The following is a 92,554-nucleotide window of genomic DNA, read 5'->3' as shown; positions in this document are numbered from 1 at the left end:
AATCGCTCCTTTTTTGGTGTAGTTGTTTTTGGTGACTCAATTTTACCATAAAAAGGGCGATTCTTCTATTTTTGGGCAAAAAAGAAAGGGCTAGACCCAAAGCGCATTAGCGTTTTGGGTCAGCCCCTTTTTTATGATTGCCGACTTTTCTTTACTGCATGAGCGACGCTCGCAGCAAAACCTCCCCAAATAATTACCATACCGACAAGCATCATAATAAGTGCACTTGTTTCCATTAGCTTGAAACCTCCTTGTCTGTCGGAACGGAAAGCACTCCATCTTTCCAGCGTTTTACTGAAAGAACAAAACCGAGAACGATGACAAGCGCCGCAACAGTCCATCCGTATTTAACGACGAATAACGTATCGTATCCACCATAATTTTCTTTCACATTTGTTTTAATGCTATCAAACATCATGTATCCTAATACAATTGGTGTGACAACAGAGAGCGAAATTTTCCACCATGCGCCTACCATAATATCTGATACGCTATTTGCATGTGTTTGAAGGGCATTTAGTTCTTTTAACACCCATGCAATGACAACTACTTCCACTAATCCAACAAGCGCAACGCCAAAGTTGTTAATGAAATAGTCAACGACATCTAAGAAATATAATCCGCCGTTCGAAGCGAATATTAATGCGATGAGCGCAGCTACTCCACCACCGCCGAGAACAGCTTTCGTTCGAGATATACCGAACTTTTCTTGAATCGCTGAAACATACGTTTCTGAAATCGAAATAAGCGATGTCAGTCCTGCTAATGTCAATGAAAGGAAAAATAATACCCCGAAAAGCTCATTAAACGCAGGGAACTGGTTAATAATTTGTGGGAAGACGACGAACGCTAATCCAACGCCACCTTTCACAACTTCGCTTACTTCTACGCCTTGTTGTTGCGCTAAAAAGCCAAGGACGCTAAATACGCCGATACCAGCTAATAACTCGAATCCTGAGTTTGCAAAACCGGTAATAAATGCGTTATTCGTAATATCAGATTTTTTTGGTAAATAACTTGAATAAGTAATCATAATAGCGAACGCAATCGATAAGCTAAAGAAAATTTGGCTATATGCAGCAAGCCATACTTTTCCGTTCATAATTTGATCCCAATTTGGTTTGAAAAATGCATTTAATCCTTCGATCGCTCCGTCTAACGTCACAGCGCGAATGACGATAATAAAGAAAAGAACGATAAGCGTTGGTAAGAAAATTTTATTTGCGACTTCAATTCCTTTTCGAACACCTTTATACAAAACGGCTAAGTTAATGATCCAAACGAGAAGAAGTGGAATGAGAACAGCTGGGACTAAACTTCCGAACGTACCCGGCGTTTCTGCTAATTTCAAATATTCACCGAATAAAAAGTCCCCTGTATTTTCTCCCCATTTCGATGTAAATGCAAAATACGTATAAGACATCGCCCATGCAATAACGACGGAATAATACGTTGAGATAACGAATGAAATAAGGACTTGCCACCAACCAATCCATTCTGTTCCTTTGCTTAGACGGGCGAACGTTAACGGCGCTGAACCGCGATACTTATGTCCAAGCGTAAACTCCAATATGAGAATTGGAATACCTGCTGTTAATAATGCGAATAAATACGGGAGGAAAAATGCCCCTCCACCATTTTCATATGCGACAGCCGGAAACCTCCAAATGTTTCCCAATCCAATTGCCGAGCCAGCCGCTGCTAAAATAAAGCCAGCGCGTGTGCCCCATTGTTGACGACTCTCCATAATAAAATACCCTCCTTAGTCAGTTTTTGATTTTTTCATATCGTGACGTAATAAAAAGATGAGCACCTCCTCGTTCGATTATTTTAATTTTTCAGACTTTTTTGTTTCATTTTAGTTTTAAGTATATCAACGGACAAGCCTTTTGTCAAAATAATATTTCAAAAAATAAAATTTTCAGAATTTTTTATTATTCAACTGGAAGTTCAATGGACGTATTTCCTTCCCCACCTTGATTATAAAATTGCGGAACTTCCCCTTGAATAATTTGAATCGCTACAGGAATGTCGTTTTGAATCGTTGCCGTTTTTGTTGCAAATGGAATAATAATTTGCACGTTGACTTCAATATGAATTGCTATTTCTATTAAAGCGTTATTTATGCCAAACGGACGTATATTTTTATTTACATCCGAATGAACATCCCCAATAACGTAAAAACGAACCGGAATGCGCGGTCCTAAATTTCCTAACAATACGTTATTCGTTGCTTGTCCGAGCGGGATATAATAGACGATTCCTTGTTCTTTTTCTGTTTCAATTTGAACATCTGGAAACTCAAGCGCGGATAGTTTTCCTTCTGATGCCGCTTTTAAATTTCGTTGAACACGATTTGTCGTTTTAGCTAATACTCGATTCACAACGGTAGCATTAAAATCGATCGCAGAAATTTTCCCATGCTCATCTTTTTCAATTTTGATAAAATTTTCAACGCGAAAGTCGTCCTCAGCAATTTGTTGATTAATCGCATTATTGATCACTAAATTCGCTAAGCGGCGCGTTTCTTTCTCTGCGATCGCCATCAGCGTTGGTTCGATTCCTCTATTAATAAACCAAAGGCTCGCAACAGTCGAAATGATAAAAAAAACGAAAGTAATTAAAAAAATATAGCGGATGGGTAGCGGTTTTCTTCTTTTACGTAGTTGTTGATACAACAAAAATCCCCCCTCTCACGCTATATGTATGCGATCAAGCAGGGGATTATTATTTTATTTCATCAGGAGCAAGGCGTCTTTCCCTTTCATGCCACGTGAAATACCTAATTGTTCAGCAGCAAATGTAACAGACTCAAGCGGTGCCTCTAACAGTTGATCAATTGTCCGCACTCCTACCGCTCTTCCAGCTACAATGCCACGGTCGCGCAATTTTTCGTTTAACAAAGCCACATCTAACGCCCCACACATAATATATCCTTTATCATTAGCAACAGCTAACAACGTCGTTTTAGGCAACTGAACAGAAATGGCCGTAAACGGCTCTCCGTCAATCCATAACGGCTTTAATTCGATCATATATTCACGCTCCTTTCTTTTATTCAATGTATGAATAAAAGATCGAAGGGTGCCTATTGATACATGTTTTTTAGCTTCCACGCAAGCACATCCCGCAACATTTCAGGCATGTAATATTTCTTTTTCGCACGATATATTTCTGGATACAAGTGTCCGAACGTAAACATATCAATTGTTGCGACCGCATACGTTTTTTGCTCATCAATTGGCTGATGATGAATCAAAATGCGACGCACATGTGCTTGACCGTCCGACATGGTCTCTTTCTCAATTGTGACGCCATCGTACACCATCTGTCCCATCACTTCACCACGAAACCCAAACCCTCTCACCCGCAACTGTTTCATTTGTTCCGTTTCCGCTTGTAAAATGACTTCTTTTAATTCGCTTCCACGTAAATATACTTTGCACGGATTAATTGGGTGCGGACAAATGCGATGAATATCCCCTTTCGTCACAACGCCTTTTGGCAATGATGCAAGCAAAACACCCGCATTGACCATCGCTATATCACCTTCACACCATTCGTTCAACGCTTGCGCAAGAAGCGACGCAAATGGGGAAGGGGAAAACCAGTCCATATGTAACGGTTCGGGCAAATGCACAATCGGTTGTGCCAATGCATTTGTTGCTTGCTCAATCATATGATTTAATTTTTGTTTCGTTTCCGCACATTCATGTTCTAATGCATCGGTATGTTGGACATATGCGCATGACTCAACTTTTCGGCTATTTTTATCAATTGACAATGTTAAACATCCGACATATTGCGCAAACTTCCCCGCTCCACAAAGCAACGTTTCATTCACGCGCTTGCCATGTTCAAATACGTGATGTGTATGGCCACCTAAAATTGCAGTCAATTGTGGAAACATATGAGCCATTTTTTCATCATCACTTATCCCTAGATGAGACAATAAAACAATGGCATCTACTTTTTCCGAAAGTTGTTCAATGAGCTTAGCAACCGTATCAAACGGATCGGCAACACGCCATCCAAGCAATTCATAAAACGTCTGAAACGGAACGGTCACCCCAATAAATGCAACGCGAACATGTCCAAACGTCATCATAACATATGGCTTCATCCAATGCGGGCGCTCTCCGTTTTCATAAAATACGTTCGCCACGATGACCGAAAATGCCGCGTGCGTATACAACGTATCGAGCTGTTCATGACTAAGTGTTATTCCTTCGTTATTCCCAATCGTAACCGCATCGTATGCGACATCGTTTAAAAGAATGACGTTTCCCTTTCCAGAGGATGCTTCCGTGATCGGATGAAATCGATCGATAAAATCACCAATATCAAGTAAAACCATATGCTCGCGATTTTGTTGATGCTTTTTTCTTACTGTTTTTAAATAATGAACAACTTTTGGCCATCGCTCAAAATGGCTATGCACATCGTTTGTATGATAAATATGTATCGTCTCCCTCAACGCTTGCAACACACCTTTCTTTTTTACAATCCAAGTCCTTGCATAATTAAACGAACACCAAGTAAAATAAGTACCATTCTTAATAACGTCACGACCGTTTTTCCTTTTAATCGTCGATTAAGCCACGCCCCACATTTCGCCCCAATCCATACGCCCGGAATAAGCGAAAGAGCAAACGTCCAAGCGACATTCCCCATAAAGACGTGCGTCATTGAACTAACAATAGATGATAAAAAGACGATAAACATCGATGTCGCAACGGCAACGTGAGGAGGAAATAAAAATAATAGCATCATCGCAGGCACCATAAGCGACCCGCCACCGATACCAAAAAATCCACCAACAAACCCGACAACAAACGCAATGAGCGTAGCGCTAAACGGATGATACCCGTACGTCACTTCCTCCCCTTCATTCGTGACATATGTACGCACAACAGGAAACGTTCGTTTTTTAGATGGGGAGAAACGCGATTGAAACATAAGCAAAAACGAAACGGCAATGAGAAACAATCCGAAATAAAGCGAAAAATGGTGCATATGTACATGTTGATTCACCCATGCGCCAAGCATCGCCCCTGGTCCACTGCCGATGAAAAAAAACAAACCGCTTTTATAGTCAACCATTTTATGCTTCATATACGTTAAAGTTGATGATAATCCGTTAAAAATAATGACAACAAGCGATGTTCCGACAGCTGCTTGCGGTGAAATGGTCGGCAATATGTGCGCAGCACTTAAAAAAAGAAGCGCGGGAACGATAATGACCCCTCCCCCTAAACCGACAAGGCTACCAATCGTTCCTGCTAAAAGACCGATGATTAAAAGAAATATATATTCCATTTTTGATCCCCCATTATGAAAACAAATCTAATTGTCGCGGTGCCAAATTTGTATACTCAATGCCTAACAACTGCAACAACTGTTTTGCATTATGAGCAGCATCTCCGCCTGAGTTGTTGTTAAATAGTACGTAAATGTGTTTACATTTTGTTTGTAACATTCGAATATGTTGTGCCCACTCTTGTAGCTCTTGCTCGTTGTAGCGGTATAAATAACGGACGGCACGCCAATTTTCGTCATCTCTTTTATTCCAGCCTGCGACATTGCGTCCGTGTAGACGAATAAGTGTTTTATTTGGATCTGTTGGATGAAGAACGGTCGGTACCGATCCTTCCCCCGCTTGCGGTTCATCGCAAATGCTATGAATCCATCGCTCTTCCTCCATAAAGCGCAACGTCTTCTCGTAAAACGGAGGGGAAAACCACGATTGATGACGAAATTCAAGCGCTACAGGAATATCTTTCATTCGCTCCCGACACCAACGCAAATAGTGAACATGCTCTTTTTTACAATCGAACCACGGCGGAAATTGAAACAATACCATGGCGAGCTTATTTCCTTGTTGAAACGGCTCAATCGATTGGAGAAATGCAGTAAACATCTCATCTTTGTTTGCATATGGAATGTCGCCCCGTTGATGCCCCGTCATTCCTTGATACGCCTTCACGATAAATTGGAATGACGCAGGCGTTTCCGTCAACCATTTTTCAACGTTTTGGCGCGGTTGAATGGCATAAAAATACGCATCAACCTCAACGGTTGGAAAGTGAGCCGCATACGCTTGTAACTTATCTTTTGACGCAAGACGAGACGGATATAAACTGTCATGGTCGCCCCATCCCGTTAGTCCGACATAAATCATATTCATCACCTACATTCATCTTACCACAACATACAAAAAAAGCCGATGATCTGCATGGCGCAGATCATCAGCTATTTATTATCCAATGCTACCTTCCATTTCGAATTTAATGAGACGGTTCATTTCAACCGCGTATTCCATCGGCAATTCTCTTGTAAACGGCTCGATAAAGCCCATCACGATCATTTCTGTCGCTTCTTGTTCGGAAATGCCGCGGCTCATTAAATAAAATAGTTGTTCTTCCGATACTTTCGATACTTTTGCTTCATGTTCAAGCGAAATATTGTCGTTTAAAATTTCGTTATATGGAATCGTATCGGATGTCGATTGATTATCCATAATGAGCGTATCACACTCAATATTTGAACGAGAACCGTCCGCTTTTCGTCCGAAATGAACGATACCGCGATATGTGACTTTTCCGCCTTGTTTTGAAATGGATTTGGATACGATCGTTGATGACGTGTTTGGTGCTAAATGAATCATTTTCGCACCAGCATCTTGATGTTGCCCTTTGCCAGCAATCGCGATCGAAAGGGTCAATCCACGTGCACCTTCTCCTTTTAAAACGACCGCTGGATATTTCATCGTTAATTTCGATCCAATGTTTCCGTCAATCCACTCCATCGTTGCGTTTTCTTCACAAACCGCGCGCTTTGTAACAAGGTTAAAGACGTTGTTCGCCCAGTTTTGAATCGTCGTATAACGGCAATACGCGCCTTTTTTCACGATAATTTCAACGACCGCACTATGAAGCGAGTTTGTCGTATATACAGGCGCCGTACAGCCTTCGACGTAATGAACATGCGCTCCTTCATCGACAATAATTAACGTCCGTTCAAATTGTCCCATATTTTCAGAGTTAATACGGAAATACGCTTGCAACGGCGTATCAACTTTTACACCTTTTGGAACGTAAATGAATGAGCCACCCGACCAAACGGCTGAGTTTAGTGCCGCAAATTTATTATCTGTCGGCGGAACGACTTTTGCCCAATGCTCGCGGAACAAATCTTCATTTTCTTTTAACGCCGAGTCTGTATCTTTAAAAATGACCCCTAATTTCTCGAGATCTTCTTTCATGTTATGGTATACAACTTCCGATTCGTACTGCGCAGATACCCCTGCTAAATATTTTTGCTCTGCCTCTGGAATACCGAGTTTATCGAACGTTGCTTTAATTTCTTCTGGCACTTCATCCCATGAACGTCCAGATTTTTCTGATGGTTTAACGTAATACGTAATTTCATCGAAATCTAAACTCGATAAATCGCCACCCCATTGTGGCATCGGCATGCTGTAAAAAATATCTAACGCTTTTAAACGAAATTCAAGCATCCATTGTGGTTCATTTTTCATTCGCGAAATTTCTTCTACAATTTCGCGCGTTAATCCGCGCTCAGCGCGGAAAACAGATACGTCTTTATCGGCGAAACCGTACTTATATTCACCGATTTCTGGCATTTTTTTCGCCATTCCGTTCGCCTCCTTTTTTATGACTGTCCTTGTTGCCCGTGCAACCCTTTCTCCATCGCTTTCCAAGCTAACGTTGCACATTTAATGCGTGCAGGAAATTTCGATACGCCTTGAAGCGCTTCAATATCTCCTAAATCGATTGAATCGTCATAATCTTTCCCTTGCATCATGTCGGAAAAAATCGTTGATAACTTCAATGCTTCTTCAATCGTTTTCCCTTTAATCGCCTCTGTCATCATCGATGCAGATGACATCGAAATAGAACAACCTTCTCCTTCAAATTTCGCATCGACAATTTTTCCGTCTTCTACTTTTAACGTTAAATGAATACGGTCGCCACACGTCGGGTTGTTCATGTTTATATCGACGTGTTCCCCTTCCAATACCCCGCGATTTCGCGGGTTTTTATAATGGTCCATAATCACTTGCCGATACAACGTATCTAAATGGCTATTAAAAGACATAGCTGAAATACTCCTTCGTTTTCTTTAATGCTGAAACGAGTGCGTCAATTTCTTCTTCTGTATTGTATAAATAAAAGCTTGCGCGTGCGGTTGCTGTCACATTTAGCCATTTCATAAGTGGCTGCGCACAATGATGACCAGCACGAACAGCAATGCCTTCCGCATCTAAAACCGTTGCTACATCATGCGGATGCACACCATCGATATTGAACGTCACAAGCCCTGCCCGCTCTTTCGGACCGTAAATCGTTAATCCTTCAATCGTCGCGAGCTGTTCAAGCGCATATTGCGCCAAACGATGTTCGTGCTCAGCGATATGATCTAAACCGACTTGCTCAAGAAAATCAATCGCAGCTCCTAAGCCGATCGCTCCAGCGATAATTGGTGTACCACCTTCAAATTTCCACGGAAGCTCTTTCCATGTTGACTCATACAAGCCGACAAAATCAATCATTTCTCCACCGAACTCAACAGGTTCCATTTGCTCAAGTAAACGTTTTTTTCCATATAACACACCGATACCTGTCGGACCGCACATTTTATGGCCTGAAAACGCATAAAAGTCACAATCGATGTCTTGCACGTTTACTTTCATGTGCGGAGTGCTTTGCGCTCCATCAACAACAACAACCGCGCCGTTCTTATGAGCAATTCGGGTAATTTCTTTTACTGGGTTGATTGTACCGAGCACGTTGGATACGTGCATGACAGCTACAATTTTCGTATTCGGTGTCACCGTTTGTTCGACATCTTCTAATCGAATCGTACCATCTGGTTGTAGCGGGATGTACTTCAACGTTGCCCCTGTTTGTCTCGCAACTTGCTGCCAAGGGATAATGTTGCTATGGTGTTCCATGTACGTAATAACGATTTCATCACCTTCACGCACATGAGCTCGACCATAGCTTGCCGCCACTAAGTTAATCGCCGTTGTCGTCCCGCGTGTAAAAATAATTTCTTCCGTCGAGGCAGCACCGATGAAGCGGCGCACTTTGTCGCGCGCCCCTTCGTAGGCATCAGTCGCCTTTGTGCCAAGCGTATGCACACCGCGATGAACGTTCGAATTGTATTGGCGATAATAATTGTCAATCGCTTCAATAACCGGTAACGGCTTTTGCGATGTTGCCGCGCTATCTAAATAAACGAGCGGTTTGCCATTGACTTGTTGATCTAAAATCGGGAATAGTTGACGAAGTTCTTTTACGTTCATCACTTAACTTTCCTTTCGATCACTTCAATTAATTGTTTTTTCACACGCTCAATTGGAATTTCATTCACAACAGGTGCTAAAAAGCCGTGAATAATTAATCGCTCTGCTTCCGTTTTCGGAATACCGCGGCTCATTAAGTAATATAATTGCGTTGGGTCAACACGACCGACCGATGCCGCATGGCCTGCTGTCACGTCATCTTCGTCAATTAATAAAATCGGATTCGCATCTCCTCGTCCTTTTGGACTTAACATAAGCACACGCGATTCTTGTTCCGCATTCGATTTCGATGCCCCGTGCTCAATTTTTCCAATGCCGTTAAAAATCGATGTCGCTTCATCTTTGACAACGCCGTGTTTTAAAATGTAGCCTTCTGTATGTTTTCCGTAGTGAATGACGCTTGTCGTAAAGTTTTGCACTTGCTCACCACGGCTCACAACGACTGTCTTCGTATCGCCGACTGATCCATCACCGATTAAGCGCGTAATGTTTTCTGAAATTGTATTTCCGTCATTCATTAAACCAAGCGCCCATTCGATGCGCGCATGACGCCCTGTCACACCGCGGCGGTTGACATAGACCGTCGTTCCCTTTGCCAAATTGTCTACCGCACCGAAAAACACTTGCGCATCATCTCGCGCAAACACTTCTGTAATGATGTTGACGATCGCTTCCGAACGTTCACATGTTGAAATGTAGTTTTCCACATACGTTACTTTACTGCCCACATCTGCAACAATAATGACGTGATTAAACAACGCTTCCGCTTTTTCATGCACGTACACCGCTTGCAACGGCACGTCAATTTGTACATGCTTCGGCACGTATACAAATACCCCGCCGTTGACAAGGGCAGCATGAAGCGCTGTCAGACGATGCTCATTTACTTTCACACCGTCCATAAAATATTTTTGCACAAGATCGCTATGTTCGCGAACAGCTGTCGCTAAATCAGTAAAAATGACGCCTTTTTCTTTCAACTCATCCGCAAGCGATACGTATGCACATGTATGGTCGCGTTGCACATATACGTTTTTTTGTTGTTCATCGATATCAATAAGCACTTTCACTTGCTCTGGCAACTCTTCTAAAGAAGAAAGCGGAGCGCTTTCAACGAGATGAGTAGAAAATTGTGTAAAGTTCCAACGATCGATTTTCGTTTTATCTGGCTTTGGTAAAGGAAGTTGTTCCGCTTGTGCAAGAGCTTGTAAGCGAACGTTTAAAAGCCAGTCCGGTTCTCCACGCCCTTCCGAAAAAGAGCGTACATACTGTTGGTCGAATGGTAGTTTCGTCTCAATCATCATAAATCCTCCTAACGCTTACGCTTCTTGCTCAACGACTTCATCTTCAATGCCTAGCTCTTTTTTAATCCAATCGTATCCTTCAGCTTCAAGACGTTGTGCTAATTCTGGACCACCTGATTTCACGATCCGTCCTTGCATCATAACATGTACGTAATCTGGCGTAATGTAGTTTAATAGGCGCTGATAGTGGGTAATAATTAAACAGCCGAAGTCGCTGCTGCGCATTTCGTTTACACCTTTTGCAACAACTTTTAACGCATCGATGTCAAGACCTGAGTCAATTTCGTCTAAAATTGCAATTTTCGGCTGCAACATCATTAATTGTAAAATTTCATTCCGCTTTTTCTCTCCACCTGAAAATCCTTCATTCAAATAGCGATGCGCCATATCTGGATTCATTTCTAAAAACGCCATTTTTTCATCTAATTGACGAATGAATTTCATTAATGAAATTTCATTTCCTTCTCCGCGACGTGCGTTAATGGCTGAACGAAGGAAGTCAGCGTTTGTCACACCGCTAATTTCGCTCGGATATTGCATCGCTAAAAAAAGACCTGCGCGAGCACGTTCGTCTACTTCCATTTCTAATACGTCTTGCCCATCTAATGTAATGCTTCCTTTTGTCACTTCATATTTTGGATGGCCCATGATTGCCGCAGATAATGTTGATTTTCCCGTTCCGTTCGGTCCCATAATCGCATGGAACTCGCCACCTTTAATTTCAAGGTTGACCCCTTTTAAAATTTCTTTCCCATCAATTGCAACGTGAAGATCTTTAATCGTTAATGTTGCCATAAAAAAATACCTCCAGTTTCGCTTATGTTCATAAAAACGTAATTCTCACTTTATTCTCATTACAATTTTATAACAGATGAAAAGTATTAGCAACCTTATTGCAAGCATTTTGATACTTTTTTGTTTCTAAAGTGCATTTTATCACATATGTAAAAAAAGGATAGGGAGCCCTATCCTTTTAATGCGTGCGAGTAAATTCATCAATACATTGTCGAACGAGCGTGACTGCTTGGCTCATTGTCGCCCCGCCGGCTAACGCAGCGGCAACCGCACACGCTTCAAATATTTGTTCTTCTGTCGCTCCTTCATCGATACACCCTTTCGTATGATAAATCGTACAATATTCATCTTGTTTCGCGACACTAATCCCTAAGGCAATCAGTTGCTTTTCTTTTTTCGACAACGTCCCTTCCTCAAAACACGCCTCTGTAAACGCCTGAAACGTTTGCCCGACTTTCGTCATTTGTTGTGTAAACGTTCCTAATCCTTTTTTATATTCGTGTAAAAATTGTTCCATCGACATACACACTCCTCCTTCCTTTTTAGCATGTGTCGTTTCCGGAAAAATATAAAAAGGATGCCCGAATGGACATCCTTATTTTGTCGCTGGAATGACAGCACCGTTATACTTTTCTAAAATGAAGTCTTGAATTTCTTTTGATTGCAACACTTCAACGAGCGTTTGAATTTCTTTACGTGTTTCGTCACCTTTACGAACTGCAATAATGTTAACATATGGGTTGTTTTCTGGCGACTCTACCGCAATTGGATCTTTCGCTGGATCTAAGCCAGCATCTAACGCATAGTTGGCATTAATTAATACCGCGTCTCCTTCATTGTTTTTATAAACCTGTGGAAGTAAACCTGCTTCGACATCTGCTTCAAACACTAAGTTTTTCGGATTTTCAACGATATCATCAACTGTTGCTTTCGTTTTATCAACACCATCTTTTAATTTAATTAAACCTTTTTCTTCAAGCATCGATAAAATGCGACCGTGGTCTGCAACAGAGTTGCTCATAATAATTTTTGCCCCGTTTGGTAGTTCTTCAAGGCTTTTATATTTTTTAGAGTATACGCCAATTGGTTCAATATGAATACCGCCAGCATTCACAAAATCATAACCATGTTCTTTCATTTGTGCTTCTAAGTAAGGAATGTGTTGGAAATAGTTTGCATCTAACTCTTTATCAGCTAACGCTTTATTTGGTAACACGTAGTCTTGGAACGTCACGATTTCCAATTCAATCCCTTTTTCTTTTAAAATCGGTTTTGCTTGCTCTAAAATTTCCGCATGTGGCACATTTGATGCACCAACGACAAGCTTATTTGTTTTTTCTTCCGCACTTTCGCTTTTTCCGCAAGCAGCAAGCGCTAAAATAACAACTGCAGCAACAAGTAAAGAGATCCATTTTTTCATTTGTTTCTTCCTCCTTTTTATCGTTTATCTATTTTAGAAGTGACAAAGTCACCAATAAACTGAATAATAAAGACAATGACTAAAATGAGCACAGTTGCAACAAATGTCACATCGTTATTGTTGCGTTGGAATCCTTCTAAATACGCTAAATTTCCAAGCCCTCCAGCACCAACAACTCCTGCCATCGCTGTATATCCAACGAGCGCAATCGCTGTGACTGTAATTCCAGATACAAGTGCAGGAAGCGCTTCTGGGAGGAGCACTTTCCAAATAATTGTCGATGTCGTCGCCCCCATCGCTTTTGCTGCTTCAATGACACCTTTATCAATTTCACGAAGCGCAATTTCTACCATGCGCGCATAAAACGGTGCGGCACCGATGATGAGAGCTGGTAACGCAGCGTTTGCTCCAAGAATTGTACCAACAACAAGTTTGGTAAACGGAATAAGCAAAATAATTAAAATAATAAACGGAATCGAGCGGAAAATGTTGACGAACGACGCAATGGCACCGTTAACGAGACGATTTTCCCATATGTTTCCCTTAGACGTTAAAAACAGCAATAAACCAAGTAAAATGCCAAGCACAAACGTTGCTATAACAGAGATAGCTGTCATATACAATGTTTCCATCGTCGCCGCCCATATTTTATCCCAAACGACGTTCGGAAATAGTTCATTCCACATTCGCCAACACCTCCACTTCAACTTCTTGCTGGCGAATAAAAGCGAGTGCTCGCTCAATTTCTTCATTCGCACCGTCTAAATGAATGAATAACACCCCATATGAACCGTGATGCGTTTGCGAAATTTTCCCTTGCAAAATATTCACATTTAGATCAAATTGACGAATAAGCTGTGTAATGAGCGGTTGCTCAGCCGCTTCGCCGACGAATGTAAGCTGAACAACTTGGCCGTTCGGATATCGTTCGAGAAGATGCAACATGGCTTCTTTCGTTTCCTCCGGCTCCGTCACTTGTTGGACGAATCGTTTCGTAATCGGTTGCTCTGGCTTACGGAATACATGAAGCACTTCGCCCATTTCAACAATTTTTCCGTTTTCCATGACCGCTACGCGATCGCAAATTTTACGAATAACATGCATTTCGTGTGTAATTAACACGATCGTTAAACCGAGACGTTTATTAATATCGACGAGCAAATCTAAAATGGAGTCCGTCGTTTGTGGGTCAAGCGCTGATGTCGCTTCATCACATAACAACACTTTCGGGTTGTTCGCTAACGCACGCGCAATGCCGACGCGCTGTTTTTGCCCTCCGCTCAATTGCGACGGGTATGCATTTTCTCTTCCTTGCAAGCCGACGAGTTGAATAAGCTCATCGACGCGCTTCATCCGTTCCTCTTTCGGAACACCGGAAATTTCTAACGGGAAAGCAATATTTTCACGTACAGTCCGCGACCAAAGTAAGTTAAAATGTTGGAAAATCATCCCGATTTGCTGACGCGCTTGTCGTAATTGTTTCCCACTAATTTTCCCCATATCTTTTCCATCAACAATCACTTCACCGCTTGTCGGCTTTTCTAGCCCATTTAACAATCGGATGAGCGAACTTTTCCCCGCTCCGCTATAACCGATGATGCCGAAAATTTCTCCTTCTGCAATATGCAAGTTTACATGATCGACCGCAGTCACATTTCCGCTTGCCGCTCTGTATACTTTCGTTACGTTTGATAAAGTAATCACGTCGCTGTCACCTTCCTTCCATGAAAAAAGCCTTTCTGCTCAAGAGAACAGAAAGGCGTTATCATCCATTCTGTCTCTTATCTCTCAAAGCAAACGCTTTGTGTGAATTGGCACCATTTCAGCAGCGCTGACGGTTGCCGGGTTTCATCGGGCACATCCCTCCACCTCTCTTGATAAGAGCGCTTTTAAACGCTTTATTCAGTTAACGTTTTAATGTATTCAAGAATGATGCTGAACTACGAATGTGAGTATATCATCGAAAGAAGGACGATGTCAATAAAAAATTTTTTGACTTCAATATAAGGAATCATTATGTTGCTAATGTCGGGCGACCGAGCAACAACCGCTTACGCGAAAGCGTAAAGGGCTGATCCAAAACACTAATACGTTTTCGATCAGCCCCTTCAGTCCAAAAAAATGAGGGTAAACTTTTCGATTGTATCTATATAGCTACAGGCTGAGTGAATACATTAATCACATTCTTCTTTTGTAATTCTAATCGTTACATAAACTTTATGAAATGAGTCATAGTAGTCGGCTTGTGCAACACTGGGAGTATACCATTTATCAAGTAATTTCAAGTAAGAGTCGGTGTTTTCTAAAGAATAAATCCCCGTAATCGTAGAAGTCTTAGTTGTTCGATTTCGATCATAAGTAACTGTCATTGTGACCGTACCATACATACTCTGAACTGTTTTCGTCTTTTTATTTCCTCGAACGATAGTATCAAGTGGGGTAATTTTTGACTTTGAATTGCTTAAATCGGCTATTGAACTCCCTACTGTAGGAGTAACTGTAATTGTTACATTCCCCTCTTTATATACTTGCTTCTGGAGAGTACTAGCTTCAGTTGTAATTAACGATCCAAAAAACCCCTCTAATGACAAGGTAAAAGCAAATGCTAGGGTAGTAGCTAAAACCAAATTTTTAAATTTAATTTTCATTACTTTTTCTCCTCACATCGTATATTTACTCATAATGCTAGTTGAACATCAGTACCGTGGATTTTAGAGATCTTAATTCTTATTTAATTGATTACTCATCCGAGATATGCTATGTTAGCCTGTTTTAGATAAAAATCGGAAGTTCTTTATTTTAACTTATACATTGCTTATGCTCCTCCTAACTTCAAAAAATTCTTGATGCAGCGATGTTTCACGCGAGTGAGCAGACGAGACGAGGCCAGTGGACGAGCTCGACGGATGGCGGTGGTTAAAAACGAAGACAGGTTGTCTTGCACATGTTGTTTTCTTGGACGCAGCTCAGCATGAACGATATAGCCTTCCTTCCCTGCATACGCAAACAACGGCGTAAAACCATCAAATCCTTCATCCGTTCGACTCACTCCTTCTTTTTTCGTCGGAGTTGTCAAATGGAGAGCTATCTACATCAAGTTGGAGCCATGTCGTCCTCCCTTTGATCCAACAAGGGGACGAGGCGGCATGTCGTTGAATCAGCAGACACATGAACTCCTCCAAAGGAATTGTTTCGGTCATTGAAAGACAAGCGAGCTGATCGAGGTGCTATCTTAACGTTTGGGAAGAAGGCACGTGCTGAATACCCAGCGATGTCGAAAACATATCGTCCTGACGATACGCTTCGATATGATCAACATCCGTTTTTCCTGTGGCAGGCAAGCCGATCATCGAGCGAATGACATCGCTATGTGAAATGTGCACATCTCGACGAACGGTTGGGAGCCGAAGCGGGTTTACTCGTTTATCCAGTTTTCTTTAATGTAGTAAGTAGCCAACAAGAGCAAGCACCGCACTTGGAGTCACCGCCTCATCTGTCCATACAAATCGAATCTGGAAATCTTTCATCGCATTCACCTACTTGATGAAGAATCATCAACGTCGTTTTCCCTTATCGTATCAACGGTTTGCATCCATTGTAAAGATGGGTTGTCACGGATTTAGGTACTCAACTACAGTTACAACAAGAAAGCTTAACTGACCGTTTACTCAAACTCCTTACTTAGCTTTAATAAGTCGATAATATTTTTAAAACAATATGACTGCAAAATATTTTTCACAATGATGCGATAAACTACCAATATAATGATTAATAAAATGACCAATACATATGCAACATATAGAAAGTGGTAAACAGGAATAAGCCATATGCTGATAAAAATAGAGTATATAAATATAAAAATAGTTACTTTTTTAAAAACAGTTGAAATATTATATGAATATATTGAGTGAACTTCCTCTGAACTATATCCATATTGTTTTAGTATCCCCATATCTTTTTGTTGTATTTGCAAATAAGCCCGAAAAGAAAAAATAAGGTATAAGGCTGCAACAAGAACGATCGCTCCCGATAGTAAAGAAGCAATAACAGCTGTATTTCGCATTGACAATGTAAAATCATCGAACGCTTTAAATACATAGCGAACGTGATATCCGTACTGTCCAAGGTTTTCGGCGATGCGGTCAATATCCGATATTTTATCTACATAAACGTACATACTTTTTAAAGCTTGGACACCAAAAGGATTATTGTTATCATATTCTCTTTTAAACTCGATCCAATTTGTACGGAAGGACGTTTCGATTATTTTTTGAAATGTTTGATTCCCAACATATAATGCACTACTACTTAACATATTTTGATCTTCACTATATAAAACGAAAGGATTTTTTTCGATAATCCCCTGTTTATTCTTTATAAGGAAATTAGAGATATAGCGACTACTCAGTCCCCCCTCCTCCATCTGAACAATAGGAATTTTTAGATTGATTTCTGACTCCTTTGATTTTGAACAAGCATACCCAATATTTAAGGGGCAATCCCCTAAAAAACGGGCAGCTTCTTCATCTAATGCATAAATAAAATACGTGTTTCCTCTTTCATCTTGGACACCGAAGTTCAATTGATACATTTTATATATATGTATGCCTTTATATTCAGAAAGAACTGATCTAATTTCATTTTCGTCATTAAACTTTAGTAAACGTGCGTGATCATTCTCTTCAGTTTTTCCTGTAATTTCGATCATCCGCACATTTTCATTGCTTATAAAATCTTCATCTACTTGTATATATTGTTTGAATAGAAAAAGAAACGATGTCGAAACTAGAAAAAGAGATAGCAGAAACATCACGATAGATATCTTTAAATATGAATTTGATTTTTTTAATATAAGTTCCGCTACTTGCTTTTTTATTTTTTTATCCATTACGTAATTTTCCTCCTGCCATTGCTAGTCGAATAGCATTTGAAAAAAGTTCTACACACTCATGGGTCACGATAATACATAATTTATTTGTAAAAATAGTTGAAATCATCTCTGCAATAAGGTATTGATTTTGTTGATCTAACCTTGATAAAGGTTCGTCAAACAAAACGACATCTGGGTCATTCATAAATAAAAGGGCTAATTGTACACGACGCCTTTCACCACCAGATAACACAGCGATTTTCCGATCAATCAAATTCTCAATACGGAATAGCGCTAGGGCTTCTACTGATTTTTGTTCAAAATATCGATTATGTTTATAAACAGCAACATATTTTATATACATGTGCTCTTTTACAGTTAATTTAGAAAATAACATGTCATCTTGAAAAAGATATTCAATTTTTATACTTTCTTTTTTTTCTACTTTTCCTTCATCCACATTTATATATCCTGCAAGAATATTCAACAACGTTGTTTTCCCACAACCACTTTGTCCACTAATTACATATGTTCGTCCATTTTCAAACCGAAATGTTACATTATCAAGCACTTTCTTTTCATAAAAACGTTTCGTTACATGTTTTAACGTAATCATTTTTATATCACCTTTTTCTATCGGACAATAATCTCTTTCCTTCCTTCTTGACTGTAAACAACGACTTTCCCACGCTCTGTAGAAAAATCAATAACATCCTTTACAGAAACAATTTTTTTATTTGTTTCAACTTGTATAATATCTAGCAACAAATCTCCATCACTATTCGGATACATTTGTATAAGCAATCGATTTTCTTTATCAATATAATTTATTAATTTCTTTTTAAAGGTTCTACCATTATCCGCATATATTTTTTCCTCATCCGAACGATATAACACCCCATCAATTACATAAAGCTCCCCTGCTTTTAAGCCATTTTCAACTAACCGTGGTCGGTTATTTTCATTAGACAAATCTAAAACATACATTGTGTAGTAGTCCTTGTAAGGTTCGTAAACCGTGTAATAAAGTTTCCCATGCATAATCACGCCGTAAGACACAAGCCCTTTTACATGCGAATACTTAATAAAACTTTTCTCTCTCTCATCCCAGCGAATAATCGATCGGCTTACTTCTTCCCCATCATTATCCAAATACATTCTAATAAAAACATGATAGTTTCCATCATCGGCTAGCGGGAAAATAGCCTCCCCTTTTCTTCCAGCATACACCTTCTCAATCTCATTTCCTTTAATCGTAAAAAGACTAAAATCTCTTCCTGTGCTATCTCCAGCCGTATAATAAGGACTTTTTGTCGAAAATGCATAAACAATATAGTTTGGCTGATTCGTTTGCTGCTTGATTGTATTCGTTGCAAAATCATAAGCAACCAACTTCTGCGTGAATCGATTATACAAAATTTTACATTCTTCACTCTCAGAACATATGGGGATTGCGACATATTTTTTTTGTTGGATACTTGTTTCATCGCATCCACAAAGTAAAGAAAAAACAATAAAGAAAAGAAAGACCCTTTTCATCACTCTCATCCTAATAATTTAGAATTTATATTGGGGGTGTCCCAAAATTAACAGGACACCCTTTTTCATCAGCATATATACGCACGAAACACTTTCATGAAACTATATCCTTTTATCTCTCTTGAAGAAACACGACATTTTTGGTCAGATCCTGGTTAGCAGTTAACGAAGAACAACGATTAAACTCCTGCCGAAATATAAAAAGTTCTCGGATCTCCCTTCAATTTTACGTAAGCCGTGTTAATGGTAGAGATCGTGTCAGAACGATAATCTTTATAAGGCGAAATAATAATGTTGGATCGCCAAGAAGAGTTGTTTGCTCCATTACTATTTTCCCAATACTTCACTTTTGTCTGAATAGTCTGCCAAGATGAGGATGCTCCTGCGCTAGCTCCGTCCCCAGAAACCCCCATCGTAATGGAAGCAGAACTTCTCAAAGAAGCAGAACTATACCACTCGGTTTTAATCGTTTCTACTACTTCATTCCCACTATATACCGCTGAAACTTGCCAATCCCACTGTATAGTATTCCCAGAATAAGTCGCTGAAGTAGAACGCCACACATTTGAAGTTAAAGTGCCTTTCCCTCCAGGGATAAGATAGTCTTTCGACTGAGAAATAGCAAATACCTTTAGGCTTGGAGAAAAATAGAAAAATGAAATAACTATAGCAATAGATGCGGTTATTTTTATCCATTTAGCATTCATGTATCTATCAAACTCCTTCTCCCAAAATTAGCTGATCAGCTATTTTCAATTTACCAAAAATAGAAAAGAAAAGAATCCGTATTTTCCGCCAATTTTTCGGCGAAAATCCGCCATTTTCTTCAAAATAAATGACAAAGTTCATTAAATGAAGTACAATTTAGTAAAAAATAGTAGAGGGGAAATCGCATGGCTGTTCGTACATTGCTTGTTGATTCCGATCCTATCTATTTGCTTGGTTTGGAAAAATTATTAGAAAAAGAAAGAGGTGTACATATTGTCGGTTCTGGTTCTTGTATTGATTCACTAGAAGATCTCATACATATACACGTGCCAGATGTCATTGTGATAAATATGCATATGCACATAATAAAAGTATTAGAGTGGATAAAAAGTGCAAAGAAAACATATCCTACGATAAATGTCATTATGCTATGCAACTATCCACCATTCGCTCTATGTGCATATGAAGCAGGTGTATCCGTGATATTATCAAAAGAAAAAGTTTCTACTCATTTGGCACATGCGATTCGCCACAGCAATGAAGGAGAGAGACTTCTTTTACTTGACAGTGAAGCTACATGTCACATGACAAGTTGTTTGACAAAAATTGAAATAGATATATTACAAATGTTAGCAGACGATCAAACAAGTGCACAAATCAGTGAACATCTAAATATAAGCAAACGAACGTTTGAACGTTACCTTTCTTCTATATTCAAAAAATTAGGGGTTCTATCACGCACAGGAGCAGTTGCTCAAGCGCTACGATGGCAACTCATAAAATGAAAGGTGCTAGTCGAAAAATCTAACTAGCACCTTTCATCCCTACACCCGCGAATACATCGACCGTACACCTGTTGCCGCTTCGATCGCTTGTTCTAAGTCTTCGATTAAATCATCCACATTTTCAATACCAACAGATAAACGAATCATATCTTCTGTTACACCAGATGCTTTCAAATCTTCTGCGCTTAGTTGTTGATGCGTTGTGCTTGCCGGATGAATAATTAAACTTTTTGCATCACCAACGTTTGCGACATGTGACCAAAGCTTCACATTATTAATAAGCGCAGCTCCTGCTTCCCTTCCACCTTGAATGCCAAAAACGACGACTGCTCCTGCCCCTTTCGGCATATATTTTTTCGCTAGCTCTTTCGCTGGATGGTTGTCATGTTCAGGATACAACACCCAACGAACAGCTGGATGACTATCTAAATATGCAACAATTTTTCTTGTGTTTTCAATATGTTCTTTCATGCGCACGTGCAACGTTTCAAGCCCCAAATTAAATTGAAAGGCGTTGAATGGGCTAATCGCTGGCCCTAAATCGCGCAACAACTGCACACGTGCTTTCACAATATACGCTGCCGCTCCGATGTCTGCATAGATAAGGTTATGATAGCTCGGATCTGGTGTCGTAAACGCTGGAAACTTTGGCGAGTTCCAGTCAAACTTCCCACCATCGACAATGATGCCCCCTAGCGTCGTCCCGTTGCCAAGCAACCATTTCGTCGCAGAATGAACAACAATGTCTGCTCCATGTTCAATCGGACGGCAAAGATATGGCGTCGCAAACGTGTTGTCAATAATCAATGGGATACCTGCTTCGTGTGCAATTTCCGCCACCGCTTCAATATCTAACACATGCAAACTCGGATTGCCGACTGTCTCCGCAAAAATAGCTTTCGTTTTCGGTGTAATCGCAGCACGGAAATTTTCTGGATCAGCTGGATCAACAAAATGAGTCGTAATGCCGTATTTCGGTAACGTATTTGCAAACAAATTGTACGTCCCTCCATACAGCGTAGAAGCAGACACAATATCATCCCCGGCTTGAGTGACGTTTAAAATGGCCATCGTAATCGCCGCCATGCCGCTCGCCACTGCTAAAGCCCCTATACCACCTTCAAGATTTGCTACTCGTTCTTCAAATACGGTCACTGTTGGATTATGAATGCGCGTATAAATGTATCCTGCTTCTTTTAATGCAAATAAGTTTGCCGCATGCTCTGTGCTGTCAAACAAATATGCATTTGACTGATAAATCGGCACCGCACGCGCTTTCGTTACAGGATCAGTTTGTAGTCCTCCATGCACAGCAATCGTTTCGAATTTCATCATTTCTCCCCCTGACCGAATAATTGAATATTTTGAATTTTAACACGACAAACAACGCTCGTCAACGAACAAGATCGTACGGTTTACCGAGAAAGAAAACCGATTCTAATAATAAAATGTGGCGAAACGATGCTGTGACGGACAATTCGTTTAATCGAAGTTGTTGCTGGAGCTTTAAAGACCCTTGCAATAGCGACATAATGGCTTGTGCCGAACCACGAATCGTTATGACTCGATCCCCATTCGCTTTTTCAACACGTTGAATTCCTTCTTTTGATATGCTCAAAAATACTTGTCCACCTTCCCATTGCAATTCAATATATAATCCATCATTCGGTAAAATTGGTTTTAATATATTCATACAACCGCCCCCGTCCCATATATTGTCGTATTCATTGTTTCCATACGAGGACGGTGAGTTCCTTCTATAACTGCTCGACAAATGTCTTCCTTCCTCGTCAATTTCCCAAGAAATATGTCGAAAGCTGGCTTATTCAGCCAGCTTTCGCAACGTTTCATATACATGTGGAACAGAATGAAAGGCGTATATTTTTTTCACGAGTTCGCCACGCTTAAAAATAAGTAAGCAAGGAACGCTTTCAATATGCCATTCGATCGCTTTGTCAGGCACATAATTTAAGTCTTGACGCTCAAATGTGATATTTGGCAATAACTGTTCAAGCACGTCAACCATACGACTTGCCACTTGACACGTGCCACATAATGGCGTGTACATATAAACGACTTTCACAACCATCACACAACTTTCTACAAATATTGTGCGTGTACATCGATATTTGCACTTAATAATACGACCGCAATATGATGTTTCGGAGCAGCTGCAACTTCACGATACATTTTATCAATATATAAGTGCTCAGCTTGCGGAAACTCACGTCGAAGTTGGCGACGCAATTTTTCTCCCGCCTCATCCGAGTCAACTAAAATATACACATCTTTATCGTACAAAGCATCAATCAATTCATCAAGTTTGGCAGTACCGAGCGTCCCGTTTGTACATATAATTTCTACTGGCTCACTAATAATGCTTTCGATCTTTCTTTTATCTGACCGCCCCTCGACAATAATTACTTTTTCCACCTCAATGATCCCCATCGTCATCACCTTGCACATTCATTTATGTATATTATATTCGTTATGTTGCACTTTTTCTCCTTTTATGAAATCGAAAAGGGCAGCGATGTCGCTGCCCTTTAACACCAACCACCTTCTGTGTCGCAATCCACATATTTTGCATCTGGATGTTCAGTAACCGTTACAGTTTTCAAAATGCGTCCTTGTTGTTCTTCATATCCGCTTTTCAGCTTGAACTCGTTCGTTTCCTGAACAAATTCTCCAACACATTCGTCGTCATAAAATAGCTGAAAGTTACCGCTTTCATTAAATTTCCCAACAACATCTTTTGTAATATCGATTGCTTTTTGTTTCAACAAAAAAGACACCCCTGTGTTGTAGGGTGCCCTGCGATTTGTTTTTTAGTCTTGGTTAATCATTTGTTCGTATTGTTCAGCAGTTAGTAAGTTGTCCACTTCGCTCATATCGCTCGGCTCGATGACGATCATCCATGCTTTGTCATACGGTGATTCGTTCACGTACTCTGGGTTGTCGTTTAACTCTTCATTCACAGCTACTACTTTGCCGCTGATCGGCGCATATAGTTCAGATACTGTTTTTACTGATTCAACGCTACCAAATGGCTCGTTTGCTGTGAGTTGTGCGCCGACTTCTGGCAATTCAACGAATACGATGTCGCCGAGTTCCGATTGGGCAAAATCTGTAATCCCAATGCGAACGGTATTCCCTTCGACACGCACCCATTCATGTTCTTGTGAATAACGTAGCTCTTTTGGAATGCTCATCGTTGTCCCTCCAACACATTGTTTTCCTTTTCATCATACACGATTTTCGACACGATTTCACGACAATTTAAACATTTCATGATATTTTTGTTCGTCAAATCCGACAATAACTTGCTCTCCATTTGTGATGATTGGACGCTTAATTAACATGCCGTCCGATGACAATAATTGTAACATTTCTTCTTCTGTCATCGTCTTTAATTTGTCTTTTAATCCGAGCTCCCGATACTTCATGCCACTCGTATTAAAAAATTTTTTCAAATCTAGTCCACTTTTTTCATATAACGTCCGCAACTGCTCTTTTGATGGAGGCTGTTCTACAATATGTACAGCTTGTACGGAAACGTTGTTATCATCTAACCATTTTTTCGCCTTGCGACATGTGCCGCATTTTGGATACCAATAAAATGTCGTCATTTTCTCACCTCATCATCCTTATGTACAACAAAAAAAAGCGAAAGTACCAGACGACGTGTCTGGTACTTCCATTATTACACAACATATCGCTCTGCTTCAATTAACGCTGCTGCTGCTTCGCGTTTTTTCGCAATCACATTCATTGGCGTATGGCGCGTTAATTTCCGCAATGCAGACAACATCATGCGCAACATGTCCCCATGTTCTACAGCAACAATCGTTTCTTTCGCATGTGCTTCAATTTCGTTAAATGCTTCTTGGCAGAAAATTTGTGTATACAATACTTTTTGTTTATTTTTCTCCACTCCAGATTGGGCAATCGCTTTTTCCGTACGCAATAGCGCTGATTCCATCGCATACACGTTGCTGACAATATCCGCAATATTTACAAGCACTTCTTGTTCTTTTTCAAGTTTCGGACCGAATTTTTGAGCTGCTAATCCGGCAACCATTAAAGCAATTTTTTTCGCGTTGCGAACGAGATATTTTTCTTGTTCAAGCACGCCATCGCCAACTTCTTCAGGCATAAGCATCATTAACTCTTCTTGCAGCTGTTGCGCTTTTTGTAAAAGTGGCAATTCACCTTTCATCGCCTTCCGCAAATACATGCCTGGCACAAGGAGGCGGTTAATTTCGTTCGTTCCTTCGAAAATACGATTAATGCGCGAATCGCGATACATGCGCTCAATTTCGTATTCTTGCATGAAACCATACCCACCGTGAATTTGTACCCCTTCATCTACGATGTAATCGAGCATTTCTGTCGCAAACACTTTATTTAATGAACATTCAATCGCATATTCAGCAATCGCTTTTGCCGTTTCTTTTCCGTCTTTTGCTTGTTCATCTGTTAATTGTCCCATGCGCGCTTCAAACAAACCGACCGTGCGATAAACGGAGCTTTCAGCCGCATACAATTTAGATGCCATCGTTGCTAATTTTTCTTGTGTTAACGAAAACTTTGAAATTGCCGTTTTAAATTGTTGACGTTGATTTGCATATTGAATCGTCACTTCAAGCGCACGTTTTGCTCCACCGACAGCACCAACCCCAAGTTTATAACGGCCGATATTTAAAATGTTAAATGCAATGACGTGACCTTTTCCAATTTCACCAAGTACATTTTCTTTCGGAACGAGCGCATCTTGTAAAATTAACGTGCGCGTCGATGAGCTTTTAATGCCCATTTTCTTTTCTTCCGCCCCTGTCGATACGCCTGGGAAGTCGCGCTCAACAATAAATGCTGTAAAATGTTCACCGTCTACTTTTGCATATACAACAAACACATCAGCAAATCCAGCGTTTGTAATCCATTGCTTTTCTCCATTTAAAATGTAATGCGTACCTTCCGCATTTAATTTCGCAGTCGTTTTTGCACCGAGTGCATCCGAACCAGAACCTGGCTCAGTTAACGCATACGCAGCAATTTTTTCGCCTGTCGCAAGCGCTGGTAAATATTTTTGTTTTTGCTCTTCTGTTCCGAACAAAACAATTGGAAGCGAACCGATTCCGACGTGCGCACCGTGTGAAATCGAGAAACCACCAGCGCGCGCCATTTTTTCCGCAATTAATGCAGAGCTAATTTTATCTAAGCTCAAGCCACCGTATTCTTCTGGCACGTCTGCGCCAAGTAATCCGAGTTCGCCTGCTTGTTTTAAAAGAGCAACTGAACGATCAAACTCATGATTTTCTAAATGCTCAAGTTGTGGCAACACTTCATTAACGACAAATTCTTCTGTCGTTTTCGCAATCATTTTTTGCTCATCTGTAAAATCTTCCGGTGTAAACACTTGAGTTGGCGATATATCTTCAATTAAAAAGCTACCACCTTGCGCGATTTGTAATGCCTTTTCCATTCTTTATTCCCCCTCTTATAATAATTCAAATACACCCGCAGCACCCATACCGCCGCCAATACACATTGTGACAATACCAAATTGCTCATTGCGACGACGCATTTCATGTAAAAGCGTCAACGTTAACTTCGCTCCTGTGCAACCGAGCGGATGACCGAGAGCAATCGCTCCTCCGTTCACGTTCACCTTTTCTTCATCTAATCCGAGTTCACGAATGACTTGAATCGCTTGCGATGCGAACGCTTCATTTAATTCAATTAAACCGATATCAGAAAGCTCAAGTCCCGCAAGCTCAAGTGCTTTTGGAATCGCTGCAATCGGACCGATGCCCATCACTTCTGGTGGAACACCTGCCACTGCAAACGAACGGAACTTACCAAGTGGTTGTAAACCGAGCGCTTTCGCTTTTTCGTGATCCATGACCATCACCGCAGCTGCTCCGTCACTCGTTTGTGAAGCGTTTCCAGCTGTTACTGTTCCGTTTACCGAAAACGCAGGACGCAACTTCGCAAGCGTCTCCATATTTGTGTCTGGGCGAACCCCTTCATCTTGACTGAACGTCACCTTTTTTTCTACTAATTTATTATTTTCAATATGACGGACAGTCACATCAACTGGTACAATTTCATCGACAAATTTTCCTTCTGCAATCGCTTTTGCTGCTCTTTGATGGCTACGAACCGCGAATGCATCTTGTTCTTCCCGCGTCACACCGTACTTCATCGCCACTTGCTCAGCCGTATGCCCCATCGACATGTAGTACTCTGGCGCACTTTCTGCGAGCTTCACGTTCGGACGTACGACATGCCCCATCATCGGCACCATGCTCATCGACTCCACGCCGCCAGCAATAATTGTATCCGCGTGTCCAAGCATAATTTTTTCAGCCGCATAAGCAATGGCTTGTAGTCCTGATGAACAATAACGGTTAATCGTGATCGCTGGCACCGTGTATGGCAAACCAGCAAGCGCACCAATGTTGCGCGCCATATTTAGTCCTTGTTCCGCTTCTGGCATGGCACATCCGATAATCAGATCATCAATATTTCCTTCGTAGTTCCCTGCTCGTTTCAACGTTTCTTTGACAACGATCGCCCCTAAATCATCTGGTCGGACGTTAGCTAACGTCCCTTTTTTCGCTTTGCCGACAGGCGTACGCGCTCCGGCAACGATGACCGCTTCTTTCACGTCAATCCCCCCTTAGTTTCTTAACGGTTTTCCTTTCACAAGCATATGTTGCATGCGCGCTTGTGTTTTCGGCTCGCCGACAAGGCTTAAAAATGCTTCCCGCTCTAAATCAAGCAAATATTGTTCGTCCACTTCTGTTCCGTACGGTACGCTTCCACCAGCAATGACGTAAGCAAGTTTTTTCGCGATTTTTAAATCATGCTCCGAAATGTAACCGGAATGATACATTCCTTGCGCACCGAGCAACAACGTCGCATAGCCTGTTTCTCCGACAACCGGAATTTTTTTACGCACCGGTGGCTTGTATCCGCTCTCATATAACGCTAACACCGCTTGTTTTGCGTCATGAATGAGATGGTCGCCATTGATTGAAATGCCATCTTGCCCGTTTAAGAAATTCAATTCACGCGCTTCCGCGGCAGACGTTGATACTTTCGCCATCGCAATTGTTTCAAACACTTTATTTGCAACTTTTTGTAGATCAAATTCCACACCGTTCGGCATGCCGCTCAAATGTTTAATATACAGCTCTTTATTTCCACCGCCACCAGGAATGAGACCAACGCCGACTTCGACAAGTCCCATATACGTTTCGGCCGATGCTTGAATGCGTGAAGCTGGCAAGCAAATTTCCGTTCCACCGCCAAGCGTCATCGCAAATGGGGCAACGACAACCGGTTTTGCGCTATATTTAATATTCATCATCGCTTGTTGGAATTGACGAACGACCATTTCGATTTCAAAATAGTTGTCATCTTGCGCTTCCATTAAAATCATCGCAAGGTTCGCACCGACGCAGAAATTTTTCCCTTGGTTTCCGATGACAAGTCCTTTATAGTTGCGGTCAACTTCTTCTAACGCATAGTTAATCATTTGAACAATATCAAAACCGATCGCATTGTTTGGTGAATGAAACTCAAGTAACGCCACATCGTCACCGAGGTCGATCAAGCTTGCACCACTATTTTTCTTAATCACCCCTTTTTGTTCTTTTAAGCGTTGAATATGGATGACTTTTTCGTTTTCTTCAACCGGTTTGTATTGCCCACGATCGTAGTACGATACTCGGCCATGTTCGTGTTTATAAAACGTTTCATGCCCGTTTTCCAACATCTGTTCTACCCATGATGGAACTTGGCGACCTTCCGCTTTCATTTTTTCAACAGACTGCTTCACACCGATCGCATCCCACGTTTCGAAAGGACCGAGCTCCCAGCCAAAACCCCATTTCATCGCACGGTCAATCGCTACGATGTCATCTGCGATTTCTCCAAGCAGCTCAGCCGAATATAATAACGTTGGACTTAAAATGTTCCAAAGCAATTGCCCTGCCCGATCGTTCGCATATACAAGCGCTTTCAATTTATTCGCTGTTCCTTTTGCTTGTTTGCTCATTTCAACAGACGGTGCCTTTAATTTCTTCGTCGGTTCATACTCAAGCGTTTCGTAATTTAATTCAAAAATGTCTTTTCCTTTCTTATAGAAAAATCCTTGACCAGATTTACTGCCGAGCCATCCTTTTTCAACCATTGTTTTCATAAAAGATGGAACAGTAAATACTTCTTTTTCTTCACCTTCTACTTTTTCAAACACATTGTTCGCCACATGAATAAACGTATCTAATCCAACGACATCAAGCGTGCGGAACGTGGCGCTTTTTGGGCGGCCAATTAAAGGACCTGTCACAGAATCGACTTCGCCTACGCTATAGCCACCTTTCATCATTTCGCGCACGGTTACAAGCAAGCCGTACGTTCCGATACGATTAGCAATAAAGTTTGGCGTATCTTTCGCAAGAACGACTCCTTTTCCGAGCACGTTCTCACCAAATTGTTTCATAAACGCAACAACGGATGGATCGGTATGTTTTGTCGGAATGACTTCTAGCAATTTTAAATAACGTGGCGGATTAAAGAAGTGCGTGCCTAAAAAGTGCTTTTTAAAATCATCCGAGCGTCCTTCCGCCATTGCTTCAATGGAAATGCCAGATGTGTTCGAGCTAACGATACTTCCTTGTTTTCTTACTTCATCCACTTTTTCAAACACACTTTTTTTCACATCAAGCCGCTCAACAACGACTTCAATAATCCAGTCACATTCTGCTAAGCGGCGAAAATCGTCTTCAAAGTTACCGACTTCAATAAGCGCTACATTTTCTTTCGACATGAGCGGAGCTGGCTTTTGTTTCAACAAACGTTCAACCGCTTGATTGACAATGCGATTGCGTACTTGTTTATGCTCAAGCGTCCACCCTTTCGCTTGTTCTTCCGCTGTCAACTCTTTCGGTACGATATCTAACAACAATGTCGGAATGCCGACGTTCGCTAAATGCGCCGCAATCCCCGATCCCATGACACCGGAACCGAGAACAGCTGCTTTTTTAATTCGCATTCTCCTTCCCCCTTATCCCAATTGAATGAATGGTCATTCATTTTTCCTTTATCTTAAATATAAATTATATTTTAAATTTTCGCAACAAATAAATGTAGCGAATTTTGTCAACGATTTAGGACATGATACGAGAGGAGGTGAATAACGATGAAAATGAAAAAACACCCATCGAAAGCAGGTGTAAGTGCTGCAAGCGTAAAAGGAAATGCAGGACCAACGGTAGAACGTGATGGTGGCGGAAAAAAGACGAGCCAAAATCAACAATATGGAAAAGAAAATATGGGGAATGAATAAAGGTGGGATGCGCCCACCTTTATTTCTTTAATATACCTTTTAACACAAATGCCACATTTGCTGGGCGTTCCGCTAAACGACGCATAAAGTAGCCATACCAATCGGTTCCGTATGGAACGTAGACGCGCATCGTATATCCTTCGCGCACTAATTGTTCTTGGCGCTCCGGGCGAATGCCGTATAACATTTGAAATTCAAATTGATCATTTGGAATGTTATGTTCTTTCACGAGCTGTTTCGTGTATTCGATAATCGCATCATCGTGTGTGGCAACAGCTGTGTAGTTGCCATTTAATAAATGCATTTTAATAATCTTTTTAAAGTTTTCATCTACATCTTTTTTATCTGGAAAAGCTACTTCTGGTGACTCTTTATACGCCCCTTTCACAAGGCGCAAGTTTGGATGATACGTATTTAAATCTTCAATATCTTTTTCTGTGCGATACAAATATGCTTGCAATACCGTTCCGACATTGTCATACTCTTTTTTCAACTGCTTAAAAATATCGATCGTTTTTTGGCAACGAGAATAGTCTTCCATATCAATTGTCACAAATACCCCGTGGGCTTTTGCTTCATCTAAAATGCGACGCATATTTTTCATCACAAGCTCATCGGAAATGTCCAATCCCATCGATGTCATTTTTAGCGATAGTTGTGAATTTAATTTATTTTCACCAATCGCACGAATCGCCTCAATCGAATGGTTCGCCATTTCATTTGCTTCTTGTTCATTATCAACAAATTCCCCTAAGTAGTCGATGGTGACCGCTAGTCCTTTACGATTGAGTTCTTTAATCACGTCTACTGCACGTTCAATCGTTTCCCCCGCTACAAAACGCGACGCCCCGAAACGAAGACCGTACCGCTTCGCCAATTTTGTTAACGTTTTGTTTTTTGACAAAAATAAGAAAAAGTCGCGCATCAATTGTTCCATTGTTGTTTACCCCCTTTGCAAGCGCATCCACCCGTATTGTAACACGTTTTCAATCACTTGAATATGTTTTTGTCGAATAGTCATATTTTTTGTCTACACACGTATAACTATACGGCACGTGGGCAATATACAGTCGAACATGATTTTACATGGAGGGATGATCATGCAACAACAAATGAATACACAACAACATGCGATGATGGCTCAACCACCTGAAATGATTTCAACAAAAGACGCCCTTTATTTGACAGATGCCTTATCATGGAATTTACTTGCGATGAAAAAAGCTCATTTTTTTGCTTCTCAATGCCAAGATCAAGAAATTAAACAGGTGATTGAGCGTGTCGGACAAATGCATCAACGCCATTATCAACAACTGTTACATCAATTACAGCCATCAGCACACATGCAATAAGGAGGACATGACGACATGAAAGTGCAAAATACTGAAACACAAATTCCGAAAACACCCCAAATGAACGATCGCGATTTTATTAATGATATGTTATCAACTGAAAAATATATGACGGATAGTTATTGTACATTTTTAAACGAAGCAAGCCATCAACATTTGTATGATGAAATTTTGCATATGTTCACCGAAACACAAAATTGCCAACGTGAATTGTACAACTTAATGTTTAAAAAAGGTTGGTATGCGCTTGAACAAGCAGATCAACAAAAATTACAACAATCATATCAACAATTTCAAGGATACGCGAGCCAATTCCCATACAACAATATGATGCAATAACAAAAGCCGGCTGCTTATGCAGTCGGTTTTTGTTATACGCCCAACCATTGGACAAATGCCCTGCATACATTATCAATGTAATGAAGAATGTATAGGGAGGGAATGCTCAATGTATGGTCGCAGACCGTTTTTTGGCTTTTTTGGTGCACCGTTTTTCGGGGGCTTTTTAGGTGGATTGCTTGGCAGTGCATTAACACCTTATCCGTTTTATCCACCACGCCCATATTACTACCCACCACGTCCATATCCGTTTTACCCATATGGTGGCGGATGGTACTATTAAACAAAGCTAAGGAGCACTAGCTCCCTAGCTTTTTTCTATGCTTGAAAAGAAAGGGCAACTTCATATGAAAACATTTGATTTCCAAGCACATAGTCAGGACGATCTTTTGCTTTTTGCTCATGGGCTTTACGAAATGCCTCACTTTGCGTCCAAGCCTCAAACGATTGTTTGTTCTCCCACGTAGTGCATACACGCACTTCATCATAATCTTCAAGCCCTTGTGTCACATGCAATTCTAAACGAATAAACCCAGGTGATTGTTCGATCCCTTTTCTTTCTTTAAATCGCTCAACAAGTTGTGAAGCATATCCTTTTTTTACACGAATCGCATTTGTAACAACGTACATGTATCATCTCTCCCTTTTATTTTTTTAAAACTGCGAAAGGATCAGCAGTTACTTTTTTCCCTGCATACTCAACTGCATATACAACAGACTGCTCTTCATCTTTTTCCGAGATCGTTGGAACTACAATCGTAGCTACTGTTCGGTCTTCACTTAGCGTAATCGTTGCCGGTTGGACAACTTGCTCCTCTCCTTTATTAATCGCGACCGTTATTTTCATATTTGCTGCGCTTAATGAAGAAACAGGAATATCAAAATATAACGTAAGCGCACCGTTCGTTGCTTCTACATAATCTAGCTCGGCCACAGGAGGTGTAATTAAATCGTTATAAACTTCAGATAAGTTGTGATATTCATTTGTCAAATCTGCCCGAAACGTATCCGATAGGTTTGATAATAATGCATTGACTGCATCAAGCACTTTTTTCGCTTCAGCGAACTTCCCATCTTCGAGGTATTCATTCGCTTTTAATAGTTGCTCATACACTTTCACATCATTTGCATATTTATCATAGAGCGCCTTACTTTTCGAAAATTCTCCTAAAAGTAGTTTTCGAACATTCGCTTCGGATACATTGTTATATACACGAAGTTGACGATTTTGCACGTATACTTGCAACTGTTTATGCGCTACTTGCAACGCATCCATATCTTCATCAACAATTGCTTGCTCCAAAGCTGTTCTCATCTTTTTAGATCCTTCAAATACAACAGAAGCATTCAAATACGGAATGACTCGTTTAGCCATATACGTTTTATACGCACCATCTAGGTCGCTAACATATTTCTTTTTCTCTTTCCCAGCAGACTTTTGAACAGCTTGTTTCGCTTGTACATATAACTGATGGGCCTTTTTATACTCAGCTAAAACGGTCGCATGTGGCGGGATGATCCCTGTTTTTTGAACATACGCTGTATACGTTGTATGGGCTTTTTTCATTTGCGCTTTCGCTTCATTGACGATGGTAGCCACATTCGTTTTTGCTTCTGAAATAATTGGTTGAAAAGAAAGAAGCAAACTGAACAAGATAAAACCGATGACCGTCATATTTATAAATTTTTTCGTACTCATTGCCCCTCAAGTCTCCCTTCCTCATTTTTATTAACAATTACATGCGTAAATCGTTCACCGTTTAAATCGACATCAAACGCTTGCCCAAAACCTACAACGTAACGTCCCTCCATCGGGGTAAGTTGAAAAAGCGAAAAATCAATACTTCGCAATAAACGAATCATCGGTTTGCCGTGAATGTCCTCAAACTTAGCAAAAATATGATCATTTCCGTTGTTGCCAATGTTCGTTCGTTTGCATGTAAATCGAACGCGCTCTCGTGCAAACAAGTTGGTTGATGTTGCTTCATCGGCAATCAACAATACCGAAACTCGCTCATTACGTTCAATATATTGAAAATGTTCAGCCGTTCGGCTAATCAAAATGTAAAAATGACTTTCGTCTATCACAAAGGGGGCATAACTAATAAACGGCTCACCACGTTCATCTATTGTACTGATCATCATTGTTTTACATTGTTTCACAAACTGCACATAGCGCTCTCTTTTTTTCTCTTCCAATGTTTTCTCACCTTTTCTACGTTAAACATGGAATGTGACACGTTTTTCGGATAGGAATGAAAAATGGTTTATCCCCTTCATAACGGATGTCGACATCAATACCGAATATATCTTGAAACATTTGTTTGCAAATCACACATTGTGTGCGATCATCATATTGAATCTTCCCGTCTTTCATTACAATCATTCGATCGCTGTATTGTGCCGCTTGATTAATGTCATGTAAAACCATAACGACTGTCATGCCTAATTGGTGATTCAACATTTGAATGAGTTCCATCACTTCTAATTGATGGGAAATATCTAAATATGTTGTCGGTTCATCAAGCAATAACACTTCAGGCCGTTGTGCCAACGCCATCGCAATCCATGCACGTTGACGCTCCCCACCAGACAAAGAGTGTAAAAATCGATATTCATACGATTGCAAATTTGTCATTTCTAATGCCCAACGAATCACTTTTTCATCTTCTTCGTTTAACGATTGAAACCAACCTTTATGAGGGTTTCTACCAAACTCAATAAGTTCTCGAACCGTCATATCTAATTGATGATTGTTCGTTTGGGGCAACATCGCCATTTTTTTAGCGATCGCCTTACGACTTAACGTATGAATTTCACTTCCGTCCAATAAAACGGTCCCACCAATTGGCTTTAACACATGCGAAAGGAGACGAAGGAGCGTCGATTTTCCTGAACCGTTTGGTCCGATCAGGCTGACAATTTCTCCTTTTTGAATGTCAATATGAACATCTTCAATACAAAAATGATCCGAATGTTGATATGTGATATGTTTAGCCGAAAGCACGCACATTCCCCCTTTTATGGAGAATATATAAGAAAAACGGTCCACCTAAAAACGAAAGCAATAACCCAACCGGCAATTCAATTGGATCAAACCAACTGCGCGCAATCGTATCAGCAAACACAAGAAACGCCCCGCCCCCTAGTGCTGATAACGGTAATACAAAACGATCATCGCTTCCAACAATAAGTCGAATCATGTGTGGAACGACAAGACCTATGAAACCAATTAATCCAGAAACACTGACCGCAATACCTGTTAAAAACGTACTAATGACAATTAAAAAGAAACGGGAACGTTCGACATGATGTCCTAACAGTTTCGCCATTTCATCTCCCAAATGGAGAATGCGAATGTGCCGAATAGCAAGAATCGACAAAATCAATCCTGGGATGCTATAAAGCGCTAACAACTTTGCCTGCTCCATCGTCGCCCCTGAAATGACGCCTGCCATCCAAGGAAGAACCGCTTGCACACGATCGCTATACAACAACATAATCGCACTCATCGTCGCACCAATAATGGCGTTAATGGCAACACCGACTAAAATAATTCTTGCAATGGATGAACCACCTTGCCATGCTAAAGCGTAAATAAGCATCGCTGTGACAAATCCTCCGATAAACGCTGCAAACGGCAACAAAATGATATATTGCGGCAGTACAATTGTAATAATGACCGCCATTAATGCCGCCCCTGACGATACACCGATAATGCCAGGGTCAGCAAGCGGATTTTTCATTACCCCTTGCATAATCGTTCCAGAAATAGCTAAACACATGCCTACAATTAAGCCAACGATCGTTCTAGGCAACCGTAAGTCCCATACGATCGTATAAAACATCGAATCTTTTTCTCCCGCAAGCCCTTCCCAAACTTCATGCAATTGCAACTTCACACTTCCTGTGATGATCGAATATAAACATACGAATACAATGGAGATGAGAAGAAAAACCAACGTCCATATTCTTCTTTGCGCATAAGGATGCTTTCTTTTCTGTATTTCACTAAGAGATGTTTCCATCATGTGATCCCTCATCTATTACTTTTTCATTTTCGCTCGCACTTTTAATAACTCTTTATTCATATGATCTAATGCGTTTGTGATTTTCACTCCAGGGCTCGCAGCAAACAGTTCACTTGGTAAAAAGATGACGTTTTTATTTTTCACCGCTTTCAAGTTACGCCATGAACTTGTTGACATTAACTTAATCATTGCTTTTTTTGTTTCAGCATGGTTCGCATGTGTAATGATGAAAATCACATCTGGATTGCTCGCGATAATGCGTTCCGTACTTAAATTAGCGTATCCGGGATAGTCTTTCAGTTGCGAAAAGCTTGCTGCAATATTTTCTCCACCAGCTTTCGCTAATACATCACCGGAAAATGATGTCGGTAAGGCGACAAGCGAACTAGCTCCTGAACCGAATAAAATAACCGCACGTACTTTCGTTTTCGTTTTATTATATTTTTTTACTTTGCTATCAATCTTTCCAACTAACACTTTCGCTTTCTGTGCTTTGTTAAACAATTTTCCTAGTAATGTTATGGACGATTTAATATCATTCACAGAACTCCCGGAAGTGATAACGACTTTCAATCCCAATGATTGCGCTTTTTGAATATGCCCTAAAAAAGATGTTCCTGCAATCACTACATCCGGCTGTAAACTAACGATTTTTTCGAAGTTTGGTTGATGAATGTTTCCTACTTGCGGAACAGATTGTAAACTTGCATCCACAGGTGTAGCAGAAGTCGGTCGCCCTACGACTTGTACACCGAGCGCTTGAAGCGTATGTAAATCCCCCGGACTTAATACAACAACACGTTGTGGTGTACGATCAAACGTCACTGTTCGCCCAGCTGAATCTTTAATGGTTAGCCCGCTCGATGCTTCAGCCGTCCCACCGTTGAAACCAAACAACCCGACAAGCAAACATAAAGACAGGACATAAGAAAATAATTTCCTCATTTCCCTTTCTCCTTTCTAATGATTATCATTATCATTTACGAATAATATGATAATCGATATTGATAATCTTTGTCAATTAGTTTTTCGCATATAAAAGTTATAAACGATAGAAACGTATCCAAAATAAAAAACGACCGCCAACGCAGTCGTTTTCCTCTTTACTAAGTATGGAGACGGTGGGAGTCGAACCCACGTCCAGAGATATCGCCACTTAAGCGTCTACGAGCGTAGTCGGTATATTTCGCTTTCGCCGCTTCTTCCGCCTACCGACAGGCATCCGAGCAGCTAGTCTGATTGATCTCTTCCCTCGTCCTCAGACGGCGGACTTAGGCGTAGCCCACTTGTTATGAACCCCTAGGCCGCCACATGGGCGATGGCGGTAGGAGCTAGCCGCATAAATTAAGCAGCTAAAGCGTAGTTTTCTTTGCCAGTTATCTTTAAGTGACGTTTTTACGAGGACGATCCCCTCGGCTCGCAGCTTAAGCTCGATCTACCCCTGTCGAATCCGTAACGTCCCCGTATAAGAGAAACGTACGAAGGAAGCTTAAGCTTTTATAACTGGCTGACATCATTTATTATAGCACATTCCCGCTCATTTGCAATTGTAACTTCTTGGATTATTTTTGACGTTCACGAAATGCACGTTCTACTTCACGTTGCGCTTCTTTCTTTTTCATATCTTCCCGTTTGTCGTATTTTTTCTTTCCTTTTCCGACCCCTAACAACAATTTCGCAAAGCCATCTTTCATGTATAGTTTTAACGGCACAAGCGTATAGCCTTGCTCTTTCGTATAACCGATAAGCTTATTAATTTCGCGACGGTGAAGCAATAATTTGCGCGTCCGCAACGGATCGTGATTGTAGCGATTGCCTTGTTCGTACGGACTAATATGCATATTATGCAAAAACACTTCGCCTTTTTCCACTTTTGCGAATGAATCTTTTAAATTCACTTTTCCAGCGCGAATCGATTTAATTTCCGTTCCTTGCAACACAAGTCCTGCTTCGTACGTTTCTTCGATAAAATAATCGTGATGCGCTTTTTTATTTTGAGCAATGAGCTTTCCTTCCCCTTTTGGCATTTGTTTCCCTCCCTTCAGACAACGAATATTTTAACAAAAATGATAAGAAAGGAAAAGCCTCTACTGACGAGGCTTTTCTTATCGTTTTTTCTTTTTCTTCTTTTTCATGTTTGGTATATCTTCATAAAACTTTTTCTTTTTCTTCGTTTTTTTCGTTGGCCATGGCTCTTCTTCTTTTTTCTTTCTCCGTTTTCCTTCAATGACAACAGGAGCTGCTTTTGGTTGTTTGTTTTTCCGACCTTTCATGCCGACAATTTCAAAGTCGACGATGCGCTCCTCTTTATTCACATGAATGACGCGCACCGTAATTTGATCGCCAATGCGATATACTTTCCCCGTTCGCTCACCAATCATCGCATAATGTTGCTCGTCGTAATGATAATAATCATCTGTTAAATAGCTGACGTGCACAAGTCCTTCGACTGTATTCGGCAGTTCGACAAACAAACCAAAATTCGTGACGGAACTAATAATGCCGTCAAACTCCATGCCGATTTTATCTTCCATAAACTCGGTTTTCTTCAAGTCATCTGTCTCACGCTCTGCTTCGACGGCACGGCGCTCCATATTCGACGTATGTTCCGCAATTTCCGGAAGCTTCTCCGCCCATTTTTGTTGCGTTTGCTCGTCGATTTGCCCATGAATTAAATATGTGCGAATAAGACGATGGACGATTAAGTCTGGGTAGCGACGAATCGGCGACGTAAAATGCGTATAAAATTCCGTTGATAGTCCGTAGTGCCCGAGGCTTTCGGCGTCGTAGCGCGCTTGCTTCATCGAGCGAAGCATAACGGTCGAAACGACCATTTCTTCCGGCTCGCCACGCACCGCTTCTAACACTTCTTGTAAGGCACGAGGATGAATTTGGTTTCCTGTTCCTTTGACAATATAGCCGAAATTCGTAATAAACTCTAAAAAGCGCTGCAATTTTTCAGGCTTCGGATCTTCATGCACACGGTAAATAAACGGCACGTTCATCCAATGGAAATGTTCAGCAATCGTTTCATTTGCCGCAAGCATAAATTCCTCGATTAATCGCTCCGCAACAGAACGCTCACGCAACACGACGTCATACGGCTTGCCGTTTTCATCGACGAGCACTTTCGCTTCTTTAAAGTCAAAATCAATGGCACCGCGTTTCATGCGCTTGTTTCGTAAAATATCGGCTAACTCTGCCATTAACTCAAACATCGGCACAAGCGGAGCGTACTTTTCTCGAAGCGCCTCGTCTTTATCAACGAGAATGCGGTTCACATCGGAATACGTCATTCTCTCTGTCGTGCGAATGACACTTTGGAAAATTTCATGTTGAACGACTTCGCCACGATCGTTAATTTCCATCTCGCACGATAACGTTAACCGATCGACTTTCGGATTTAATGAACAAATACCGTTTGACAGTCGATGCGGAATCATCGGAATGACGCGATCTACTAAATAAACGCTCGTTCCACGCTCGTATGCTTCACGGTCAATCGGTGATCCTTCGGTGACGTAATGGCTTACATCCGCAATATGAACGCCGAGTTTGTAGTTTCCGTTTTCTAATTTCGTCACCGTCACCGCATCGTCTAAGTCTTTTGCATCTTCCCCGTCGATCGTGACAATCATCTCATTGCGCAAGTCACGGCGATCTTTTATCTCCTCTTCAGAAATCGTATCAGGAATGCTGTTCGCATGTTCAAGGACGTCTTCAGGGAATTGAAGCGGCAATCCATGTTTATGAATAATGGATAAAATATCGACCCCAGGATCGTTTTTATGTCCTAAAATTTTAATAACTTCTCCTTCTGCGCTTATGCGTCCTTCCGGATACGTCGTGAGGCGGACGACAACTTTATGCCCCTCCACTGCGCCGTTTGCGGCATGTTTCGGAATAAAAATATCGTTCACAATCTTTTTATCGTCTGGAATGACAAAGCCGAAGTTTTTACTTTCTGTATACGTGCCGACAACTTCTGTAATGCCACGCTCAATAATGCGGACAATCGTTCCTTCTTGACGCGCCCCCGTTGCTTGTCCGTTTACACGCACGAGAACGGTATCACCGTGCATCGCATTTTTCAGCTCTGATGGTGGAATAAAAATATCGTCAAGCGTTGGATCTTCTGGAACGACAAACGCAAATCCTTTCGCATGACCTGTCACTTTCCCACGAATTAAGTTCATTTTTTCAGGTAGCCCGTAGCGATTGCTTCTTGTTCGAACGATCAACCCTTCTTCTTCTAACGCCACAAGTGTTTTAACAAGCTCTTTAAACTCCGCGGCGTCTGTAATATGAAACGCTTCTTCTAATTCTTGAACCGTAAGCGGTTTATACGCTTCATCACGCATAAATGCTAATAATTTTTCCTTCATTTACTTCCTCCTTTCGAGGATTACCAATCTAATGATTCTAAAAATGTATAAATGTCTTCGTGAAGCTGTTCTTTTTCTTTATCAAGCGTAATGACGTGTCCTGACTCCTCATACCATTTGATTTGTTTTACGGGAGATTCGACGCCGTTATAAATAATATTTGCACTATCTGGGTTAATCATGTCATCATGACGCGCTTGCACAACAAAAACAGGGGCATAAATATAATCAAGATGATCGCGCACATCGGCGATCAGTTGTTGTAGTGCTTTCAGCGTTTTCATCGGCGTTTTCGCAAACTCGGTCATTTCTTGCTCGATTTGCTCCTCGCTTTTTCCTTCCCGCTTTTTATATTCGCGGGCGTACGCTAAAACTCCTTCATACATCGTCTGCTCGCTTTTAATATACATCGGGGCGCACATCGGCACGATGCCCACGACAGGAACAGTATAGCCAAGTTTTAACGAAAACACACCGCCAAGTGACAATCCAACGACAGCGATTTTTTCATAGGTTTGTTTTAAATATTCATAAGCGTTCATCACATCTTGCCACCAATCTTCTGGACCGGTATGAACGAGCTCTTCTGGCGGCACACCATGTCCTTTGTAAATTGGGGCATGACACGTATATCCTTTCGCTTGTAAAAAACGACCGAGCATGCGCACGTCGGCAGAGTTTCCTGTAAATCCGTGCAATAACAATACTGCCCGTTCACCTGCTTCAAACGTAAACGGTTGTGGTGCAACTAGCTTCACAACAATTCCTCCCTTCTCCATGAAAAAAGCGATCCGCATCGCTGGACCGCTGTTACAGTTCAAAATAAGTGACAGCTACTGTTAATACGAAAAACAACACGGCAAGAACAACAGTCACACGGTGCAACACCGCATCAATCCCGCGTGCTTTCTGTTTACCGAACAATTGTTCAGCCCCGCCTGTAATCGCACCCGAAAGCCCCGCGCTTCGACCGGATTGCAATAAAACAACCGCAATCATTCCGATCGAAACAATAACAAGCAACGTAACAAGAAACGTATGCATACTTTACACCTCCAACGACGCACATCAATCACAATAGTTTTATTTTAACATAACAACATTCATTTGTACAACGAGCAACAAGGATGCCTACGTGAGGCATCCTTGTTTATACACTTACTTCTTCAAGTTGTAGAATGTTTTCATTCCTTCGTATACCGCTGTTTCGCCTAATTGGTCTTCAATGCGAAGCAATTGGTTGTATTTTTCCACGCGGTCATTTCTTCCTTTTTTATCCATAAATATAACAAAAGTAACTCCTGTGTCCAGCTTACATTTTATTTCTTATTTCACGCTCTAGTTCCTCAATCTCCAACTTCCATTTATCACGTGTACTGTACAGTACTTCACATATAAAACTTGAAAAAGAACTCTTATTTTTGGATATCTCCTGTTCTAATTTTATTAAATCTTGTTTTAGTCTTCTAACTGCTTCCTTTTTTTCTTCGATTGATAAGTATTCATAAATTTTTCTCATTTTTATCTCCCCATGTCATTTTGATGAAACATAAAAATTAAAGAACTAACCAAGTAATCGTTCTTGCAATAGCATCAGCGATAGGTAACGAATATGTACCAGGTACCCCTGCTACCATTAATAAAGAGTTTAACTTATTTTTAATTGTGATTTGAGCCAAATCACTCGCATCATCAACCCAATTTTCGAGATCATCTAGTGATTTCACTACTTTGTCTTTATTATTCTCAAAGTATTTTGCTGTGTCTTTATCAAGCCACTTGAGTATATAGTTTAAAACGTCTCCTCCTTTATCAGTGGCAATTTTAATAATTTTAATTGCTTGTTTAACTAGAAATCCTTTTATCCCATAAGAATGTACATCCTGTTGAGTAATTTGTGATTTTTGAGTAATTGGTATAGTTATTGAATACATATCGGAGGATTCTTCTTTTAGCAGAATAGTCGAGCGATTAGTCATTGCATTTACTGAATCGACATACATCATAAAAACAACTAAAAAACAAAAAAATCCAGTCAAAATCAAGCTACATATTTTCCTCCTCATTTTGACTATCTCACACCCCTAATACATTTTTTTACAAACCGATTATATTAGGGCTTATTTTTATTTGTCAATATGTTTTCTTCGACATACTTCTTTTAAATTTGACATAATAAACAAAAGGATGCCCACGTGAGGCATCCTTGTTTGCGTTTTTACTTCTTCAAGTTGTAGAACGTTTTTACTCCATCGTATACCGCTGTTTCGCCTAATTGGTCTTCAATGCGAAGCAATTGGTTGTATTTCGCCACGCGGTCTGTGCGTGAAGGGGCACCTGTTTTAATTTGACCCGCGTTTGTTGCGACCGCGATGTCAGCGATGGTGCTATCTTCTGTTTCACCAGAACGGTGAGAAATAACCGCTGTATAGCCTGCGCGTTTTGCCATTTCAATCGCTTCAAACGTTTCTGTTAACGTACCGATTTGGTTCACTTTAATTAAGATCGAGTTCCCTACACCTTGTTCAATACCTTGCGCTAATTTTTTCGTATTTGTTACGAATAAGTCGTCACCAACAAGTTGTACTTTTTTGCCAAGGCGCTCTGTTAATAACTTATGACCAGCCCAGTCGTTTTCATCTAAGCCGTCTTCGATCGAGATGATCGGATATTTGTTAACAAGCTCTTCATACCAAGCAACCATTTCTTCAGACGTTTTTACAACGCCTTCGCCTTCTAAATGGTATTTGCCTGTTTCTTTGTTGTAAAGTTCAGAAGAAGCAACGTCCATCGCAAGCATGACTTCTGTGCCTGGTTTGTATCCTGCTTTTTCGATCGCTTCAATAATTGTTTCAAGCGCTTCTTCATTTGATTTTAAGTTTGGTGCGAATCCACCTTCATCACCAACCGCTGTATTGTAACCTTTTGCTTTTAATACCGATTTTAAGCTATGGAAAATTTCCGCACCCATACGAAGCGCTTCACGGAAGTTTGGTGCGCCAACTGGCATAATCATAAATTCTTGAATGTCAACGTTGTTATCTGCATGCGCACCGCCATTTAAAATGTTCATCATTGGCACTGGCAACGTTTTTGCGTTAAATCCGCCTAAATATTGATATAAAGGAATACCTAAGTAATCGGCAGCTGCGCGCGCGACAGCCATCGATACGCCAAGGATGGCGTTCGCACCTAATTTTCCTTTATTTTCTGTACCATCTAAAGCGATTAATGCGCGGTCAATCGCTACTTGCTCTGTTACATCGTAGCTACCGATTAACGCTGGCGCGATCACTTCGTTTACGTTTTTCACCGCTTGTAATACACCTTTACCGAGGTAACGACCTTTGTCGCCATCGCGCAATTCAACAGCTTCGTATTCCCCTGTTGATGCTCCGCTTGGAACGAGGGCGCGTCCAAATGCACCAGATTCTGTGTATACTTCTACCTCTACTGTCGGATTGCCGCGAGAGTCTAATACTTCACGAGCATAAATGTCAATAATTGTTGGCATCGTTCATCTCTCCTTTAGTTTATTTTTGAATTAACGTTTTTCCTGTCATTTCTTTTGGTTGTTGTAAGCCGAGTAAATCGAGCATCGTTGGCGCCAAGTCGCCTAAAATACCGTCTTGGCGAAGCGTAATGCCTTTTTTCGTGACGATGACCGGCACCGGATTTGTCGTGTGCGCCGTATTTGGGCTGCCATCTGGATTTAATACTTCATCTGCATTTCCGTGGTCTGCCGTAATGATCGCAATACCGCCTTTAGCGATGATTGCATCAACAACTTTTCCTAAACATTCGTCGACCGCTTCAACTGCTTTAATTGTCGGTTCTAACATTCCAGAGTGGCCAACCATATCAGGATTTGCGTAGTTTAAAATGATCGCATCGAATTTGTCCGCTTCAATTTCTTTTAATAGCGCTTCTGTCACTTCGTATGCGCTCATTTCTGGTTTTAAGTCGTATGTTGCCACTTTTGGCGAGTCAATTAAAATGCGCTCTTCGCCAGGAAACTTTTCTTCACGACCGCCGCTCATGAAGAAAGTAACATGTGGATATTTTTCCGTTTCTGCAATACGCAATTGCTTTAACCCGTTTTGTGATAATACTTCACCGAGCGTATTATCAAGGTTCGTTGGCTTAAATGCCACGTACCCTTTTACTGTTTCACTAAAGTGTGTTAAGCATACGAAAAACAAGTTTTTCGGATGTTTCGGTCCGCGATCAAATGAACGAAAATCATCGTTCGTAAACGTATTTGAAATTTGAATCGCACGGTCAGGACGGAAGTTGTAGAAAATGACCGCATCGTTATCTTGAATCGTCGCGACTGGTGATCCATCTTCACGAACGATAACAGATGGCAAGACGAATTCGTCATAAATGCCATTTGCGTAAGAATCATCGATGCACGCAAGCGGATCACGGTATGATGGACCTTCGCCATACACCATCGCACGATACGCTTTTTCTACGCGCTCCCAACGTTTGTCGCGGTCCATGGAATAATAACGACCAGATAGCGTAGCAATTTCGCCAACGCCAATTTGTGCAATTTGTTCATTTAACTGTTGAATATACGTTTTCGCTGTTTGTGGACCGACGTCGCGTCCATCTAAAAAGCCGTGAATATACACATGTTTGACGCCTTCTTTTGCTGCTAGCTTCAAGAGAGCAAACAAATGATTAATATGGCTGTGCACGCCGCCGTCTGAAAGAAGTCCGAAAATGTGCAAATTCGTTCCATTCTTTTTCACATGATCCATCGCTGCTAAAAACGTTTCGTTGCGCTCAAATTCGCCTTCACGAATGGCGATGTTGACGCGCGTTAAGCTTTGGTACACAATGCGACCGGCCCCGATATTTAAATGGCCAACTTCCGAATTCCCCATTTGTCCTTCAGGAAGCCCAACCGCTTCACCGCACGCCGTTAACGTCGCATGTGGATATTCATTCCAATATCGATCAAAGTTTGGCTTTTTCGCTTGTGCAACCGCGTTACCAAACGTTTCTTCACGAAGAGCAAATCCGTCTAAAATAATTAATGCTACTGGTTTTTTGCTCATTTTCCTGCCTCCACGAGTTGTAAAAACGATTGTGGTTGTAAGCTTGCACCGCCAACGAGTGCACCGTCAATATGCTCTTCTGCTAAAAATGCACCGATATTTTCCGGTTTCACGCTACCACCGTATTGAATGCGCACCGCATCAGCAGCTTGTTGTGAAAATGCATTGGCAATCACTTGACGAATATAGCCGCATACGTTGTTTGCATCTTCCGCTGTAGACGATTTTCCTGTTCCAATCGCCCAAATTGGTTCATAAGCAATAACGACTTGTTTCACTTGCTCTTCTGTTAAACCAGCAAGTGCTTTTTCAACTTGTGCGCCGACCACTTCGTTTGTACGATTGCTTTCCCGTTCTTCTAACGTCTCACCGCAACAAACGATTGGTACAAGTCCATGTTTAAATGCCGCAAGCACTTTTTTATTTACTGTTTCATCTGTTTCTGCAAACATTTCACGGCGCTCTGAATGACCGATGATGACATACTCTACACCAATATGTTTTAATGCAACAGGGCTAATCTCCCCTGTAAATGCGCCTTGATCTTCAAAATGCATATTTTGCGCACCAATTTTTACATTCGTTCCTTTTGCCGCTTCTACTAAATGAGCTAAAAAGAGCGCTGGAGCACATACAACCGTATCGACTTGTTCGTTTGAAGGAACGGCATGCTTCACTTCTTCAATAAATTGAAGCGCTTCTTGTAGCGTTTTATGCATTTTCCAGTTTCCTGCAATAATCGGCTTTCGCATCGCTTTTAACCCCTTTCTTACTTATCGTTCAACGCGACGACACCTGGAAGTTGTTTTCCTTCCATAAATTCAAGCGACGCACCGCCACCTGTTGAAATGTGATCCATTTTGTCTGCAAGTCCAAATTTCTCAACTGCCGCTGCTGAATCGCCGCCACCGATGACCGTATATGTACCTTCTGCATCAGCAAGCGCTTGAGCAACTGCTTTTGTCCCTTCCGCAAACGCATCCATTTCGAATACGCCCATCGGGCCGTTCCAAATGACAAGTTTTGATTTTAAAATGACGTCGCGGTACAATTCACGTGTTTTCGGACCGATATCAAGTCCTTCCCAGTCGCTTGGAATTTCATCGATGTTCACTACTTTTTTGTTTGCATCGTTTGAGAAATCGTCCGCAACGACTGCGTCAACAGGCATATAGAAGTTCACGCCTTTTTCTTTCGCCTTTTCCATAAAAGATTTTGCAAGTTCGATTTTATCTTCCTCTAATAATGATTTTCCGATTTCGTGGCCAAGCGCTTTGACAAATGTGTAAGCTAACCCGCCACCAATAATTAAATTGTCAACTTTGTCTAATAAGTTTTCGATTACGCCGATTTTATCTTTTACTTTCGCACCACCGATAATTGCGGTGAACGGACGGTCTGGATTTGACAATGCTTTTCCTAATACTTCGATTTCTTTTTCCATTAAGAAGCCAGCCACAGCAGGTAAGTGGTGAGCGATCCCTTCCGTTGATGCATGTGCACGGTGAGCGGCACCAAACGCATCGTTAACATATACGTCAGCGAGTTCTGCAAATGCTTTCGCTAACTCTGGATCGTTTTTCTCTTCACCAGGATAGAAGCGAACATTTTCAAGCAATAACACATCGCCTTCATTCATTTGTGCAATCGCCGCTTTCACCGCATCGCCATACGCTTCATCCGTTTTTACGACGCGCTTGCCAAGCAGTTCGCTCAAACGTTCTGCCACAGCATTTAAACGCATTTCTTCAACAACTTTCCCTTTCGGACGGCCGAGATGGCTTGCTAAAATGACTTTTGCTCCTTGCTCCATCAAATATTGAATGGTTGGAAGCGCGGCGCGAATACGCGTATCGTCAGTAACGACACCGTTTTGCATTGGCACGTTAAAGTCGACGCGACAAAAGACACGTTTCCCTTTCACATCAATGTCACGAACTGTTTTTTTGTTCATGGAAAGGCCTCCTTATTCGTGTGGTACATAGAAAGGGAGTGGGGATGATCCCCGCTCCCCTTCTCGGTATTTCCAACTATTTATTATAAACCGTTTTGGGCAAACAATCCAAAAAATTATAAGCCTTTTGACGCAATGTATGCAGCAAGGTCAACAACGCGGTGAGAGTATCCTGTTTCGTTATCGTACCAAGAAAGAACTTTCACCATGCGACCTTCCATAACCATTGTTGAAAGTGCATCGATTGTTGAAGAAGCTGTTGAGCCGTTGTAGTCACGAGAAACAAGTGGCTCTTCGCTGTAAGCAAGAATACCTTTTAATTCACCTTCTGCCGCCGCTTTTAACGCTGCGTTTACTTCTTCAACTGTTACTTCTTTTTCTAGTTCAGCAACAAGGTCAACAACAGAAACGTTTGGTGTTGGTACGCGCATTGCCATACCGTTTAATTTTCCTTTTAATTCAGGCAATACAAGTGCTACGGCTTTCGCTGCACCTGTTGATGTTGGAATGATTGATTCCGCCGCTGCACGCGCACGACGCAAGTCTTTATGTGGTAAGTCAAGAATTTGTTGGTCGTTTGTATATGCGTGAACAGTTGTCATCATTCCGCGGATAATACCGAATTTTTCATGCAATACTTTTGCAAATGGCGCTAAGCAGTTTGTTGTACAAGATGCGTTTGAAATCACATGATGGTTTGCTGGGTCATATTTGTCTTGGTTTACGCCCATTACGATTGTAATGTCTTCATTTGTCGCTGGTGCAGAAATGATTACTTTTTTCGCACCTGCTTCTAAATGTTTCGCTGCATCTTCACGTTTTGTGAAGCGTCCTGTTGATTCAACAACGATGTCAACACCAAGATCGCCCCATCCTAAGTTTGCTGGGTCACGTTCTGCTTTTACGATAATTTCTTTTCCGTTTACAACGATGTTATTTCCGTTTACAGACACTTCTGCATCTAATGTGCCGTGAACAGAGTCATATTTTAAAAGATGTGCTAACGTTTTTGCATCTGTTAAGTCGTTTACTGCTACTACTTCAATTTCAGGATTTTTTAATGCTGCACGAAATACGTTGCGGCCGATACGACCAAAACCGTTAATACCAATTTTTACTACCATCGTTTTTGTCCTCCTTTGGAATTGTAAGGATATATTTTAGAGGGATGAATCATCCCGTACTAACTGTTTTGCTGCACCTTCATCTGTAATTAAGATGCACTGATTCGCCTGTTTTATATACGCTTGAATTGCTTTTGCTTTCGAAGCTCCTCCTGCAACCGCGATTACGCAAGGAACGTGGCGTACATCTTCAAGCTGAATGCCAACTGTATTTACTTTATGCACGACGTCTCCGTGCTGATTAAAGTAATACCCAAACGCTTCCGCCACCGCTTCGTTTTGTTCAATTTTTTTCATTTCTTCTGGCGGCGTTTTTCTTCGTTCCGCCATCGTTTTCGCATCGCCAATTCCGTGAATGACGATCGTTGATGATTTAATTAATTCTAGTACTTCTCGAATAGCAGGTTCTTCAATAATCGATTGATACGTTTCAGCACTTAGCTGGTCAGGAACATGTAACAAACGATAATTCCCCATCGCTTTTTCAGCCATGCGCGCACAAATCGTGTTCGCTTGGTTTGTTACATCTTCTCCAAGTCCACCGCGTGCTGGAACGAATAACACATCGCGATATTTTAGGTCGGGTGTCATCATTTCAGCAACAGCAGCAAGGGTTGTTCCACCCGTCACCGCAACAATGTCATTCCCTTTTAGCGAATGTTTTATTCGTGAGACACAAGCTCTTCCCATTTCTCTTTTCACCCAAGGAGACTGGTCGCTATCACCAGCAACGACAATGACGTCTTCGATAGGAAGCTTCTTTTTTATTTTTCTTTCTAATTCTTTCAGCCCTAATACTTCTCGCATCATATCTTCTAGCTGTATGAGCACATCATTTCCTTCAGCTGTAATGCTCATGCCTGCAGCTGTAATATCAAGTAAATGTTGCTCTTTTAAAAACTGCACTTCCGAACGTAAAACGCGCTCGCTAATGCCTAAGTTGAGCGACAACGTTCGTCGTCCGATCGGCTGCATTAACCGAATGTGCTGCAAAATTTCATATCGCTTTTGCATAATCACGAGAAGATCAGGCAACAATTTTCGTTGAACATCAATCCATTGTCGCATGCTCTTTTCTTCCTTCTTTACTCTCTTTTTCTTTTGTAGGACGTTTTAAGTCCCACCATGACGTATTGTGTCCCACTTTGTGTAAAAAATTCACCCCTGCTACAACTTCATTGTAACAGGAAGTGAAACATTGTTCAACTGCTTCATTTTTGTTGTAATCGCTTTCTTATGACATCTTTGTGAATGCGGCCATATGCAATCATCTCACCATCGACTTCAATGACCGGAATGATGAGATGATACTGCTCAAGCAATTGTTCGTCTTTGTAAATATCGACTTCTTCCCATTCCACTTGTAACTCTCGAAGAATCGCTTTCGCCTCATCACAAAGACAGCAATTTTCTTTCGAATATACGATCACTTTCATGTTTTTCCCCTCTTACGCATATTGCTTTCGTTTCGAAGCTGGCGGAATGTGAAGCTGTTCGCGATATTTTGCAACCGTCCGCCGTGCAACACAAATATTGTAACGTTGTTCAAGTAAATCAGCAATGTTTTGATCAGAAAGAGGTTTTTGGCTATTTTCTTGTTTAATCAGTTCAGCAATTAAACTTTTTACTTTTTCTTGCGACGCATCATCCACACCACTAGTGAAAAAGCGACGCATTTCAATTAACCCATGAGGCGTTTGCATATATTTATTTTTTACTGCGCGACTAACTGTCGATTCATGCATGTTTAATGAAGCAGCAACATCACGCATCGTGAGCGGTTTCATATGGAGTGAACCTTTTTCAAAATAATCGCGTTGCTTATCGATTAACTCGAGCGTAATTCTCTCCATCGTCGTCGCTCGTTGAGTTAAACACCGCTGAATCCACTGAAACTGCTGCCTTTTTTCTTCGATATATTTTCGAACATGCGGATCGTCCGTCTGTACTTTCCGTTCATACGCTTCATTCCATACAACCGTTGGAACGATTTCTTCATTCATCGTCACCGTCCATGTTCCGTTATCGTATGAAACGATGACATCCGGTACAATATACGTCATTTGCTCATCATTATATAAACTTCCTGGACGTGGATGAAGCGTGCGAATCAGTTCCCACACTCGTTGTAAATCGCTTAATTCCACACCTAGTTTCGCTTTTATTTCTTTCCACTTTTTATTAACAAACGGTTCAAAATACTCCGTGACAATGGTCTCCGCTAACTCATCCCTTTCTGGAAGACGAATGAGTTGTAAATATAAACAATGTGACAAATTTTCCGCTCCTACTCCCGCTGGATCAAGTGAACGTAACATATGCAGAGCATTTGACACAACCGTTTCTTCCAATTGAAGATGGCAAGCCGCCTCCGCAATCGTCGTATGCAAATAACCCCATTCATCAAGCGAAGCAATGAAATAATCGAGCGCTTTTTTATGCTCACGAGATAGGCGCATCCCAACAAGTTGGGCATGCAAGTGGGAAGCAAGCGAGCGATTAAAAGCGCTTACATTTTCAATATAATTCATCCGATCTGTTTGTTCACGCCGCCTATGAGTCGTCCGTTTTCGCTCTCGCAGCTCAATAAATGGATTTTCAAGCGCTTGTTCGTGTAAAAGCGATTGCAATTCTACCGTTGAATATTGCAACAATTCAATCGCTTGGACAAGCTCTTTTGTCAACGCAACTTTTAGCTCTTGCCTTTGCGTTAATTGCATCTCCATTCATGCCATCTCCCTTCATCCTCATTTTATCATCTCGATCAGAAAGAGACGATAAAAACTTGTTGGATGTTTTTTCTACTATGCATATGCATTGAAGGCATGTTATCATTCTTATAGAACAAGCGAGCAAGCCTCGCAAAATTTATCCATTCGTCCGGTGTGGCTCACCGGACTTTGTTTTTATGTCAAAAAACCCTGCTTGCCACGCAAGCAGGGTTTCATAACGCCCTCGGCAGGATTCGAACCCACGCTAAGAGAACCGGAATCTCTCGTGCTATCCACTACACTACGAGGGCATAAAGATAAATGCACTTACCATTATAGTGAAGAAGAAAAAAAAATGCAATAGCCATGACGTTTAAAATTTCGGAAAGCGGAAACGATGAAAGAAGGGATGATGAACCAAAAACACGAATACATATAAGCAAAAGGGATTTCATTTGACCTTTATTGACCTTTTTTGTATGATAAAAGTACATAAAAAAACGAATGATCGGAGGAGGAAGAGTATGAACTTAATTCCTACAGTTATTGAACAAACGAGCCGCGGGGAGCGCGCCTATGACATTTACTCCCGTTTATTAAAAGACCGCATCATTATTTTAGGAAGCCCAATTGACGATCATGTTGCCAACTCGATCGTTTCTCAGCTTTTATTTTTAGCAGCTGAAGATCCTGAGAAAGACATTTCTCTTTACATTAACAGCCCTGGTGGATCGATTACAGCGGGCATGGCGATTTACGATACGATGCAATTTATTAAGCCAGACGTATCGACCATTTGTATCGGTATGGCGGCTTCCATGGGTGCATTTTTACTTGCAGCAGGTGCCAAAGGAAAACGTTTCGCATTGCCAAATAGTGAAATTATGATTCACCAGCCGCTTGGTGGCGCACAAGGTCAAGCGACAGAAATCGAAATTGCGGCAAAACGCATTTTATTCTTACGTGATAAATTAAACCGCATTTTGTCTGAAAATACAGGACAACCGATCGAAGTCATTGAGCGCGACACAGACCGCGACAACTTTATGACAGCAGAAAAAGCAAAAGAGTACGGTTTAATTGACCGCGTATTAACACGCGTTGACGAAAAATAAAAAAGGCGGCATGCCCGCCTTTTTTTATTATGCTTCTTGTTCAACATAGTGCACAAGCTTGTTTAACGCTTCTTGTTCATCGGATCCATCCGCATAAATCGTAATGACCGCCCCTGTATGAATCGCTAAACTCATAACACCCATAATACTTTTTGCATTTACTTTTTTTCCGTCTTTTTCGATATAAACGTCAGCTGAAAAGCGGTTCGCTTCTTGAACAAACAACGCGGCTGGGCGCGCTTGTAATCCTGTTTTTAGGCGTACTTCCACTTGTTTTTCTACCATCATGTATTCCTCCTATAATTTTATAAAGATTTATGAAAATCAATTGGCTGACCGGCGCGAAGCCGTTCTGCAATTTCATCTAATTTGCGCAGACGATGGTTAATACCAGATTTGCTAATTTTTCCTCCCGTAACCATTTCCCCAAGTTCTTTTAATGTTACATCTTGATATTCCATGCGCAATTTTGCAATTTCACGAAGTTTTTCTGGCAGTTGATCAAGTCCAATCGTTTCGTCAATATAACGAATGTTTTCAACTTGGCGTAACGCTGCGCCAATCGTTTTGTTTAAGTTCGCCGTTTCGCAATTGACAAGACGATTGACAGAATTGCGCATGTCGCGGACGATGCGCACATCCTCAAATCGCAGTAACGCTTGATGTGCTCCGATAACGCTTAAAAACTCGGCAATTTTCTCCGCTTCTTTTAAATACGTAATAAATCCTTTTTTTCTTTCTAATGTGCGGGCATGTAAATGAAAAGCCGTGTTCATCAGTTCACAAAGCGATTCGTTATGCTCACGATACAATGAAAAGATTTCTAAATGATAAGACGATGTTTCCGGATTGTTGACGGATCCCCCTGCTAAAAAGGCACCACGCAAATACGAGCGCTTGCAACATTTTTTTTGCACAAGCTCTGGTGAAATGGAACGGACGAAAGAAAATCCTTCTTCCATAATTTTTAAATCTGACAATAACTCATGCGTCCCTTCTACCACGCGTACAATATACACGTTGTTTTTCTTCAGGCGCATCTTTTTACGAACAAGTAGTTCGACCGCTACGTCGTACCCTTTTTTTAATAACGTATAAATTCGCCTTGCAATCGCGGCATTTTCCGTTTGAATATTTAACAATAAACGGCGATTGGAAAACGAAATCGAACCGTTCATTCGAATTAAGGCGGACAATTCCGCTTTTAAACAACACGTTTTTACTTCGATATTCGTCAATTCTTTTTTTGTTTCCGATGCAAACGACAACAATCTCACCTCCTATGAATATGTGCCGTGCGAAGGAGGTGCAAGGAGCGAAACGAGCAACGCCGCTACTTTTTTTGTATCGTGACGCACCGTTCCATCTCGCTCATCGATGATCGCATCACAAATGACTTGTAAACCGAGCGCCTCTAACTTTTCCGTATCACAAACGACTGGTGCAGCCCATTCTTTTGCATACCGTTCTTTTGTTTCTGGCAAAATCGGCGCATCGTTTACAATGATTGCATCTAAAAATGCACACGCCATATGATCATACAGCGCTTTCACATGATCGCTCGCCGTATAGTTTAACGTTTCTCCTGCTTGGGTCATGACGTTGCATATATATACTTTTTTCGCTTTTGATTGACATACCTCTTCGCCAATTTTAGGAACGAGTAAGTTCGGTAAAATGCTTGTATACAAACTCCCGGGACCGATGACAATTAAATCAGCCGACCGCAATTCCATAATCGTTTCTTCGAGCGGTTCAATATTTGCGGGAGTTAAAAATACACGTTTTATTTTTTTTCCGGAATACGGAATTTTCGACTCCCCTGATACAATCGTCCCATCTTCCATTTCCGCATGCAACACAACGCTTTCATTCGCTGCTGGCAACACTTTTCCGCGCACATTTAACACTTTCCCCATTTCACGAACTGCATGCACAAAATCGCCCGTAATAGACGTCATCGCCGCTAAAATTAAATTACCGAGCGAATGACCTGATAACCCATTTCCGTTTTCAAAACGATGTTGAAACAGTTCAACGATGAGTGGCTCCACATCAGAAAGCGCAGCAAGCACATTTCGAATATCTCCAGGCGGGGGCATATCGAGTTCGTCGCGCAATCTTCCCGAGCTTCCGCCGTCATCTGCAACGGTCACGATCGCTGTTAAATCGACATTATATTGCTTTAACCCACGAAGCAACACAGGGAGACCTGTTCCCCCACCAATGACAACAATTTTTTTCATCGGTGCGTATCCTTTCTTTTTGCAATATCTCGATGTGACACGTGCGTTGTATATTCGTCTGCAAAATGGCGCGCGATATACTCCGCTAACGTAACAGAACGATGCTGTCCACCTGTACATCCGATGGCAATCACCACTTGGCTTTTTCCTTCTCGTTTATAGTGCGGGAGCATAAACGCCAGCAAATCTGTTATTTTTTCAATAAATTTTTGCGTTTCCGTCCACTTTAATACGTAAGATGACACTTCTTCATCTAATCCTGTTTTTGGGCGCATATGTTCAATGTAGTGCGGATTTGGTAAGAAGCGGACATCAAAAACGAGATCAGCATCAATCGGTAGACCGTATTTAAACCCGAATGAAACGACATTGACAGAAAAAGTGGTCGTTGCTGGCGTTGCAAATGTTTGAACAATTTTTTCACGCAGCTCTCGCGGTTTTAAGCTGGACGTATCAATAATCATTTGTGCGCGCCCTTTTAATTCTTCAAGCAACTCGCGCTCCAACTTAATCCCTTCAAGCGGCAACCCGCTTGGCGCAAGCGGATGAGAACGGCGCGTTTCTTTATAGCGGCTGACGAGCGTCGCATCGCTTGCATCTAAAAATAAAATTTGTGGGGTTACCCATGATGTTTCCGCTAAATCATCCAACGCCGCAAAAAGACGGTCAAAAAAGTCACGGCTCCGCAAATCCATGACGAGTGCAATTTTATTCATTTTATTTCCTGATTCTCGAATTAATTCAAGAAACTTCGGCAACAATGTCGGCGGTAAATTATCGACACAAAAATAACCTAAGTCTTCAAAACTTTGGATAGCTACCGTTTTTCCTGCCCCCGACATCCCTGTAATAATAACCATTTGAACATGTGCTGAACCTGTGCTCATCTTCCTCTCCCCTTTCTTTAACTCGGATCCAGTCGGTAAGACAACAGCTCAAATTCCTCTGTATACGTAAACGTGCCGTACATAATTCCTGTTCCTTTAATGACATAATCAATAATATGGTAATCGCCCGGCGCCATCGGAAGCGTTGGAATGTGCTCAATTGGATGCCAAGCAAGTTCCCCTTCTTCACATTGTAATACGTTTTCACCATCAAAATGTTCCGCAAAAAATGTGAACATCATCCACTCCGAAACGACTTCTTCTCCTCGTTTCATGACAAATGTAAATACCCCTTTTAATTGCGGGTTTTTAATATAAATGCCTGTTTCCTCGCGATATTCGCGCACACAAGCTTCTCGTACTGATTCTCCTTGCTCCATTTTTCCACCCGGCGCCACCCACCAGCCACGCCGAGGCTTTTTCAACAATAGAACGTGTCCGTCTTTCACTAATACGCAGTTCGTTACTCGTTGCAACGTCCGTTCACCTCAATAATGAATATGTTTTTTTCATTATACTATTTCTTACAAACGGTCACAAAGTATAAATTTTGAAACGTTTTCATCACATAAAAAAGAAAGCACGGGACAAAAGCCCGTGCCAACAAGTGTATATAAAAAGGGGGTCAATTACTTACTTTTATCATACTCTTTTATTGTTTCAAGCGTGTTACAGTTCAATTAAAGCAACATTACGTTTTTATTACTTAATGTTAAGCTTTTCCTTCAGTTCTTCTACGTAATGTTGTGCGCTTTGTGCCGCAATACTTCCGTCTCCTGTTGCCGTAACAATTTGACGAAGCGACTTTTCACGAACATCCCCCGCTGCAAAAATGCCAGGCACTTTTGTTTCCATCAATTCGTTCGTTTCAATGTAGCCATTTTCATTCGTAATGCCGAGCGACGCAAACGGCTTTGTTAATGGCACCATACCGATGTAAATAAACACTCCATCACATGGAAACTCACGCTCTTCCCCTGTTTGCGTATGAACGAGCGTCACGCTGCCGACACGACCATCTTTTTCGTTAATTTGCTTTACTGTATGATTCCAAATGAAATCAATTTTTTCATTTGCAAACGCCCGTTGCTGTAAAATTTTTTGTGCACGCAACTGGTCGCGGCGATGAACGATCGTCACTTTGCTTGCGAAGCGTGTTAAATATACGCCTTCTTCTACTGCCGAGTCTCCACCGCCAACGACGACAAGCTCTTTTCCTTTGAAAAACGCTCCGTCACATACTGCACAATATGAAACGCCGCGTCCCCCTAATTCTTTTTCACCAGGAACGCCAAGCTTTTTATACTCCGCTCCTGTCGCAATAATAATCGCACGCGCTTTATATTGTTGGTTGCTTGTTACAACCGTTTTATATTGTTCGCCATCAATCACTTCTTTCACATCGCCGTATGCATATTCAGCGCCGAATTTTTTCGCATGTTCAAACATTTTTGTCGCCAATTCCGGTCCAAGAATATGGTCATAACCTGGATAGTTTTCTACTTCTTCTGTATTTGCCATTTGACCACCAGGAACTCCGCGCTCAAGCATAAGCGTCGATAAATTCGCCCGCGATGTGTATACCGCTGCCGTCATTCCTGCTGGACCTGCACCGATAATAATGACATCATAAATTTTTTCTTGTGACACGTTTCTTCCACCCTTTCTGCATGGCTTCTCCATTTTATCGTTTCCATATTTCTATCGTAATACAACAAAACAAAAGGGTCTATTAACTTGCTCATTCGTGCCACTTCTGTTTAATCACTTTCACATACTTTCCGATCGTTGCGACGGACACCCCATAACGTTCTGCCATCATTCGCTGCGTCACACACTCACCACGATGTTTACGAAACATATATTCAAACGCCGCCGCCCACGCTTCGTGATTAGAAAACGAATCAATTTCCTTCATTGTCTCAACGAAGAAAGAAAACCAAGCAATATATAAAGGCTCATATTCAAAACCGTTATGTTGAACAAGTAACGTGACAATGCGGTGCGCATCTACCATAGGCTTTTGGCGGTCATGATCATATACGTAATCGCTCCACTGTTGTAAAAGCGGATGAGACCACGCTTGCTTTGGAAACGGACAATCGTCTGCTATAAACGATTTGCTAATTAAATATAGCGCATAAAATGAAGAAGCCACATCTTGCTTTTCAAATAAAGATTGAATATGTTCAATCGTCTGTTCACGATAGCGCCACGGCTCGCTTCCTCTTTTATCTGGATGAAGCGCAATTAATTTTTGCCACATCGACTCCGCTAACGTGCGATATCCCATATGATATGCAGCATATGCATACCAATAATAAAACGGTGCATCTCCTTCAAAGCCGCGCCGTTGCAATTGACGGAACCATTGAAACGCTAAATCATAGCGTCCGACAATTGCAAACGTCACTCCAAGCTTGTAACGATGCTCGAGTGAAATCGGATATACTCCTTGCAACGACTGGGTAAGTGAAAACAATCGCTCTTGCTCTTGTAAATAATACGAAAACACCGCATCGTTGCAAAGGGCATGCAAATTGCCTGGATTTTGTTGCAAAATGTATGCGATCGTTTGTCTTGCTTTTTCGACATTCCCTTGATAAAAATAAGCGAGCGCTAAATTGTTATAAGCAGCCCAATTTTCTGGATGTTGTTCAATCATTTCTTCAAACAAAGCAATCGCTTCCTGAAATTCACCTTTTTCAAGCAACGCGCGAGCTCGTTCTTGTTTCATTAACATCTCATCGTAATTGATCCACTCATCGTCATCTTGTTCAATCGTTAAAATATCTAATAAATCGAGCGTATATTCCGCAAACTCCCCATCTGGCTCGCGTTCCATATACTGTTCAGCATACTTCGCCGCCTCGCCAAATAACCCTAAGTGGGCATAGTTGTTTGCTAAAAAATAAAAACATTCCGTTAAATGACTATCATGTTCAATAACGCGCAATAACCATTCGTTCGATTGCGCATATTCCCCCAATTCTGACAATACAATCGCCAATTGGCACGCAAATGTGCTTTGTTCTGGTTCAAGTTGCACCGCCCGTTGCAAATATGCTTTCGCTTTATGCAAATCCCGGCGACGATAACATGTTAATCCTTTATTAAAAAAGTACGTACCGTCTTGAATAAACGGAATGACTTTTCCGACACGTTTTTGCAAATGTTTTTCCATCGAACCCTCCATGTTGATTTCTTTCACCGAAAGAAAGTATACCACATTTTCGCTTCAGAACAACATGGATGGGGAAAAAAGGATCAGCGATGACGCTCCGCTAATACAGAAAGCACATCATCGAGCGATACGCGCTGCTCACGCAACAAAACGAGCAAATGATATAATAAATCGGCTACTTCCCATCGCAGTTCTTCTTTTGAACGATTTTTTGCTGCAATAATGACTTCTGCGGATTCTTCTCCAACTTTTTTTGCGATCTTATCAATTCCCTTTTCAAATAAATATGTTGTATACGATCCTTCTGGACGTTTCGCTTCACGCTCCGCAATGACCGATTCTAACACATTTAGCACCGCAAAACGATCTGGTTTAACAACAGGCTTTTCACCTTGCAACCGATGATGAAAACAAGAGTACTCTCCTGTGTGGCATGCCGGTCCTTTCGGCTCAACAAGAATAAGAAGCGCATCTGCATCACAGTCGTAGCGAATATCAACAACTTTTTGTACGTTTCCGGACGTTTCTCCTTTATGCCATAACTCTTGCCGCGAGCGGCTGTAAAACCATGTTTCTTTCGTTTCTAACGTTTTTTGTAACGATTGCTCGTTCATATATGCTAATGTCAACACTTCTTTACTATGTGCATCTTGTACGATTGCCGGCACAAGCCCTTGCTCATTAAATCGAATATTCATCGAACGTTTACCCCCTTTTCGCGCACGTATTGTTTCACTTGCTGGACAGACGTTTCTTTATAATGAAAAATCGAAGCAGCTAATGCGGCATCTGCTTGAGCCGTTTGAAACACCTCGACAAAATGTTGAGCGCACCCTGCCCCTCCCGATGCAATAACAGGGACGGATACCGCTTCACTTACTCGTTTCGTCAACGCCAAATCAAAGCCGTCTTTTCCGCCATCGCGATCCATGCTTGTTAATAAAATTTCTCCTGCTCCGCGCTTCACAGCTTCTTTCGCCCATGCAACAACTTCCCAATCCGTCGGACGTCGACCGCCGTGCGTATAAACACGCCACGATTGCATCGTTGGATCGTACTTTGCGTCAATCGCGACAACAATACATTGCGAACCAAAAAATTGTGCCCCTTCTGTAATAAGCTCTGGACGCAACAATGCCGATGTATTGACAGACACTTTGTCCGCACCCGCACGCAAAATCGTTTTCATATCTTCTAATGTGCGAATGCCGCCTCCGACAGTAAACGGGATCGCAAGCTGAGCAGCAACGCGCCGAACGACGTCTACCATCGTTTTTCGTCCTTCATGTGATGCGGAAATATCTAAAAACACAAGCTCGTCCGCCCCTTGCTCATCGTATATGCGCGCAAGCTCAACCGGATCGCCCGCATCGCGCAACGAAACAAATTGTACACCTTTTACGACGCGACCATCTTTCACATCTAAACAAGGGATAATGCGTTTTGTAATCATTTCTCCACCGCCTTTAACGCCTCAGCGACGGTAAACTGATTTGTATATAACGCTTTGCCGACAATTGCTCCACATACTCCGTCGTTTTCGAATTGTTTTAAAGCGCGTAAATCATCAAGCGAGCGAATGCCTCCGGAGGCGATAACACGTTTGTTCGTTTCTTTCGCTAATCGAACGACCGCATCGATATTTGGCCCTGATAACATGCCGTCTGTCGCAATATCCGTAAAAATAAATGTTTCCGCTCCAGCTTCCGCAAGCTGTTTGCCAAGTTCAACCGCTTCGATCGTTGATGTATGCGTCCATCCTTCTGTCGCAACAAACCCATTTTTCGCATCAATGCCGATGACAATGCGCTCACCATATGTGCGAAGCATCGCTTTCACAAACGGAGGATTGGAAATGGCTGCGCTCCCTAAAATGACGCGCGCCACACCTTGCTCTAAATAATAGGCAACATCTTCTTCCGTGCGAATGCCACCACCAATTTGAACGTTTACTCCAAGCTTCTTTGCTACTTCAACGACGAACGCATCGTTCACTCGTCTCCCTTCTTTTGCTCCATCTAAATCGACCATATGAATCCATGTCGCACCTTGCGAAACAAACGAACGAGCCATTTCAACCGGGGAATGTCCGTATACTGTTTCCTGATTGTAATCTCCTTGTATAAGACGAACGCACTTTCCGTTGCGCATATCGATCGCTGGATAAATGGTAAACATTAGCCCCTCTCCCTTTCTACAATCCTCGCATAGTTTTGCAATAGACGCATACCGAGCGTTCCGCTTTTCTCGGGATGAAATTGTGTACCAAATATTGTGCCACATCCAACAACCGCAGGAACTTCCACATCATATTGGGCGCTAGCTAGCACAACCGTTGGTTCATTCGTTTGCACATAATACGAATGAACGAAATATACATGCCCTCGGTCAACACCATCAAAAAGCGGAGATGGTTGATGAAAAATGAGCTCGTTCCATCCCATATGTGGTACTTTATATCGTTTTCCCTCTTTTGTCATACCGCTAAAACGAACGACGCGACCTGGAAGCAACTTTAACCCAGCCGTCAAACCGTTTTCTTCGCTTTCTTCAAACAATAGTTGCATCCCTAAGCAAATGCCGAGAATCGGCTTTCCTTTTGCTACTTGTTCATGAATAAATGAGTCTAGCTTCGTTTCCGTCAATATGTGCATCGCATCTTTAAATGATCCAACGCCCGGTAAAATGAAGCCATCTGCTTGGCGCAGTTTATCTTGATCACTTTCAACAATATACGGCACGTTTAGCCGTTCTAACGCTTTACTGACGCTATATAAATTTCCCATTCCATAATCAATGATGCCGATCATTTACAACATCCCTTTCGTCGACGGTACCGATTTCACGCGCGGATCGATCATCGTTGCCTCATCGAGCGCACGAGCGAGTGCTTTAAATACTGCTTCAATCATATGGTGCGTATTGCGACCGTAATGGATGATGACATGTACATTCATTCGTGCTTCTAATGCTAGTTTCCATAAAAATTCGTGCACGAGCTCGACATCAAACGTCCCTACTTTTTCACTCGGAAACTGGCCGCGAAACTCAAGATGTGGACGATTGCTTACATCAATCACGACTTGGGCAAGCGCATCGTCCATCGGAACGAGCGCATTTCCGTATCGTTTGATCCCTTTTTTATCACCGAGCGCTTCTCGAATCGCTTGCCCTAAACAAATGCCAATATCTTCCGTCGTATGATGATCGTCAATGTGCGTATCTCCTTTTGCGTGAACAAATAAATTAAAATGTCCATGTTTTGTAAACAAATCAAGCATATGTGTTAAAAACGGAACCCCTGTTTCTAACTCCGCCTTTCCTTCCCCATCAATCGTAAACGAAAGCTCAATTTGTGTTTCATTCGTCACCCGTTTGATTGTCGCTGTTCGCATCATTTTTCTCTCCTTTTCAATCGTTCCTCTACTGCTCGCGCATGTGCTTCAAGCCCTTCTAACCGCGCAAATGCTGCAATTTTTTCCACATGTTGTTTCCATGCTTGCTCGCTATAAAAAACGATGCTTGATTTTTTCATAAATGCGTCGACTGTTAGCCCAGAAGAAAAACGAGCGGTACCATTTGTCGGTAATACATGATTCGTTCCCGCAAAATAATCTCCAACCGGTTCAGAGCTGTACGGACCTAAAAATATCGCACCTGCATGTCGAATGTCACTTAATTGCTCAAACGGCTCGGCCGTCATAATTTCTAAATGTTCTGGCGCTAATTCGTTCACAACGTCAATCGCTTGTTTCATCGTATCGGTCACATAAATGACACCATAATCACGGATCGCTTTTTGTGCGATGTTTTTTCGCGGGAGGGTAGCTAATTGCTTTTCGACTTCTTCTTCTACTTTTAACGCAAGCTGTAAAGACGGTGTAACAAATATGCTAACCGCTCGTTCATCATGTTCCGCCTGCGATAATAAATCCGCCGCAATTTCATTCGGCTTTGCCGTCTCATCCGCTAGCACAACAATTTCGCTCGGTCCCGCAATCATATCAATATCGACTTGACCGAACACTTCTCGTTTCGCGAGTGCGACATAAATGTTTCCAGGTCCAAAAATTTTATCGACTGGCTCAATCGTCTCCGTGCCGTACGCTAATGCAGCAATCGCTTGAGCGCCGCCAACTTTATATATTTCTTGAACACCAAGCTCACATGCCGCAACAAGTACAGCAGCCGGCAACGTTCCACGCTCATTTGGCGGGGAAACGATGACGATGCGCTTTACTCCAGCCACTTGCGCAGGAATGACATTCATCAATACCGATGACGGATAAGCTGCTGTTCCACCCGGCACATATAAACCGACCGCATCAAGAGGCGTCACTTTTTGGCCAAGAATCGTTCCATCTTCGCGCGTCATAAACCATGACGTCGTGCGTTGCCGCTCGTGATATTCGCGAATGTTTTGTGCCGCTTCGCGAATAATATGAACCATTTCTTCGTCAATGAGCCAATACGCTTCTTCAATTTCTTCTTGCGTAACCGCTAGCGTATGAAGTGAAATGCCATCAAACATTTCCGTATATTTTTTTAGCGCGGCATCTCCGTTATTTCGCACATCCTCAATCATTCGTTTCACCGCTTGTCTTTGTTCTTCCGTTCCGCTTTCAATCGTCCGCCGAAGCGAGACCGTCCCTTGCACACGTTCAATTCTCATTGCTCTCCCTCGCTTTCTCGATCGCATATGTTAAACGATCAACCATATGTTCAATCGCTCGATCTTGCATGCGATAACTCACTGGATTCACAATAAAACGCGACGTCACATGAACAATTCGTTCAAGCTCAACGAGCCCGTTTTCTTTTAACGTTCGCCCTGTCGAAACAATGTCGACAATTCGTTCCGCTAAACCGATCAGCGGTGCTAATTCCACTGACCCATTCAGTTTAATAATTTCAACTTGCTCCCCTTGTTCACGAAAATATGTCGATGCAATATTTGGATACTTTGTTGCGACTCTTGGGGCGATCGGGTGAACGCGCGTATTCGGCAACCCTGCTACCGCCAAATAACAAGGACTAATGCGCAAATCTAACATTTCATACACATCTCGCTCTTCCTCAAGAAGCACATCTTTCCCAGCAATGCCGACATCGGCAACCCCGTGTTCAACATATGTCACTACGTCCATCGGCTTCGCTAAAATAAAGCGTAACTGTTCATTTGGGACGTCAATCATCAACTTTCGTGAATGTTCTAAGTCATCAGGAATGTCGTAGCCCGCTTGTTTTAACAGTACGAGCGCCTCCGTAAAAATACGTCCTTTTGGCATAGCAACCGTCAGCATCATCGTTCATCCTTTCCGCGTTTCCCTAGTACATACACCACGTCATCAAACGATGCCGTAAATGGATCCATATTTTGAATGCCTGCGACGTGCTGCAATACGACGTTTTCTCCTTTTTGTCTCATTTCCGTCGCTTTCGCATACGCCTCAGCGAAACGTTCTTGACTAAAAATGATGCACGTCGTTTTTTCTCTACGGCGTTGCTCCCCAATCGCTTCCATCAAACGATCGAGCCGCACGCTAAAGCCAGTCGCAGGGGACGGGCGATGAAATTTCGCCAGCAATTCATCGTATCGTCCACCATTTCCAAGTAAAAATCCAACATTTTTTGCGTACACTTCAAAAAGAACGCCGGTATAGTAACTCATATGGCTCACTAAGCTCATATCTAATTTCACCATATCCGTAACGCCATATTGGTCAACATACGTCCATAATTGTTCTAATTCATCAAGAGCGCGCTGCTCTGCCTCTGTCGTTGCATACGTTTTTGCTTCTGCAATGACTTCCTCTCCACCCCTTAATGTTAAAAGGCGTAAAAGGCGATCGCGATCAATCGAAGAAAGCGGCAATGACTTGACGTGTTCTCGATAACCGACGTAATTTTTTTCGTATAAAAAGCGGCGCAACGTTTCTACTCGTTGTTCTTGACGCAAAACATCGAAAAATAACGCATCAACATAACCAATATGACCAATCGTTACCGTAAAATCACATAGTCCGGCCCGCTTTAACGCAAAAATCATTAAACTAATCACTTCCGCATCAGCATACATCGTGCCGTCTCCGATGTATTCCACACCCACTTGTTCAAACTCTGCCGGTCGCCCTCCTTCCCGCTGTTGAGCGCGAAACACATTTGCTGCATACGCTAAACGGAGCGGACAACCTTCCTCATACAGCTTTGAGGCCGCTAAACGAGCAATAGGAGCAGTCATATCTGGACGCAACACGAGTGTATGTCCTTCACGATCAAGCAACTTAAATAGTTGCTGATCTAAAATGGCCGATGCCTTTCCGACCGTTTCATCATATTCTAGCGTTGGCGTTTCAATAAACGAATATCCCCACGTTTCGATTTCTTGCATCATCGCTTCGCGCAACGCACGTTTTGTTTTATATACATCCGGCAACGTATCCCGCATGCCGAGCGGCTTTTCAAACATAAATACTCTCATTTTCGTCCCGTCCTTCTTTTACTTTAGTTCGCTAATATATTAGCAAAGTAAAGCTTGTTATTTGTAGTTTACTCCCCGTTTTTCGTTTCGTCAACTACAAACTCATTCGATGTTTTTCAACTTGAATCCTTTCTATTTAATAAAAAAACGCCTTAGCGTTCGCTAAGACGAATGATTTGCATCGGATTGCCGCCAACAAATGCGCCAGCTGGCACATCGCGATGTACGAGCGTACCTGCGGAAACAACGGCACGATCCCCGATCGTCACACCCGGCAAAATGGTTGTATTCGCTCCAATCATGACATCGTCGCCGATGATAACGTCTCCAAGCCGATACTCGTTCACTAAATATTCATGCGCTAAAATCGTCGTATTATAACCAATAATTGTGTTATTGCCAATGCGAATTTTTTCTGGGAACAAAATATCTGGCATCACCATGAACGCGAGCGCCGTATGTTCGCCAATTTCCATGCGTAAAAACGTGCGATACAACCAGTTTTTCAGCGGAAAAAAAGGAGTATACCGCCCGATGAAAATGATGATGACATTTTTCAATACTTTCCAAAACGAAACGGTTCGATATAGTTGCCATAAAGAGTTTGCCCCTTGTACAGCATGGCGTTCAGTTTTTCTCAACGCCAGTCACCCCTAAAATACTTAACAAATCGCTCATTTTCTCAAGCATAAAATCCGGCTCGTATTTAGCTAAATACTCGCGTCCTTTAATCGTCCAAGCCACCCCTGCCGTTTTTGTCCCCGCATGTTTTCCTGCTAAAATGTCATGGTGATTATCCCCGACCATTAACGTTTCTTCCGGCTTCGCTTGCAAACAAGCGAGCGCTTTTTCAATCGGTTCCGGATGCGGCTTCGCATGCTCAACGTCATCGAGCGTAATGATGCATTGGAAAAACGAGTCTAACTTTGTTAACTTCAATCCCATATTGACCGTATGACGAATTTTCGTCGTCACAATGCCGAGTTTAAACCCTTGTTCGTGTAACGTTTGTACCGTATCATATACCGTTTCATATTCTTTCACTAACGCATCATGATGGGCATGGTTAAATGCCCGATACGTTTCAATCATTTCATCGACGCGCTCTGGATTGATCGCTTCAAACGTATCACGCAATGGCGGACCAATAAAAGCAAGCACATCTTCGCGCGTATATTGATTTGGATAGTAATGGTTGAGCGTATGCAAAAATGATTCAATAATTAAGTCATTCGTATTAATAAGCGTTCCATCTAAGTCAAACAAAATCGTATTAATATTCATACGTTGCTTCCTTTCTTTTTCGATGTTCCATGCGATTCCAAATGAAACTGAGCGTAGCCGTCAATAAAATAGCTGTGACAAGCCGAATGATAAGAAGCGGCCAGACGGGAATACCAAGCGGCACAAACAATAGCGTATCTTCTACAACCGCATGGCACGCCACTAAAAATAAAAACGTTAACGTTAAATCTTTTTTAGACACCCCATCTTCTTTCACCGCTTGAATCATCACGGCTGCACCATAAGCGAGCCCAAACAATAAACCTGCCGCCATCGTCAGCGATGCATTTTCACGAATGCCGAGTAAACGCGCAAACGGGGATAACCATTTCGAAAACGTATCCAGCCACTTTAATTCTTTTAACACTTGAATGGCAATCATCAACGGAATAATGATCAACGCAAGCTGTCCAATGCCGTATAACGCTTTTTCGATTCCTGTCCAAGCGATTTCCCCCCACGTATTCGGCGTGGTTGAAGCCTGCGGTACAAGTCCGTATTTCGCCATTTGTTGCCCGCCATCCCAAAAGACGTGAATGAGCCAAGCCGCACTAAACGCTAACCCGACGCGAACCGCAACCGTCCACCAAACACGAACACCGACTTGTGCTGCAACGGCAGACTCAACGAGCATATTGTGCGAAAACGACAACATAACAGCTAAAATAAACACTTCTTTCACTGTCAAATCCATCGTTAACATCGCACCGATGCCAGCGTATAAATTTAAAAAATTGCCGAGCACTAAAACGAGCGCGGCATCCCCCGGCAAACCGATCCAACGCATCATCGGCGTCAAACCGTTTGTCACCCAAGGCAAAACGGGGGAATATTGTAGCAACGTCACAATGACGGTAATCGGAAAAATGACTTTTCCGAGCGTCCATGTCGTTTTCAATCCAACAAACAAACCCCTTCGCAACATGACCGCCTTCCCTCCCTTCGTTTAATCGTTATACCGCTCGTTTGCTAAGCCGCGCATGCGGCGCAAAACGATCATTCCAACCGCAAAGACAATAAGCAACAATGAAATAAACTGCGCCATACGAATCGTTTCTGTCAACATTAAGCTATCTGTGCGCAATCCTTCAATGAAAAAGCGCCCGATTGAATACCAAATGATATACGTGAAAAATAACTCTCCCCGCCTTAAATTTCTTCTCCGCAACGCAAGCAAAACGAGAAAGCCGAGCATGTTCCATAATGATTCATATAAAAACGTCGGATGGTAATATTGCCCTTGTATGTACATTTGATTAATGATCCAGTCCGGCAAATGCAAGCTTTCTAAAAACGCACGCGACACAGGGCCTCCGTGCGCCTCTTGGTTCATAAAGTTGCCCCAACGCCCGATCGCCTGCCCTAAAATAATGCTCGGCGCTGCAATATCAGCTAATTTCCAAAACGACAATTTTCGCTTTTTCGCAAAAACGATGCCTGTCACAATCGCACCAATTAAACCGCCATGAATGGCCAAGCCACCGTGCCAAATTTGCGGAATTTCACTTATATGTTTGGAATAGTAGTCCCATTGAAACATAACGTAATACGCACGTGCGCATAAAATCGCAATCGGCACAGCAATTAATACAAGATCAACAAACGTTTCTTTTCGTATCCCTAGCCGTTCGCTTTCTCGCGTAGCTAGCCAAAGCCCAAGCAATACGCCCGTCGCAATAATGACACCGTACCAATAAATTGTAATTGGACCGAGATGGAAAAAAACGCGATCGAGCGGTTCAATATGCATGAACATTCCCTCTCATCCTCTCATTCATAATCATGTTCCGCATCGCCAATCGCATCTGCCAAGCGTGCAGAAAATTCTTCCGCCGCATTCACGCCCATACGTTTTAGACGGAAATTCATCGCTGCCACTTCAATAATGACCGCTAAATTTCGCCCTGGACGAACAGGGATCGTCAATTTCGTCACTTCCGTATCAATAATTTTTACCTTTTCTTCTTCAAGACCGAGACGATCGTATTGTTTATTTGGATCCCATAATTCTAAATCAATGACAAGCGAAATGCGCTTATGCGGGCGCACTGCTCCCGCCCCAAATAACGTCATCACGTTAATGATGCCAAGTCCGCGAATTTCAAGTAAATGTTCAATCAGCTCCGGCGCGCTTCCAATAAGCAAATTTTCATCTTCTTGGCGAATTTCGACACAATCATCCGCCACGAGACGATGTCCACGCTTCACGAGCTCTAGCGCCGTTTCACTCTTTCCGACGCCGCTTTTTCCTGTAATGAGTACACCGACACCGTACACATCGACAAGCACACCGTGCACAGCAGTCGTCGGCGCTAGCTTACTTTCTAAATAGTTTGTCAGACGGCTAGCGAGTCGCGTCGTTTTCATCGTCGAACGCATCACCGGCACTTCTTTTTTTTCCGATGCTTCAATCAGTTCTTTTGGCACTTCTAATCCGCGTGAGACGATAATCGCAGGGGTAATATCGGTACATAACTTTTCCATGCGCAATCGCTTTTCTACAGGTGTTAATCGTTCAAAAAAAGACAGTTCTGTCATGCCGAGCAATTGTACACGTTCCGCTGGATAATATGCAAAATAGCCGGCCATTTCAATGCCCGGACGAGATAAATCACTCGTTGTAATCGGACGATGAATCCCTTCCGCCCCGCTTACAAGCTCAAATTGAAACTCATCAATTAAATCTTTTGTCCGCACTTTCGGCATATGAATCCCTCCTTCTTCCTTTTCTCATTGTAACACTTTCAAGGAAAAATAAAAACGCTCACGCACGAAGCGGAACGTTTTACTTTTCTTTTCGCACCGACTCAATAATTAAGTGAAATAGAGAAATAGCAAGCGATGCAAATAATGCCGTACGAAACCCACCAATTTGAAACGAACTTCCCATCAGCCATGCCGTCATTGCTAATGTCATTGCATTAATGACGAACAAAAACAGCCCGAACGTCAATACAGTGACAGGAAGCGTTAGTAAAACAATTAGCGGTCGAACGAACGTATTGAGAAAAGACAAAAGAACACTTGCAACGAGCGCTGCCCCAACGCTTGATAAATAAATGGAGTCAAAATATCCGGCTAGCGCCAGCAATAAAACAGCGTTGATTGCGATATGTGCCACCCATCTCATACAACGTTCTCCTCACTCGGAATAATTAACAATGCAAGCGCATATAAAATCGCAAACGGCATGATGCCGGTAATCAATAATAAAGCGACAAACAATAAACGAACGACAGTTGCATCCATATTCATATAAGCTGCTAATCCGCTCAACACGCCCCCAACCATACGATCATGACGAAGCCGCACAAGTTTTTTCACTCATATATCCCTCCCGCTTCCTGTATCACTTGTATACCTTTTATAATATTCCAAACAATGACAACCACATGTACAATGCCGCCAAAAACGATCCCGATGAATGGAAGGCCAATCCATCCGTCTACCCCAACGATCGTGAATATAAAAAACAATCCAAACGCCATCATGACAATCGCAATAGGGATGAGATGGGACAATAACGATTTTTTCGCATGCTCTTTTACTCGTTCATGTTTTGTGACAAAATAAACGATAATCGGAAATAAAAACGGAGCAAAAAATACACTGAAATAACATAACGCCGCAAGCAATTTATTTCCTTCCATCCATATCCTCTCCTTCCTTCTTACTTATACATACGATTGATGAAAAAGAAAGTTTCGCAAAAAAAAAAAACCGAGCGCATTATACGCTCGGTATACGTTGACGCATTCGTTCGCGGTCGCGTTGTAAAATCGGTTGTAAATACCGTCCTGTATATGATTGCTCTATTTGTGCAACTTGTTCTGGTGTACCTGCCGCAACGATTTGTCCGCCACCATCTCCACCTTCTGGTCCAAGGTCAATAATATAGTCTGCCGTTTTAATGACATCCAAATGATGTTCGATGACAAGCACCGTATCCCCTTGTTCAACGAGCCGCTGTAAAACGTTTAATAAACGGGCAATATCATCAACATGCAAACCCGTTGTCGGTTCGTCTAAAATGTATAACGTTCTTCCTGTTGAACGACGATGTAGCTCCGATGCTAATTTCACCCGTTGCGCCTCGCCTCCAGAAAGCGTCGTGGCTGGCTGCCCGAGTTGCATGTAGCCAAGCCCGACATCGTAAAGCGTTTGTAGCTTTCGTTTAATTTTCGGGATATTTTCAAAAAACGTCAACGCCTCTTCGACTGTCATATCAAGCACTTCCGCAATGTTTTTATCTTTATATTTCACTTCCAACGTTTCGCGGTTGTACCGTTTCCCGTGACATACTTCACACGGCACATACACGTCAGGCAAAAAGTGCATTTCAATTTTAATAATTCCATCCCCGCGGCACGCTTCACAACGTCCGCCCTTTACATTGAAGCTAAACCGCCCTTTTTGATATCCACGCATTTTCGCTTCGTTCGTCGTCGCAAATAAATCGCGAATATCGTCAAAGACGCCTGTATATGTCGCAGGGTTCGAGCGCGGCGTCCGCCCGATTGGCGACTGATCAATGTCGATCACTTTATCTAAATAGTCGATGCCGCGAATGTCTGTATGTTCTCCCGGCTTCACTTTCGCATGATGTAGTTTTTGCGCTAACGCCTTATGCAAAATTTCATTAACGAGCGTGCTTTTTCCTGAACCGGATACACCTGTCACCGCAACAAACAGTCCGAGCGGAATGCGAACATCGACGTTTTTTAAGTTGTTTTCTCGCGCCCCGATCACTTCAAGCCAACGGCCGTCTGGCTTTCTTCGTTCAATCGGAAGCGGAATAAATTTTTTCCCTGATAAATATTGACCCGTTAACGAACGCGGATCGTTCATTACTTCTTCCGGTGTTCCAGCAGCGACAACTTGTCCGCCATGTGCCCCCGCTCCCGGTCCGATGTCAATTAAATAGTCCGCCGCAAGCATCGTATCTTCATCGTGCTCTACGACAATGAGCGTGTTCCCTAAATCACGCATGCTTTGCAATGTCGCAATTAACCGATCGTTATCACGCTGATGAAGCCCGATAGACGGTTCGTCTAACACGTATAATACACCGGTTAAGCGCGAGCCAATTTGCGTTGCGAGTCGAATGCGTTGCGCCTCCCCACCGGAAAGCGTTCCTGCAGCCCGATGCAACGTCAAATAATCAAGTCCGACGTTTTTTAAAAAGCCAAGCCGTTCAACAATTTCACGTAAAATTAAATGGGCGATTTTTTGTTCTTTTTCCGTTAACTGAAGCGTTTCAAAAAACGCCAATGCTTCGTTCACCGACATCGCTGTCACTTCGCCAATATGTTTACCACCAATGAAAACAGCTAAACTTTCTTTTTTTAGTCGATTGCCATGACACGTCGGACACGGTTGTTCAGTCATATATTTTTCCATTTGCTCCCGTACGTAATCGGACGTCGTTTCCCGATAACGCCGTTCAACGTTGCGCACGACTCCTTCAAATTCAACATACGTTTCACGCACATGACCGAAGTCGTTTTCATAACGAAAATATATTTTTTCCCCATTTGATCCGTACAATAAAAGATCGAGCTGTTCTTTCGGCAACTGTTTTACAGGCACGTCCATATCGATGCCGTAATGTCGACATACCGTTTCTAACAATTGGGGATAATATTGCGAGCTTTGCGGTTCCCATGGCGCGAGCGCATGTTCACGAAGCGTCAGCTCTTTGTTAGGAATCACTAAGTCGAGATCCACTTCAAGTTTTGCCCCTAATCCGTCGCACGATGGACATGCGCCGTACGGGCTGTTAAATGAAAATAGGCGCGGCTCTAGTTCGCCGATTGAAAAGCCGCAATGCGGACAAGCATGATGTTCACTAAATAACAATTCTTCTTGTCCGATCACATCGACGAGCACTTTTCCTTCTGCAAGCTTTAACGCCGTTTCAAGCGAATCAGCAAGACGCGACTGAATGCCTTCTTTCATCACAATGCGATCCACGACGACTTCAATAGAATGTTTTTTATTTTTTTCAAGCACGATGTCTTCCGATACGTCACGCAACTCTCCGTCGACGCGAACGCGCACATATCCTTGTTTTTTTATTTCTTCTAACGTTTTCACATGCGTCCCTTTTCGTCCGGAAACGATAGGCGCTAATATTTGCATCTTCGTCCGCTCTGGATATTGCATCAGACGGTCAACCATTTGTTCAATCGTTTGTGACGTAATTTCAATGCCGTGCGTTGGACAAACAGGGCGACCGATGCGCGCAAACAATAAACGTAAATAATCGTAAATTTCCGTCACCGTTCCGACTGTGGAACGTGGATTGCGGCTCGTCGTTTTTTGGTCAATGGAAATGGCAGGCGACAGCCCTTCAATCGAATCGACGTCCGGTTTGTCCATTTGCCCTAAAAATTGGCGAGCATATGCTGATAACGACTCGACATAGCGCCGTTGCCCTTCCGCATAAATGGTGTCAAACGCAAGCGATGATTTTCCAGAGCCAGATAACCCTGTTAACACAACAAGTTTGTTGCGCGGAATGACGACATCAATATTTTTCAAATTGTGCGCACGCGCTCCTTTGACGACAATATGATCCATTCGTTACACCTCAGCTTTCAATTCTAAAATGAGATCGCGCAGCTCAGCAGCACGTTCAAAATGAAGAGCTTTTGCTGCCTCTTTCATTTCTTGTTCCAGTTTGGCGATGAGCGCAACACGCTCTTCTTTCGATAAATGGCGAACGTCTTTTGTTTCATACGTTTCTTTTTCTTCTGCAGCAAATGTCGCACGAATGACATCTGGAATGTCTTTTTGAATCGTTTTTGGCACGATGCCGTGCTCGCGATTGTACGCTTCTTGAATGGCGCGACGCCGCTTCGTTTCGTTTATCGCGATTTCCATCGATTTTGTGATTGTATCTGCATACATAATGACGTGACCGTTTGCATTGCGCGCCGCCCGTCCAATCGTTTGAATAAGCGAACGTTCAGAACGTAAAAATCCTTCTTTATCCGCATCCAAAATCGCCACAAGCGACACTTCAGGAATATCTAGCCCTTCTCGCAATAAGTTAATGCCGACGAGCACATCATATTTACCTAATCGTAAATCACGAATAATTTCAATACGTTCGAGCGTCTTAATTTCTGAATGCAAATAAGCAACTTGAATGCCGATATCTTTTAAATAATCGGTCAAGTCTTCTGCCATTTTTTTCGTCAACGTCGTCACAAGCGTTCGTTCATTGCAAGCGATCCGCTTTTGAATCTCATCGACTAAATCGTCAATTTGTCCTGCAATTGGACGTACATCAATGGTCGGATCTAACAATCCGGTCGGACGAATAATTTGCTCGACAACTTCTCGGCAATGTTCTAGCTCATACGGACCCGGTGTGGCAGAGACGTAAATGACTTGATTCACTTTTTGTTCGAATTCTTCAAACGTCAGCGGACGGTTATCTAACGCGGACGGCAAACGGAAGCCATGTTCCACAAGCACTTCTTTTCTCGCTTTGTCGCCGTTATACATGCCACGAATTTGCGGCAATGTGACGTGCGATTCATCGATGACAATTAAAAAATCGTCAGGAAAATAGTCTAATAACGTATAAGGCGTTGAGCCAGGCGGTCGCAACGTTAAATGGCGCGAATAGTTTTCGATGCCTGAACAAAAGCCCATTTCTTTCATCATTTCAATATCGTAGCGCGTCCGCTGTTCTAACCGTTGCGCTTCAAGCAATTTTCCTTGCTCGCGCAGCTCACAAAGCCGCTCTTCAAGTTCTTTTTCAATATTTTCAATCGCCAGTTTCATTTTTTCTTCGCGCGTGACGAAGTGAGAGGCTGGAAAAATCGCCACATGTTCTCGTTCCGCCATCACATATCCCGTCAACGCATCTACTTCGCGAATACGCTCAATTTCATCACCGAAAAATTCAATACGAATACAATGCTCATCGCGCGAAGCTGGGAAAATTTCAACGACATCTCCGCGCACCCGAAACGTCCCACGGCGAAAATCAATATCGTTTCGTTCGTATTGAATGTCGACAAGGCGACGAAGCAAATGATCGCGCTCGATTTCCATACCGACGCGAAGCGAAACGACAAGTTCGCGATATTCTTCCGGTGAACCTAAGCCGTAAATGCATGAAACGCTTGCGATAATAATGACGTCGCGCCGCTCAAATAACGCAGACGTCGCGGAATGGCGCAATTTATCAATTTCATCGTTAATGCTCGCATCTTTTTCAATGTACGTATCCGTTTGCGGCACGTACGCTTCCGGCTGATAATAATCGTAATAGCTAACAAAATATTCAACAGCGTTGTTCGGGAAAAATTGTTTAAACTCGCTATATAACTGACCCGCTAACGTTTTATTATGAGCGATGACTAACGTCGGTTTATTTACTTGTTGAATGACGTTTGAAATCGTAAACGTTTTTCCTGTTCCTGTTGCCCCAAGCAACGTTTGATGCTTTTTCCCTTGCTGAATCCCTTCGACAAGCTTCGCAATCGCTTTCGGCTGATCGCCGCGCGGCTCATAAGCGGATACTAATTGAAATGCGCTCACATTCGTCCCTCCACTTCATTTCTACTTCGTATTGTACCATATACACGGAACGAAAAGCGAAAAATACGAACAAATATTCTATAAAAAAACCTGCCCATTTGGACAGGTTTACGACCGTTTTTGTTTCTCGACCATTTGTTTTGCATATAAAAATCCGACAATGAGCGACGCCAAATCTGCAACAATTTCATACAACTGATCCGTATATCCTTTCACGTATGACGCCACTAACAAAGCGACAGTCAGCAATGTCCCGACATAATGGTTATACGTAACCCGCGTAAAAAAAATGACTAACAACGCCGGCACAATTAATGCTAACACAAACCACATGTTTACCCCTCATCTCTTACGAATAACAGTCCGAGTTCGTGATGCTCTCCTTCAAATAAAGCGGTTTGCGCAAAACGAACTTCCCCGTTCTCGTTTAGTACTTCTAGCTTACAAAACGCTCGATTTTGTTGCAACGCCGCGTAAAATTCATCTTCCGTCGCCACTGGTGCGCCATTCACCTTCACGATGACTTCTCCAACAGAAAGCGCCATTTTATCCGCTGGCGTGTTCGGCAACACCCCTAAAATGACAAGCCCCGTTGCACGCTTCGTAAAATATGGCGGACATTTTTGTTCATATAACTTCGCTGATAAAGCAATCCATTCTCTCCATAAAATAGCCACTACAGCAGCGACGATTGCGAGCGGCTTTATCCAATAGCTAGCAATCGCCAATAAACTGACGACACACGCTAACAAACCGATGCGCTTGGCCGTCCACTTCGCTAAATGCACAGGTAGCCCCGTTTGCACGCGTTGTGAAAAACCAAGCAAAAACGGAACGAGCACGAACGAATACGTATTGCCATCAGAAATGATTGGCCACCACGCCGCAAACGATTGCACGCCATCCCCCGGCACAGGGATGAACAACGGAACAAGCCAGAGCCGCTGAACGAACTGCTCCCCGATCACAAGCCCTCGCTTACTCGTCACAAGACGAGGAGAACTTAGCTCTGCTCCTTCCCGATCAACGAGCCACATTTCGATAAACAAAAGCAACCCGATGAGAAACGCGACAGCTGTCACATTCGTTTCTGTCATATGTGGGAAAAAACGCGTAAAAAACGGCTGCGTCCACTCTGTTTGCGCAAAAAAACTAACGGTAAATATGACGATACTCCCGACATACGCAGCCGATAACAACCGAAGCTGCATAAACAAACTGCATACGATCGTGACGATTGTCCAAAAAACGAGCGTATCATTCGGAAGAACGACCCCAATCCCAACCGTCACAAGCGAAAAAATGAGCGCAAACCAGCTGCGCGAGCGAATAAGTGCACGCCACTCACGCGATGATCGGTACACGCGCGTATGAAAATCTCGCCGTTCTCGTTGTACGCGACGCCAGCCGATAAACAATGCCAACATGACCGCATAATATAATAACGGTTGTAGCCAAAACGTTCCGAATGCTTTCAACCATGCGATTCCCCATTCCATTTCCATCATCTCCATTTTTTCCGATCGTCTATTTTGTATTGTAACAAATTTCAAACGTTTATGGTTGACGAAAATTCACTTTCTTTGCCGAATGAACACTAGTTTTGTCAACAAACAAGGAATTTCATAAAAAGTGGCTAACTGTTTGTTCATACATGACCGGAAGGAGCGTGGAACGATGGAGTTAAAAACGAGCGCAGTGGCAAAGCGGCTTGGCGTATCAACGAAAACTGTACAACGATGGGTGAAAAAATATAACATTCCGTGCACAAAAAATGAAGCAGGACATTACGTATTTACGAACGAAGCGATCGAACAGTTAGAAAAATATAAATTTCTCGGCGTGGATGAAGAAGAAAAAGAGCACATAGAACAACGTCTTGATGAACTTGAACGAAAAATAGAACAAAAAGCAGATGACGTCGTTTCTTTTCAGTTGCTGCAACATCGACGGGAAATGGAAGAAATGCTCCAACATATCCAACAGCTCGAACAGCGCATTGCTGAGCTTGAACGGCAAAAACAAGCCGAACCGATCATCGAACAACGAACAAAACAAAAACGACGCGGCATCATCAGCTTCTTTTTATAAAATATCCCCCTGCCTATAAAGGCGAGGGGGATTTTGTTTATTTTCCAATGAGTTGTAACGCTTTTTTCAATTGTTCGTCGTATCGTTCGTCGCGAACCGCTTCCATCACTTTTGTTTGCAACATATTCGCTGTTTGCTTATCAATTTTTCCTGTCGCTTGTAAGCCGTTTGCTTTTTGGAACGCTTGAACTGCCTGTTCTGTTTGTTTGCTAAAGTAGCCGTCTTCACGTCCTGGATCAAAACCGAGACCTTTTAACATTTGTTGCGCGCTTTTCACTTGTTCGTTATTCATGTCATATGCTAAAGGTTTGTCGATTTGAAGCGGATGCGCATAGAAAAAGTCAGGCTGTTTCACTTGAACATTCGGTTGAATTCCCTTTTCATGAATCCAGTTTCCATTTGGCGTCAACCATTTGTATAACGTTAATTTTATATGGCTTCCGTCATTCATCGGCAACGCTTGTTGAACTGTTCCTTTTCCAAACGTCTTTTCACCAACGAGCATATAACCGCCCGCTTCTTTTAACGCCGCCGCTAAAATTTCCGATGCCGATGCACTTCCGTTATCGATCAACACGACAATAGGATATGGTTTTTTCTTTGTCATATTTGAGAAAAACTGTTGTTTATCGCCGTCGCGTTCTTCAATTTGTACATACGGTTTTTCTTTTGTCACAAGCTCTTTTAAAATGTCTTCCACACTTTGCAAGTAGCCGCCTGGATTGCCACGTACATCGATGATCAGCCCCGCGATGCCTTTTTCCTCAAATTCCGCTAACTTCTTTTTAAAATCTTCGGCCGTTTTTTCCGCAAACGATGTAATTTCAATATAGCCAATTTGCTTGCCGTTTGCTTGTTTGATGGATGCATATACCGTCTCAATCGGAATTTCATCGCGCACAACTTCAATCGTCAATACGCCGCTTACTCCCGGTCGAACGACTTCTAAGCGAGCGACCGTTCCTTTTTTCCCGCGAATTTTTAATACCGCTTCATATAAATCAAGCCCTTCTAAACTTTCACCATTCACTTTAATAATTTGATCGTTCGGACGAAGCCCTGCTTTTTCTGCAGGCGATCCTTTAAACGGCGCAACGATCGTCACTTTGCCGTCAACCATGCTTACTTCCGCTCCGATTCCTTCAAAAGAAGAGTCGAGCGACTCGTTAAATCGTTCCGCTGTTTCTTTATCCATATAAACGGAATACGGATCTTTTAACGTCGCAATCATTCCTTGAATCGCTCCGTCAATGAGCTGTTTGTCATCGACGTCATGAACGTATTTTTGTTTAATCATGCTGTATGCTTGTTCAATTTTTTGAAGCTGTTCGTCCGTCGTTTTCTCCGTTGTCGTTGGAATATCGATCGTCATCGTTGACGTATCGGAAGAAAGCGACTGCATGCCGACATACGTCACACCAGAACCGAACAACATCGATAAAACCATTAGTGCTGCGATAGTTTTTTTGTTCATCGTTTGCCTCCTCACCCTTCGATACATGAAAGGCATCACACCGTGTGCGATGCCTGTTTGTTTTCATTATATGAATAGCTTGTACGGTTCATAACTATGATAAAGGATGTATTTATTTTACACCGATCGTGTCATTTTCTCAACCAATACGTAAAAGCACAGCAAACAAGCTGTGCTTTAGAATGGAACATATTTTAGAGGGTCTACTGCATTTGATTTCGATGCATTCCAAGGACCGCGATGCAACTCAAAATGCAAGTGCGCACCGAACGAACGACCTGTGTTCCCCATATAGCCGATCATTTGTCCTTTGCTGACGTTTTGTCCTTCGCCAACAAGACGTGATTCTAAATGAGCATATACTGTCGTATATACTTGTCCATCAATGTAGTGCATGATAAAAATAACGTTTCCATAGCTTGATGAATAATATGAGCGATACACGTAACCATCAGCTGCTGCAACGACAGGAACGCTAGCACCGCGTTTGCCAATGTCAATGCCGTAATGGAATTCACCCCAACGAGGTCCAAATGTCGATGTAATTGGACCGTTTGCTGGACGCATAAACGCTCCGTCTGTTACAGGAGGCAAACTTCCTCCATCGCTTCCAGACGAACCACGGCTCGATAATGAGCGTTTCCGTGCTTCTTCTTGCTCTTTTTGCCGGCGAATCATTTGTTGCAATTGGCTTTTCATCGCCGCTTCTTGTTTTTCAAGCAACTCTTTTTCTTCTTCTAAAGCGAGTTGTTTTTCTTCTTCATGTTGTTGCTCTTCTTTTAACTGCGCCATTAATTTTTCTTTTTCTGCGATTTGCTTGTTTAACGTCTGTTTTAATTGTTGAAGCTCAGTTAGCTGCTTTTGCAAGCTGACTAACTGATCGTTTAATTGTTGTTCCTTCGCTTCTTTTAACGCCTTATCTGCTTCTTGCTCTTTAATGATTTGACGATCTGCTTCAAAAATAGTCGCAACTGCGCTCATGCGGTCGATAAAGTCGCTAAAACTTTTCGCTCCAAGCAACACGTCTAAATAGCTCACGACACCGCCGCTTTCTTGCAATGAACGCGCGCGCTCTTTCAGCAATTCGTTACGCTGTTCAATGCGAGCAGCGACTTCTTCAATTTCTTTTTTCAGCGCAACGATTTGTTGCTTCGTTTCCTCTATGCTTTGTTGTTTCGCCCGAATGTTGGCGCTCGTTTCTTCTACCGCCAAATCGAGCTTTTTGATTTCCGCATTCACTTTTTCTTGTTCTGCTTTTAATCGTTCAATTTCTTGTTGCGACTGCTCTAATTTACTTTCAAGCGATGATTGTTTTTGTTGCACACTTTTAATTTCTTGCTTCTTTTGTTGAATGTCGCGATTTGTTACTGCATATGCAGGCGCTGCAACACTTGTAAACAGCATTACAGCTGCAACGATCGTTCCCCATCTGTTTCGCACCGTAAATCCCTCTCTCTTTCTATACTTTTAAAAATCGTCTCACTGACATCATGCTTCCCCACATGCCGATGCACGCTCCTAATAAAACGAGCACAGCTGCCAACTGCCATGCAAACGGATAAAATGGGAGAAGTTGAAAAAATGTATCTTTCAACTTTGGATACAATAAATCAAATACGTACGAGTAAGCGGAAAGAACGATAATGATCGGAATGACTGAACCGAAAATGCCAAGCCATAGTCCTTCAAGGAAAAACGGCCAGCGAATAAACCCATTTGTCGCACCTACTAATCTCATAATCTCGATTTCGCGACGGCGGGCAAAAATCGTAATTTTAATTGTGTTCGAGATGAGAAACATCGCTGTAAATAACAACCCGATAATAAGCGCTAATCCGACATTGCGAATCGTTTTCGTTGCGGCAAATAGTTTTTCAATTTGCCCTTTTCCGTATTTCACTTTGCCGACAGATGGCAACGGTTCAATTTGCTTTGCGATTTTTTCTGTATCAAGCGGATTTTTCGCTTTCACGATAAATACATCGCTTAACGGGTTATCTTGTTCAAATAAACGGAATGACTTTCCGTCTTCTCCGAAACTTTCAATCAACTTTTGCAATTCTTCGTCTTTCGATGAATACGTTACTTTTTCGACGCCAGAAAGAGCTTCTAACTTCGCTCTGAGCGCATCTTTATCTGCTTCTGTCGCACTTAAATCGACGTGCACACGAATTTCGACGTCGCGCTCAATTTGTTTCGTTATATGTTGAATATTGAGCATAATGACGAGAAATACACCGACAAGCAAAAGCGTCACCGTGACAGCACTAATGGACGCAAACGTCATCCAACCGTTTCGTCCGAGACTTTTTAAACTTTCACGGAAATGACGGCGAAGGGTGTTAAGTTTCATAGCCATATTCCCCCTTCACTTCATCGCGCGCAATTTTCCCGCGTTCAATCGCAATAACGCGCTTACGAATCGTATTGACAATTTCACGGTTATGCGTTGCCATCACAATCGTCGTTCCCCGATCGTTAATGCGCTCAAAAATGTCCATGATTTCCCACGATGTATCCGGATCTAAATTTCCTGTCGGCTCGTCGGCAATGACAATCGACGGATTGTTGACGATCGAACGGGCAATTGACACGCGCTGCTGTTCTCCGCCCGATAATTCGTTTGGATAAAAGCGCGCTTTATGTTTTAACCGCACTAAGTCAAGCACTTCCATGACGCGCTTGCGAATGTTTTTTGGCGATTCCTCAATGACTTCCAAAGCAAACGCCACGTTTTCATATACCGTTAACTTTGGGAGAAGCTTGAAGTCTTGAAAGACAATGCCGATGTTTCGACGAAGCAACGGTACTTTGCTGTCTTTGATATTCGCTAAGTTCACGCCGTTAATCATAATTTTTCCGCTTGTCGGTTTTTCTTCGCGATACATCATTTTAATAAACGTCGATTTCCCAGCGCCGCTCGGACCGACGACATATACAAATTCTCCTTGCTTAATACGAACGGAAATTCCGTTTAATGCGATCACTCCGTTCGGATACGTTTTATATACATCTTGCATTTCAATCATAAGCAACCACCTAAGTATTCGATGTTTTTCTACATATTCCTGCAAAATTCTTACCTCGTCCATTATATCATCATTTCCGACAAAAAGGGGGTGAATTTTATTTACAGTTATATTTCAAGAGTGTTACAAACGAAAAGAGGATGCTCCCATTGGCATCCTCTTACTTTTTCGCTGCTAACCATTCCGCTACTTTATCAACATCGTCGCCTTGGATTAAACCACCTGGCATACCGCCGCGACCGTTTGCGATAATATTTTTAATTTCGTCTTGTGAATATTTTCCGCCTACTTTATCAAGTGCAGGACCAACGCCACCTTCTAAATTTTGTCCGTGACAGCTTGCACATGATTTTTTGTAAACGGCTTCTGCGGCTGAAGCTGTGTCCCCGCCACCATTTGCTGGTTTTTCGCTCGCGTTATCCCCTCCGCCACAGGCAGCTAACACGATTGCTGTGCCAGCAAATAAGCTAAGTAGCTTTTTCTTCATACGAAATCCCCCTTGTCAACATTTTCATACACTTCTATTATATCGCATCGTTTTTACGTTAGGCACGTTTAAATCCTTCACCAAGCACTTCCGCCGCATCCATAACGACGACAAATGCAGACGGATCAATGGTTTTCACTAATTGTTTCAATTTTGTGAACTCACTTTGTGCCACAACGCACATGAGCATCGTGCGCTCTTTTTCTGTATATCCGCCGTATGCATGTAGTTTTGTCACACCGCGGTCAATTTTATGCAAAATCGCTTCTCGCACTTGTTCTTCTTTCGTTGTAATAATCATCGCCATTTTTGAATTGCCGAAACCAACTTGAACAAAGTCAATTGTTTTACTCGTCACAAATAACGCAATTAATGCATATAGCGCCCGTTCTAAATCAAACACAAACGCCGCTGTTAAAACAATTAAGCCATCAATTAAAATAACGCACGTCCCTAACGATAACCCTGTATATTTATGAATAATTTGAGCAGCTAAATCGGTTCCCCCTGTCGATGCGCGACCACGAAAAACAATGCCTAATCCTACGCCGACGCCAATGCCGCCAAATAATGCCCCAAGCAACGGATCATGCGTTGCTGGTGCCACATCACGTGTCAAATAAACGACAAACGGTAAAAAGGCAGTACCAACTAACGTTTTTACACCAAACTGCTTTCCGAGCAATAGCACACCTGCAATAAATAATGGAATGTTAAGCGCCCATTGTACGTACGCTGGCTGCCAACCGAGCGTCGCATGTAAAATCGTACTGATGCCGCTTACCCCACCTGATGCGACACGATTCGGAAGTAAAAATAAATTGAACGCAACGGCCACAACGGCCGAGCCGACAAGAATATATACGTATTCTAGCACTTTTTCAACAAATGGATTTGTTATGTTGCTTCTTTTTCGCATGCCTCTCACCTTCCTTTGTGAGTATAGCATGCCCGATATAGGAAGTAAATGACATCGAATTAACGCAATAATGATTTAATATAGTGAAGTCAATATACATCTCCTCGATTTCCAATGGCCTCGATGTAAATCATTTGCTCGTGGTGATCAATGCGGAAAAGAATGCGGTATGTGCCAACACGTAAACGGTACAAACCTTGGTGTCCTCTCATTTTTTTAATGTCTCCTTGAGGAGGAATGTGAAGCAATCCTTTTAACGCTATAGCTATCCGTTCTTGTACTTCTTTCTCTTGCTTAGCAAGAAACTTTACCGCTTCCTTACGGTAAATCAATTTGTAAGCCAAATTCACGTTTTGCATCACCACCGGTCACATATCCTTCATCCCCTTGTAACTGGCGTTTTTCTTGCTCTGTTAACAATGCTTCTTCTTCACTTACTTCTTCCAGTTCATCCCACCATTGATGATGTCCTTTTGCTCTTTGCAGTAAATGCAATAAAAATTCATAGGCTAACTGTCGATCGGATTCACTTAACTGTTCAATCATCCCATGGAGCACTTTTTTGTCTACTGCCATGTCATTCCCTCCTTTCGTTATGTCCAAATTATCACTCTCTGTTTTAGTCGTCAATAATAAAAAGGTGCCCATGTCGGACACCTTATCCTTGTTTTAATTTTGAGCGTAAATATGCGTCGATAAAGACATCAATTTCTCCGTCCATCACTGCTTGCACATTTCCGACTTCAGTATTTGTTCGATGATCTTTTACAAGCGAGTACGGATGAAACACGTAAGAACGAATTTGGCTTCCCCAGCCAATTTCTTTTTGTTCGCCGCGAATTTCTGCGAGCTCCGCCTGTTGTTCCTCTAACTTCTTTTGATACAACTTCGCCTTTAACATATTCATCGCTTTTTCGCGGTTTTTAATTTGCGAACGTTCCGATTGGCATGTGACGACAATGCCTGTTGGAATATGTGTAATGCGTACCGCCGAATCTGTCGTATTGACGTGCTGACCGCCGGCACCGCTCGAACGATACGTATCGACTTTTATTTCATCTGGGCGCACGTCAATTTCAATGTTGTCATCAAATTCAGGTACAACTTCACACGAAACGAACGATGTATGACGGCGACCAGAAGCGTCGAACGGTGAAATGCGCACGAGGCGATGGACGCCTTTTTCCGCTTTTAAATATCCGTATGCATTATGCCCTTTAATTAGCAACGTGACACTTTTAATTCCTGCTTCCTCACCCGGTAAATAATCGAGCGTTTCTACTTTATACCCTTTTTTCTCCGCCCAGCGCGTATACATGCGCAACAACATCGATGCCCAGTCTTGTGACTCCGTTCCACCTGCGCCAGGATGAAGTTCTAAAATGGCGTTATTTTTATCGTACGGTTCGTTTAACAACAATTGCAGTTCAAATTCACTAAAGTCTTTCGATAATTTTTTCGCCTCAGACACGAGCTCTTTTTGCAATTCTTCATCTGGCTCTTCTTTGACAAGCTCGTACGTCACTTCTAAATTTTCAAATCGCTCTTCAAGCGAACGAAACTCACCAACTAAATCTTTCAGCGCATTTGCTTCACTAATGACCGCTTGGGCAGCTTTTTGATCGTCCCAAAAATTAGGGGCGGCCATTTGTGCTTCTAGCTGTTCAATGCGCGCTTCTTTCGTTTCGAGGTCAAAGAGACCCCCTAATATCCGCTAATCGCTTAGCCATTTTCTCAAGCTCTTGCTTAATTTCTACTAAATCGATCATGTCATTCACCTCAACCATTATTGTATTCAAACGTCATCACGAACGCAACATAACGAAAGCGAGGGAAATCCCCTCACTTATCGTCCGCAACAATGTTTATATTTTTTCCCGCTTCCGCATAGGCACGGATCATTTCGACCAACTTCTACTGCTTTTTTCACCGGCTTGCGCTTCACTTCTTCGCCTTCTTTCGGATGAACCGCCTCACCTTTCGCCACTTCTTGCCGCTCAAGGTTGTTTTCAATTTCCGCTTTCATAATGTAACGTGCGACTTCTTCTTCAATAGAAGCGATCATCGCTTCAAACATCGCATATCCTTCCATTTGATATTCACGCAACGGATCAATTTGACCGTACGCACGCAAATGAATACCTTGGCGCAACTGTTCCATCGCATCAATATGTTCCATCCATTTCATATCGACGGCACGCAAGACGATGACGCGCTCAAACTCGCGCATTTGCTCGGCTGGAATGCGGCTTTCTTTTTCATCGTAACGTGCGCGCACTTTATTCCAAATGAGTTCAATCATTTCTTCTGGATCTTTACCACGCAAGTCGTTGATCGTCACATCCCCTTCAGAAAGAAGGTTCGCTTGCACATAATCAACAATCGCTTGCACATTCCATTCTTCTGGCATTTCATCTTCTGGCGTATGCGTACGTACGACGCGCTCGATGACCGACTGAATCATTTTTTCAACAATATCGCGCAAGTTTTCCGAATCAAGCACTTGGAAACGTTGGCGATAAATAATTTCACGTTGTTCACGCAATACGTCGTCGTACTGCAATAGTTGTTTACGTGCATCAAAGTTGTTTCCTTCGACACGTTTTTGTGCCGACTCGACTGCTTTTGAAACGATTTTACTTTGAATTGGCTGTGAATCGTCCATGCCTAAACGATCCATCATCGCCATCATATTTTCCGAACCGAAGCGGCGCATCAGTTCATCTTCAAGCGACAAGTAAAATTGCGATACCCCCGGATCTCCTTGACGACCAGAACGACCGCGCAGCTGATTATCAATACGGCGGCTTTCGTGACGTTCTGTCCCGATGACCGCTAAACCGCCAAGCTCACGCACCCCTTCGCCAAGTTTAATGTCCGTTCCGCGTCCTGCCATGTTCGTCGCAATCGTTACCGCACCTTTTTGACCTGCTTGAGCGATAATTTCTGCCTCTTTCGCGTGGTTTTTCGCATTTAATACGTTATGACGAATACCGCGCTTCGTTAACATGCTTGACAACAATTCAGACGTTTCAATCGACACTGTACCGACAAGAACAGGTTGTCCTTTCGCGTGACGTTCCGCAATATCCTCGACAACCGCACGAAACTTTCCTTCCATCGTGCGATAAATTAAATCTGGACGATCATCACGAATGACCGGTTTATTTGTCGGAATGACGATCACTTGCATATTGTAAATGTTGCGGAATTCTTCTTCTTCTGTTTTCGCTGTTCCCGTCATACCAGCAAGCTTCTCATACATACGGAAATAGTTTTGGAACGTAATCGTCGCAAGCGTCATTGATTCATTTTGAATCTCAAGTCCTTCTTTTGCTTCGATCGCTTGATGAAGCCCATCGCTATATCGGCGTCCACGCATGAGACGACCTGTAAACGGGTCAACGATGACGATTTTTCCGTCCTCAACGACGTAATCGACGTCGCGCTGCATGACAACGTGCGCACGCAACGCTTGGTTAATATGATGGTTTAACGTCACATGTTTTAAATCGAATAAGTTGTCGATTCCAAACGCACGCTCTGCTTTGTTCATTCCTTCTTCAGTAAGCTGCACACTCTTCGTTTTTTCATCGTACGTATAATCGACATCTCGTTTTAATGTGCGGACGAACGCATTCGCTTGAATGTACAATTTTGTAGACTTTTGCGCTGTCCCTGAAATAATGAGCGGCGTACGTGCTTCGTCAATTAAAATGGAGTCGACTTCGTCAATAATCGCATAATGAAGCGGACGTTGCACCATATGTTCTTTATATAACACCATGTTATCGCGCAAATAGTCGAAACCAAATTCGTTATTCGTTCCATATGTAATATCAGCGTTGTAAGCCGCTTGTTTTTCTTCGCGCGACATATTGCTTAAATTTAGTCCGACAGATAAACCTAAAAACTGATACAATCTGCCCATTTCGTGTGCGTCGCGGCTTGCTAAGTATTCGTTTACCGTCACGACATGGACGCCTTTTCCTGTTAATGCATTTAAATAGACAGGCATCGTTGCGGTTAACGTTTTTCCTTCCCCTGTCTTCATTTCAGCAATGTTGCCTTCATGAAGCGCGATGCCCCCCATTAATTGCACTTTATACGGATACATGCCAAGCACGCGCTTTGCTGCTTCGCGAACGACCGCAAACGCTTCGACAAGCAGATCATCGAGCGTTTCACCTTTTTCAAGACGAGCTTTAAATTGTTCTGTTTTTTGACGCAATTCGTCATCAGAAAGCTGCGCCATTTGCGGACCGAGCGCATCAATTTCATTCGCAATTTTTTCTAATCGCGCAATTTGCCGTTTATTCGGATCAAACACTTTTTTTAACATTCCAAGCATACAAAAACGCCCCTTGCTTATATAGTCGCTAATTACCATCATATCACTTACAAGAAAAGGTGACAACTCATACGGAAAAAGAGAACATGTGGGAAAAAAGAAAAAAACCAGCTTCTTCGCTGGATTACACTTGCGATTGTAGTTGTTCGATGGAGGCTTCGACTCTGAGTAAGCGCTTGTTGAGGGCGTAAATTTCAAATCCTTTTTCGTCAATCTTTTTGTAAATGTTTTGCAGTAATGTGCGCACATCGTCGGCTAGTTGAATTTCTAAACGTTGCACCGTTTCTTTTACGTCGCTTAGTTGTGTTTCCACATGCTCGAGACGTTTCTTGACATCGCACATCTCTTCCTCAAGGCGACTGATACGCTCATTCGTTTCTTTCATTTCTTGTTCAAGCGCATCTAACCGGCTTTCCATGTTAGCAAAACGTTCATCAATTTGCGCAAACCGTTTGTCAATCTGAGCAAATCTTTCATCAACTTGCTTAAATCTTTCATCAACTTGCTTAAATCTTTCATCGATCTGAGCAAATCTTTCATCAATTTGTTTAAATCTTTCATCGATTTGGGCGAATCGTTCGTCAATTTGAGCAAAACGCTCATCAATTTGCTGAAATCTCTCATCAATCTGCGCAAATCTTTCGCGCACTTCTTGTTGAAACTGCAGAAAATGACTTTCAATACTTGTCAACTTCCCTAAAATTTCACGTAAGATTGCTTCCACCTTTTTTCACCTCCTTTCACATTATACCACCCTCTGTCTTTCGTCGACAGAGGGTGGATAGGATTAGTTCGCTTCAATTAAGCCGTATTTACCATCTTTTCGTTTGTAAACAACGTTTGTGCGGTTTGTTTCCGCGTTAATAAAGACGTAAAAGTTATGGCCAAGCATATTCATTTGCAAAATGGCTTCTTCGCTATCCATCGGCTTTAAACTGAAACGCTTCGTACGTACAACTTCAAATTCTTCTTCCTCATGCTCTTCTGTTGCGACAGGAGCGGTTGTCGTAAGTGTCAAACCGTTTGCTTCTTTTTCACGCATTTTTCGGTTCACTTTCGTTTTATGTTTACGAATTTGGCGTTCGAGTTTATCGACGACCAAATCAATTGCCGCATACATATCGTCATGGCGCTCTTCCGCACGCAATACAATTTGTGGCATTGGGATCGTTACTTCAATTTTCGATTGTTTATCGTTATATACCTTTAAATTAACGTGAACAGTAACTCCTTCAGTCGTTTCAAAATAACGTTCTAATTTCCCAATTTTTTTCTCAACATACTCTCGAATCGCTTGTGTAACCTCGATGTTTTCTCCGCGAATGTTGTATTTCATACGCTGTTCCTCCTTTTATGAAAGGTTGATTACTTATTTCTACAATTCCCTACAAAACTCCTTCTCAATCGTCACATTTTTTGTGAAAAAATGATGAACAGGATAGCCAACCTTATCCATATCAACAAACATGTTTAGAGACTATCCAAAACATATTGTGGAGACGGCTTTGATGAACAAAAAAGACGGATATTTCTACCCGTCCCTAATTTTTCAAAGCTCACTAGCTATTTATTGTTTTTTGTCATAAAACCGTCCATCACTTATTTCTACTTGTTCAAACAAGTTTATATACATTTTCTGTAATTTCTTTTTCTCAGTCCATTTCTTTAAGTCACTTCTTATTTCTTCGTATAAACGATGCATTTCTTTTTGAATATTGTTTTCCATCTCTACAAATTTCCTAGCTTTCGGGTGATCTTTTAACTGATAGCCGTTTTTCTTCTTTATCTCTTCAATGATTTTTTCTCGTTCATCGATTAATTGCAAAACATGTTGAACCTTCCCATCTCGATCGTCATTCTCATGCTGCAAAACATTCAATAAAGTCTCCGAACAAGAAAAAAGCCGATCAATCGCATCCATTTACGCTTGATCTCCTTTGAAATTTTTTTGACGATTCAACCTGATTACTTCTTTCCACGTATCACGGAACTCCATGACCAAATTTTCCACTTCTTCCACCATCAAAACATCATTTTTTATATTCGCTTGTATTAAACGATAATGCATATACTCATACATAATCATCATTTGTTTAGCTATTTCATACTCTTGATTTAGCGTCACCATAAGCTCTTGAATAATTTTTTGGGCTTTTTGTAAATTTTCATTTCGTTCATTTATACGATTTTCGTGTATTGCCTCTTTTGCCTTATTTAAAAATTTAAGGCAACCATTATAAAGCATAAGCGTTAGCTCACCCGGAGAAGCTGTACTCACACTATTTTGTTGATAAGCACGATGTGCCTGTTCCGTTGCCATGCTTACAATCACCTACCTAATTTTTTATATCATTCCTTATGACATTCCCCCGCCAAACTGTCCCATCAACCATGCTGATTGCTGATTCCCTTTTGAAATAGCTTTCTCCATCATTGAAAACTGTCTCCAATAACGTGTTTCAATATCTTGCAACCGACGTTGAAAATCGAAAATCTGCTTATCCACATTTTTTAACTGAACGCCGAGGGAATACTGATTTTCTGTATATGTCGGCTTTCCTGCCTTTTTTTCAATGTTAACAATCGTTTTCTTCACTGTATCACGAAGACGTTGCACAATCCCTCGCGTATCGGAAACAACTTGATTTGTGCCTGAATCTTTCGTTATACTCCCTATCTGCGTGAACGTTTTAACCACTTTATCCGGATCGGTTTCAAGTGCTTTTCTCAATTTCTCTTTATCAATAGTGAGCACTCCATTATTAACAATGTTATTCGTTGTAGTAATCCCTAATTCAAAAATCGTATCAACGACATCACTTCCGAGCCCATCTACTTTTCCATACAAATCACGACGCAGCTGCGATAAAGTACTTGAAATAATCGAATCGCCACGAAGTAATCCACTTTTCGCCTTTTCTTCCCAAAGCTCAATTTGTTTCTCAGACATTTCTTTTTTCTGTTCCTCTGTTAGAGGCGGATAATCTCGATATTTTTTCTCTCTTATTTTATCATTTAGGGAAGTTATTAGCTCGTTGTATTTATTAACAAATTCCTCTATCTTTCCAATCATCCCGTCAATATCTATAGAAGAAGTGACCGTCACAGGTGCCGTAGTCACAGCTTTTAATGTGTACTCTATACCGTTAATTGTAAATGTATTCGTTTGTCTTTCCATTTCTAATCCATTTAACGTGAATGAAGCATTTTCACCTCCATCTGCCAATGTAATCACATCTACAGTTCCAGATTCATCTTTAGCTGTTTTTTGAAACCCAAAAATCGTGCTAAAAATATCTTCTCCCGTCGCTGATTGAACATAAACCTCTGCTTTATTAATGTCCGTATCCAGAGTACCTGTTGTACGTGTAGAAATCCCTAGTTTCTTAGACTTCTCATCAAAAACAGCATTAATGTTTAAGCTGGATTGGTTCAGTTTTTTCACAACATCCGATACTTTATCAGTCGTCTTAAAAGCAATATCTTCTTGTTTATAAGTTCCATTAGCTTGAAGAGCAAAAATTGTAACTGTTGTATCTCCTGTAAGACCTAGATCTGCTAACGTTGCCTCAGACGTATAATCGCTCACTTCTGCAGATACACCTGTTGCAGCTTTCGCCAAACGAGCAACCTCAATCGTATTTGTAGAATCATAAGAACTAGATAAGGCTTTTACACTTACTGCTGATTCATTCGAAGAAATCGCCGTCTTTTTATATAAATTGCTTGATAACATAAAATGATTAGACAAATATGTGTCAAAATCCGCTAGTTTTTTATTCACATCCCGATATGCATCTCTTTGCCATTCAAAAACTTGCTTCTTTTGATATAATCTGTTTAATGGGATACGTTCCGCTTTCATTAAATCTCCGACAATTTTATCAATATCCATTCCACTTGCTAAACCGCCTATTCTCATCGTTGACATTGTATCATAGCCCCTTTCTAAATTTTCTCATCAATAATCATGCCTAAAAATTTTTGCATCGTATAAAAAGCATCTAACAACTTTTTTGGAGGAATTTCGCGAATCACTTCTTTTGTTTCCGTATCGATCACTTGCACATAATATTGTTCAAGCTCTTCATGAATGACAAATTGAACAGCACGATGATGTACATCAAAAAATTTGTTCAACGCATCAACTGCACCTTCTATCGTCTTTTTGGATAATTGAACACTCTGTTTGTTTTCATTTTCCAGTATATTTTTCATCACATTCAAATTTTCTTTAGAGTGCGGCATAGATGCATCATTCAAAATGGTTGAATTTGTAATTTTCATAACCTCCGTCCCCCTCGTACATTTCCTTATCATTTATATCGGCTTTACTGAAAATTTTTTAAATAGCAGTATTTACTTAACCTAAAAAAAGTCGATATATAAGATTGAGAAGAAAAGGGAGCGAGGTGATAAAGATGAAAGTACAAAATAACGCATTGATCGCCTTTTCTATGAATCGATATCAGCGCAATAATGCGATAGTCGAAAGAACACTAAACAAACTTTCTTCAGGGATGAAGATTTATCGGGCGAGTGAAGATGCAGCTGGGCTAAGTATTTCTGAAACGTTAAGAGCACAAATTAGAGGACTAGAGCAATCACAGCGCAATATGCAAGATGGGCTTTCTGTACTCAAATCTGCTGAAGAAGGGCTCATGAATGTCAACAGTCTTTTACATCGAATAAGAGAATTAGCTGTGCAAAGTGCAAATGATACTTTAAACACATCGGATCGTATAGCAAGCCAAAAAGAGCTCGATCAATTGCTACAAGCGATTGACGATACAGCAGAAAAATTAGAGTTTAATACGAAAAAGATTCTTGGTGAAAACAGGCCTTTACTCCTTCAAGTCGGAGGTAATCCCGGACAAACGATTGCTGTTGATTTAGTCGACATAAGCACAAGCAGGCTCGGCTTAAACGGCGTAACCTTATTAACACAACAAGACGCAGAACAATTGATTACAAAAGTTGATCGTGCTCTTGTCCAAGTCACGCAACATGTAACAAATGTTGGATCCGATTATGAAGCGATTGAACACCATTTAAACCACGCCATGTTGAAAGAGAGCAACTTGCTTACATCCGAATCTTTACTAAGAGATACAGATGTAGCTCGTGAGATGATGAACTACATTAGCATTACCATTCGCCAAAAAGGTGATCACTTACTTATTTCACATATAAATCGAAACGTGGAGGAAACACTAAAATTATTCAAATAATAAAAAGGTGTCCCCTAAAATAGCGGGACACCTTCTTTTGTTATAAAATTAGGAAGTATTCTTTGTGCGTCATTCTATTTGTATGCATGTATCTAAGGCAGTTTTATAACAACATGTCCCAACTTAATGGAGTTCCTTTTT

104 protein-coding genes, 1 tRNA gene, 1 other RNA gene, 2 pseudogenes and 1 riboswitch (1 of these 109 only partly in view) are annotated in these 92,554 nt (G+C 41.9%); of the genes and pseudogenes, 8 read left to right on the top strand and 100 right to left on the bottom strand.

The window, feature by feature from the left end:
• Nucleotides 1–131: 131 nt before the first annotated feature.
• The 22 genes and pseudogenes from K1I43_RS09180 to K1I43_RS09075 all read right to left on the bottom strand — a co-directional run bounded on the left by K1I43_RS09180 (nucleotide 132) and on the right by K1I43_RS09075 (nucleotide 19,966).
• Entirely contained in the window at nucleotides 132–236 is a 105-nt protein-coding gene (locus tag K1I43_RS09180; protein ID WP_009362251.1) for a methionine/alanine import family NSS transporter small subunit, read from the bottom strand.
• Nucleotides 236–1,747, bottom strand: a complete 1,512-nt coding sequence (locus tag K1I43_RS09175) for a sodium-dependent transporter (RefSeq protein WP_136260188.1) — start codon at nucleotides 1,745–1,747, stop codon at nucleotides 236–238. The genes K1I43_RS09180 and K1I43_RS09175 overlap by 1 nt, the downstream gene beginning before the upstream one ends.
• Before the next feature lie 187 nt (nucleotides 1,748–1,934).
• Nucleotides 1,935–2,681 (bottom strand): sporulation protein YunB, encoded by a 747-nt coding sequence (gene yunB / locus K1I43_RS09170; protein ID WP_136260187.1) that lies wholly within the window; start codon nucleotides 2,679–2,681, stop codon nucleotides 1,935–1,937.
• 51 nt (nucleotides 2,682–2,732) lie between these two features.
• Nucleotides 2,733–3,035, bottom strand: a complete 303-nt coding sequence (locus tag K1I43_RS09165; protein WP_009362254.1) for a YunC family protein — start codon at nucleotides 3,033–3,035, stop codon at nucleotides 2,733–2,735.
• A gap of 53 nt (nucleotides 3,036–3,088) precedes the next feature.
• A complete protein-coding gene (locus tag K1I43_RS09160) occupies nucleotides 3,089–4,477 on the bottom strand; it encodes a bifunctional metallophosphatase/5'-nucleotidase (protein WP_136260186.1) in 1,389 nt (462 codons plus the stop codon).
• Between the two features lie 23 nt (nucleotides 4,478–4,500).
• Nucleotides 4,501–5,319, bottom strand: a complete 819-nt coding sequence (locus tag K1I43_RS09155) for a sulfite exporter TauE/SafE family protein (RefSeq protein ID WP_019417420.1) — start codon at nucleotides 5,317–5,319, stop codon at nucleotides 4,501–4,503.
• Nucleotides 5,320–5,332: 13 nt separating this feature from the next.
• Nucleotides 5,333–6,181, bottom strand: coding sequence for a DUF72 domain-containing protein (locus tag K1I43_RS09150; protein ID WP_009362257.1), 849 nt, complete (start codon nucleotides 6,179–6,181; stop codon nucleotides 5,333–5,335).
• 78 nt (nucleotides 6,182–6,259) lie between these two features.
• Nucleotides 6,260–7,657, bottom strand: a complete 1,398-nt coding sequence (sufB, locus tag K1I43_RS09145) for a Fe-S cluster assembly protein SufB (protein ID WP_009362258.1) — start codon at nucleotides 7,655–7,657, stop codon at nucleotides 6,260–6,262.
• Nucleotides 7,658–7,674: 17 nt separating this feature from the next.
• Entirely contained in the window at nucleotides 7,675–8,121 is a 447-nt protein-coding gene (gene sufU / locus K1I43_RS09140) for a Fe-S cluster assembly sulfur transfer protein SufU (protein ID WP_009362259.1), read from the bottom strand.
• Nucleotides 8,111–9,331 (bottom strand): cysteine desulfurase, encoded by a 1,221-nt coding sequence (locus K1I43_RS09135; RefSeq protein WP_026011624.1) that lies wholly within the window; start codon nucleotides 9,329–9,331, stop codon nucleotides 8,111–8,113. Before K1I43_RS09135 ends, sufU begins: the two co-directional genes overlap by 11 nt.
• The gene (gene sufD / locus K1I43_RS09130; RefSeq protein ID WP_019417424.1) at nucleotides 9,331–10,635 is read right to left on the bottom strand and encodes a Fe-S cluster assembly protein SufD; all 1,305 of its coding nucleotides are present in this window, start codon (nucleotides 10,633–10,635) and stop codon (nucleotides 9,331–9,333) included. Before sufD ends, K1I43_RS09135 begins: the two co-directional genes overlap by 1 nt.
• A gap of 15 nt (nucleotides 10,636–10,650) precedes the next feature.
• Nucleotides 10,651–11,430: a Fe-S cluster assembly ATPase SufC gene (sufC, locus tag K1I43_RS09125; RefSeq protein ID WP_009362262.1), complete on the bottom strand. Its 780-nt coding sequence runs from the start codon at nucleotides 11,428–11,430 to the stop codon at nucleotides 10,651–10,653.
• 178 nt (nucleotides 11,431–11,608) lie between these two features.
• Nucleotides 11,609–11,953 carry a carboxymuconolactone decarboxylase family protein gene (locus K1I43_RS09120; RefSeq protein WP_009362263.1) on the bottom strand — a complete coding sequence of 115 codons (345 nt, stop codon included), beginning with the start codon at nucleotides 11,951–11,953 and terminating at the stop codon, nucleotides 11,609–11,611.
• Nucleotides 11,954–12,025: 72 nt separating this feature from the next.
• The gene (locus K1I43_RS09115; RefSeq protein ID WP_009362264.1) at nucleotides 12,026–12,850 is read right to left on the bottom strand and encodes a MetQ/NlpA family ABC transporter substrate-binding protein; all 825 of its coding nucleotides are present in this window, start codon (nucleotides 12,848–12,850) and stop codon (nucleotides 12,026–12,028) included.
• A 17-nt stretch (nucleotides 12,851–12,867) separates the two neighbouring features.
• Entirely contained in the window at nucleotides 12,868–13,536 is a 669-nt protein-coding gene (locus tag K1I43_RS09110) for a methionine ABC transporter permease (RefSeq protein ID WP_009362265.1), read from the bottom strand.
• Nucleotides 13,526–14,554 carry a methionine ABC transporter ATP-binding protein gene (locus K1I43_RS09105; RefSeq protein ID WP_019417426.1) on the bottom strand — a complete coding sequence of 343 codons (1,029 nt, stop codon included), beginning with the start codon at nucleotides 14,552–14,554 and terminating at the stop codon, nucleotides 13,526–13,528. Before K1I43_RS09105 ends, K1I43_RS09110 begins: the two co-directional genes overlap by 11 nt.
• A 74-nt stretch (nucleotides 14,555–14,628) precedes the next feature.
• Nucleotides 14,629–14,734, bottom strand: a riboswitch (SAM riboswitch).
• A 290-nt stretch (nucleotides 14,735–15,024) separates the two neighbouring features.
• Nucleotides 15,025–15,498: a hypothetical protein gene (locus K1I43_RS09100; protein WP_136260185.1), complete on the bottom strand. Its 474-nt coding sequence runs from the start codon at nucleotides 15,496–15,498 to the stop codon at nucleotides 15,025–15,027.
• Between the two features lie 212 nt (nucleotides 15,499–15,710).
• Nucleotides 15,711–16,377, bottom strand: a pseudogene (locus K1I43_RS09095) (transposase family protein); the annotation flags it as partial.
• A 137-nt stretch (nucleotides 16,378–16,514) separates the two neighbouring features.
• Nucleotides 16,515–17,738, bottom strand: coding sequence for a hypothetical protein (locus tag K1I43_RS09090; protein WP_220382656.1), 1,224 nt, complete (start codon nucleotides 17,736–17,738; stop codon nucleotides 16,515–16,517).
• Entirely contained in the window at nucleotides 17,731–18,336 is a 606-nt protein-coding gene (locus K1I43_RS09085) for an ABC transporter ATP-binding protein (RefSeq protein ID WP_220382655.1), read from the bottom strand. The genes K1I43_RS09090 and K1I43_RS09085 overlap by 8 nt, the downstream gene beginning before the upstream one ends.
• Before the next feature lie 17 nt (nucleotides 18,337–18,353).
• The gene (locus tag K1I43_RS09080; protein ID WP_220382654.1) at nucleotides 18,354–19,259 is read right to left on the bottom strand and encodes a hypothetical protein; all 906 of its coding nucleotides are present in this window, start codon (nucleotides 19,257–19,259) and stop codon (nucleotides 18,354–18,356) included.
• Nucleotides 19,260–19,438: 179 nt separating this feature from the next.
• Nucleotides 19,439–19,966 carry a hypothetical protein gene (locus K1I43_RS09075; RefSeq protein ID WP_220382653.1) on the bottom strand — a complete coding sequence of 176 codons (528 nt, stop codon included), beginning with the start codon at nucleotides 19,964–19,966 and terminating at the stop codon, nucleotides 19,439–19,441.
• 186 nt (nucleotides 19,967–20,152) lie between these two features.
• Here K1I43_RS09075 and K1I43_RS09070 point away from each other — a divergent pair, with 186 nt between their 5' ends.
• On the top strand, nucleotides 20,153–20,752 hold the full coding sequence (locus K1I43_RS09070) for a response regulator transcription factor (protein ID WP_220382652.1): 600 nt from the start codon (nucleotides 20,153–20,155) through the stop codon (nucleotides 20,750–20,752).
• A 39-nt stretch (nucleotides 20,753–20,791) separates the two neighbouring features.
• Here K1I43_RS09070 and K1I43_RS09065 read toward each other — a convergent pair whose 3' ends face one another.
• From K1I43_RS09065 to K1I43_RS09020, 10 genes are all read right to left on the bottom strand, one after another.
• Nucleotides 20,792–22,084, bottom strand: a complete 1,293-nt coding sequence (locus tag K1I43_RS09065; RefSeq protein WP_019417433.1) for an O-acetylhomoserine aminocarboxypropyltransferase/cysteine synthase family protein — start codon at nucleotides 22,082–22,084, stop codon at nucleotides 20,792–20,794.
• Between the two features lie 61 nt (nucleotides 22,085–22,145).
• Entirely contained in the window at nucleotides 22,146–22,445 is a 300-nt protein-coding gene (locus K1I43_RS09060; RefSeq protein WP_009362268.1) for a KH domain-containing protein, read from the bottom strand.
• Nucleotides 22,446–22,574: 129 nt separating this feature from the next.
• On the bottom strand, nucleotides 22,575–22,844 hold the full coding sequence (locus K1I43_RS09055) for a thioredoxin family protein (protein WP_019417434.1): 270 nt from the start codon (nucleotides 22,842–22,844) through the stop codon (nucleotides 22,575–22,577).
• 8 nt (nucleotides 22,845–22,852) lie between these two features.
• Nucleotides 22,853–23,200 carry a ribonuclease M5 gene (locus tag K1I43_RS09050; RefSeq protein ID WP_009362270.1) on the bottom strand — a complete coding sequence of 116 codons (348 nt, stop codon included), beginning with the start codon at nucleotides 23,198–23,200 and terminating at the stop codon, nucleotides 22,853–22,855.
• A 98-nt stretch (nucleotides 23,201–23,298) separates the two neighbouring features.
• On the bottom strand, nucleotides 23,299–23,547 hold the full coding sequence (locus K1I43_RS09045; protein ID WP_026011625.1) for a YusG family protein: 249 nt from the start codon (nucleotides 23,545–23,547) through the stop codon (nucleotides 23,299–23,301).
• Nucleotides 23,548–23,580: 33 nt separating this feature from the next.
• On the bottom strand, nucleotides 23,581–23,964 hold the full coding sequence (gcvH, locus tag K1I43_RS09040) for a glycine cleavage system protein GcvH (RefSeq protein ID WP_019417437.1): 384 nt from the start codon (nucleotides 23,962–23,964) through the stop codon (nucleotides 23,581–23,583).
• A 57-nt stretch (nucleotides 23,965–24,021) separates the two neighbouring features.
• Entirely contained in the window at nucleotides 24,022–24,381 is a 360-nt protein-coding gene (locus K1I43_RS09035; RefSeq protein ID WP_009362273.1) for an arsenate reductase family protein, read from the bottom strand.
• Between the two features lie 74 nt (nucleotides 24,382–24,455).
• Nucleotides 24,456–26,237 (bottom strand): acyl-CoA dehydrogenase family protein, encoded by a 1,782-nt coding sequence (locus K1I43_RS09030; RefSeq protein ID WP_019417438.1) that lies wholly within the window; start codon nucleotides 26,235–26,237, stop codon nucleotides 24,456–24,458.
• Nucleotides 26,238–26,252: 15 nt separating this feature from the next.
• A complete protein-coding gene (locus K1I43_RS09025) occupies nucleotides 26,253–27,425 on the bottom strand; it encodes an acetyl-CoA C-acetyltransferase (protein WP_009362275.1) in 1,173 nt (390 codons plus the stop codon).
• A gap of 12 nt (nucleotides 27,426–27,437) precedes the next feature.
• Nucleotides 27,438–29,816, bottom strand: coding sequence for a 3-hydroxyacyl-CoA dehydrogenase/enoyl-CoA hydratase family protein (locus K1I43_RS09020; RefSeq protein WP_009362276.1), 2,379 nt, complete (start codon nucleotides 29,814–29,816; stop codon nucleotides 27,438–27,440).
• A 147-nt stretch (nucleotides 29,817–29,963) separates the two neighbouring features.
• Between K1I43_RS09020 and K1I43_RS09015 the strand changes: the two genes are divergently transcribed.
• A complete protein-coding gene (locus K1I43_RS09015; RefSeq protein ID WP_009362277.1) occupies nucleotides 29,964–30,110 on the top strand; it encodes a YuzL family protein in 147 nt (48 codons plus the stop codon).
• 19 nt (nucleotides 30,111–30,129) lie between these two features.
• Here K1I43_RS09015 and K1I43_RS09010 read toward each other — a convergent pair whose 3' ends face one another.
• Nucleotides 30,130–31,047 carry a proline dehydrogenase family protein gene (locus tag K1I43_RS09010; RefSeq protein WP_019417439.1) on the bottom strand — a complete coding sequence of 306 codons (918 nt, stop codon included), beginning with the start codon at nucleotides 31,045–31,047 and terminating at the stop codon, nucleotides 30,130–30,132.
• A 163-nt stretch (nucleotides 31,048–31,210) separates the two neighbouring features.
• On the opposite strand from K1I43_RS09010, the gene K1I43_RS09005 reads away from it, so the two are divergent.
• From K1I43_RS09005 to K1I43_RS08995, 3 genes are all read left to right on the top strand, one after another.
• Nucleotides 31,211–31,462: a hypothetical protein gene (locus K1I43_RS09005; RefSeq protein WP_026011626.1), complete on the top strand. Its 252-nt coding sequence runs from the start codon at nucleotides 31,211–31,213 to the stop codon at nucleotides 31,460–31,462.
• A 15-nt stretch (nucleotides 31,463–31,477) separates the two neighbouring features.
• A complete protein-coding gene (locus K1I43_RS09000; RefSeq protein ID WP_009362280.1) occupies nucleotides 31,478–31,801 on the top strand; it encodes a spore coat protein in 324 nt (107 codons plus the stop codon).
• Nucleotides 31,802–31,910: 109 nt separating this feature from the next.
• Nucleotides 31,911–32,084, top strand: a complete 174-nt coding sequence (locus K1I43_RS08995) for a hypothetical protein (RefSeq protein WP_009362281.1) — start codon at nucleotides 31,911–31,913, stop codon at nucleotides 32,082–32,084.
• Nucleotides 32,085–32,119: 35 nt separating this feature from the next.
• Here K1I43_RS08995 and K1I43_RS08990 read toward each other — a convergent pair whose 3' ends face one another.
• The 23 genes and pseudogenes from K1I43_RS08990 to K1I43_RS08880 all read right to left on the bottom strand — a co-directional run bounded on the left by K1I43_RS08990 (nucleotide 32,120) and on the right by K1I43_RS08880 (nucleotide 51,386).
• Complete coding sequence (locus K1I43_RS08990; RefSeq protein WP_019417441.1) at nucleotides 32,120–32,431, bottom strand: antibiotic biosynthesis monooxygenase; 312 nt, start codon at nucleotides 32,429–32,431, stop codon at nucleotides 32,120–32,122.
• Between the two features lie 16 nt (nucleotides 32,432–32,447).
• Nucleotides 32,448–33,500, bottom strand: a complete 1,053-nt coding sequence (locus tag K1I43_RS08985) for a hypothetical protein (RefSeq protein WP_019417442.1) — start codon at nucleotides 33,498–33,500, stop codon at nucleotides 32,448–32,450.
• On the bottom strand, nucleotides 33,497–34,000 hold the full coding sequence (locus K1I43_RS08980; RefSeq protein ID WP_220382651.1) for a HugZ family pyridoxamine 5'-phosphate oxidase: 504 nt from the start codon (nucleotides 33,998–34,000) through the stop codon (nucleotides 33,497–33,499). Before K1I43_RS08980 ends, K1I43_RS08985 begins: the two co-directional genes overlap by 4 nt.
• 16 nt (nucleotides 34,001–34,016) lie before the next feature.
• Nucleotides 34,017–34,808: an ABC transporter ATP-binding protein gene (locus K1I43_RS08975; protein ID WP_019417444.1), complete on the bottom strand. Its 792-nt coding sequence runs from the start codon at nucleotides 34,806–34,808 to the stop codon at nucleotides 34,017–34,019.
• Nucleotides 34,795–35,829, bottom strand: a complete 1,035-nt coding sequence (locus tag K1I43_RS08970) for a FecCD family ABC transporter permease (RefSeq protein ID WP_019417445.1) — start codon at nucleotides 35,827–35,829, stop codon at nucleotides 34,795–34,797. The genes K1I43_RS08975 and K1I43_RS08970 overlap by 14 nt, the downstream gene beginning before the upstream one ends.
• A gap of 18 nt (nucleotides 35,830–35,847) precedes the next feature.
• The gene (locus K1I43_RS08965) at nucleotides 35,848–36,777 is read right to left on the bottom strand and encodes an ABC transporter substrate-binding protein (protein WP_019417446.1); all 930 of its coding nucleotides are present in this window, start codon (nucleotides 36,775–36,777) and stop codon (nucleotides 35,848–35,850) included.
• Between the two features lie 165 nt (nucleotides 36,778–36,942).
• Nucleotides 36,943–37,295: a transfer-messenger RNA gene (ssrA, locus tag K1I43_RS08960) on the bottom strand.
• A gap of 99 nt (nucleotides 37,296–37,394) precedes the next feature.
• Nucleotides 37,395–37,859 (bottom strand): SsrA-binding protein SmpB, encoded by a 465-nt coding sequence (gene smpB / locus K1I43_RS08955; RefSeq protein ID WP_019417447.1) that lies wholly within the window; start codon nucleotides 37,857–37,859, stop codon nucleotides 37,395–37,397.
• Nucleotides 37,860–37,937: 78 nt separating this feature from the next.
• Complete coding sequence (rnr, locus tag K1I43_RS08950; protein WP_019417448.1) at nucleotides 37,938–40,217, bottom strand: ribonuclease R; 2,280 nt, start codon at nucleotides 40,215–40,217, stop codon at nucleotides 37,938–37,940.
• A 20-nt stretch (nucleotides 40,218–40,237) separates the two neighbouring features.
• Complete coding sequence (locus K1I43_RS08945; protein WP_100215858.1) at nucleotides 40,238–40,996, bottom strand: alpha/beta hydrolase; 759 nt, start codon at nucleotides 40,994–40,996, stop codon at nucleotides 40,238–40,240.
• Between the two features lie 31 nt (nucleotides 40,997–41,027).
• A complete protein-coding gene (gene secG, locus K1I43_RS08940) occupies nucleotides 41,028–41,261 on the bottom strand; it encodes a preprotein translocase subunit SecG (protein ID WP_009362284.1) in 234 nt (77 codons plus the stop codon).
• Between the two features lie 114 nt (nucleotides 41,262–41,375).
• Nucleotides 41,376–41,483: pseudogene (locus K1I43_RS08935) on the bottom strand (hypothetical protein); the annotation flags it as partial.
• 46 nt (nucleotides 41,484–41,529) lie between these two features.
• A complete protein-coding gene (locus tag K1I43_RS08930) occupies nucleotides 41,530–41,736 on the bottom strand; it encodes a hypothetical protein (RefSeq protein WP_019417451.1) in 207 nt (68 codons plus the stop codon).
• Nucleotides 41,737–41,773: 37 nt separating this feature from the next.
• Complete coding sequence (locus tag K1I43_RS08925) at nucleotides 41,774–42,262, bottom strand: hypothetical protein (protein ID WP_019417452.1); 489 nt, start codon at nucleotides 42,260–42,262, stop codon at nucleotides 41,774–41,776.
• 173 nt (nucleotides 42,263–42,435) lie between these two features.
• On the bottom strand, nucleotides 42,436–43,731 hold the full coding sequence (gene eno / locus K1I43_RS08920; RefSeq protein ID WP_009362285.1) for a phosphopyruvate hydratase: 1,296 nt from the start codon (nucleotides 43,729–43,731) through the stop codon (nucleotides 42,436–42,438).
• A gap of 19 nt (nucleotides 43,732–43,750) precedes the next feature.
• A complete protein-coding gene (gene gpmI, locus K1I43_RS08915) occupies nucleotides 43,751–45,286 on the bottom strand; it encodes a 2,3-bisphosphoglycerate-independent phosphoglycerate mutase (protein WP_009362286.1) in 1,536 nt (511 codons plus the stop codon).
• Complete coding sequence (tpiA, locus tag K1I43_RS08910) at nucleotides 45,283–46,038, bottom strand: triose-phosphate isomerase (protein ID WP_009362287.1); 756 nt, start codon at nucleotides 46,036–46,038, stop codon at nucleotides 45,283–45,285. Before tpiA ends, gpmI begins: the two co-directional genes overlap by 4 nt.
• A 17-nt stretch (nucleotides 46,039–46,055) precedes the next feature.
• Nucleotides 46,056–47,240, bottom strand: a complete 1,185-nt coding sequence (locus K1I43_RS08905; protein ID WP_019417453.1) for a phosphoglycerate kinase — start codon at nucleotides 47,238–47,240, stop codon at nucleotides 46,056–46,058.
• 116 nt (nucleotides 47,241–47,356) lie between these two features.
• The gene (gene gap, locus K1I43_RS08900; RefSeq protein WP_019417454.1) at nucleotides 47,357–48,364 is read right to left on the bottom strand and encodes a type I glyceraldehyde-3-phosphate dehydrogenase; all 1,008 of its coding nucleotides are present in this window, start codon (nucleotides 48,362–48,364) and stop codon (nucleotides 47,357–47,359) included.
• 36 nt (nucleotides 48,365–48,400) lie between these two features.
• Nucleotides 48,401–49,432: a sugar-binding transcriptional regulator gene (locus K1I43_RS08895; protein WP_019417455.1), complete on the bottom strand. Its 1,032-nt coding sequence runs from the start codon at nucleotides 49,430–49,432 to the stop codon at nucleotides 48,401–48,403.
• A gap of 143 nt (nucleotides 49,433–49,575) precedes the next feature.
• Entirely contained in the window at nucleotides 49,576–49,800 is a 225-nt protein-coding gene (locus tag K1I43_RS08890) for a glutaredoxin family protein (protein WP_009362291.1), read from the bottom strand.
• Nucleotides 49,801–49,812: 12 nt separating this feature from the next.
• Nucleotides 49,813–51,090, bottom strand: coding sequence for an RNA polymerase factor sigma-54 (gene rpoN / locus K1I43_RS08885; protein WP_220382650.1), 1,278 nt, complete (start codon nucleotides 51,088–51,090; stop codon nucleotides 49,813–49,815).
• Nucleotides 51,091–51,314: 224 nt separating this feature from the next.
• Nucleotides 51,315–51,386, bottom strand: a tRNA-Arg gene (locus tag K1I43_RS08880).
• 168 nt (nucleotides 51,387–51,554) lie between these two features.
• Between K1I43_RS08880 and clpP the strand changes: the two genes are divergently transcribed.
• Entirely contained in the window at nucleotides 51,555–52,190 is a 636-nt protein-coding gene (gene clpP, locus K1I43_RS08875; RefSeq protein WP_075039260.1) for an ATP-dependent Clp endopeptidase proteolytic subunit ClpP, read from the top strand.
• A gap of 27 nt (nucleotides 52,191–52,217) precedes the next feature.
• Here the strand turns inward: clpP and K1I43_RS08870 are convergent, their stop codons facing one another.
• From K1I43_RS08870 to K1I43_RS08740, 27 genes are all read right to left on the bottom strand, one after another.
• Nucleotides 52,218–52,475 (bottom strand): HPr family phosphocarrier protein, encoded by a 258-nt coding sequence (locus K1I43_RS08870; RefSeq protein ID WP_035062829.1) that lies wholly within the window; start codon nucleotides 52,473–52,475, stop codon nucleotides 52,218–52,220.
• A 20-nt stretch (nucleotides 52,476–52,495) separates the two neighbouring features.
• Nucleotides 52,496–53,458: a DNA-binding protein WhiA gene (gene whiA, locus K1I43_RS08865; RefSeq protein WP_021093696.1), complete on the bottom strand. Its 963-nt coding sequence runs from the start codon at nucleotides 53,456–53,458 to the stop codon at nucleotides 52,496–52,498.
• A 12-nt stretch (nucleotides 53,459–53,470) separates the two neighbouring features.
• Entirely contained in the window at nucleotides 53,471–54,436 is a 966-nt protein-coding gene (locus K1I43_RS08860) for a gluconeogenesis factor YvcK family protein (RefSeq protein ID WP_021093697.1), read from the bottom strand.
• Nucleotides 54,433–55,323: an RNase adapter RapZ gene (gene rapZ / locus K1I43_RS08855; RefSeq protein ID WP_220382649.1), complete on the bottom strand. Its 891-nt coding sequence runs from the start codon at nucleotides 55,321–55,323 to the stop codon at nucleotides 54,433–54,435. The genes K1I43_RS08860 and rapZ overlap by 4 nt, the downstream gene beginning before the upstream one ends.
• A 17-nt stretch (nucleotides 55,324–55,340) precedes the next feature.
• Nucleotides 55,341–55,799 carry an NUDIX hydrolase gene (locus K1I43_RS08850; RefSeq protein WP_009362297.1) on the bottom strand — a complete coding sequence of 153 codons (459 nt, stop codon included), beginning with the start codon at nucleotides 55,797–55,799 and terminating at the stop codon, nucleotides 55,341–55,343.
• A 226-nt stretch (nucleotides 55,800–56,025) separates the two neighbouring features.
• Complete coding sequence (trxB, locus tag K1I43_RS08845; RefSeq protein ID WP_009362298.1) at nucleotides 56,026–56,973, bottom strand: thioredoxin-disulfide reductase; 948 nt, start codon at nucleotides 56,971–56,973, stop codon at nucleotides 56,026–56,028.
• Nucleotides 56,974–57,064: 91 nt separating this feature from the next.
• Nucleotides 57,065–58,507, bottom strand: a complete 1,443-nt coding sequence (locus tag K1I43_RS08840; RefSeq protein ID WP_220382648.1) for a tetratricopeptide repeat protein — start codon at nucleotides 58,505–58,507, stop codon at nucleotides 57,065–57,067.
• Nucleotides 58,508–58,590: 83 nt separating this feature from the next.
• Nucleotides 58,591–59,205, bottom strand: coding sequence for a bifunctional phosphoribosyl-AMP cyclohydrolase/phosphoribosyl-ATP diphosphatase HisIE (gene hisIE / locus K1I43_RS08835; RefSeq protein WP_009362300.1), 615 nt, complete (start codon nucleotides 59,203–59,205; stop codon nucleotides 58,591–58,593).
• Nucleotides 59,202–59,960 (bottom strand): imidazole glycerol phosphate synthase subunit HisF, encoded by a 759-nt coding sequence (gene hisF / locus K1I43_RS08830; protein WP_035066234.1) that lies wholly within the window; start codon nucleotides 59,958–59,960, stop codon nucleotides 59,202–59,204. Before hisF ends, hisIE begins: the two co-directional genes overlap by 4 nt.
• Nucleotides 59,957–60,685, bottom strand: coding sequence for a 1-(5-phosphoribosyl)-5-[(5-phosphoribosylamino)methylideneamino]imidazole-4-carboxamide isomerase (gene hisA, locus K1I43_RS08825; protein WP_035066231.1), 729 nt, complete (start codon nucleotides 60,683–60,685; stop codon nucleotides 59,957–59,959). The genes hisF and hisA overlap by 4 nt, the downstream gene beginning before the upstream one ends.
• Nucleotides 60,685–61,317, bottom strand: coding sequence for an imidazole glycerol phosphate synthase subunit HisH (hisH, locus tag K1I43_RS08820; protein WP_035066228.1), 633 nt, complete (start codon nucleotides 61,315–61,317; stop codon nucleotides 60,685–60,687). The genes hisA and hisH overlap by 1 nt, the downstream gene beginning before the upstream one ends.
• Nucleotides 61,318–61,905, bottom strand: a complete 588-nt coding sequence (gene hisB / locus K1I43_RS08815) for an imidazoleglycerol-phosphate dehydratase HisB (RefSeq protein WP_035066225.1) — start codon at nucleotides 61,903–61,905, stop codon at nucleotides 61,318–61,320.
• Complete coding sequence (gene hisD / locus K1I43_RS08810; RefSeq protein WP_035066222.1) at nucleotides 61,902–63,179, bottom strand: histidinol dehydrogenase; 1,278 nt, start codon at nucleotides 63,177–63,179, stop codon at nucleotides 61,902–61,904. Before hisD ends, hisB begins: the two co-directional genes overlap by 4 nt.
• On the bottom strand, nucleotides 63,169–63,810 hold the full coding sequence (hisG, locus tag K1I43_RS08805; protein ID WP_026011628.1) for an ATP phosphoribosyltransferase: 642 nt from the start codon (nucleotides 63,808–63,810) through the stop codon (nucleotides 63,169–63,171). The genes hisD and hisG overlap by 11 nt, the downstream gene beginning before the upstream one ends.
• Nucleotides 63,810–64,988, bottom strand: a complete 1,179-nt coding sequence (locus K1I43_RS08800) for an ATP phosphoribosyltransferase regulatory subunit (RefSeq protein ID WP_009362307.1) — start codon at nucleotides 64,986–64,988, stop codon at nucleotides 63,810–63,812. Before K1I43_RS08800 ends, hisG begins: the two co-directional genes overlap by 1 nt.
• Before the next feature lie 152 nt (nucleotides 64,989–65,140).
• On the bottom strand, nucleotides 65,141–65,629 hold the full coding sequence (locus K1I43_RS08795) for an acyltransferase (protein WP_009362308.1): 489 nt from the start codon (nucleotides 65,627–65,629) through the stop codon (nucleotides 65,141–65,143).
• Complete coding sequence (gene ppaX, locus K1I43_RS08790; RefSeq protein ID WP_009362309.1) at nucleotides 65,616–66,272, bottom strand: pyrophosphatase PpaX; 657 nt, start codon at nucleotides 66,270–66,272, stop codon at nucleotides 65,616–65,618. The genes K1I43_RS08795 and ppaX overlap by 14 nt, the downstream gene beginning before the upstream one ends.
• Nucleotides 66,262–67,197, bottom strand: a complete 936-nt coding sequence (locus K1I43_RS08785; protein ID WP_136260183.1) for a nucleoside recognition domain-containing protein — start codon at nucleotides 67,195–67,197, stop codon at nucleotides 66,262–66,264. The genes ppaX and K1I43_RS08785 overlap by 11 nt, the downstream gene beginning before the upstream one ends.
• Before the next feature lie 21 nt (nucleotides 67,198–67,218).
• A complete protein-coding gene (gene lgt, locus K1I43_RS08780; protein WP_026011629.1) occupies nucleotides 67,219–68,028 on the bottom strand; it encodes a prolipoprotein diacylglyceryl transferase in 810 nt (269 codons plus the stop codon).
• Nucleotides 68,029–68,042: 14 nt separating this feature from the next.
• Nucleotides 68,043–68,978 (bottom strand): HPr(Ser) kinase/phosphatase, encoded by a 936-nt coding sequence (gene hprK / locus K1I43_RS08775; RefSeq protein ID WP_009362312.1) that lies wholly within the window; start codon nucleotides 68,976–68,978, stop codon nucleotides 68,043–68,045.
• Between the two features lie 79 nt (nucleotides 68,979–69,057).
• Nucleotides 69,058–69,402, bottom strand: a complete 345-nt coding sequence (locus K1I43_RS08770) for a phage holin family protein (RefSeq protein ID WP_019417468.1) — start codon at nucleotides 69,400–69,402, stop codon at nucleotides 69,058–69,060.
• A complete protein-coding gene (locus K1I43_RS08765; protein WP_009362314.1) occupies nucleotides 69,399–69,596 on the bottom strand; it encodes a PspC domain-containing protein in 198 nt (65 codons plus the stop codon). Before K1I43_RS08765 ends, K1I43_RS08770 begins: the two co-directional genes overlap by 4 nt.
• Complete coding sequence (locus K1I43_RS08760; protein ID WP_009362315.1) at nucleotides 69,593–69,922, bottom strand: magnetosome magnetite crystal formation protein family; 330 nt, start codon at nucleotides 69,920–69,922, stop codon at nucleotides 69,593–69,595. The genes K1I43_RS08765 and K1I43_RS08760 overlap by 4 nt, the downstream gene beginning before the upstream one ends.
• Before the next feature lie 79 nt (nucleotides 69,923–70,001).
• Nucleotides 70,002–72,854, bottom strand: coding sequence for an excinuclease ABC subunit UvrA (gene uvrA, locus K1I43_RS08755; RefSeq protein WP_012576039.1), 2,853 nt, complete (start codon nucleotides 72,852–72,854; stop codon nucleotides 70,002–70,004).
• 3 nt (nucleotides 72,855–72,857) lie between these two features.
• Nucleotides 72,858–74,831 (bottom strand): excinuclease ABC subunit UvrB, encoded by a 1,974-nt coding sequence (uvrB, locus tag K1I43_RS08750; protein WP_012576040.1) that lies wholly within the window; start codon nucleotides 74,829–74,831, stop codon nucleotides 72,858–72,860.
• 108 nt (nucleotides 74,832–74,939) lie between these two features.
• On the bottom strand, nucleotides 74,940–75,164 hold the full coding sequence (locus K1I43_RS08745) for a CsbA family protein (RefSeq protein ID WP_009362318.1): 225 nt from the start codon (nucleotides 75,162–75,164) through the stop codon (nucleotides 74,940–74,942).
• Between the two features lie 2 nt (nucleotides 75,165–75,166).
• Complete coding sequence (locus K1I43_RS08740; protein ID WP_370628348.1) at nucleotides 75,167–76,330, bottom strand: PDZ domain-containing protein; 1,164 nt, start codon at nucleotides 76,328–76,330, stop codon at nucleotides 75,167–75,169.
• A gap of 178 nt (nucleotides 76,331–76,508) precedes the next feature.
• Between K1I43_RS08740 and K1I43_RS08735 the strand changes: the two genes are divergently transcribed.
• Nucleotides 76,509–76,922, top strand: coding sequence for a MerR family transcriptional regulator (locus K1I43_RS08735; RefSeq protein WP_041639034.1), 414 nt, complete (start codon nucleotides 76,509–76,511; stop codon nucleotides 76,920–76,922).
• Between the two features lie 37 nt (nucleotides 76,923–76,959).
• On the opposite strand, the gene K1I43_RS08730 is transcribed toward K1I43_RS08735, so the two are convergent.
• The 16 genes from K1I43_RS08730 to K1I43_RS08655 all read right to left on the bottom strand — a co-directional run bounded on the left by K1I43_RS08730 (nucleotide 76,960) and on the right by K1I43_RS08655 (nucleotide 91,469).
• A complete protein-coding gene (locus K1I43_RS08730; RefSeq protein WP_136260182.1) occupies nucleotides 76,960–78,396 on the bottom strand; it encodes a S41 family peptidase in 1,437 nt (478 codons plus the stop codon).
• A 177-nt stretch (nucleotides 78,397–78,573) separates the two neighbouring features.
• Complete coding sequence (locus K1I43_RS08725) at nucleotides 78,574–79,836, bottom strand: murein hydrolase activator EnvC family protein (RefSeq protein ID WP_136260181.1); 1,263 nt, start codon at nucleotides 79,834–79,836, stop codon at nucleotides 78,574–78,576.
• Between the two features lie 19 nt (nucleotides 79,837–79,855).
• On the bottom strand, nucleotides 79,856–80,749 hold the full coding sequence (gene ftsX / locus K1I43_RS08720) for a permease-like cell division protein FtsX (RefSeq protein WP_035066190.1): 894 nt from the start codon (nucleotides 80,747–80,749) through the stop codon (nucleotides 79,856–79,858).
• A complete protein-coding gene (gene ftsE / locus K1I43_RS08715) occupies nucleotides 80,739–81,425 on the bottom strand; it encodes a cell division ATP-binding protein FtsE (RefSeq protein ID WP_009362324.1) in 687 nt (228 codons plus the stop codon). Before ftsE ends, ftsX begins: the two co-directional genes overlap by 11 nt.
• Nucleotides 81,426–81,585: 160 nt before the next feature.
• On the bottom strand, nucleotides 81,586–81,912 hold the full coding sequence (gene cccB, locus K1I43_RS08710) for a cytochrome c551 (RefSeq protein ID WP_220382647.1): 327 nt from the start codon (nucleotides 81,910–81,912) through the stop codon (nucleotides 81,586–81,588).
• A gap of 58 nt (nucleotides 81,913–81,970) precedes the next feature.
• Nucleotides 81,971–82,831, bottom strand: a complete 861-nt coding sequence (locus K1I43_RS08705; RefSeq protein ID WP_035066187.1) for a YitT family protein — start codon at nucleotides 82,829–82,831, stop codon at nucleotides 81,971–81,973.
• An 89-nt stretch (nucleotides 82,832–82,920) separates the two neighbouring features.
• Nucleotides 82,921–83,181, bottom strand: coding sequence for a type II toxin-antitoxin system RelE family toxin (locus K1I43_RS08700; protein ID WP_020424541.1), 261 nt, complete (start codon nucleotides 83,179–83,181; stop codon nucleotides 82,921–82,923).
• Entirely contained in the window at nucleotides 83,150–83,407 is a 258-nt protein-coding gene (locus K1I43_RS08695) for a hypothetical protein (protein WP_035066184.1), read from the bottom strand. The genes K1I43_RS08700 and K1I43_RS08695 overlap by 32 nt, the downstream gene beginning before the upstream one ends.
• 82 nt (nucleotides 83,408–83,489) lie before the next feature.
• A protein-coding gene (gene prfB / locus K1I43_RS08690; protein ID WP_220382657.1) for a peptide chain release factor 2 occupies nucleotides 83,490–84,597 on the bottom strand; the annotation gives its coding sequence in 2 pieces (ribosomal slippage) (nucleotides 83,490–84,524 and nucleotides 84,526–84,597; 1,107 coding nt in all).
• An 80-nt stretch (nucleotides 84,598–84,677) separates the two neighbouring features.
• Nucleotides 84,678–87,182, bottom strand: a complete 2,505-nt coding sequence (gene secA, locus K1I43_RS08685; RefSeq protein WP_220382646.1) for a preprotein translocase subunit SecA — start codon at nucleotides 87,180–87,182, stop codon at nucleotides 84,678–84,680.
• Nucleotides 87,183–87,306: 124 nt separating this feature from the next.
• Nucleotides 87,307–87,906 carry a hypothetical protein gene (locus tag K1I43_RS08680; RefSeq protein ID WP_035066164.1) on the bottom strand — a complete coding sequence of 200 codons (600 nt, stop codon included), beginning with the start codon at nucleotides 87,904–87,906 and terminating at the stop codon, nucleotides 87,307–87,309.
• 63 nt (nucleotides 87,907–87,969) lie between these two features.
• A complete protein-coding gene (gene hpf / locus K1I43_RS08675; protein WP_009362402.1) occupies nucleotides 87,970–88,518 on the bottom strand; it encodes a ribosome hibernation-promoting factor, HPF/YfiA family in 549 nt (182 codons plus the stop codon).
• Nucleotides 88,519–88,749: 231 nt separating this feature from the next.
• On the bottom strand, nucleotides 88,750–89,103 hold the full coding sequence (fliT, locus tag K1I43_RS08670) for a flagellar protein FliT (RefSeq protein ID WP_019417493.1): 354 nt from the start codon (nucleotides 89,101–89,103) through the stop codon (nucleotides 88,750–88,752).
• Entirely contained in the window at nucleotides 89,104–89,502 is a 399-nt protein-coding gene (gene fliS, locus K1I43_RS08665; protein ID WP_019417494.1) for a flagellar export chaperone FliS, read from the bottom strand.
• A 36-nt stretch (nucleotides 89,503–89,538) separates the two neighbouring features.
• Nucleotides 89,539–91,113 (bottom strand): flagellar hook-associated protein 2, encoded by a 1,575-nt coding sequence (locus K1I43_RS08660; protein WP_035066161.1) that lies wholly within the window; start codon nucleotides 91,111–91,113, stop codon nucleotides 89,539–89,541.
• Between the two features lie 17 nt (nucleotides 91,114–91,130).
• Nucleotides 91,131–91,469 (bottom strand): flagellar protein FlaG, encoded by a 339-nt coding sequence (locus K1I43_RS08655; RefSeq protein ID WP_019417496.1) that lies wholly within the window; start codon nucleotides 91,467–91,469, stop codon nucleotides 91,131–91,133.
• Between the two features lie 134 nt (nucleotides 91,470–91,603).
• Between K1I43_RS08655 and K1I43_RS08650 the strand changes: the two genes are divergently transcribed.
• Nucleotides 91,604–92,413, top strand: coding sequence for a flagellin N-terminal helical domain-containing protein (locus K1I43_RS08650; RefSeq protein ID WP_019417497.1), 810 nt, complete (start codon nucleotides 91,604–91,606; stop codon nucleotides 92,411–92,413).
• Between the two features lie 103 nt (nucleotides 92,414–92,516).
• Here K1I43_RS08650 and pseI read toward each other — a convergent pair whose 3' ends face one another.
• A protein-coding gene (gene pseI, locus K1I43_RS08645; protein ID WP_035066158.1) for a pseudaminic acid synthase crosses the window boundary here: on the bottom strand, nucleotides 92,517–92,554 show its end. It continues 1,012 nt past the right edge of the window; only the last 38 of its 1,050 coding nucleotides appear in the window; its start codon lies beyond the right edge, outside the window; the stop codon is at nucleotides 92,517–92,519.

The organism is Anoxybacillus sp. ST70 (genome assembly GCF_019553625.1).
GTDB classification, from domain to species: domain Bacteria; phylum Bacillota; class Bacilli; order Bacillales; family Anoxybacillaceae; genus Anoxybacillus; species Anoxybacillus gonensis.
Note: the sequence above shows the minus strand (reverse complement) of the source record. Positions and strands in the feature narration are given on the sequence as shown.

Coding starts and splice junctions, on each gene's coding strand:
- K1I43_RS09180 (WP_009362251.1), bottom strand. CDS start 236: ATGGAAACAAGTGCACTTATTATGATGCTTGTCGGTATGGTAATTATT.
- K1I43_RS09175 (WP_136260188.1), bottom strand. CDS start 1,747: ATGGAGAGTCGTCAACAATGGGGCACACGCGCTGGCTTTATTTTAGCA.
- K1I43_RS09165 (WP_009362254.1), bottom strand. CDS start 3,035: ATGATCGAATTAAAGCCGTTATGGATTGACGGAGAGCCGTTTACGGCC.
- K1I43_RS09155 (WP_019417420.1), bottom strand. CDS start 5,319: ATGGAATATATATTTCTTTTAATCATCGGTCTTTTAGCAGGAACGATT.
- K1I43_RS09150 (WP_009362257.1), bottom strand. CDS start 6,181: ATGATTTATGTCGGACTAACGGGATGGGGCGACCATGACAGTTTATAT.
- sufB (WP_009362258.1), bottom strand. CDS start 7,657: ATGGCGAAAAAAATGCCAGAAATCGGTGAATATAAGTACGGTTTCGCC.
- sufU (WP_009362259.1), bottom strand. CDS start 8,121: ATGTCTTTTAATAGCCATTTAGATACGTTGTATCGGCAAGTGATTATG.
- K1I43_RS09135 (WP_026011624.1), bottom strand. CDS start 9,331: ATGAACGTAAAAGAACTTCGTCAACTATTCCCGATTTTAGATCAACAA.
- sufD (WP_019417424.1), bottom strand. CDS start 10,635: ATGATGATTGAGACGAAACTACCATTCGACCAACAGTATGTACGCTCT.
- sufC (WP_009362262.1), bottom strand. CDS start 11,430: ATGGCAACATTAACGATTAAAGATCTTCACGTTGCAATTGATGGGAAA.
- K1I43_RS09120 (WP_009362263.1), bottom strand. CDS start 11,953: ATGTCGATGGAACAATTTTTACACGAATATAAAAAAGGATTAGGAACG.
- K1I43_RS09115 (WP_009362264.1), bottom strand. CDS start 12,850: ATGAAAAAATGGATCTCTTTACTTGTTGCTGCAGTTGTTATTTTAGCG.
- K1I43_RS09110 (WP_009362265.1), bottom strand. CDS start 13,536: ATGTGGAATGAACTATTTCCGAACGTCGTTTGGGATAAAATATGGGCG.
- K1I43_RS09100 (WP_136260185.1), bottom strand. CDS start 15,498: ATGAAAATTAAATTTAAAAATTTGGTTTTAGCTACTACCCTAGCATTT.
- K1I43_RS09090 (WP_220382656.1), bottom strand. CDS start 17,738: ATGGATAAAAAAATAAAAAAGCAAGTAGCGGAACTTATATTAAAAAAA.
- K1I43_RS09085 (WP_220382655.1), bottom strand. CDS start 18,336: ATGATTACGTTAAAACATGTAACGAAACGTTTTTATGAAAAGAAAGTG.
- K1I43_RS09080 (WP_220382654.1), bottom strand. CDS start 19,259: ATGAAAAGGGTCTTTCTTTTCTTTATTGTTTTTTCTTTACTTTGTGGA.
- K1I43_RS09075 (WP_220382653.1), bottom strand. CDS start 19,966: ATGAATGCTAAATGGATAAAAATAACCGCATCTATTGCTATAGTTATT.
- K1I43_RS09070 (WP_220382652.1), top strand. CDS start 20,153: ATGGCTGTTCGTACATTGCTTGTTGATTCCGATCCTATCTATTTGCTT.
- K1I43_RS09065 (WP_019417433.1), bottom strand. CDS start 22,084: ATGAAATTCGAAACGATTGCTGTGCATGGAGGACTACAAACTGATCCT.
- K1I43_RS09060 (WP_009362268.1), bottom strand. CDS start 22,445: ATGAATATATTAAAACCAATTTTACCGAATGATGGATTATATATTGAA.
- K1I43_RS09050 (WP_009362270.1), bottom strand. CDS start 23,200: ATGGGGATCATTGAGGTGGAAAAAGTAATTATTGTCGAGGGGCGGTCA.
- gcvH (WP_019417437.1), bottom strand. CDS start 23,964: ATGAGCATTCCAAAAGAGCTACGTTATTCACAAGAACATGAATGGGTG.
- K1I43_RS09035 (WP_009362273.1), bottom strand. CDS start 24,381: ATGACGACATTTTATTGGTATCCAAAATGCGGCACATGTCGCAAGGCG.
- K1I43_RS09030 (WP_019417438.1), bottom strand. CDS start 26,237: ATGGAAAAGGCATTACAAATCGCGCAAGGTGGTAGCTTTTTAATTGAA.
- K1I43_RS09020 (WP_009362276.1), bottom strand. CDS start 29,816: ATGCGAATTAAAAAAGCAGCTGTTCTCGGTTCCGGTGTCATGGGATCG.
- K1I43_RS09015 (WP_009362277.1), top strand. CDS start 29,964: ATGAAAATGAAAAAACACCCATCGAAAGCAGGTGTAAGTGCTGCAAGC.
- K1I43_RS09010 (WP_019417439.1), bottom strand. CDS start 31,047: ATGGAACAATTGATGCGCGACTTTTTCTTATTTTTGTCAAAAAACAAA.
- K1I43_RS09005 (WP_026011626.1), top strand. CDS start 31,211: ATGCAACAACAAATGAATACACAACAACATGCGATGATGGCTCAACCA.
- K1I43_RS09000 (WP_009362280.1), top strand. CDS start 31,478: ATGAAAGTGCAAAATACTGAAACACAAATTCCGAAAACACCCCAAATG.
- K1I43_RS08995 (WP_009362281.1), top strand. CDS start 31,911: ATGTATGGTCGCAGACCGTTTTTTGGCTTTTTTGGTGCACCGTTTTTC.
- K1I43_RS08990 (WP_019417441.1), bottom strand. CDS start 32,431: ATGTACGTTGTTACAAATGCGATTCGTGTAAAAAAAGGATATGCTTCA.
- K1I43_RS08985 (WP_019417442.1), bottom strand. CDS start 33,500: ATGAGTACGAAAAAATTTATAAATATGACGGTCATCGGTTTTATCTTG.
- K1I43_RS08970 (WP_019417445.1), bottom strand. CDS start 35,829: ATGGAAACATCTCTTAGTGAAATACAGAAAAGAAAGCATCCTTATGCG.
- K1I43_RS08965 (WP_019417446.1), bottom strand. CDS start 36,777: ATGAGGAAATTATTTTCTTATGTCCTGTCTTTATGTTTGCTTGTCGGG.
- smpB (WP_019417447.1), bottom strand. CDS start 37,859: ATGCCAAAAGGGGAAGGAAAGCTCATTGCTCAAAATAAAAAAGCGCAT.
- rnr (WP_019417448.1), bottom strand. CDS start 40,217: ATGAAGGAAAAATTATTAGCATTTATGCGTGATGAAGCGTATAAACCG.
- K1I43_RS08945 (WP_100215858.1), bottom strand. CDS start 40,996: ATGGAGAAGGGAGGAATTGTTGTGAAGCTAGTTGCACCACAACCGTTT.
- secG (WP_009362284.1), bottom strand. CDS start 41,261: ATGCATACGTTTCTTGTTACGTTGCTTGTTATTGTTTCGATCGGAATG.
- K1I43_RS08930 (WP_019417451.1), bottom strand. CDS start 41,736: ATGAGAAAAATTTATGAATACTTATCAATCGAAGAAAAAAAGGAAGCA.
- eno (WP_009362285.1), bottom strand. CDS start 43,731: ATGCCAACAATTATTGACATTTATGCTCGTGAAGTATTAGACTCTCGC.
- gpmI (WP_009362286.1), bottom strand. CDS start 45,286: ATGAGCAAAAAACCAGTAGCATTAATTATTTTAGACGGATTTGCTCTT.
- tpiA (WP_009362287.1), bottom strand. CDS start 46,038: ATGCGAAAGCCGATTATTGCAGGAAACTGGAAAATGCATAAAACGCTA.
- K1I43_RS08905 (WP_019417453.1), bottom strand. CDS start 47,240: ATGAACAAAAAAACAGTTCGTGACATTGATGTGAAAGGGAAACGTGTC.
- gap (WP_019417454.1), bottom strand. CDS start 48,364: ATGGTAGTAAAAATTGGTATTAACGGTTTTGGTCGTATCGGCCGCAAC.
- K1I43_RS08895 (WP_019417455.1), bottom strand. CDS start 49,432: ATGCGACAATGGATTGATGTTCAACGAAAATTGTTGCCTGATCTTCTC.
- K1I43_RS08890 (WP_009362291.1), bottom strand. CDS start 49,800: ATGAAAGTGATCGTATATTCGAAAGAAAATTGCTGTCTTTGTGATGAG.
- rpoN (WP_220382650.1), bottom strand. CDS start 51,090: ATGGAGATGCAATTAACGCAAAGGCAAGAGCTAAAAGTTGCGTTGACA.
- clpP (WP_075039260.1), top strand. CDS start 51,555: ATGATAAAAGTACATAAAAAAACGAATGATCGGAGGAGGAAGAGTATG.
- K1I43_RS08870 (WP_035062829.1), bottom strand. CDS start 52,475: ATGGTAGAAAAACAAGTGGAAGTACGCCTAAAAACAGGATTACAAGCG.
- K1I43_RS08860 (WP_021093697.1), bottom strand. CDS start 54,436: ATGAAAAAAATTGTTGTCATTGGTGGGGGAACAGGTCTCCCTGTGTTG.
- rapZ (WP_220382649.1), bottom strand. CDS start 55,323: ATGAGCACAGGTTCAGCACATGTTCAAATGGTTATTATTACAGGGATG.
- K1I43_RS08840 (WP_220382648.1), bottom strand. CDS start 58,507: ATGGAAAAACATTTGCAAAAACGTGTCGGAAAAGTCATTCCGTTTATT.
- hisIE (WP_009362300.1), bottom strand. CDS start 59,205: ATGAATATTCGATTTAATGAGCAAGGGCTTGTGCCGGCAATCGTACAA.
- hisF (WP_035066234.1), bottom strand. CDS start 59,960: ATGATTACAAAACGCATTATCCCTTGTTTAGATGTGAAAGATGGTCGC.
- hisA (WP_035066231.1), bottom strand. CDS start 60,685: ATGTTTACCATTTATCCAGCGATCGATATGCGCAACGGAAAGTGCGTT.
- hisH (WP_035066228.1), bottom strand. CDS start 61,317: ATGATCGGCATCATTGATTATGGAATGGGAAATTTATATAGCGTCAGT.
- hisB (WP_035066225.1), bottom strand. CDS start 61,905: ATGATGCGAACAGCGACAATCAAACGGGTGACGAATGAAACACAAATT.
- hisD (WP_035066222.1), bottom strand. CDS start 63,179: ATGAGAATTGAACGTGTGCAAGGGACGGTCTCGCTTCGGCGGACGATT.
- hisG (WP_026011628.1), bottom strand. CDS start 63,810: ATGCTGACGGTTGCTATGCCAAAAGGACGTATTTTTACGGAGGCGCTC.
- K1I43_RS08800 (WP_009362307.1), bottom strand. CDS start 64,988: ATGAGAGTATTTATGTTTGAAAAGCCGCTCGGCATGCGGGATACGTTG.
- ppaX (WP_009362309.1), bottom strand. CDS start 66,272: ATGAATATTAATACGATTTTGTTTGACTTAGATGGAACGCTTATTAAT.
- K1I43_RS08785 (WP_136260183.1), bottom strand. CDS start 67,197: ATGTTGCGAAGGGGTTTGTTTGTTGGATTGAAAACGACATGGACGCTC.
- lgt (WP_026011629.1), bottom strand. CDS start 68,028: ATGTTCATGCATATTGAACCGCTCGATCGCGTTTTTTTCCATCTCGGT.
- hprK (WP_009362312.1), bottom strand. CDS start 68,978: ATGCCGAAAGTGCGGACAAAAGATTTAATTGATGAGTTTCAATTTGAG.
- K1I43_RS08770 (WP_019417468.1), bottom strand. CDS start 69,402: ATGAGATGGGTGGCACATATCGCAATCAACGCTGTTTTATTGCTGGCG.
- K1I43_RS08760 (WP_009362315.1), bottom strand. CDS start 69,922: ATGGAAGGAAATAAATTGCTTGCGGCGTTATGTTATTTCAGTGTATTT.
- uvrA (WP_012576039.1), bottom strand. CDS start 72,854: ATGGATCATATTGTCGTCAAAGGAGCGCGTGCGCACAATTTGAAAAAT.
- K1I43_RS08745 (WP_009362318.1), bottom strand. CDS start 75,164: ATGTGGTTTGTGTTAGCATTAATTGTGCCGGCGTTGTTAGTCATTTTT.
- K1I43_RS08740 (WP_370628348.1), bottom strand. CDS start 76,330: ATGGAATGGGGAATCGCATGGTTGAAAGCATTCGGAACGTTTTGGCTA.
- K1I43_RS08735 (WP_041639034.1), top strand. CDS start 76,509: ATGGAGTTAAAAACGAGCGCAGTGGCAAAGCGGCTTGGCGTATCAACG.
- K1I43_RS08730 (WP_136260182.1), bottom strand. CDS start 78,396: ATGAACAAAAAAACTATCGCAGCACTAATGGTTTTATCGATGTTGTTC.
- ftsX (WP_035066190.1), bottom strand. CDS start 80,749: ATGAAACTTAACACCCTTCGCCGTCATTTCCGTGAAAGTTTAAAAAGT.
- ftsE (WP_009362324.1), bottom strand. CDS start 81,425: ATGATTGAAATGCAAGATGTATATAAAACGTATCCGAACGGAGTGATC.
- cccB (WP_220382647.1), bottom strand. CDS start 81,912: ATGAAGAAAAAGCTACTTAGCTTATTTGCTGGCACAGCAATCGTGTTA.
- K1I43_RS08705 (WP_035066187.1), bottom strand. CDS start 82,831: ATGCGAAAAAGAAGCAACATAACAAATCCATTTGTTGAAAAAGTGCTA.
- K1I43_RS08695 (WP_035066184.1), bottom strand. CDS start 83,407: ATGGCAGTAGACAAAAAAGTGCTCCATGGGATGATTGAACAGTTAAGT.
- secA (WP_220382646.1), bottom strand. CDS start 87,182: ATGCTTGGAATGTTAAAAAAAGTGTTTGATCCGAATAAACGGCAAATT.
- hpf (WP_009362402.1), bottom strand. CDS start 88,518: ATGAAATACAACATTCGCGGAGAAAACATCGAGGTTACACAAGCGATT.
- fliT (WP_019417493.1), bottom strand. CDS start 89,103: ATGGATGCGATTGATCGGCTTTTTTCTTGTTCGGAGACTTTATTGAAT.
- fliS (WP_019417494.1), bottom strand. CDS start 89,502: ATGGCAACGGAACAGGCACATCGTGCTTATCAACAAAATAGTGTGAGT.
- K1I43_RS08660 (WP_035066161.1), bottom strand. CDS start 91,113: ATGTCAACGATGAGAATAGGCGGTTTAGCAAGTGGAATGGATATTGAT.
- K1I43_RS08655 (WP_019417496.1), bottom strand. CDS start 91,469: ATGAAAATTACAAATTCAACCATTTTGAATGATGCATCTATGCCGCAC.
- K1I43_RS08650 (WP_019417497.1), top strand. CDS start 91,604: ATGAAAGTACAAAATAACGCATTGATCGCCTTTTCTATGAATCGATAT.